Genomic DNA, 114355 nt, shown 5'->3' with positions numbered 1-114355 from the left:
CTTCGCACCCGCGGACCGACAGGCCCTGGCTGCCGCGCTGCCGGACACCCACCAGGTCCGCCTGTTCCGCCGGACGGGGCAGCTGGAGCACGAGGTCGCGTGGTCCCTGGGACTGCCGGTGCGCTGACCGCCGCCTACGATGGACGGGTGCTGCTCGCGATCGACACCTCCGCCGGGACCTCCGTCGCCGTCGTCGACCCGGTCACCGGCCAGGCCCTCGCGACCCGCGACACCGAGGACAGCCGCCGGCACGCCGAGGTGATCGGCCCGTTCCTCGCCGACACCCTCGCCGAGGCGGGCATCACCGGCGCCGAGGTCACCGGTGTCGTCGCCGGCATGGGTCCGGGCCCCTTCACCGGCCTGCGGGTCGGCATCGCCGCCGCCCGCACCTTCGCGGCAGCCCGCGGCGTCCCCGTCCTGCCGCTCGTCAGCCACGACGCCGTCGCCCTCGACCAGCGCGTCGCCGGCCTCGCCGGCCCCTTCGTCGTCCTCACGGACGCCCGCCGCCGCGAGGTCTACTGGAGCGCCTACGACGCCGACGGCGTCCGCGTGGCCGGCCCCGGACTCGCCAAGCCCGCCGATCTCGACGACGCGATCCGCGCCTCCCGGCCCGCAGCCGTGGACTGGGACCGCGTGACCGTCACGTCCATCCCGGCCTGGAGGCTCGGCGCGCTCGCCGCGGGCCGACTCGCGTCCGGCGCGGCGTTCGACCAGGACACCCCCCTGTACCTGCGTGACCCCGACGTCACGGTGCCCGGTGCGCCGAAACGGGTGAAGCAGTGACCCTGCCGGACGCGCTCCGCCTGCGCCGAGCCCACCCGCAGGACCTCGACGACATCATGTGGCTCGAGCACGTCTCGTTCCCGACGGACGCCTGGTCGGCGTCGCAGATGTCGGGCGAGCTGTACTCACCGCACGGGTACTACGTCGTGATCGAGACCGTCGACGACACCGCAGCGCCGATGGTCGTCGGGTACGCCGGACTCTCGTCCCTGGCGGGCAACCCGGTGGCCGACGTGCAGACCATCGCGGTCGCCGCCGATCAGCGCGGCAAGGGGCTCGGACGGGTCCTGTTCACGGAACTGCTCGACGAGGCCCGGCGCCGCGGTGTGCGTGAGGTGTTCCTCGAGGTGCGGGCGGACAATCCCGTGGCGCAGGCAATGTACACGGCGTTCGGGTTCGAGCACATCGCGACCCGGCCGCGCTACTACCAACCGGACGGCGTCGACGCGTGGGTGATGCGGGCGGAGCTGCCCGGCCCGGACGCGGAACCGTCGTCGGACGTCGGACCCATCGGACAGGAGGCCCTCGGTGAGCGCGACTGAACCACTGGTGCTCGGCATCGAGACGAGCTGCGACGAGACGGGCGTGGGGATCGTGCGGGGGAACACCCTGCTGGCGAACGTGATCGCCTCGAGCATGGACGAGCACGCGCGCTACGGCGGGGTCGTGCCCGAGGTCGCCGCACGGGCCCACCTGGAGGCGATGACCCCGACGCTGCACGAGGCGCTCGAGCGTGCCGGCGTCACCCTCGACGAACTCGACGCCGTCGCAGTGACCGCCGGGCCGGGTCTGGCTGGAGCGCTCATGGTCGGGGTGGGGGCAGCGAAGGCGCTCGCCGTGGCCACGGGCAAGCCGCTGTACGGCGTCAACCACCTGGTCGGGCACGTCGGTGCCGACGTGCTGCGGGAGGACGGCAGCGAGATCGAGCTGCCGACGATCGCGCTGCTCGTCTCAGGTGGGCACACGTCGCTGCTGCTGGTGCGGGACCTGGTCGGTGACGTCGAACTGCTCGGCGAGACGATCGACGACGCGGCGGGCGAGGCGTTCGACAAGGTCGCGCGGCTGCTCGGACTGCCCTACCCCGGCGGCCCGCAGATCGACCGGGCCGCGGCCGAGGGCGACCCGACGGCGATCCGGTTCCCCCGCGGGCTGACGCTGCCGAAGGACATGGCCGCACACCGGTACGACTTCTCGTTCTCGGGGCTGAAGACCGCGGTGGCACGCTGGGTCGAACGCTGCCGCGACGAGGGCCGAGAGGTGCCGGTGGCCGACGTCGCCGCGAGCTTCCGCGAGGCCGTCGTCGACGTCCTGCTCACCAAGGCCCTGAACGCCTGCCGCGACACCGGTGTCGACCGGCTGCTGCTCGGTGGCGGCGTCGTCGCGAACGCCCGGTTGCGGCAGGTCGCCGAGGAACGCTGCGCGGCCGTGGGCGTGCGGCTGCGGATCCCGCCGTTCGACCTGTGCACGGACAACGGCGCGATGATCGCCGCCGTCGGCGCCCGACTCGTGGCCGAGGGGCACGCGCCGAGCGACCTCGGCATCGCGGCGGACTCGACCCTGCCGGTGACGACCGTCCAGGTCTGACCAGTTCGGCCCCGGTCCTTCTGGGGGAGCCTGTGGGAGAATTCACACGGGCGTCGGAGAGACCGGACGCCCGAGAGGGGTGGACGGTGTCCGATCAGAACGAGTGGCCGAAGCCGGGCGAGACGCCGAACGGCGCGGCGAACGGACAGCCCGACGGTGCACCCGCCCCGGACGCCCCGCAAGCACCTGACGCGCCGCAGGCCCCGTCGGCTCCGGAAGCGCCCCAGAACCCGTACGGCCAGCAGCAGAACCCGTACGGCCAGCCGCCGCAGCAGCAGAACCCGTACGCCGCTCCGCAGCAGCAGAACCCGTACGCCGCTCCGCAGCAGCCGCAGCCGAATCAGTACGGTCAGCAGCAGAACCCGTACGCCGCTCCGCAGCAGCAGCCGCAGCAGCCGAATCAGTACGGTCAGCAGCAGAACCCGTACGCGGCCCAGCAGCAGCAGGCGTACGGCGCACCGCAGAACCCCTACGGTCAGCAGCAGAACCCGTACGCGCAGCAGCAGCAGCCGTACGCGGCCAACCCGTACTCGTACCAGCCCTACGCGCAGCGCCCGAAGACGAACGTCCTGTCGATCCTGTCGATCGTCTTCGCGTTCGGCGGCGTCATCATCTGGCCGATCATCATCCTGACGAGCCCGGCCGGCGCGATCATGGGCCACATCGCCCTCGGCAAGATCAAGCAGAGCGGCGAGGGCGGCCGTGGCCTGGCGCTCGCCGGCATCATCGGTGGCTGGGTCCTGACGGGCCTGTTCATCCTGATCGTCGCCCTGGTGTGGATCTCGATCGCGAACTCGTCGAACTACTCGGACTACTCCGACTACTCCGACTACAGCTCGAACACCGGGGCCTTCGTCAGCTGACGTCGCCGCAGGGCGACGGAGGCCGCGAGCGGCCCCCGGCCCCCGGCCGTCAGCCGACCGTGTCGGTGAGCCGCTCGCACAGGATCGCCGTGTGGCGTCCCTCCAGGCGGGTGAGCACGAGTGTGACGCGACCCGATCCGCGCAACCGCAGCCGTTTGCGGAACTGCGCCGGGTCGACGTCGACGCCGCGCTTCTTGATCTCGACGGTGCCGATGCCGTCGGCGGCGAGCCGCGCGGCCAGCCGCTTGACGTCGAGCGGCATCGTGTCGTGCACCCGGAACCCCTGCGCGAAGGGTGTCGTGACGGCCCGGTCGGACGTGACGTAGGCGATGCCGTCGGACAGCATGTGCCCGTCGAGGCCCCTCGCCAGGTCGCCGATCAGTCGCGCGCGGATCACGGCGCCGTCCGGCTCGTACAGGTAGGCGCCGAGCGGTCCGACCTCGGCGTCGTCGGCGTCTGCCGCTCCGGTCATCTCGGCGATGCCGTGGCTGCCGATGACGGTGGCCGCGCGGCGTATGCCGGGCCGTGCGAGGGGGCCGAACCACAGGGCGAGCTCGACGACCTCGCGGTCGACGGAGGTCCACTGGGCCTCGGCGGTGTCCGGGATCAGGTCGCGGTCGATGCCGGGTCCGAGCTTCACGCCGGTCGGTGTCGTCGTCGCTGCGGCGAACACCGTGTCGAGCGAGGGGGACCAGTCGTCCGGGTCGGCGAGCCGGCGGGTGTCGGAGTGGCCGGAGGTGCGTCGTGCGGGGTCCATCCACGCGCCGTCCACCGAGGACAGGTCGAAGGACTCGGCGTCGCCGAGCTCCACCCGCGCGTTCGGCCAGAGGGCCAGGTTGTGGGTCGCGACGGCAGCCGTGACCTCGTCGCGGTCGACGGCGGTGACGTCCAGGTCGAGCGCCGCCATCGCCATGGCGTCCCCGCCGATGCCGCAGCCGAGATCGGCGACCCGGGTGAGCCCCGCGGCGGCGAAGCGTCCGGCGTGCTGGGCCGCGACCTGTAGTCGGGTGGCCTGCTCGAGACCGGCCTCGGTGAAGAGCATCCGGGACGCGAAGTCACCGAACTTGCCGCGGGCCTTGAGCCGGAGCTTCGCCTGGGTCAGTACGGCTGCGACGAGCCGTGGGTCGTGGCCCTCGGCGCGCAGCCGGGACACCACGCGGACGATCTCGCCGCCGTCGGAGACACCGGGGGTACGGTCGAGCAGGGCCATCCCGTCCGGGGTCAGCAGTGCGGTGAGTTCGGCGGCGTCCATGCGTCGATCCTCGCAGGTGCTGCGTGTTCTCCGGGTGTGCTGGCACTCGGATTGACCGAGTGCCAGTGGCCCCCTAGAGTTGACGTTGGCACTCTCCTGTGCGAAGTGCCAACCGGTTTTCATCTGTACCGAGTCCGTACCGAGAAAGAAGAGGTCACCGTGGCCGTCAGCATCAAGCCGCTCGAGGATCGCATCGTCATCCGCCAGGTCGAGGCGGAGCAGACCACCGCTTCCGGTCTGGTCATCCCCGACACCGCGAAGGAGAAGCCCCAGGAGGGCGAGGTCGTCGCCGTGGGTCCGGGTCGCATCGACGACAACGGCAACCGCGTCCCGCTCGACGTCGCCGTGGGTGACAAGGTCATCTACTCCAAGTACGGCGGAACCGAGGTCAAGTACTCGGGCGAGGACCTGCTGGTCCTGTCGGCCCGCGACGTCCTCGCGGTCATCGTCCACTGAGTCCAGTACGCATGACGGACGCCCCGTCCGGCCTTCGGGCCGACGGGGCGTTCGTGTGTCCGGGGCCGGTCTGCAGAGCGCTCCGGTCCTGATCAGCCCGCTTGCAGCCCGCTTGCAGCCCGCCTGGAGGCCCGGTGCACGTCCCTGGGACGGCGGTCGTTCCTAGGATGGTTCCGTGAGTGAACCGAGTCCGGCGCGACCCGTCCGCAGCGAGGCATCCGTCGGCGTGGTGCAGGCCGTCGTGGCCTACGGGCTCTGGGGGCTGATGCCCCTGCTCTTCGCGGCCATGGCCCCCGCGGCGGCGTTCGAGATCGTGTCGTGGCGGATCGTCTTCGGTCTGGTGTTCTGCGCGGTGGCGATCGCGGTCACCCGGTCGTGGCTCCGCACCCGCACCTTGGTGGCTCAGCGCCGCGTGATGCTCGTGATGGGGCTCGCCGCCGTCCTGATCCTGGTGAACTGGACCGTCTACGTCCTCGCGACGACGACCGGTCACACGGTCGAGGCCGCGCTCGGGTACTTCATCAACCCGCTCGTCACGATCGCCCTCGGGGTCGTGGTCCTGCGCGAACGCCTGCGTCCGGCGCAGTGGGCCGCGGTCGGGTTGAGCGTCGTGGCGGTCGTGGTCATCGCGATCGGCTACGGGCAGATGCCGTGGATCTCGCTGGCCCTGGCGTTCTCGTTCGGCCTGTACGGCTTGGTGAAGAAGCGCGTCGGCGGCACCGTGGACGCGCTGAGCGGCCTGACGATCGAGACCGTGTGGCTGCTGCCGATCGCGGTCGTGGCGCTGGTGGTGCTCGGTGTGACCGGGCTCGGCGGCGGCGTGACGTTCACGAGCGAGGGCTGGGGGCACGCTGTCATCACCGTGCTGACCGGGCCGGCGACCGCGGTGCCGCTGCTGCTCTTCGCCTCGTCGGCGCGCCGGGTGAGCCTGTCGACCCTGGGCTTGACCCAGTACCTGGCACCGGTGATGCAGCTGCTCGTCGGGGTCCTGGTGCAGCACGAGGAGATGTCGGCCGGGCGCTGGTTCGGCTTCGGCATCGTGTGGCTCGCGCTCGTGGTGCTGACGGCGGACTCGTTCGCCGCCGCACGCGCGTCCCGCCGCCGGGCGCTCGCACCCACCCCGGCCGAGCCGGTCTGACCCGGTCTCCACCGCGAAAGCGACAGGCCCCCGCGGAACTTCCGCGGGGGCCTGTCGCTTTCGCGAGCGGTGCTGGGCTGAACCCTACTTCTTCACCGCACCCTGGATGGCGCTCTGGTAGACGGGCTTGTTGTCGCCGTCGAACTTGTAGATGCCGATGTAGGCGCTCGACGGGTCGTTGTTGTCGTCGAACGGACCGATGCCGGACGGGCCGGTGTAGTGGATGTCCTTGCCGTCGTCCAGGAGCGTCTTGCACTCCTTGAACGTCGCACACTCCGTGCCGCCGTCAGCTCCCGAAACCGCAGCCATGTTGGCCTGGATCGTGCCGGAGTCGGTGCCCTTGCCCTTCACCGCAGCGAGGGCGGCGAGGACCGTGGCGTCGTACGACTCGGCCGCGTACGAGTAGTCGGCGAGCGTCTTGCCCGACGAGTCCTTGTAGAACGCGGCGAGCTGCTTCTTGAAGTCGTCCTTCGGCGAGGCACCGGGGATGGTGCCCTGGGCGCCGCTCAGGGTGCCCTTGTCGAAGTCCTTCGAGTAGTCCGCCGTGTTGCCGTCGGACATGTAGATCTTCGCTTCGTTCCCCTGCGAGACGAGCTCCGGGATGATCGACTTCGTCTCGTCGAAGGCCAGGACGACGATCGCGTCGGGCTTCTGGGCCAGTGCCGCGGTCACCTCGGACGAGAACGTGGTCTGGCCGGGCGGGAACTCCTGGCCCTCGCCCTTGCCGCCGTAGACGACCTGGCCGCCCGAAGCCTCGACCGCGGCCTGCACGGAGTTGCGGAGGCCGGTGCCGTACGTGTCGTTGAAGACCAGGAAGGCGACCTTCGCATTGCCGTCACCGGTCACGAGCTGACCGAGCGCGGAACCCTGCACCGAGTCCGGCGGTGCGGTCCGGTAGTAGTACGACGAGTACCCGGAGAGGTCGCTCGCCGTGTTCGCCGGCGAGATCTCGACGATGCAGTTGCTGGTCAGCTGGTCGATGACGTTCAGCGTGACGGACGAGGACTCGGCGCCGATCGCGACCGGGACCTTCGCGTTGACGAGCTTCGTCGCCGCGGAGCTCGACACGGTCATGTCGTTGCTGTCACCGGAGTCGGTCGCCGGGTCGATCGTGACGTCCTTGTCGAGGACACCGCCCGCGGCGTTGATGTCCTTGACGGCCAGGCCGACACCGGACTCGGCCGGCGGGTTCAGGTAGGCCAGCGAACCGGTCAGGGGCAGGATCGTGCCGATCTTCAGCGCGTCCGTGCCAGGGGTGTCGGGGGCCTTGCAGCTGGCGGCGGGATCCTTCTTCGCATCGCTCGACGCCGAGCTCGAGGGGGAAGCACTGCCGGTGGTGGAACACGCGGCGAGGAGGACGGCTGCTGCGCCCGCCAACGCCAGTGCCGCGGTGGCACGGGTGGTTCTGATCATCCGTGGAGCCCTTTCTCTGCGCGGAGGCTGTGCCGCTTCGGGTGAATGCGACGCCTCCACTGGATGTCGAGAAACGTAGGGTCCATGTGTTTCGCCCGTGTGACGGGGCGGTACGCAAAGGTGTTTCGTTACCGAGCCGTGACGTTCCTGTGCGTGGGGACAGGCATCCGTGCAGGAGCTGCGGTGCCGGCGTGGTGCCCTGACCTGGGCCAGGCGGATGGTCCGGCAGGGTGTTCGGGAGGCCCGGGGGCGCGCCGGTGGACGGCGGGCCGGTCAGCCGTGCTGGCCCGGCCAGCCGTGCTGGCCCGGTCAGCTCTGCTGTCCGGCTTCCTCGTCGAGTTCGGCCTGGGACCGCAGGACGCAGAACTCGTTGCCCTCCGGGTCGGCGAAGACCACCCATCCGCCGTCCGGGTGGCGCAGGTCGGCGAGCTCCACGGCACCGATGCCGCGGAGCCGCTCGATCTCCTCGTCGCGGGTGCGGTCGGTGGGGCGCAGGTCGAAGTGGATCCGGTTCTTCACGGTCTTCGTCTCGGGCACCTGGAGGAACAGCACCGTGTGCGATCGATCGGGTGCTGTGATCTCGCACTCCTCGTGCCCCGGAGCGTTCGGGTCGTCGGGCAGGTCCACGTACCCGAGCACCTGCTTCCACCACTCGGACTGGGCGTAGGCATCGCGGGAGTCGATCGTGGTGTGGGAGACAGCGCTGACCATGCCGCGACACTACCGCCGGGGAACGCAGCTGCGGGGGACGGGGCGGGGGACGGGGCGGGCGACGGGGTGAAGACGCCGTCGTACTGCTCCGACGCCGCGGTGCTCGCGAGACGCCGCCGAATCCGGCGGCGTCTCGGGGACTCGGCGGCGCCCAACCCACACGACGGCGTCTCGCGCTGTCCGCCAGCCGCTGCTCACGAGCCCGGCTGGCGACGTGCGCTGATCGGCGCTGCGCGGAACAAGGGGAGCCCGGCAGTCGACAGCACCGCAGCCAGCGCTCGTGCATCCGCAGCCTCCCGCATCGTCCACCGCGCGAACCCGCGCACCTCGGGTAGCCGTCGGAGCGCGTCCTCACGGTTCTTCTCGTCCCACAGCGCTCGAGGGTCGTCGTACTTCAAGCGACCGTCGAACTCCCCGATCACCCCGGCGTCGGGCCACCAGAAGTCCGTCCTGAACCTGCCGAGCGGTGTCTCGAACTCGCGCTGCAGCTCCGGAGCAGGACCCCCGAGGTCACCGGCGGTGACGCGGCTGATCGACTCGCCGGGCGATTCGGCACGGGCATCGGCGAAGTCGATCGCGGCGGCAGCCTGTCGGCATCCGCGCAGGCGCCCGGGTGGTCCGAGCGCGGCGAGTGCGGCGACGAGCCCTTCGCGGCCGACCAGGGCAGACCGGAGCACGTGGTCGAGCACGACGACGGCGTGGGTGAACGACTGTCGACGCGCGATGTCGAGCACGGTCCGCTCGAGCGAGGTCGTCGGGATCCCGTCGACCACGACGCGTTCGCCGTTCCGGATCCGCCCAGCGTGACGGACGACGCCTCGACCGGTGTGCGTCTTGTCGAGCCGGACGTCGATCACGTGCAGCCGCCAGTCGGTCGCGTCGAAGTCAGGCAAGCCCCAGAGCGCCGCGGCCGAGGTCCCCGAGACGACGCACTCGGACTGCAGGGACCCGTACCGTGCGCGGACGAACAGTCGCCGGCGTTCCAGGGGTGAGAGCGCCTCCCACTCCGGACGTTCGACGGCGGCGCCGTGGAACAGGCGTACCGGCTCGTGCAGGGCCGACGGGACACGGACCAGTGCTGTCCGGGCGAGCGCGTTCATCCCCGCAGCATGGAACGCGACCACGGCGCGAGGCGACTCGCACACCGGACCGGTGGAGAGCCTCCAGGCCGTTGCCGCCTGTGGAGGAGTCGCAAGACGCCGTCGTCTCCGAACCACGCCCGGAAAGCGTTGAGACGCCGCCGGATTCGGCGGCGTCTCAACGACACGACGGCGTCTTGCGGACCAGAACCGGCCCGGCCCGCGGTCTAGCTGCGGTAGTTCGGCGCCTCGACGACCATCTGGACGTCGTGCGGGTGGGACTCCTTGAGCCCCGCCGCCGTGATGCGGACGAACTTGCCACGGGCCTTCAGCTCGGGGATCGTGCGACCGCCGACGTAGAACATCGACTGCCGCAGCCCACCGGTCAGCTGGTAGACGACGTTGCCGACCGAGCCGCGGTAGGGCACCTGGCCCTCGATGCCCTCGGGGATGAGCTTGTCGTCGTTCGGCACGTCCGCCTGGAAGTAGCGGTCCTTCGAGTACGAGGTCTTCTTGCCGCGGGTCTGCAGGGCCCCGAGGGACCCCATGCCGCGGTAGGCCTTGAACTGCTTGCCGCCCACGAACACCAGGTCACCGGGGGACTCGTCGGTGCCGGCCAGCAGTGACCCGAGCATGACGGTGTCGGCACCGGCGACCAGGGCCTTCGCGATGTCGCCCGAGTACTGCAGGCCACCGTCGGCGATGATCGGCACGCCGGCTTCACGTGCGGCGAGGGACGCCTCGTACACGGCGGTCACCTGCGGCACACCCACACCGGCGACGACGCGCGTGGTGCAGATCGAGCCCGGGCCGACACCGACCTTGACGGCGTCGACACCGGCGTCGATGAGCGCCTGGGCGCCCGCGCGGGTGGCGACGTTGCCGCCGATGACGTCGATCGCGTCGAACGTCGGGTCGGCCTTGAGACGGCGGACCATGTCGAGCACGCCTTCGCTCTCACCGTTGGCGGTGTCGACGACGAGCACGTCGACGCCGGCGTCACGCAGGGCCTCGGCGCGCTGCCAGGCGTCGCCGAAGAAGCCGATCGCGGCACCGACGCGGAGCCGGCCCTCGTCGTCCTTGGTGGCGTCCGGGTACTGCTCGCTCTTGTCGAAGTCCTTGACGGTGATGAGGCCGCGGAGCTTGCCCTCGGCGTCGACCAGCGGCAGCTTCTCGATCTTGTGCTGGGCGAAGATGGCGATCGCCTCTTCGGGGTCGATGCCCTCGAGCGCGGTGATCAGCGGCGTCTTCGTCATGACGTCGCGCACGTACGTGGTGGCCTGCTCGAACGTGGCCACGAAGCGCATGTCGCGGTTCGTGATGATGCCGACGAGGGTGCCGTCCTGCTCGACGACCGGCAGGCCGGAGACACGGAACTGGCCGCAGAGCGCGTCGACCTCGGCCACGGTGGCGTCCGGGGTGGTGGTCACCGGGTTGGTGATCATGCCCGACTCGGAGCGCTTGACCTTGTCGACGTAGGCAGCCTGGTCCTCGATGGACAGGTTGCGGTGCAGGATCCCGATGCCGCCCTGGCGCGCCATGGCGATGGCCATGCGGGCTTCGGTGACGGTGTCCATCGCGGCGGAGAGCAGCGGGACGTTGACGGAGATCCGCTTGGTGAGCCGGGACGCGGTGGACGCCTCGCTCGGGATGACGTCGGTGTGCCCGGGCAGGAGCATGACGTCGTCGTACGTGAGTCCGATGAATCCGAACGGATCCGGCTGGTCCATGGGTCCCCTTCGTGGGCGAGTGAAGTGTCGAGACACCGGGAACACGACGACGGGTTCCGGATAGGACATGGTAACGCGAGCGGCTGTCGCCGCATTCCGCCTGGAGGCACGGATCGCGCCCGCCCCGGAGCATTCCTCCACAACGTCACAGTTCGGGTACGAATCACACAGGGAACGTGTTGGAAACACGGGTGTCACAAAATCCCCATAGGTTCCTCGTCATCCGAACGAGAGGCTCTTCCGTGGGATCCATCACTCCTCCGGGACGGGCGCAGCCGCGCCTGTTCCGCCTCCGCCAGACACGACGACGACCGGTCCTCGCGGCCGTGCTCGTCGCCGCGTTCCTGGCGACCTTCCTGATCGACTGGGCGGTCACCCTGCCGGCCTTCAGTGCCACGTCGGCTCCGGCCACCAGCCAGGCGTGCACCGTCAGCCCCGACAACGGGTGCATCCAGGGCACGATCACCGACTCCGAGCGTGATCCGGCCGAGGGCGTCGACGTCGACGTGACCGGCCCGAGCGGCTTCGACCAGACGGCCACGACCAACGCCGACGGCCGCTGGTCCGTCAAGGTCGAGACCGCTGGCGAGTACACGGTGAGCGTCGACCAGGGCACCCTGCCGAAGGGGCAGTACCTGACGAACGCCGCGGACGCCGAGCGGAAGGTGCAGGCGACGCTGAACGCCAACGTCGGGCAGATCTTCCAGCTGTCCGACCAGAAGGGCGCGACGACCTCGTCCGACTCGTCGGGTGTGAGCATGCAGCGGGCCTGGCAGCAGTTCGCCTCCGGGCTCCGGCTCGGCCTGCTGATCGCGCTGGCGTCCATCGGGCTCTCGCTCATCTACGGCACGACGGGGTTGTCGAGCTTCTCGCACGGTGAGCAGGTCACCCTCGGCGGTCTGCTGGCGTACGTCTTCGCCAACCAGCTCGGCTGGAACATCTGGGTCACCGGCATCGTCGTCACGCTGTTGTGCGCCGCGACCGGGTACCTGCAGGACGCCGCGATCTGGCGCCCGCTCCGGCGCCGACGCATCAGCCTGACGCAGCTCATGATCGTGACGATCGGGCTGTCGATCGCCGCCCAGTACGCGTTCCAGTACTTCTTCGGCGCCTCGACGGTCCGCATCCAGCAGGGCAACCCGGAGACCGTGCGGTTCGCCGGCGTGACCCTGACGGTGCAGTCCTACGTCGCCATGGGGATCGCGCTCGTGGTCCTCGTCGCCACCGGGCTCTTCCTGGCGAAGACGCGCTTCGGCCGGGCCACCCGCGCCGTGTCGGACAACCCGGCGCTCGCCGCGGCCTCCGGCATCGACGTCGACCGGGTGATCCGCTTCGTGTGGACGCTCGCCGCCGGCCTGGCGGGCCTGTCCGGCGTGATGCTCGGGCTCGTCCTGAACGGCGTGAACTGGCAGACGGGGCTCCAGCTGCTCCTGCTCATGTTCGCCTCGGTCACGCTCGGCGGCCTCGGTACCGCGTACGGCGCACTGGTCGGCTCGATGATCATCGGGGTCGTCGTGGAGCTCACGAACCTGGTGCTCCCCGGTGACTTCAAGTACGCCACCGCCCTCGTCATCCTCATCCTCATCCTGCTGTTCCGGCCGCAGGGCATCTTCGGCCGCGCCGAGCGGATCGGCTAAGGGAGCACGCGCATGGACTACATCCTCAACCTGCTGTCCTCGCTCACCCAGGAGGCACTCGCCCCGACCACGGCGGCGTTCGCGCTGGCCGCGATCGGCCTGAACGTGCACTTCGGGCTCACCGGGCTCGTGAACATGGGCCAGGCGGCGTTCCTGCTGCTCGGGGCCTACGGCTTCGCGATCTCGATCACCAACGGACTGCCGTTCGTGATGGCGGTGCTCATCGCCCTGCTCGTCTCGATCGTGTTCGCGATCATCCTCGGCGTCCCGACCCTGCGGTTGCGCGGCGACTACCTGGCGATCGTCACGATCTCCGGCGCCGAGATCATCCGCATGGTGGGCCGCTCGAGCCTGCTCACCTCGACCACGGGCGGCTCGAACGGCATCACCGGGTCGAGCTACCGCGACCCGTTCACCGCCCTCAGCCCACTGCCCGACGGCACCACCACGATCCTGTGGTTCACGTACGCCAACAACGGCGTCAACGGCTGGTGGATCCGCATCGCGGCGTGGGCCATGGTCGCTCTGTTCACCCTGGTGCTGTTCCTGCTCATGCGCAGCCCGTGGGGCCGCGTGGTGAAGGCCATCCGCGAGGACGAGGACGCCGTCCGCTCGCTCGGCAAGAACGTCTACTCGTACAAGATGCAGGCGCTCGTGTTCGGTGGGGCGCTCGGTGCGATCGCGGGCATCATCTACGTCCTGCCGAGTTCCGTGCAACCGGACGCCATGGGCCGCTCGATGACGTTCTTCATCTGGACGGCGCTCATCCTCGGTGGCGCGGCGACGGTGTTCGGACCGGTGCTCGGAGCCGTGCTCTTCTTCGTCGTCCGGCTCTTCATCCGCACGCTGGCCGGCGACTTCATCCCCGACTCGATCATGAACGCACAGCAGGCCGAGCAGTTCTCGTACGTGCTCGTCGGCGTCGCGCTCATGCTGCTCATCGTGTTCCGTCCACAGGGGTTGCTCGGCAACAAGAAGGAGCTGACGTTCAGTGTCTGAGACCTACGGCCACCCCAAGGCCGACCCGATCCTCACCGTCGACGACGTCACCCGCCGCTTCGGGGGCATGACCGCCGTGGACGTCGACCACCTCGAGGTCCAGCGCGGCTCCATCACCGCCCTGATCGGCCCGAACGGCGCCGGCAAGACCACGTTCTTCAACCTGCTCACCGGATTCGACAAGCCGAGCCCCGGTGCGAAGACGCAGTTCAACGGCGCCACGCTGCAGAAGACGAGCGCGACGCACATCGCGAACAAGGGCATGGTCCGCACCTTCCAGCTGACCAAGGCCCTGTCGCGGCTCACCGTGATGCAGAACATGCTGCTCGGCGCTCGCGACCAGCCCGGCGAGAACTTCTTCGCCGCCCTGGTCAAGCCGGTGTGGGCGAAGCGGGAGCGCGAGATCACGGCCAAGGCCGAGGACCTGCTCGCCCGGTTCAAGCTCGACACCAAGGCCGACGACTACGCGGGCTCGCTGTCCGGCGGGCAGCGGAAGCTGCTCGAGATGGCCCGGGCGCTGATGTCCGACCCGACGATGATCATGCTCGACGAGCCGATGGCCGGCGTGAACCCCGCGCTCACCCAGTCGCTCCTCGGGCACATCCAGTCCCTGCGCGACGACGGCATGACCGTGCTGTTCGTCGAGCACGACATGCACATGGTCCGGCACATCTCGGACTGGGTGGTCGTGATGGCCGAGGGCAAGGTCGTCGCCGAGGGCCCGGCGGACACGGTGATGGACGACCAGGCCGTGATCGACGCCTACCTCGGTGCGCACCACGACACCGACCTGGGTGACGACTCGCTCCTCACCGAGGAGACCTTCGAGGAACTGGCAGAGGAAGTCGCGGAAGAAGACGCGGCGGACGCAGCAGCAGAGGAGACGACCCGATGACGGACCAGGCGGACCCCACGAACGCGAGCAGTGCCTCCAGTCCGTCCCCGGCGGCCACGCTGGAACGCGAGCCGGTGCTCAGCGCGAAGAACCTCGTCGCCGGCTACCTGCCGGGCGTGAACATCCTGAACGGCTGCGATCTGGACTGCTACCCGGGCGAGCTCATCGGCATCATCGGGCCGAACGGGGCGGGCAAGTCGACGCTCCTCAAGGCGCTGTTCGGGCTCGTGTCCATCCGCGAAGGCTCGGTGACCCTGCAGGGTGACGACATCACGAACCTCAAGGCGAACAAGCTCGTGCAGGCCGGTGTCGGCTTCGTGCCGCAGACGAACAACGTGTTCCCGTCGCTGTCGATCGAGGAGAACCTGCAGATGGGGCTGTACCTGCGGCCCCGGAAGTTCACCGAGCGGCTCGAGGTCATCTACGACCTGTTCCCGGTCCTCGCCCAGCGGCGGAACCAGCGGGCCGGATCGCTGTCGGGCGGTGAGCGGCAGTCCGTCGCGATGGCCCGGGCGCTGATGATGGACCCGAAGGTGCTGCTGCTCGACGAGCCGAGCGCCGGACTGTCCCCCGTGCGTCAGGACGAGACGTTCCTGCGGACCCGCCGAATCAACAAGGCCGGTGTGTCGATCATCATGGTGGAGCAGAACGCGCGACGCTGTCTGCAGATCTGCGATCGTGGGTACGTGCTCGACCAGGGGAAGAACGCGTACTCGGGCACCGGGAAGGAACTCGCTGACGATCCCAAGGTCATCGAGCTCTACCTGGGGACGCTCGCCAAGGACGTCGACGCACAGCGCTAGCGCTGTCGTCGGCTACGGGTACCGCTGTGGGGGTGGTATCCGTGACGGGTGGGGCCGTGCGTGGTCGCTTCGCGCCGCACGGCCCCGCTCCTGTACCCGCCCGGAGGCGCGGCTCGCCTCTGGTCGCGTCCGATCGCGTGACTGTGGTCGCGTCTGGTCGGGTGACTGTGGTCGCATGACGCCGTCGTGTTCCGTCGACGCCGCGGTCCCGTCGAGACGCCTCGGAATCCAGCGGCGTCTCGTCGGGATGGCGGCGTCCTGCGCTGACGACGGCGTCCTGCGCTGACGACGGCGTCCTGCGCTGACGACGGCGTCTTCCGTTGACGACGGCGTCTTCCGTTGACGACGGCGTCGCCCGTCTCACCCGGCCAGGAGGCGCTACTCGCCCCGCGCGGGTCGGTATCGTTCCGCAGGTGCAGAGACTGTCGGTGGGCGCGATGGACGCCCTGGTGTGGGTGGTCTTCATCGCGCTGTTCGTCGGTGCGGCGCTGCTCGTCAAGGTCGCGGCAGTGCTCCTCGTCGTCCTCGTGGTGCTCGCGCTCCTGCTCGGGTTCGTGCTGCGGGTGCTCCGCAAGCGACGCCGGACCCCGCGCCGCCCGCGCTGACGGCTCCGCCGTCACGGCTGCACGGCTGCACGGCTGCACGGCTGCACGGTGCGAGGTTGCCGGCCGTCCGCACCGTCCGGCCCGTGCACGCCGCAGAGCCCGCCCGGTAGGCTGTCCTGGTGAGCGAAGTCGAGATCGGTGCAGGCAAGCGCGGACGTCGGGCGTACGCGTTCGACGACATCGCGGTGGTCCCCTCCAGGCGGACGCGTGACCCGCGCGACGTCAGCGTGCAGTGGTCGATCGACGCGTTCACGTTCGAGTCGCCGATCCTGTCGGCACCGATGGACTCCGTGTCCTCGCCCGCGACGGTCATCCAGATGGGCAAGCTCGGCATCCTGGGCGTGCTCGACCTCGAAGGCCTGTGGACCCGCTACGAGGACCCGACCCCGTACTACGACGAGATCAAGTCGCTCACCGACGGCAACGTCACGAAGCGCATGCAGGAGATCTACTCCGAGCCGATCAAGGCCGAGCTCATCACCGCCCGCCTGGCCGAGATCCGCGCAGCCGGGGTGCCGGTCGCCGGTTCGCTCAGCCCGCAGCGCACCCAGGAGTTCTCGAAGACGGTCGTCGACGCCGGTGTCGACCTGTTCGTCATCCGCGGCACCACGGTCTCGGCGGAGCACGTCTCCCAGACCGAGGAACCCCTCAACCTCAAGAAGTTCATCTACGAGCTGGACGTCCCGGTGATCGTGGGCGGCGCCTCGACCTACACGTCGGCGCTGCACCTCATGCGCACCGGTGCCGCCGGTGTGCTCGTCGGCTTCGGTGGCGGCGCAGCGTCGACCACCCGTGCCGCACTCGGCATCCACGCCCCGATGGCCACCGCCGTCGCGGACGTCGCAGGTGCCCGTCGCGACTACCTCGACGAGTCGGGCGGCCGCTACGTGCACGTCATCGCCGACGGCGGGCTCGACACCGCGGGCGACATCGTCAAGGCCATCGCCGTCGGCGCCGACGCCGTCATGCTCGGCACCGCGCTGGCCCGTGCGACCGAGGCCCCGGGTGGCGGCTACCACTGGGGTGCCGAGGCGCACCACCCCGAGCTGCCGCGTGGCCGCCGGGTCGAGGTGGGCACGATCGCCCCGCTCGAGAACGTCCTGAACGGACCGACGCCGACCCACGACGGCCGCGCCAACCTGGTCGGTGCCCTGCGCCGCTCGATGGCGACGACCGGATACTCCGACGCCAAGGAGTTCCAGCGAGTAGAAGTGGTCGTGGCGCCGTACCACCAGTGACGGTGGCACCCGGACACTGCTCCGGGTGACGCCACGGCGCCGACCGTGACCCGGAGGCGACGATGGCGAAGTCCAGCACGACGAAGCAGACCAGCACGGCCGGACGTCCGCGTGACGTCGCGCCCGGCGTGGGGTTCGACCCCACGGCGAAGCTCGGGCCGGACGAACGTGCGGCCGCGATCGAGACGCTGAAGACCAAGGAACTCGACGTCCTGGTCGTCGGCGGCGGCATCGTCGGTGCGGGCAGTGCGCTCGACGCCGTGACCCGCGGCCTGAGCGTCGGCATCGTCGAGGCCCGTGACTGGGGCTCGGGGACGTCGAGCCGTTCGTCGAAGCTCGTGCACGGCGGCATCCGGTACCTCGAGCAGCTCAACTTCGCACTCGTCCGCGAAGCCCTCATCGAACGCGGGCTGCTGCTGCAGCGCATCGCCCCGCACCTGGTGAAGCCCGTGCGCTTCCTCTACCCGCTCAACCACCGGGTCTGGGAGCGCTTCTACATCGGCATCGGCATGGCGATGTACGACGTGTTCAGCTGGTCCGGCGGCCGTCCGCCCGGCGTCCCGCACCACCGGCACCTCAGCCGGAAGCAGGTGCTCAGGAACATGCCCGGGCTCAAGAAGGACGCCTTCGTCGGCGGCATGACGTACTACGACGCCCAGGTCGACGACGCGCGCTACGTCGCGTCGCTCGTGCGCACCGCGGCCTCGTACGGTGCCGAGGCGGCGAGCCGCGTCCGCATCGAGGGGTTCATCAAGGTCGGAGAGCGCGTGGTCGGCGCGCAGGCACACGACATCCAGACCGGTGAGCGGTTCGAGATCCGCGCGAAGCAGGTCGTCAACGCCACCGGTGTCTGGACCGACGACACCCAGGCGATGATCGGCACCCGCGGGCAGTTCAAGGTGCGGGCGTCGAAGGGCGTGCACCTCGTCATCCCGCGCGACCGGTTCCCGTCGAACACGGGCATGATCCTGCGCACCGAGAAGAGCGTCCTGTTCGTCATCCCGTGGGGCCGGCACTGGCTGGTCGGCACGACCGACACCGACTGGTACCTCGACAAGGCGCACCCGGCGGCGACCGCGGCGGACATCGACTACATCCTCGAGCACGTCAACAAGGTGCTCGCCGTCCCGCTGACCCGCGAGGACGTCGAGGGCGTCTACGCCGGCCTCCGCCCGCTGCTGGCGGGGGAGTCCGACCAGACGTCGAAACTCAGCCGCGAACACGTCGTCGCGCACACCGTGCCCGGGCTCGTCGTCGTCGCCGGCGGCAAGTGGACGACGTACCGCGTGATGGGCAAGGACGCGATCGACGAGGCCGTCGCTGCCATGGACGGCAGGATCCCGGAGTCGACGACCGAGGACATCCCGCTCCTCGGCGCGGAGGGCTACCCGGCCGCGTGGAACCGACGCGCCCGCACCGCACGGAGCTGCAACGTGCACAAGGTCCGGATCGAGCACCTGCTCAACCGGTACGGCACCCTCGCGACCGAGGTGCTGCAGCTCGTCGAGCAGGACCCTGCGCTCGCCGAACCCCTGCCCGGGGCCGACGACTACATCGGCGCCGAGGTCGTGTACGCCGCCTCGCACGAGGGCGCCCTGCACCTGGAGGACGTCCTCGCCCGCCGCACCCGCATCTCCATCGAGGCCTGGGACCGCGGCGAGTCAGCGGCGCCCGTCGCCGCGAAGCTCATGGCGGACGTGCTCGGGTGGGACCAGGAGACGACCGAGCACGAGGTCGCGAACTACCTGAAGCGCGTCGCCGCAGAACGGGAGTCGCAGCTGCAGCCCGACGACGAGAGCGCGGACCGCGTGCGGCTCGAGGCTCCGGACATCGCGTTCGGCTTCGACGAGGACGACGTGGTCGTCGGTGGCGGCCGTTCGGACGGCGCGGAGGGCGCGAAGGCGTCCGACGAGCAGGTCATCGGCGAGAAGACGAGCGAGCCGGAGTGAGGAGGCCCGCAGACGCCGTCGTGTCAGCCAGACGCCGGCGTCTGCGGGCTGCGTAAGACGCCGTCGTCTCGGGTCGACGCCGTCTGGTCGCCGAGACGCCGCCAAATCAGGCGGCGTCTCGCGGTGGACGAGGCGTCTCGACGAGACGACGGCGTCTTGCGGAGTCCACCCGCGCCTCCAGGACGGAAGACCGGAAGACCGGAAGACCGGAAGGACGGACGACCGGACTGGAGGCCCGTGGTGCGTCCGTCAGACGGCTCGCGCCCGCAGGGCCGCGCGGCGCACGTGCACCGCCTGGCCGACCACGAGCGCCACCGGGATCCCGATTAGCGCGACGAGGCTCGTCACGTACAGGGCGCCCGACCAGATCGTGTGGGCACCGCCGCCGACCCCGTAGGCATCTGCGACGTCCATCTGCAGGGCGAACGCGGCCACGAACGACATCGGCGTCCCCATCACGACGACGGCGAGCAGCACCGCCGCGATGACGTGCGCCGTCGCCCGGGTGATGAGCAGCAGCACCGACAGTCCCGCGGCGAACAGGACGCCGACGACGGCGATCCCCACGACGGTCGCGATGTCCGCCCCGACCGAGAACCCCTGCTCCGAGAGCTCGGCGTGGATCTCGGCCAGGCTCGCACCGGGGACCGCGGCGAGCGGGTCCAGCACCAGTGCGTTCAGCGCCAGCAGTGCCGCGTACAGCGCGACGACCAGCACCCCGACGACGGCCACGACGATCCGTGTTCTCCCCATCCACAGAACAGTAGTGCGCGGAATGCGCGGGGTCACCGGGTGGTTATCATCGGGGTACTCGAAGAGGGAGCCATCATGGTCGACGTCCATCGCGTCAAACTCCCCGGAGTCGGCGTGCTGCACAGCTTCTACACCGACGACGGTGGCAAGTGCGGTGTCATCACGCACCGGTCGGGGCACTCCGACCTCATCTCGTTCGCCGACGTCTCCGACGGCGCGGACAAGTCCGAGAAGGTCTCGCTCCGTCTCAGCGAAGACGAAGCGCACACCCTCGCCGAACTGCTCGGCGGCACCCGGATCACCGAGGGCCTCGACAAGCTCGACGAGATCCCCGGGCTGTCCATCGACTGGTTCTCGGTCGACTACGACGACGCCATCGCGGGCAAGCCCCTCGGTGACCTGCACGACTCGGGCTTCATCGGCCTGACCGTCGTCGCCGTGGTCCGTGGCGACAGCGCCAACCCGGCGCCCTCGTCGGACTTCGTCGTCTTCCCCGGTGACACCATCGTCGTCGCCGGATCCCCCGAGAAGGTCGCCAAGGCGTTCTCCTTCTACCGCAGCGGAGAGCTTGCGGCCGCCTCGGCCGAGGCCCCGCGGAAGAGCTAGCGCATGCACCTGGGTGGTGAGCTGCTCACCATCGGTGTGCTCTTCGTCATCGCCTACGTCCTGGGCCGACTCGGCAAGACCATCGGTCTGCCGGCCATCCCGATCTACATGGTGGTCGGCCTCGTCGCGAGCCCGAACACGCCGTGGTTCGGCCTGAGCGTCGAGTCCCACACGATCGAGCTCATCGCGACGTTCGGGCTCATCCTGCTGCTGTTCAACCTCGGGCTCGAGTTCGACCAAGAGGAGTTCTACGGCAACGCCGGCAAGCTCCTGGTGTCGGGCGGCACCTACGTCGTCATCAACATGGGCGTGGGGTTCGCCTTCGGGTTCTCGCTCGGCTGGGGCACCCGTGAAGCCCTGATCATCGCGGGCATGACGGCCACGTCGTCGAGCGCCATCGTGACGAAGCTCCTCATCGAACTCCGCCGTCTGGCGAACGACGAGACCCCGATGATCCTCGGCGTCACCGTGATCGAGGACGTCTTCATCGCCGTGTACCTGGCGATCGTCTCCGTCGTGCTGTCCGGCGACACCAACCTCTGGGCCGTCGTCGGCAAGCTGGCCCTGGCGTTCGGGTTCCTGATCGTGATGTTCACGCTCGCGCGCTTCGCGGGCAAGTGGGTCTCGAAGATCTTCGCCACGCGTGACGACGAGCTGTTCACCGTGCTGTTCTTCGGACTCGCGGTCATGTTCGGCGGCATCGGCGACCTGCTCGGTGTGACCGACGCCATCGGCGCCTTCGTCATCGGCCTGCTCTGCGGAGCGACCCGGTATCGCGACCGCATCGAACAGCTCGCCCTGCCGATGCGCGACGTCTTCGCGGCGTTCTTCTTCGTGAACTTCGGGCTCGGTCTCGACCTGTCGACCTTCGGCGAGGTGCTCTGGCCCGTCCTCGGCGCCATCGGGATGACCATCGTGCTCAACGCGGTCGCCGGCCAGATCGTCGCGCGGATGAACGGCTTCAACGTCCAGCAGGGCATCAACACCGCCGTCATCCTGGTGAACCGCGGCGAGTTCGCGCTGATCCTCGCGACGCTGTCGGCTGCCGCCGGGCTGGAGGCGCGGATCACCGCCTTCGCGGGCCTCTACGTCCTCTGCATGGCGGTCCTCGGGCCGCTGCTCGCGGTGAACTCGGACCGGATCGGCCGCCTCGTGGTGCGCCCGGGCCGGCTCATCCGCCTGCGCGGACGCCTGGGCGGCCGACGTGCCGTCGCCGCGGCAGCCGCCGCCGAGAGCGCCGAAGCAGCCGAGGCCGAGGCGGACGCCACCGCCGCGGCACGGAAGGCCGAGCGGGATCGCCAGTTCGCCGAGGAGTTCGCCCTCGTGGAGGCCGCTGGCAGGGACGAGCGAGACAATGAGGGGCCCGAGCCGACGTCCGCACCCGTGACGTCGCCGGTCGAGATCCCCGCCGAGCGCCCCGAACGCCCGGTCCGACAGCGCGATCCGGAGTACTGATACAGATGTGGGCCGTTGCCCGACGACCGAGGTGGATCGCGCTGCTGTTGCTGGCGCTCGTGCTGGCGGCGGTGTTCGCCGGGCTGGGCAAGTGGCAGCTCGAGCGGTCCATCGCCAACGGCAAGCCCCTGCCGGCGACCACCGAGACCCGCCGCACGCTCGAGGCGGTCACGACCCCCGAACGCCCCGTCAGCGAGAGCCTCGCCGGGCAGAAGGTGACCGTCACGGGGACCTTCGTCGCCGACGACACCACCGTGCTGACCGGCCGCACCGGGGGTGGGAAGTACCAGACCGTCGGGCACCTGGTGGACTCGGATGGTGGGGCGAGCCTCCCGGTCGTCATCGGGTGGTCCGACCAGCGGTCGGCCGCCGTCGCCGGGGGCGAGCGCCTGGCGGACGGCCAGACGCTCACGATCCAGGGCCGGTACTACCCGGCCGAGTCCCCGGACCAGGACGCCTACAAGAAGGCCGAGTACTCGGCCGTCGCGCCCGCACGGTTCGTGAACACCTGGCAGGCCTTCGACGACCGCATGTACCTGGGGTACGTCGTCGCCGACGGCACCACCGCGAAGGCCGCCGACCTCGGCACCATCGCCGACCGTGCACCGTCGCGCGAGGTCCAGTTCGACTGGCTCAACCTGTTCTACGCGATCGAGTGGGTCGTCTTCGCCGGCTTCGCCGTGTTCCTCTGGTACCGGTTCGTCAAGGACGCCTGGGAGCGCGAGCAGGAAGAGGAGCGCGAGGCACTGCTCGCCACCGAAGCCGACGCGCTCCGACGGTAGGATTGCCGGCATGGCCCTGACCGTCCGAACCCGTGACATCCCCAAGATCCCGGGGGCGGTGAAGTGGTACCGCGTCTCGGCGTACATCACCGGTGTGCTGCTGCTCGCCCTGGTGGTCGAGGTCATCATCAAGTACACGCCGCTGCAGCTCGAGATGCAGCTCGGCAACGGCCCGTTCTTCGTGCCCAACGGCACGGCGGGCGAGACCCCGGGCACGTTCAACCTGTCGATCGCGATCCTCATCGCCCACGGCTGGCTGTACGTGCTCTACCTCTTCACGGACTTCCGTCTGTGGAGCATCATGCGCTGGAGGCCGTCGCGCTTCCTGCTCATCGCCCTCGGGGGCATCATCCCGTTCATGTCCTTCGTGGTCGAACACCGTATGCAGCAGAAGGCCATGGACACCTACCACGAGCTGATCGCTGCCCAGCAGCGTGAGAAGGAGGCCGCTCGGTGAGCGAGACCGAACAGCGTCCCGTCCTCGTCGTCGACTTCGGGGCCCAGTACGCGCAGCTCATCGCGCGTCGGGTCCGAGAAGCGAACGTCTACAGCGAGATCGTGCCGCACTCCATCACCGCGGACGAGATCCGCGCCAAGGACCCGGCGGCCATCGTGCTGTCCGGCGGTCCGTCGTCCGTCTACGAAGCAGGTGCGCCGTCGCTCGACGGTGACATCCTCGACCTCGGCGTCCCCGTGCTCGGCATCTGCTACGGCTTCCAGGCCATGGCGACCGCCCTCGGTGGCGAGGTCGCGAACACCGGTCTGCGCGAGTACGGCGCCACCGACGTGACGCTCGCGCCCGGCACCAGCACCCTGCTCGGCGACCAACCGGCGGACCAGGTGACGTGGATGTCGCACGGCGACTCCGTGGCGAAGGCCCCGGCCGGCTTCGAGGTGCTCGCCTCGAGCGCATCCACGCCCGTCGCAGCGTTCGCGTCCGACGAGCGCAAGCTCTACGGCGTGCAGTGGCACCCCGAGGTGAAGCACTCCGTGTACGGCCAGGCCGTGCTCGAGAACTTCCTGCACCGTGCCGCGGGCCTGCCGGGCGACTGGAACTCCAGCAACGTCATCGAGGAGCAGGTCGCCCGCATCCGTGAGCAGGTCGGCTCCGCGCGGGTCATCGCCGGACTGTCCGGTGGTGTCGACTCCGCCGTCGCCGCAGCCCTGGTGCACAAGGCCGTCGGTGACCAGCTCACCTGCGTCTTCGTCGACCACGGGCTCCTGCGTGCCGACGAGCGCAAGCAGGTGGAAGAGGACTACGTCGCCTCCACCGGTGTCCGGCTCATCACGATCGACGCCGAGCAGCAGTTCCTCGACGCCCTCGCCGGTGTCAGCGATCCGGAGCAGAAGCGCAAGATCATCGGGCGCGAGTTCATCCGCACGTTCGAAGGCGCAGCCGAGGCACTCGTGCTCGAGGCCCAGGCGTCCAACTCCGATGCCGAGGTCAAGTTCCTCGTGCAGGGCACGCTCTACCCCGACGTCGTCGAGTCCGGCGGCGGAGCAGGCACCGCGAACATCAAGTCGCACCACAACGTCGGCGGCCTGCCCGAGGACATGACGTTCGAGCTCGTCGAGCCGCTGCGCACCCTGTTCAAGGACGAGGTCCGAGCCGTCGGTCGCGAGCTCGGCCTGCCCGAGGTCATCGTCGGACGCCAGCCGTTCCCCGGCCCCGGCCTCGGCATCCGCATCGTCGGCGAGGTCACGAAGGACCGGCTGGAACTGCTCCGGGCCGCCGACAAGATCGCCCGCGAAGAGCTCACGGCGGCCGGCCTCGACGAGGAGATCTGGCAGTGCCCGGTCGTGCTGCTCGCCGACGTCCGCTCCGTGGGCGTGCAGGGCGACGGCCGGACCTACGGCCACCCGATCGTGCTCCGTCCGGTCTCGTCCGAGGACGCCATGACCGCCGACTGGACGCGTCTGCCGTACGACACCTTGGCGAAGATCTCGAACCGCATCACGAACGAGGTGCCCGACGTCAACCGGGTCGTGCTCGACGTCACGTCGAAGCCGCCGGGGACGATCGAGTGGGAGTAGGGCTCCCCTGAGCGACGGAAGGCCCGGTACGCGTCACGCGTGCCGGGCCTTCGTGTGTCCGGGGGCGCTGCCGGAGCGGTGGGCGTGGATGTTGCCGGGGTCGTCGAGTGGTCACAACACCCCGCGGGCCCGGTGCCGAGCGGTCACGAAGTGTCGAATGGCCCCGGCTCGGGCGACGCTTCGTGACCACTCGGCGGGCGACCGGCGGGGTGTTGTGACCACCCGGGACCGCCGCCGCCTTCCGCCCCCGCCTCCCGCACCGCCTCCCCCCCCCCGCTGTCGCCGACCACCGGCCCGGGGACGACGAAGGGCCCCGGCAGCGCCGGGGCCCTTCGTCGTGCGGTGGTGCTAGTTGCGCGAGCTGCTCGCGATGATGGCGAGGATGCGCAGGATCTCGAGGTACAGCCAGACGAGCGTCACGATCAGGCCGAACGCCGCGGTCCAGGCGTAGATGCGGGGTGCGCCGCGCTCGACACCGGTCTTGATCTGGTCGAAGTCGAGGATCAGCGAGTACGCCGCCATGACGACCACGAAGATGCCGATGAGCACACCGAGCGGGATGCCGAAGAGCGTCACGCCCATCAGGCCGAACGCGCTCTGCGTCACGCCCGTCCACATCAGGACCAGGTTGACGAGCGAGAACGCCATGTACCCGACCATCGCGATCAGGAAGAAGCGCGTGGCCTTCGGGGTCGCGCGGACCTTGCCGGAGCGGAACAGCAGCAGGGTGACGAAGAACACACCGAGCGTGCCGAACACCGCCTGCGCGACGATGCCGTCAGCTTCGGGGAACGCGGTCTGGAAGTAGTTCGAGATACCGCCGACGAACAGCCCCTCGAAGAACGCGTACGTCAGGATCAGACCCGGCGACGGCTTCTTCTTGAAGGTGTTGACGAGCGCCAGGACGAACCCGACGAGCGCGCCGACGACCCAGACGGCCGGCGGCAGGTTCCAACCGGCCACCGCGCCGACGACGAGCACGCCGAACGCGAGCAGCGTCTTGACGATGGTGTCTTCGTACGACATGCGGTCGGTGTCCACCGGGGACGCAGTCGGGCGGTCGTACATGTACTGCAGCTGCTCGGGGGTCATGCCGCCCTGTGCCTGCTGCGGGGTCTGTCCCCAGCCGGCCTGCTGCTGACCAGCACCGCGCCCGCCCCAGGTGTTTGCCCCCTGTGCGTTGAAGGCGGGGGACTGGTCGAAACCGGGCTTGAAGGCCATGGTGTCCTCTTCCTAGGAGATTCGAGTCCTCTCAGCCTAGGTGCGCTCGGTCGCGGAAGGCTGAGGATTCGCGGCGAGCGGACGCGGGCCCAGTGGGCCCCGACGAGGGAAGCCTAGGGTCGCCCGCTGCACGCGCGCCTCGAAGACGTCGAGAGTCCGCCGTCGAGCGCGGGGAGCCCGAGGGCGACGCCGGGTGCAACCAGGTCACGAGTGCGACCGAGATCGTCATGAGCAGGAACCACGCAACGATCTTCGTCGGGGCCACCGGGTGCCAGGCGGCGAGCTGCGCCGGGTAGCTCCACGCCCCGGCCCAGGTCGCGACGTTCTCGGCTGCCCAGACGAACACGGCCACCAACCCCATCGCGACGAGCACGGGCATCCGCATCGTCGCCCGGTGGATCCGGACGTCCATGGTGGTGCGGGCGAAGAGCAGCAGCACGAGCGCGAGCAGCACGTACCTTGCGTCGGCGACGAAGTGGTGTCCGAAGAAGTTCAGGTAGACGCCGCCCGCGACGACCGCCAGCAGCCACTGCCGCGGGTACCGGTCGAACCGCAGGTCGAACAGCCGGTGGACCCTGACCATGTACGACCCGACGGCCCCGTACATGAACCCCGAGAACAGCGGCACCCCGGCGACGACGAGCAGCCCTCCGGGTCCGTAGGTCCACGAGCCCATGTGGGTCTTGAAGACCTCCATCACGGTGCCGACGACGTGGAACAGCACCACCACCCGGAGTTCCCGTACGGTCTCGAGCCCGAACACGAGCATGCCGACCTGCAGCAGCACGGCCGCGGTCGTCAGGACGTCGTTCCGCATCGGGGCCGGCACGGTCAGGTGCACCAGGGCCATCGTCGCGAGCAGCAGCGCCCCGAACGCACACGCCCAGGCCTGCTTGGCACCGAACACCAGGAACTCGGTGACGAACACGCGGACGGGTCGGTGCGGTCGGTGCCCGGCGTCGAGCACACGGCGTGCGGCCCGGTCGATCCGGGCCTCGACGGCGGTGGAGAGCGATCGGACGGTCATGCGGTGATGCTCGGCGTCGGCGCTGGGAACGGCGGTCCCCGGCGCGACGAGTGTGTCCCGCGACACAGGTGGCCCGCTCGTCATCCCCGGCAAGTAGGGTCGCGCCATGACCCTCGTGATCGCCCACCGCGGCGCGTCCGGCTACCGCCCCGAGCACTCGCGGAGCGCGTACGACCTGGCCATCGAACTCGGCGCCGACGCGATCGAACCGGACCTGGTGCCCACGAAGGACGGCGTCCTGGTGCTCCGGCACGAGAACGAGGTCTCGGGCACCACGGACGTCGCCGACCACGCCGAGTTCCGGCACCTGCGCACGACGAAGACCGTCGACGGCCAGACGCTGACGGGCTGGTTCACCGAGGACTTCACGTGGGCGCAGCTGCAGACGCTCCGCACCCGCGAGCGCCTGCCCGCGCTGCGCCCGGGATCCGCCGAGCACGACGGCGCGCAGCCGATCCTGCGGTTCGTCGACCTGCTCGCGATCCTCGACGAGGCGCCCCGCCCGGTCGGGCTCGTCGCCGAGGTCAAGCACGCCGCGTCCTTCGACCGCGCCGGGTTCCCGATGGGCGAGCTCGTCGACGCCACGCTCGGCGAGGCCGGGTGGCGGCAGGACGAGCGGCTGACGGTGGAGAGCTTCGAGAAGGGCGTGTTGCGGGACCTGCGCGAGCGGGCGACCGGTGGTCGGCTCGTGTACCTCCAGGAGGCCCGTGGCAGCGCCGCGGACGAGGTCGCGTCCCACGGGGCGCTCGCCCCGACCTACGCCGCCGAGCGCTCCGAGGACGCGCTCGCGTCGTTCGCAACCGAGTTCCACGGCATCAGCGTCGACCTCGGCACCCTGATGGCCGGCGTGGACAGCGTCGCGCTCGACGACCCGACGCCGGTGCGCAGCGCGATCGTCGACCGTGCCCACGCCGCCGGGCTCACGGTGTACACGTGGACCCTCCGGCCGGAGAACCGGTTCCTGCCGTCGCCGTTGCGTCGCGGCGGGGACGTCGCGGCCTTCGGCGACTGGGAACGCTGGTTCACCTCGGTCATCCGCACCGGACTCGACGGCGTGTTCGCCGACCACACGGACCTGGCGGTGCTCGCCCGGTCCGCTGTCGGGGGTCCCGCCTAGACTGTTCCGGACATGACGATCGTGCTCGACCCCTTCGAATCGACGCCCGAACCGGGCGCCGGTGCCCGCGCGTACCAAGACCCGTTCACCGCGGGTCTGAACCCCCAGCAGAAGGAAGCCGTCGAGTACCGCGGCGAGTCCCTGCTGATCGTGGCCGGTGCCGGTTCCGGCAAGACGAGCGTGCTCACCCGCCGCATCGCGCTGCTGCTCGCCAACCGCGAAGCCTGGCCGTCGCAGATCCTGGCGATCACGTTCACGAACAAGGCCGCCGCCGAGATGCGCGAGCGTGTCCGGGCCCTGGTGGGCGGCGAGGCCGAGGGGATGTGGATCTCCACCTTCCACTCGGCGTGCGTGCGCATCCTGCGGCGCGAAGCCGAGCGGTTCGGGTTCCCGCAGTCGTTCACGATCTACGACTCCGCCGACTCCAAGGCGCTGCTGAAGCGGATCATCAAGGAGCTCGAAGCCGACTCCCTCGGGCTGACCGTGGGTGCCGCGGCGTCGAAGATCTCGAAGCTCAAGAACGAGCTGCAGGACATCGACACCTACGCGCGCAACATCAACGTGAACGACCCGCAGGAAGTCATGTTCACCGAGGTGTTCCGGCGCTACACGAACGAGCTCCGCCGGGCGAACGCGTTCGACTTCGACGACCTCATCGGCCAGACGGTGTTCCTGTTCCGCGCCTTCCCGGACGTCGCCGCCCTGTACCAGCGGCGCTTCCGGTACATCCTGGTCGACGAGTACCAGGACACGAACCACGCCCAGTACGCCCTGATCCGTGAGCTCACCCGCCCGGTGCCGGTCGAACAGGTCGACAAGCTCGAGGACTCCGGGCAGCACGTCGCCCGGATGCGCGAGACCGACGGCTCGATCGCGCCCGCGTCCCTGACGGTGGTCGGTGACTCTGACCAGTCGATCTACGCCTTCCGCGGGGCGGACATCCGCAACATCGTCGAGTTCGAGCGGGACTTCCCGAACTCCAAGACGATCCTGCTCGAGCAGAACTACCGGTCGACGCAGAACATCCTCGACGCCGCGAACGCCGTCATCGCGAACAACTTCGACCGCCAGGCGAAGAGCCTGTTCACCGACGTCGGAGCCGGCGAGAAGATCGTCGGCTTCACCGGGTACACCGGCCACGACGAGGCGCAGTTCGTCGCCGACGAGATCCAGCGCCTGCGTGAAGACGGCATGGACTACCGCGACATGGCGGTGTTCTACCGGACCAACTCGCAGACCCGTGCGCTGGAGGAGATCTTCATCCGTGCGGCGATCCCGTACCGGGTGCTCGGCGGTACCAAGTTCTACGAGCGCGCCGAGATCAAGGACGCCATGGCGTACCTGATCACGGTCGCCAACCCGGCAGACCCGATGGCCCTGCGCCGCATCCTCAACGTGCCGAAGCGCGGCATCGGCTCGGTCACCGAGACCACGCTGCAGCGCTACGCCGACGAGCACGAGACCACGATGCGCGACGCCCTGCGGCACGCGGGTGAACTCGGGTTCGGGCCGAAGGTGCGGAACGCCATCACGGAGTTCGCGGCGCTGCTCGACGCCGTGTCCGAGAAGGCGCAGACGCAACCGGTGGTCGACACCCTGACGCAGTTGCTCGACGGCTCCGGGCTGCTCGACAACCTGCGGAAGTCGCCCGACGCGCAGGACGCCGCGCGCGCCGACAACATCGACGAACTCGTGGCCGTGACGCGCGAGTTCCAGAAGAACAACCCCGAGGGCACCCTGTCGGACTTCCTGACCGAGGTCTCGTTGGTCGCAGCGGCGGACGAGCTCGACGACTCCTCGGGCACGGTCTCGCTGATGACCCTGCACACCGCGAAGGGCCTGGAGTACGACGCGGTGTTCCTGACCGGTGTCGAGGAAGACCTGCTCCCGCACCGGATGTCCGCCAACGAACCCGGTGGTCCGTCGGAAGAGCGCCGGCTGTTCTACGTCGGCATCACCCGCGCCAAGAAGGTCCTGTTCCTGTCGCTCGCGATGACCCGTGCGCAGTTCGGCGACGTCAACGTGGCGATGCCGTCGCGCTTCCTGCAGGAGATCCCCGAGGGGCTCATCGAGTGGAAGCAGTCGCCGGGCATGGCGAACAGCCGCGGTGGCACGCAGCCCCGGGCCCTGAACGCCAAGCGCGACGGTGGCTTCAACGGTGGTGGCGGCGGCGGTGGCTACCGCGGTGGTGGTGGCTGGGGCGGCGGATCGTACGACCGTGCAGCAGCAGCCTCGAAGACCCGTCCGAAGACCGAGTGGGCGAACCGGGTGTCCGGCCAGGTGCGCGACAACGGGGACATGGAACTCGTCGCCGGCGACCGCATCAAGCACGTCGACTTCGGCGAGGGCACGGTGTCCGCGGTGACGGGTCAGGGTGCCAAGCGCATCGCCGAGATCGCGTTCGACTCCGCGGGCCGCAAGAAGCTCCTCATCAAGATCGCCCCGATCGAGAAGCTGTAGGAGCCCTCACCGGTCCACACCGAACCGGCAGCAGCGGCCGGTCTGGTGTTCACGGGACAGACCCGGGGCGTTCCCCCGCGGACCGTACGGTGCGGTGCTGTGCAGAACAGCCCTGACGACCACGAAGCCGCCCACGACGGTGCAGCAGCCCCCGCCGACGATCGCAGCAAGCGCATCCCGGTCTCCCGCCGTGGCTTCCTGGTCGGGTCCGGACTGGCCGGCGCCGCAGGCCTCGTGGCGTCGAACGGTTTCGGCAGCGCCCCGGCCGTCGCCGACGCGCTGACCGCAGCCCCCGCCGTCACCCCGGCGGCCCTCGGCGGGTCCGGCATCGCGGCCCAGCAGGCGGTGGCCCGTGGGCGCACCGGTCCGTGGCGACCCGACACGACCTCGCCGCGCTTCACCGTCGCGGTGATGCCGGACACCCAGTACATGTTCGACGGTGCCGCGGTCGACCAGGCCCCGATGCGCGCCTCGCTCGAGTACGTCGTGCGCGAGCAGGCCCGGCACAACACGGTGTTCCTCGTGCACCTCGGTGACCTGACCCAGAACGGTGCGGCGTCCGAGATGCGCGCGTCCGGCGAGGTCTTCGACGTGCTCGACCGTGCCGGAGCGCCCTACAGCGTGCTCGCCGGCAACCACGACGTCGACTCGTCGACCGACGACCAACGCGGCCGCACCCCGTACCTCGACGTGTTCGGTCCGCAGCGGTTCCGGAAGGCCCCGGGCTGGATCGGTTCGAGCCCCGACGGCTACAACACCGCCCACCGGTTCACCGCGGCCGGCCGCGAGTGGGTCGTCCTGGCCCTCGACTGGCGGACGAGCGCGAGCGGCCTCGCCTGGGCCAGCTCCGTGCTCGCAGCCCGGCCGCACTCGCCGGTGATCCTCACGACGCACGCCATCGTCGACTCGGACGCCGACGGCGGGGCGGCGTTCGACCCCTACGGGCAGCAGCTCTGGGACTCCTTCATCACGAAGCACGACCAGGTGTTCCTGACGCTCAACGGCCACTACTGGGGGCCGGGCCGCACGACGGCGAAGAACGCGGTGGGACACGACGTCGCCCTGCACCTGACCAACTACCAGAACCGGTACTACGGCGGGGCGGCCATGATCCGGCTGTACCACGTCGACCTCGAACGGAACGTCATCGACGTCGAGACGCTGTCGCCGTTCCTGCTCGCCGGCGGGCTCGGCGAGGCGAACGAGCTCGCCGCCCAGGAGGTCAACCTCAGCGGTGACGTCGACCGCTTCACCATGGCAGTGGACTTCGAGGCGCGCTTCGCGGGCTTCGCGCCGGTCGCACCACGGGCCTCCCGGCCGGCGGCACGCATGCTGGTACCGGGGACGCTCGCGTACTGGCGGTTCGACGGCAACCCGGACGGGGCGGCGCTCGCGCCGACCACGCGGGTGCGCGACCAGAGCGGCAAGGGCAACGACCTGGTGGTCGCCCGCCGGACCGGCGCCGTCGCAGGGGCGTTGCGCTGGACCGCCGCGCACCACCCCGACCAGCCGGGTGCCGGCAGCCTCGCGCTGCAGGGTGGCAAGACCGGGGGCGACCACCTGCAGACCGTCCGGGCGGCGCCGCTCAACCGCACCCACTTCCCTCGCGGGTACACGGTCGAGGCGTTCTTCGCGCTGCCGACCACCTTCGACCCGAGCACGAACGGGTTCAGCGCCCTGCTGTCGCAGTACTCGAGCGCCGGCCAGGTGGGGAAGGCGACCGGAGCCGACGGCGACCCGGACGAACCCGCGGTGACCCTGAGCCTGTCGGGGGACCGCGAACTGCAGTGGTGCGTGTACCCGACGAGCCAGGACGGATCGTTGACGAACTGGGGGCACGAGCTGCCGCTCGGAGCCTGGTGGCACGTGGCCGTGGTGAACGACGGGACGCACACCGTGCTCTACGTCGACGGGTGCCCGGTCGTGCGGAACCCGTCCACCCAGAACCGCGGTCTGAGCACGATCGGCAAGCCGTGGCTGCTCGGCGGGTACCGCTACGGCGGCAAGCTCGACAACGTGTTCGTCGGGTCGATCGGTGACGTGCGCATCGTCGGCCGGGCGCTGCAGCCGAGCGAGTTCATGAACGCCTGACGTCCGGAGGCGGACGCCTGGCCCGCGCGGTGGGTGGGGGCTCGGGCTGCCCGGCAGACGTGCGTCTGACACGCCCGGCCGTTCGGCGCGCCCCTCGTTCGGGTGGCACGATCACGGTTAGTGAGGTTAGCCTTACCTAACGTGACACCTCCCATCGAACTCCTGACCACCGCCACCGCCGAGCGCTACCGCTCCGCCGTGACGTCCACGGTGGACCGTCTGGCCGACCGGTTCGCCGCGGCCGACCGTCCGACCACCGACACCGCCCCGGACGTCCTCCGGGCCCGGGTGCAGGACGTCGACCTCGACGCCGAACCCCTCGGGACGGACCGCGCGCTCGCCGAACTCGACGAGCTGTTCGTCCGCGAGGCCGTCTGGTTCCACGACCCGGCGTACCTCGCGCACCTGAACTGCCCGGTCGCGCTGCCCGCGGTCGCCGCCGAGTCGGTCCTGGCCGCCGTGAACCCGTCGGTCGACACGTGGGACCAGTCCCGCATCGGCACCGAGATCGAGCGCCACGTCGTCGCCTGGCTTGCCGGTCGGATCGGGTTCGCCGCGGGGGACGGCATCTTCACCTCGGGCGGCTCACAGTCGAACCTGCAGGCCCTGCTGCTGGCGCGCGAGGCCCTCGGCACCGGCGGCACCGTGTTCACGACCGCTGAGACCCACTTCAGCATCGCGAAGTCCGCCCGGCTGCTCGGGCTCGAGACCGTGGTCGCCGTCGCGACCGACCACGCCGGCCGGATGGTGCCCGCGGCCCTCGCCGAGGCGATCGCTGCAGCCAGGGCCAACGGGCAGCGACCGATGGCCGTCGTCGCCACGGCCGGTACCACCGACCGCGGCGTGATCGACCCGATCGAACCGATCGCGGACGTCTGCGACCTGGAGGACGTCTGGCTGCACGTCGATGCCGCGTACGGCTGCGGGCTGCTCGTGTCGCCGACGCGCCGCCACCTGCTCGACGGCGTCGAACGAGCCAGGAGCGTGACCGCCGACCTGCACAAGTCGTTCTTCCAGCCGGTGTCGTCGAGCGCCCTGCTCGTGCAGCGCCCGGAGGACCTGCGCCGCACCGCGTGGTACGCCGACTACCTGAACCCGGAGGACGCCGCCGAGCCGAACCAGGTCGACAAGTCGCTGCAGACCACCCGCCGGTTCGACGCCCTGAAGCTCTGGGCCACGCTGCGGGCAACGGGGGCCGACGCGATCGGAGCTGCGTTCGACGCCGTCATCGACCTCGCCGCAGCCACCCACCGGATCGTCGAGGAGCACCCCGACCTGGTGCTCGTCGCGCCGACGCAGCTCAGCACGGTGCTGTTCCGCTGGCAGCCCGCCGGCATGACGGACGACGACGCCGACGCGCTGGTCGCCCCGATCCGCTCGGCGCTGCTCGCCGAGGGTCGGGTCCTCATCGCCAAGACGGTCATCGACGGCCGCCCGTGCAACAAGCTCACGCTGCTCAACCCCGAGACCACCCCGGAACAGATGCGCGCGTCGCTCGAGCACGTCGTCGCCACGGCCGCCCGGGTCAGGGCCACCACCACCGCCCCGGAAGGAGCGTCCCGATGACCGCCGACCGCGCAGCAGACCGCGCAGCAGACCGCGCAGCAGACCGCGCAGCAGACCGCACCGCCGACACCGTGCACGACGTCGTCGGCATCGGCATCGGCCCGTTCAACCTCGGCCTGGCCTGCCTGACCGACCCGATCGCCGACCTCGACGCGGTGTTCCTCGACGCCGCCGACGGCTTCGCCTGGCACCACGGCATGATGCTCGACGACGCCACGATCCAGGTGCCGTTCCTCGCCGACCTGGTGACGATGGCCGACCCGACGTCGCCGTTCTCGTTCCTCGCCTGGCTCAAGGAGACCGGACGCCTGTACCCGTTCTACATCCGCGAGGACTTCCACCCCCTGCGCAGCGAGTACGACGCCTACTGCCGTTGGGCCGCCGACCGGCTCGACACCCTGCGGTGGGGCCGCCGGGTGACCGCCGTCGAGCACGACGCGGACACCGACACGTTCACGGTGCACGCCGAGACCGATCAGGGTCCCGAGACGTACCGCGCACACCACGTCGTCGTGGGCATCGGCACCGAGCCGTCCGTCCCCGCCCCCTTGCGCGGGATCGGCGGGCCGGCCGTCCACTCCGCCGAGTTCCTGCCGAACCGCGACGCCCTGCGCGACGCCGGGTCGATCGCCGTCGTCGGCAGCGGGCAGTCCGCCGCCGAGGTCTACCGCGAACTGCTCGAGGACATCCGGCAGGACGGCTACCGCCTCGACTGGATCACGCGCTCGCCCCGGTTCTTCCCGATGGAGGACACCAAGCTCACCCTCGAGATGACGAGCCCGGAGTACACGGACCACTTCCACGGGCTGCCCGAAGCCGTCCGCGACCGCCTCGGACGGGAACAGCGGGGGCTGTACAAGGGCATCAGCGCCGACCTGGTCGACGACCTGTACGACCAGCTCTACCGGATCAGCGCGCGGGGTCCGGTCCCGACGACGCTCCGGACCGAGACGAGCGTCGTCGACGCCGCCTGGCTCGCCGACCGCGGCACGTACCGGTTGACGCTCCGCCACGAGCAGCTCGACCAGACGTACGAGCACGAGGTCGAGCAGCTCGTCCTCGCCACCGGGTACACCCCGCGGGTCCCGCGCTTCCTCGACCCGGTCGAGCACCTGGTCGCCCGCGACTCCCGCGGTCGCCTGGCGGTCGCCCGCGACCACCACGTCGACACCCTGGGCGGGCGCATCTGGGTGCAGAACGCCGAGGAGCACACGCACGGCCTGACCGCGCCCGACCTCGGCATGGGTGCGTGGCGGAACGCGTCGATCATCCGGTCCGTCACGGGTCACCCCGTGTACGGCCTGGAGGCCCGGATCGCCTTCCAGGAGTTCGGCCTGCCCGCCTCGGAGCAGTCAACACCAGAGCCGTCCACCGCCCATCCCGGCGCCGCGGAGCGCGCGCCGGCCCGGCCCGCGACCGAACGTGCGGAGGTCTCCGCATGAGCACGACCGTGACCACCACGGCGCCGGACGCGACCGCGCCTGTGGGAGCCGGGCCGGGCCTCCTGACCGTCGAACCCGTGGACCCGGAACGCGACGCCGCCGTCGTGCAGTCGTGGCTCGCCCACCCGGCGTCGTCGTGGTGGGAGATGGGCGACCTCGACGTGGACGGCGTCCGCACCTACCTGGCCGGCGTGCAGGCCGACCCCGCGCAGGCCGCGTGGCTCGGCCGCCGGAACGGCGAACCGTGCTTCCTGGCCGAGACCTACGACCCCTCGGCCGTCCTGCTCACCGACGTGTGGGCTGCCGAACCCGGCGACGTCGGCATGCACCTGCTCGTCGCACCGGTGCCGGCCGAGGGCCGCGTGCACGGCCTGACGAGCGCGGTCATGCGTGCCGTCGTCGAGCACTGCCGGGACGTCCTCGGCGCGCGTCGGGTCGTCGTCGAACCGGACGTGCGGAACACCGCCGTGCAGGCGAAGAACGCCGAGGTCGGGTTCCGTGCCCTGCGACAGGTCGACGTCGACGGCAAGCGGGCGCTGCTGTCGGTGCTCGACACCGACCGGATCGGCGTCCCCGACGACGACGGGCCGGCCGCGCACCTGCGGCCCGAGCACCTGGAACCCGCCGAACGGCACCTCGTCGCGAAGGCGATCGCGGAGTTCACCCACGAACGGCTCATCGCACCCGTGCCGGACGGGGACGGGTGGCGGCTCGACACGGGGGAGTCGACCTACCGGTTCCGGGCACGGCAGCACCTGCTCGAGCACTGGTCGATGGACGAGGCCTCGCTGACGCGGACCCGTGCGGGGGCGTCGGCACCACTCAGCGCGCAGGAGCTCGTGCTCGAACTGCACGAGGTGCTCGGGATCCCCGACGAGTTGCTCGGGACGTACCTGGAGGAGATCGCGTCGACGCTGGCGAGTGCTGCGGCGAAGCACCGACGGGGCGGACCGTCGGCAGGGCAGCTGGCGCGGGGGCGGGGCGGGGCCGGGTCGGCCGGTTCGGTCGGTTCGACCGGTTCGACCGTCTCGTCCGGGGCCGTCGACGACGCCGTAGCGTCGTTCCAGGACGTCGAGTCGGCGATGACCGAGGGCCACCCGGCGTTCGTCGCCGCCAACGGGCGGATCGGGTTCGGCCTCGACGAGTACCGGGCGTTCGCGCCCGAGTCCGGCGGCCGGTTCCGGTACCGGTGGCTCGCCGCCCGACGCGAGCACACGCACCTGGCGCTCGCCGCGGACCGGACCGAGCAGGCGCACTGGGAGTCGGAGCTCCCGGCAGCGGTCGTGGCCGGGTTCCGCGCCACCCTGGAGCGCCGCGGGCTCGACCCCGACGACTACGTGTGGCTGCCCGTGCACCCCTGGCAGTGGCAGCACCGGATCGCCGTGACCTTCGCGCCTGACCTGGGGCGGCAGGACCTGGTGGACCTGGGCGAGGGGCCCGACGAGTACCAGCCGCAGCAGTCCATCCGCACCGCGTTCAACCGCACCGAGCCGGTACGCTCGTACGTGAAGACGGCGCTCGCCGTGCAGAACATGGGGTTCCTGCGGGGGATGTCGCCCGCCTACATGCGGAACACGCCGGCCGTGAACGACTGGGTCGCGTCGATCGTCGCCGCCGACCCGACGCTCGCCGAGGCCGGGTTCTCGGTGCTCCGGGAGCACGCCGCCATCGGCTACACCGGCGACGCGTACCACCGGGTCGACGTGTCCTCGCCGCAGCGCAAGATGCTCGCGGCGCTGTGGCGGGAGAGTCCCGTCCCGCAGCTGGCCGAAGGCGAACGCCTGCTCACCATGGCGGCACTGCTGCACCGGGACGCTTCGGGGAACGCCGTCGTGTCAGCCCTGATCGAGGCATCGGGAGTCCCTGCCGACGAGTGGGTCCGACGCTGGCTCGACGCCTACCTGCTGCCCGTCGTGCACTGCCTGACCGTGCACGACCTGGTGTTCATGCCACACGGCGAGAACCTGGTGCTCGTCGTGCGCGACGGTGCCGTGGTCCGCGCCGTCATGAAGGACATCGGCGAGGAGGCCGCGGTGCTCGGCCGGCACGACGACCGCCCGGTGCCCGCCGACATCGACCGGATCGTGCACCCGGTGTCCGACGACGAAGCCGCGCTCGCCGTGTTCACCGACGTGTTCGACGGGGTGCTGCGGTTCGTCGCCGCGATCCTCGACGACGACGGGGTGCTACCGGAGGCCCGGTTCTGGCAGGTCGCGGGGGAGTGCATCGACGCGCACGCCGCCGCACACCCGGACCGCCGACGTCCCCTGGACCTGCGGGTGCCGACGTTCGAGCACTCGTGCCTGAACCGGTTGCAGCTGCGGAACACCCTGTCGATGGTGGACCTGGCCGACCAGTCGTCGTCGCTCATCCGGGCGGGCGCGATGCCGAACCCGACCGGGCGGTAGGGGGCGCCGGCGCTCGCGATGCGCGAGACGTCAGGGCTGCAGGCGGGTGGCCGACCACGCAGCGTCGGCGAGGACGTACTGCAGCCGGCGGTGCATCCGGTCACGGCTGCCGTGCCAGAACTCGACGACGTCGGGTTCGAGTCGCCAGGCCACCCAGCCGGCCGGCCGCGGCACGGCGTCGTCGGTCTCGTCGAGCAGGTCGTTCGCGTCGTCGATCAGGTCCTGCAGGGTCCGCGGTTCGAGCACGTCGGACTGGTCGGCGATCGCGGTCGCCGCGCGGGACTTCGGGGAGCGGTCGGCGAACAGCGCGTCGGACTCGTCGTCGGAGAGCTGCACCGCCCGGCCCTCGAACCGCAGCTGCTGCATGGTCTCGCGCCAGTAGACCTGCAGCGCTGCGTGCGGGTTCTCGGCGAGCTGGCGTCCCTTCGGGCTCAGGGTCGAGGTGCCGAACACCAGCCCTCGGTCGTCCAGGCGCTTCACGTCCACCGTCCGGGCGCTCACCCGACCGTCGGCGCCGGCGGTGGCGAGGGTCATCGACCTCGGCTCGGAGACGTCGCGCTCGTCGGCGGCCTCGAGCCACTGTCGGGCCAGGTCGAGGGGTGATGCCGGGGGAGCGTCGAACTCGGGCAGCTGCAGGGAGTCGTCACCGGACAGGGAGGAGGACATGCCTCCACCCAACCGTGCTCAGGCGCTCCACGTCCAGGCTGCCGGGGGACGACCCCCGCGGGGACCGGCCGCGGCGGGGGCGTCGACACGGCTGAGCACCGGGTTCGTCCGGAGCATCCGGTTCAGGTTGCCCGGGTCCGGGCTCGCGCCGGTCAGCGCGGTGAGCAGCCGACGGGCGTCCGCCGTGGTGAAGGGCGATCCGAGGAGCGCACGTGTGAGGGGAACGTCCGACCAGCACCGCAGTCGCACGTGCTCCAGCGCGGCGTCGACGATCCGGTCGTGGTCGAAGGGCAGCGCGAGGGGGCGGACCGCGGCGGCGTGCCACGTCGCCGCCGAGTCCGTGCCCGGCTCGACGACCGCCAGGAACGCGATGCTGATCGCGGCGCTCCGGGGGTCGCGGTCGGGTCCGTCGAACGCGCCGATCTGCGCCAGGTGGCGGACCGCGGCCGCGTCGATCCCGGTCTTGGTGCGCAGCGCGCGCCGCGCACCGTCCGCCAGGATCTCGGTGCCGTCCAGGAGCACGCCGGGCAGCGCCTCCAGTCCGGCGTACGGGGCGTAGGCCCGACGCGCTGTGGCGACCCGCAGGCCGTCCGCCCCCGCGAACGACACCGGGACGACGTCGATAGCGATGAGCGGTTGGTCGCGGGTCGCCGATCCGGCGGCCGTCACGCGATGGTCGTCCGGCGGGCGGCGCGGGCCGCACGTTCGTCCCGCAGCGTCTGCCGGACGTCGGCGAAGGACTGGAGGCGCGTGAACCGTCCGTCGATCCACACCGGCTGGAGCAGGCTGGTCGCCTCGTCCTCGGCCGTGGCCTGGTCGGTCTGCCGGATCTCGCCGGTCTCGTCGCGGTGCAGGGCGATGCGGCCCTTCGCGCTCTTCTTGCCGCTGCCCGTCTTCGGGTCCTTCTGGATGTCGACCGGCTCGCCGTCCACCAGTGCCCAGGTCGCCTTGACGGCGCTGCCGAGGTTGTCGCGCGTCATGTACTGGTACGTGTACGACCCGATACCGAGCACGATGTTGTCGCTCGAGTAGCCCTTCGCGGCGAGGCGCTCGTAGATGCGCTGTGCCCGGTCGAGCGTGATGCTGTCGCCGTAGATGACGCCGATGTGCTGATCGAGGACCTTGAAGCCCTGGTCGTTCACGGTGTGGCCGAAGATCTCGTCGAGCAGTTCGACGACGCCCTTCTCCTCGTGGCTGCGCCCGGGGGCGAGCAACTCGGCCTCGTCCACGCCGTGCACGGTGCCGGTGACGATCTCGACCGGGTCGCCCGAGTCGGGTCGGATGACGAGCTTGCCGTCGCGGGCCGTGATGCGGTCCTTCAGGGCCGGGAGGGTCTCGGTGACGACCTTGAACAGGTCGAAGCCGTCGCTGACCGCCGACACGATGCCCGTCGGGTAGACGTCGAGGATCTGCTCGAACGTCGCGAGCTCCCCGTCGGCACCACGGACGCACATCACGCTGTGCTCGGTCGCGGGGACGCTCGCTGCCACCAGCCCGTTGTCGCCCGGGTAGTACCGGTCGATGAAGTCGAGCGACGGCATCGAGTCGGTGCCGAGGAACGAGAGCAGGTGGCCCGCCCCGCCCGCCGCAGCCGACTCGATGCTCGACTGCCCGCGGAACGAGAAGTCGTGCGCGGCGAAGTCGATGCCGGCCGGGACGGCACCGGTGCGCGCTGCCCAGTCCTCCATCAGGTCGCGGTAGGCGAGCGCCTTGGTCGCGACCGTGGACGGGTGCCAGATCGATGCGGACAGGGCGGTCTCGATGTAGTTGGGCAGCCAGAAGAACTCGTCGATCGTGTTCTCGACGGTCAGGGTCGCTACGCCGATCGGGGCGAGGGTGCCCTCGGGCAGGGCACGGATCTCGAGCGGCAGGTAACCCAGGCGGTGCAGGGCGCGGACGTGGTCGGTGCCGATGTGGTTCGGGCCGAAGTACCCCTGCAGGGCTTCTTCGAACAGTCGGGCGACCTCGTCCTCGTCCGCGGCGAAGAACGGCGCCCAGGCCTCGACGAGCGAGCGCTGGATGAACGCCTGCAGCCCGAAGACCACGGCGTGCGTCGACTCGGGCATGTGCGCGTTCGACCGGTTCGTCCAGTTGATCAGGATCCGGGTGGTGCCCGCGGGGTAGACCTGCCGGTGCGAGTGCTTGTACCCGTCGACGGCCAGCAGCGGCGCGATCGGGCTCGCCGTGGTGATGCGGGGTTCGAGGCCGGCGGCAGTGCCGGTCGCGTTGGCTCCGGCGGTGGTTGCGGGCGCGGTCTGGGTCATCGGATCTGCTCCGTCAGGTAGGGGGTGAGTGCGATCGTGCGCAGGCCGTCGATGGCGTTCTGCGCGGGGTACGAGTCGGTGGTGACGATCTCGCCGAAGTGGTCGGCGAGCTGCGCTGCCCGGCCGGAGAAGACACCGTGCGAGACCCAGAGGCTGAGCCGCTCCTTCGGCAGTCCCGTCGAGCCGGCGAGGCCCATGAACGTGCCGCCACCGTCGCAGATGTCGTCGACCACCAGGAACCGGCCGGTTTCCGGCAGCGGTTCGCAGGTGAAGCCGTCGAGCTTGCCGGTGTCGGGGTTGCGGTGCTTCTCGGCGCGGTACACCGGCAGGCCGCATGCCCGGGCGACCGCGGTCGCCCGGGGGACCGCGCCCTTGTCCGGGGCGATGATGCCGGTGTACGGGTCGCCACCGCCGTGCTCGGATGCCCCGACCACCGCGTCTCGGACGACCTGTTCGCTCGTGACGACGGTGAGGTTGTCGACCAGGCCGACGATGACCGGCGAGTGCGGGTCGAACGCGATGACCTGGTCGACGTGGAAGCCGTTGAGGATGTCGGCGTAGACCTTCGCGCCGAACGGCAGGCCACGGTCCTGCCGGGCTCCGGGCAGGTAGGGGACGAGCGCGACGGACTTCGAACCGCGCTGTCGCACGGCGTCCGCCCACATGCCGAGCATGATCAGGTCGTCGCCGTTCGTGCCGCGCAGGGTCGCGATCTCGGTGAGGCCCCCCGGCTCGGCGGTGTCGTTCGCGACCTTGACGTGGGCTTCACCGGCGGGGAACCGCATGGTGCAGAACGTCGGTGTCGTCTGGTTGCCCTGGGCGTCCCAGGTGCTGAGTTCGACTGCCATGGCTCGACCGTACCACGGTAATTGTCAGTGTGACAATTATTGTTCCGGTGTAATCACGGGGAGGGGACCTGCACCGACACGAGTGCACCGTCGCCGAGGTGCACGAGTGCCGAGCCGACCTGGACGCGCTCGACGATGCTGCTCCGTGGCAGGCGCATGCCGAGGAGGTCCCCCTCGGTGATCGCCTGTGGGCTCAGCAGCGCACCCGAGCGGTTGCGCTTCATGTCGACCTGCCAGCCGGTGAACCCGACACCGAACTCGGCGGTCAGTCCGGCGGCGACGATCGCCTGACCGTTGTCGGCCGCCCGCTTGACGAACCCCTGCAGCCAGCTCTTCGCCGGCGCGTCCTTGACGAGCTCGGCGTCGTCGATCACCAGGACGCGTCGACCAGGCTGCCCGTCGAACAGGGGTGCGAGGTCGTCCTCGGTCAGATCGGCACCCTCGTGCACCGCCAGGACACCCGGTTCCGCCGCCAGCCCGCGCAAGGGGGATTGTCGCGGGGTCACGAGCACGACCTCGCCGCCCTCGCGCAGGACCGAACGGGTCATCGAGAGCAGGACGGCGCTGCGTCCGGACTTCGCGGGGCCCCCGACGACGAACGAACCGGCCGCGGCCAGGTCAGGCCCGATCGCGGTGAGGTCGTCGCCGCCGATGCCGACCAGACCGAACAGGCCGGCGTCGTCGTCGCGCATCTCCCACGCACGGTCGAACGGCACGGGGCCGGACAGTTGGTCGACGCGGAAGGGACGTCGGGCGCGTTCGACGGCTCGGTCGCGTTCCGTCGCGAAGGTCGCGAGCGCCGTGATGGCGGCGGCCTGCGACTGCCCGGTGCCGGCTGCGGCGAGCAGCGCGATCTGGGTCTCCGTCGCGGACTCGGAGGCGAACGCGCGTCCGTCGGGGACCTGCTCCGGGAGCTTGCGTGGGTTCAGCGACGCCAGTCCGTAGTCGCCCCGGTCCGACAGCCGGAGGACGAGTTTGTCCTCCACCAGGGTGGCCATCCGGCTCGAGAGCAGCTGTCGGTCCCCGGTGACGACCAGGTGGATCCCGACGCTGGCGCCTTCGCGCAGCAGTGTCATCACCTGGTCGGTCGGAGCGCCGTGGTCGAGCTCGCCGAGTGAGCCGACGAAGCCCTCCCAGCGGTCGAGCATGAAGACGATGTGCGGCAGGCGTTCCGCCGGGACGACGGCCGCGGCACGCTGCTCGACGATGCTGGCGAAACCACCGTCGGCGAGCACTTGCTGGCGCCGAGCGAGTTCCTGGGTCAGCTTGGTCAGCAGCCGCTGGGCTCGTTCGGTCTGGACTCGCTGGACGACGGCACCGGCGTGCGGGAGCGCCTGGATCGGCAGCAGCGCGCCGTTGCCGCAGTCGAGCGCGTACACGTGGACGTCGGCGGCCGAGGTGTTCCGGGCGATGGCCGCCGCGAGCGTCCGCAGCACCTGCGACCGGCCGCTCCGCGGGGCGCCGACGACGTACAGGTGCCCGTCGGAGTCGAGGTCGAGGCTGCGCACCCGCTGCGCCTGCTCGCCCGGGAAGTCCTGCAGCGCGAACGGGAGCGGCCCGACCCTGGCATCCGTGGCAGTGCTGTCATCGAGTTCCCACGCGCGGTCGTTCAGGTCGGTGAAGAGCAGCGTCTCCGGCAGGGCATCGAGCCATGGGCGGTAGGGAGCCGGACCGCCGAGTTCCGCTGCGGCCGCGGTGACAGCGCCGACGAGCTCCTGCAGGTCCGTTCGCTCGTCGGTGTGCTGCACCTCGGACTTCGGCGGTGCGGGCGGTGCAGTGCCGAGCGCCGACCACGAGACGGCACCGGCCCAGACCTGCTTGCGCTGGGTCGACTGCCCGGGGCGACGGCCACCGACGCGGCCCGACTGGAACGGCAGCAGAGCTCCGGCACCCAGACGGATGTACCCGCGGCCGGGGGTGCTCTTCTGGATCTGGGCCGCGTCGCCGGCGTCGATCACGTCGGTGCTCTCGCTCGAGTCGGTGACCCGCAGCGCGATCCGCAGGTTCGTGTTCGCGCGGATGTCGTTCGAGACGACACCGGTCGGACGCTGCGTGGCGAGGATCAGGTGGATGCCGAGGGACCGACCGCGCTGGGCGATGTTCACCAGGCCGGTGACGAAGTCGGGCAGCTCCCGCACCAGGCTCGCGAACTCGTCGATGACGATGAGCAGCCGCGGCATCGGCGGCAGCGGCTCACCACGACCGAGGCGGTCGAGGTAGTCCTCGATGTCCTTCGCTGCCGCATCGGCCAACAGGTGCTCGCGGCGGCGGAGTTCCGCGCCCAGGGACTCGAGCGCTCGCTCCACCAGGTGCGTGTCGAGGTCGGTCACCATGCCGACGGTGTGCGGCAACGGTGCGAAGTCGCGGAAGGCCGCCCCGCCCTTGTAGTCGATGAGGACGAAGTTCATGCCCTCTGGGGTGTTCGTCGCCGCGAGCGAGGCGACGATCGTCTGCAGGAGCTCCGACTTGCCCGAACCAGTGGTGCCCGCGACGAGGCCGTGGGGGCCGTCCTTCCGCAGGTCGAACGCGAACGGGCCGTCCAGGCTCTCGCCCACGACGACCTCGGTCGTGCGCGGTCGCACCGACCACTTCCCGGTGATCGCACGGGCCGTCGGCGGCTCGAGCAGCATGACGTCGAGCAACCGCGACGAGGTGGGCAGTCCGCCGGCGTCGCTCTCGTCGTCGGCGTCGACCATCGGCGCGACCGCGCGGGCGACGGTCTCGAACCAGCCGTCCGGGATCCGGTCCGGCCGCACGTCGGTGACCGTCGCCTGGCGCTGCGCAGCCACCCGGATGCGTTCCGGTCCGACGGTGACGACGACGGAGCACTCCTCGGGCAGCAGCCGGGCCTCTTCCTCGATGCAGATCGCCCGGACACCCACCGCCGGCCCTTCCTTGAGGATGCGGATCAGGCCGGGCAGTGCTCGGAGCCGCCGGGCGCCGTCGAGCACGACGACGACGTCCGGACCGGGGATGCCGCGCATGTTGGACTCACGCATCGCCCGCTGTCGCGCATCGATCAGCTGACCGACCTCGGCCACCCGGGCGCCGAGCGTCTCGGCGTCGTTGCCGATCGCGATCACCGCGTCCTGCCCGAAGCCCGGCCGGGCCTGGGGGATCCACCGCAACCACGCCCACTCATCGTCCGACCGGGCGTCAGTCAGCACGACGAACTGCGTGTCACGGGGACTCTGGAGCACCGCGAGCTGCGCCACGAACCACGACGTCAGGTGCCGCGTGTGCTCGTCACGACCCGCGACACCGACGACGCCCTGCCCGCCCAGGTCGACGATCACCGGCACGTCCTCTGCCAGCTTGTCGACCGCACGACGGTGCTCGAGCGCCGCCGGGTCCTCGAGCACGACGCCGGACGGCACGTCAGCGGTGCCCACGCGCAGCGTCAGGTAGTCAGGATCGGTCCGGCGCCGCTCCCACAGGCGGGCACGACGCCGCAACGCGACGTCGAGCACGGTTGCGGGGTCGGGCGCGCTCGTCCGCAGCTCACGCTGGTACCGGACCACCGCCTCCAGGGCGTCCGCCTCGACCGCCTTCTTCGTCTCCTCGTACTCGGCGACGCGCTGCTTGTGGGTCTTCTTGCCGTTCCGGCGGTCCCACCAGGCGTTGCCGAACATGATGATCGGCGACATCAGACCGAACGCGAGGTACGCGACGTTGTGGAAGATCGAGATCATCACCGCAGCCATGCCGAGCGGCGCCAGCGCCGCGATGATCGGGATGGAGCGCCGCGACTGCTGCGCCGGCACGGCCGGCAGCTTGAAGACGGACGGGTGGTCCTCGGGCAGGAGCCGTGGCGGCCGGGTGTAGTCGAGCGAGCCGCCACCGGCGGTCAGGGTGATCGCCGCTCGGTCGGCGTCCGGCACCGCGACCGACAGCAGGGTGTCGCCGATGGTGACGATGCTGCCCGGTTCGACCGGGGTCTCGTCGTCGACCTCGGTGCGGTCCACCAGCACCGTGGAGCCCTCGGTCGGGGTGATCGTGAACCGACGGTTGAGATCGAGCCGCAGGATCGCGGCGTACTCCGGGGCGGTGCGGTCCGGCAGGGGCACCGTCGCATCAGGCGCGGAACCGACGTGGGCGATGCCCGCGTCGAGCACCACCACGGTGCCGGCACCCGGACCGCCGACGATGCGGACGCTCGGCAGGTCACCGGGCAGGGGCAGCACCGGAGCCGGTGCCCCGAACGTCAGCCGAGCGCCCTCGAGCAGCACACCATCACCGATGCGCGCGTGCGGGGTGGTCGGGACGGAGTCGACCGCGACGTCCACGATCGACGAGGCTCCCTGGCCGAGCCGCTTGGCGACGACCTCGACGATCTCGCCGAGCAGGGTGTCCTCGTCGCACTCCACCACGAAGTCGGCAGAGGCATTCGACGGAAGGTGGCTCGCAGTGAACGTCAGGCGCACGTGGAGCGCCCCGCACCGGAGATCGTGGTCGTCGTGGTCGCAGCGCGGTGGTCGGACGAAGCCCCCCGCAGCGTCATGCTGCCGCTCATGGCCTGATTCTCGCAGGTTCCCCGGTCCGGCAGGCACGGTCCGGTCGTTCCTGTGGACACCGATTGCAGACTGGAGGCGCGGTGGAGGAATCGAGGCCGGTCACGTCGTGCGTCGGGCGCAGAATCACCGCCGTGCCCCGCGGATGTGTCGGCTCCCGATGGCAACGCCGAGGCCAGCGGCGACTGCCCACGAGATGTACCGGACGAGCCATGCCGTCTCCCCGTTCCACGGACCGACGTCGTACTTGCCGCCGGGGAGGAACGACAGGCCGACGCCGATGGCGAGGACGATCAGGGCGTCGCGTGTGAACGACCACCACGGGTTCTTCGGCGTGTTCCGCCTGCGGCGTCGAGTCATTTCCTGGGCACCTTCCTGGTATCGGCAGCTCGGGGAAGCCACATCGGGCGCGTGAGGAACTGGAGCACGAGGACCAGCGACAGGACGAACAGGACGACCACGCTGATCGGGAACCACCCCGGCCGGATCCCGATGATCCCGAACGACTGCAGGAAGAGCGAGACCAATCTCATCCCACCGGCTCCGCGACCGGGATGGGATACCTCGACGCCCGGTGGGTCGGGGGCGATGGCGGAGCAGAGAACAATCAGCGCACCGCCGAGCACAGCACCCGCTGCCGAGAACGCGCGGATGCGTCGACGCGCGTCGGCTCGCGGCAGACGCGCGGCCTGGATGAACATGAAGGTCGCGCTGACGAGGGCGATGATGATCGCTCCGACGACGATGAGCGCGACGATCGCGGCCGAGGCGATCCCGATCCCGAGACCCGGACCGATCGCGAGCGTTTCCAGCGCCACCGCGAACCGGCGGCCAGGCGGAACGACTGTGAAGTCGAGGGCCGTCACCAGGACGATGTGGCTGCCGACGATGGTCGACGAAGCGGAGAGGAATTGCCGACGAGCAGGCCGCTCGGCGAGGACCAGGGCCCAGAAGTAGCCGAAGCCGACTGCGCCGTACGTGCACCAGAGGGCAATTCGGCTCCGTTCCGGCGTGCCGTCGGTCGGGAACGTGATCCACAGGCAGACCGCGATCAGCCCGAACGCGGTCAATGATGCAAGCGTCCAGGCCTGCGCCCGACGAGACATCTTCCGGTCCGTGATGTCGAGGAAACGATACGTTCTCGTCATCCTCGACGACACCCTCGGCTGGTACCGCTACTGCGCACGGAGCGAACGCGCGAGTGACTCGACGTCGGGTTCGAGCGACGGGATGAATTCTGGTGGAAGCTCCATCCGGAGCTGTGTCGCGAGGCCGTCGACCACGAACGCCGCAACCCAGCCGACTCGCTCCCCGGCACGGTTCAACGCGGCGCGCAGCCCCTGAACCCCTGGGGTGATGACGGCGGGCTCCGCGACATCGATCTCGACGTCGGTGCTGTTGCCCGGACCGACGAGCCGTCGGAGCTGTGCGGAGACGTCTTGCTCGGCTGGTTCCCAGCGCACCCGCACCATGAGCACCTCTTCCGGGAGTTCGGCGAGGTGGACGAAGTACTGCTCGTTCGGTTCGGTTGCCTGCGCGACCGACCCCAGCAGCGTCTGCAGGAACATCTGCTTCGGATGCGGGCTGAAGAGGCGACCGGGGAGGACGTCGCGCACGGCCGGTTGCGCCCACTTCATGATCTTCTTGACGGGCGCGCCGCCGAGGTCGTTCGGGACGGGAAGCCACGTCTCATGGGTCCCCGGGGCTGCGATCTGCATTCCGCTCCTCATCGCGCTCATCTGGTCGGTGGCTCACCGTATTGCATCGTGATCGCTCCGACGAAGTCGTCCACGATCGCGGACAGGTTCGTGAGTCGGGTGAGGTCGGCGTCGGCGTACGAGACGCGGACAACAGTCCCGGCGACGGCGAACGCGTACGAGACGATCCCGGTCACGGAGCGGTCTTCGCCCCCGACGTGGAACCGCACCGCGCGGACACCCTCTCCGAGGCCGGCCGCGGTGAAGGGCTCGACGATCGGGGTCTCGATGGCTGCTGGGTCTTCGACCCCGACGGCCAGAGCCAGGTCTCCGGTGTCGGTGTCGTGACCGGCAGCGATGACGCGGACGAGGGCGAGGTCCGCGTCCGCGGAGGGCAAGTAGACGGCGCGGAGTTCGTCGGGGTTGCTCGATGCGGCAACTGCCGTGAGTGACAGGGAGAGCCACTCGAAGGCCTCGGGCCGTGCGAGTGTCTTGGCCCGTGCGGTGGACGCGGCCCAGTCCTGCAGCAACTCCGGGGAAGCGAAGGACTCCCGTCCGGGTACGAGGATCCACTCGGGTCCAACGTTCGCGACCACGACTCCGGTGGCGATTCGCGAATTCATGCTGGTCCCCTGTCGGCAGCGGACATCACGGTGCCGTCACCGTCGAGCCAACGGAACGTCCCGAGGAGCGCATCGAACAACTCGGTGAGTGAACGCACCACGGCGGTCACGGCGTCGAGGCCGTGCTCGTCCGTCACGGCACTCACCACCGTGAAGACCAGCCCCAGCAGGAACGTGTCGTTGCCTGGCACCTGGACCAGCGCCGTCTGACGGGCCAGGACCTGTACGCCGTCTTGCACCGGCTCATCGGGGTCGAGTGGAGCATCGTCGACGACGCAGACCGAGCCTCCTACCGACCTGACTCGTGCACGACCTCTCGCCATCCGAGCGAGCAGGAGTTCCTCAGGGCTGTGCCCGGACGAAGCGGTCACCTCGACCTTCGCAACAGTGATGTTCGCTGCGATGGCAGTGGTGGGGATCGGCCCTTGCGTCATGTAAGTGTCGAGGAGCCGGTGGTCCGGGTCGCTCGCCAGCGCCGTGTCGAACTGGGTACCGACGGCAGCGCGCCAACCAGGCTCGTCCGGCGCGGTCGCTACGGTCCCGACCAGGTCGAGCATGCTGTCGCGATCCAGAACAGGGATGTGCATCCAGCCCGCAGGGAGGGCGATCGCGTACGATCTCGCGACAGCCTCAGCTGCTACCACGCTGCGCCTGTCCGGAAGGTCGTCTTCTTGGCCAAGTCGTTCCATGCGGGAACGTAGTCCTTGAGCCATCCGCCCCCGTCGAGCGCCATCCCGGTCCACCCCGCGCCGGTCCCGACTCGGATCCAGGTCTGGAGTTTCGCAACCGCTTCGGCGCTCTGCCCTGCAGCGCCGACACGGGAGCGGTTGAGCCACTGCGCCATCTGAGCGATGTCCTCGTCACCGGCCGCGGCGAACCGGTACCAGGGACGGAGCCCCTCGCTCGCGACTCGTTCGAAGCTCCGGTTCACCCGGACGACGGCGTTCGCGACGTCGTCCCCGCCTCGGACGAGCGATCCGACACGCGACATCCCTACCTCTGACACCGCGGTCCGACCAGCCGACACGGCGAGCTTGCCAGTACCGAACGTCGCCATGCCGACCAGGTCGAGTCCGACGTCCGCCCAGGAACCGGTACCAGCCGCTGCCTTGGCGGTGTCGCCTACCAACGCCGTACCCATGAGGATGAGCGCGGCGGCTCCGAGCCACGACGTCAACGGGAACAGCAGCGCAGCGATCGCGAGGACCGTCGCCGCGAACTGCACGACCTTCAGTACGACCGAGATCCACTCGTCGTTGTCTTTCATCCACTGCTTGAAGTCGTCCCACGCGCTGTCGTTCAGGCCGTCGTCAACGCTGTCGTCGATCTTCGCTATGGCTCGCTGCGCGGCAGTATCGAGCCCTTCCAAGGCGGCAAGCATGCTGCTCGCGGCCTGGGTCGCGTCTGCTCGTGCTCCATCGGCCCGCGACCGCTGCGTGTCCGCGAGTGTCTGGTACTCCTGCTGCTGATCGGGATCGGTGGAGCTGTTCGCGAGGTCCTGGTAGCGGTCATGGGAGCGGCTGGAGGACTGCGCTTCGGTTTCGCTCTGATCGTGCAGCCGAGTGGCACTGGATGCCTCGTCGATCGCCGTAGTGAGCGCCGTCGCGTACTCGGACAGTGCGTCTCCGGTGCCCGAGTAGCGGCCTTCGGCGCGCCCGAGCTTGTCGGCGAGGTCGCCTGCCTTTTTCAGGAAGGCGGTGACCGCTTTGCTCTCCGAATCCGAGCCGTCCAGTCGCTTGAGGGTGCTGGCCGCGTCGCTGATCGCGGTAGCGATCTGGTGGTAGCGCTGCGCCATGTCCTGAACGGCAACGGGATCGCCCGTAGGACCTGCCACGAGCGCGCTCACTTCTCGCTCGCAATCGACTTGACGAGTTCCGATTCGGTGTCGTCGAAGGCGCCATCGACGTTCAGTGCGAGCTTCGCGAGCTTCTCGATGGAATCGCTGAGTTCGCGTCGGTGACTGTCCCACCCCGATGAGAACGACCGGATGCGGTTCGCAAGCGCGGCATGCCCAACGGCGTCCGCCGCGTCACCCGAGTGCTGGTCCGCGTGGTCGAACTCGTTCTTCACCGCGTTCAGGTCGCTCCAGAGCGACTGCATCTTCGCGCCCTGGTAGCGCAGAGTCCCGCCTGCCAATGTCTTCCTCTTCCCCCGGTGTCACGTGGTCATACTGAGAGGAGTGGCCGACGTCCGAAGACGCCGGCCACCACCGTTCAGAGCCGGTCTCAGCCGATGCTGGACGCGAGCTGCTCGTCGGTCGACTCGAGCGTGTTCGCCGCGCTCTCGAGGAACCCGGCCATGCCGTCGATGGCCTGGACCGTCTGCGTCGCACCGGAGTTGAACTCCGAGTACGTCGAGTCGAAGGCCTTCGAGGACTTGTCGGTGACGTAGCCCGACGAGACGAGGTTGTCGATCTGGCTCTTGAGCTGGCTCAGCTGGTCTTCGATGGCTTTCTGGCCGTTGCGAAGCTGCGAAGCCTGGTTGCGAAGATCGTCGTAGGTGACGTTGACATTGGCCATGGCGCATGCCCTCCCGATGCGTATGTGAAGTACCGGGAGCCCCCCGGCGCTTCTCGACCATACTTGATCCCGTTGCAGCCCGCACCATTCCTGAACGATCTCCATGATGAAGGGGGACACCGTGGCACGACGCCGCAAGGACGACGAGGGGCCGAAGCGCCCCGCGGTCACGCGTGCAGACGTCGAGCGCGACCGGCAGGCCGGCTACCTGTCCCGCGCCTGGGTGCTGCCCGCTGCCCCGGTGTCGGACGACGAACCCGACGCCGTCGTCCAGACCGAGCAGCCGCTGCCCACGATCGGGGTCGTGCCGCGCCTCGTGCTCGAGATCGCCCCGGGCAACGTCGTCCCGCTCGACCAGCCCGTGGTCGTGGGGCGACGCGTCCCGACCGCGCCGGGGCGACGAGCGGTCCTGCTCGACGACCCGGGGAAGTCGGTGTCGCGCGAGCACGCCGCGATGCGGCCGACGGGTGACGGCGGCCTGGTTGTCGAGGACCTCGGTTCGTCGAACGGCACCGTGGTCGTGCGCGCGTCCGGTGCCCAGGAACCCAGCGTGGGCGGTGCGCAGGTCATCGCCCGGCCCGGTGACGTCGTGATGGTGGGGGACTACGCCGTGCGCGTGCTCGCAGGCTGACCAGCACCAGCACCAGCACCAGCACCAGCACCGCCACCAGCACCGGCGCCACCAGCCCCACCAGCCGCGCTGCGTCGCTCGGCGGTCCGCCGCATCGCCCGCAGCAGCACCGGCCCCGGCACCCGCAGCAGCGCCCGCGGCACGAGCGACCGCACCCCGGCCACCACCCGCACGGTCCGCCGGAAGCGCCGCTCCTCGCGCCGCCCCCACGCGAAGCCGTACGCCGTGCGCACCGGTTCCGGCAGCATCCCCACGGTCACGATGCGCACGAGGGGCATCGCCGCCCGCACCCACAGCGGCGCGAACCGCGGGTGCAGCAGGTCACGGACGACCCCGCGGGCGTCGTCGGTGACCTGCAGTCCGTCGAGCGTCTGCTGCCAGTACCGGTCGAACGCCGCCACCGAGGTCGGCCAGCGCTCCGCTGGCACCCGCAGCGCGGTCGCGATCGGCGCGTAGGCGGCGAGGACCTGCTCGGCCCGGGCAGCGGAGACCTTCGTGCCGAACAGGTCGTGCGCCCGCCGGGCGGAGTCGAACAGGGTCGCGGCCACCCAGAGCTGCCGGTCGACGTCGTCGGCGCCGGCGACGGGCCCGTGCGCGTGGTTGACGAAGCCCGTCGCGGTCGCCGAGTCGGACTCCGTGCCGATGACGACGGCGTAGATGAACATCAGGGTGTGGGCGAGCCGCTGCTGGGGTCGCCGGGCGAAGTCCGAGTGCCGTCGGACACCGGCCGCGACGACCGGGTCGGCGATCTGCAGCAGGATGGCGCGGCCGCCCGCGGCCACGGGTGTGCTGTCGGCGAGGAACCGACGCAGGTGACGGTCGTGGACGTGCGCGGGAGACGGACGGGAGGCCCGGTGCGGGTCGTGCGCCGAGCCTCCAGGCCGTGGGGTGGTCACGCCGCACCCCGTCGGCGTCGCGCCCGCAGGACGGGTCGCAGGTCCACAGCGATCGCCACCAGGAGCGCGACTGCGCCGACGATCACGGCGACCCGTGTGGAGGCGGGGTCGACGGGCGCGTCGCCGGTCAGGGCGAGGAGCGTCGCGACGAGCCAGATCGCGGGGAGCGGCCAGAGGCGGGTCGGGGAACCGGTGACCAGCGCGCCGAGGACGCCGGCGACGAGCAGCGGGACCCAGCGGCCACCGGGCTCCGAGCGGGCGGCGAGGTGCGCTGCGGCGGCGACCAGCAGCATCACCGCGACGGCCAGCAGCCGCGCCGCCGAGGGCATGCTGCGGACGCTGGCACGGACTCGTCGGAACACGGCCCGATGCTACCGAGCCGTGTTCCGGGGGAGCCTGGTCAGAGCGGCTTCGTGCCGAGGTCGCCGCCGAGGTCCGGGCGCTCCTCGTCCTGCTCCCACAGGTCGGGCGAGCCCTCGCGCGGGGATCCGCCGGTGGGACCGTCGTCGGAGCCGTCACCGGGCTGCGGTTCCACCGTCTCACCGGCGACCGCGTCGTTCGTGACGGTCTCGAGCGACTCCTCGGCCTCGTCCACCTCGTACGGGCCGACGTGCTCACGGTCGATGTCGTCGTCGCGACGCTGCTGGGAGTCGAAGTCGTCGACGGGGCTGATGCCGGGGTCGCTCATGGTGGTTCCTTTCCGTTGCGGGCTTCCTGCCTACCCGCGGGTGCTTGGCGGCTGTCCGGTTTCGTGTCGTGTTCACCCGGGCGTCACCTTCCGGTCACGCCGTCACGGCAGCATCGCCGATGCTCGGGGGAGTGGAGCGCGGTCGCCGACGGGTGGTCGAGCGGCCGCGCCTTCCCCGCCCGGGTCGGCTGCGCTGGTGCGCTGGCCGCCGGTGTGCTCCGTCCGTGCTCCGTCCGTGCCGCTGTCAGACGCGTTCGAGCAGTTCGCGTTCCTCGACGTCGGCGAGTGCGAGGGTGCGGTAACCGGCGGACTCGAAGAACACCGTGATGCGGTCCTCTTCCGTGCTCATCACCACGCCCGTGCCCCACTCCGCGTGCTCGACGCGGGCATCCGGTGGCCAGACGGCGTCGTTCGCACCGTCGGCCACGTGGGCGGAGGCGTCGCGTGCCGTGCCGGACGAGCAGGTGTCGCAGTTGCCGCAGGGCTCCGGCAGCTCGTCGCCGAAGTAGCCGAGCAGGAACTGCCGGCGGCACGCGGTCGTCTCGGCGAGCTGGCGCATCATCGCGATGCGGGACTCCTCGACCCGTTCCCGTTCGGCGGCTCGGTCGGCGGTGGCGCGGGCCGCACGGTCGGCGTCCCGGGGGCCGTCCGGCATCCGGGAGACACCGTCGACGTCGTCTCGGAGGGCACCGGCGTCGAGCAGGGCGTTGAGCGCACGGCCGGCGGTGCGGGCCGACAGCCCCGAGGCTTCCGTGAGCGCGGAACGGGCGATCGAGCCGCTGGGCGGGACGGCGTCGAAGACGGCCCGCACCGATGCGGGCCGGGGGGAGCCGGACGCGAAGAAGGTGCGCAGGCCGAAGTCCTCGGCGCGGTAGTGCAGGGTGGCGCCGGCCGGTTCGGCGTCCCGCCCGGCCCGTCCGATCTCCTGGTAGTAGGCGTCGACCGACTCCGGGACGTGGGCGTGCACGACGTACCGGACGTCGGGCTTGTCGATGCCCATGCCGAACGCGCTGGTCGCCACCACCACGTCGACGTCGCCGTCCAGGAACCCGGTGTGCACGGACTCGCGCTCCGCCACGCGCATGCCGGCGTGGTACGGCTGCGCGCGACGACCACGGGTGGCGAGGGCATCGGCGTACTCGGTGGTCGCGGCGCGGGTGGCGACGTAGACGACCGTGGCCCCGTCCAGTTCGGCGACCTGGTCGACCACGGCCTGGCGCTTCTCGGCGTCCTCGGCGTGCCGGATGACCTCGAGTCGGATGCCGGGTCGGTCGAACCCCGACGCGAGCACGAACGGGTCGCGCATGCGGAGCCGCTCGACGATGTCGTCCCGCACCGGAGCGGAGCCCGTCGCGGTCAGGGCGAGCACGGGTGGGCGGCCCAGGCGCTCCGCGGCCTCGCCGAGCGCCAGGTAGTCGGGTCGGAAGTCGTGACCCCAGGACGAGATGCAGTGCGCCTCGTCGACGGCGACCAGCGCGACGCCGGCATCGCGGAGTCGCTCGAGCACGTCGTCCTTCACCAGCTGTTCGGGCGCCAGGAACACGTAGCCGACCTGGCCCGCGGCAACGGCGTCCCAGGCATCGGCGACGTCCCGGGCCTTCTTCGTGGCGTTCAGGGCGACGGCGCGGGGTGCACCCGGATGATGCTCGAGCCCGACCACCTGGTCCTCCTGCAGCGCGACGAGCGGGGAGACCACGACGACGAGCCCGTCTAGGCCGAGGCCGGCGACCTGGTAGATCGCCGACTTCCCCGAACCGGTGGGCATGACCGCCAGGGCGTCGCGGCCTTCGAGGACCGCGTCGATGACGGACTCCTGGTCGGGGCGGAGCTTCCAGCCGAAGACCTCGGTGGCGCGGGTACGGAGTTCAGGGTGCACCGATCCACAGTGCCGAGCGGGAGCCTGAGGCCGGTCCCAGCGATGCGCGCAGCGGCTCACGCCCGTCGGAGCCGGCCCGCTCCGGCATCCGTGCACCGGCCGTCCATCGAGCAGCGCTAGGCTGCGTGGCGGCCGTTGTCTCGACATCGAGCGACCCTCGATGTGGAGTGCGCGACCGGGAAACCGATGCCGATCGCACGAACCGTGCGGGAAGAAGAACAGCGTGGATCTTTTCGAGTATCAGGCCAGGGACCTCTTCGAGTCCTACGGCGTCCCCGTGTTGCAGGGGATCATCGCCGACACCCCCGAGCAGGCGAAGGCGGCGGCCGAGAAGATCGGCGGCGTCGTGGTCGTCAAGGCGCAGGTGAAGGTCGGCGGTCGCGGCAAGGCCGGCGGCGTCAAGGTCGCGAAGACCCCGGACGAGGCCTTCGAACACGCGCAGGCCATCCTCGGCCTCGACATCAAGGGCCACACCGTCCAGCGGGTCATGGTCGCCCAGGGTGCCGACATCGCCGAGGAGTTCTACTTCTCCGTGCTGCTCGACCGGGCCAACCGCTCCTACCTCTCGCTCACCAGCGTCGAGGGCGGCATGGAGATCGAGCAGCTCGCCGTCGAGAAGCCCGAGGCACTCGCCCGGGTCGAGGTCGACCCGCTGACCGGCATCGACAAGGCCGCGGCGCTCGAGATCGCCGCGCAGGCGAACTTCCCATCGGAGCTGCAGGACGCCGTCGCCGACGTCTTCGTCAAGCTCTACGACGTCTACAAGGGCGAGGACGCGACCCTCGTCGAGGTCAACCCCCTGGTCCGCACCGGCGACGGCCAGATCCTGGCACTCGACGGCAAGGTCTCGCTCGACGAGAACGCCGACTTCCGCCACGAGGGCCACAAGGACCTCGAGGACACCGCCAGCGAGGACCCGCTCGAGGCGAAGGCGAAGGCCCACGGGCTGAACTACGTCAAGCTCGACGGCCAGGTCGGCGTCATCGGCAACGGCGCGGGGCTCGTCATGTCGACGCTCGACGTCGTCGCCTACGCCGGTGAGCGCCACGGCGGCGTGAAGCCCGCCAACTTCCTCGACATCGGCGGCGGCGCCTCGGCCGAGGTCATGGCCAACGGCCTCGACGTCATCCTCGGCGACCCGCAGGTGAAGAGCGTGTTCGTGAACGTCTTCGGCGGCATCACCGCGTGCGACGCCGTCGCGAACGGCATCGTCGCCGCGCTCGGCATCCTCGGCGACGCGGCCACCAAACCGCTCGTCGTGCGTCTGGACGGCAACAACGTGGAAGAGGGTCGTCGGATCCTGGCGGAGGCAGCGCACCCGCTCGTCACCGTCGCCGCGACCATGGACGATGCGGCCGAGCAGGCCGCCGAACTCGCCGCCGCAGCGGCCTGAAGGGACTGACCATGTCGATCTTCCTCAACAAGGACTCCAAGGTCATCGTCCAGGGCATCACGGGTGGCGAGGGCACGAAGCACACCGCCCTGATGCTCAAGGCCGGCACGAACGTCGTCGGCGGTGTCAACGCCCGCAAGGCCGGCACCACCGTCACCCACGGCGACGTCGAGCTGCCGGTCTTCGGCTCGGTGCGCGAGGCCATCGACACCACCGGTGCCGACGTCTCGATCGTCTTCGTCCCGCCGGCGTTCGCGAAGGACGCGGTGACGGAGGCCATCGACGCCGAGATCCCGCTCGTCGTCGTCATCACCGAGGGCATCCCCGTGCAGGACTCGGCCGAGTTCTGGGCGCACGCCAAGGCGAAGGGCGGCACGACCCGGATCATCGGGCCGAACTGCCCCGGCATCATCACCCCGGGGGAGTCGCTCGTCGGCATCACCCCTGCGACGATCACCGGCAAGGGGCCGATCGGCCTCGTCTCGAAGTCCGGCACCCTGACCTACCAGATGATGTACGAGCTCCGTGACCTGGGCTTCTCGACCGCCATCGGCATCGGCGGCGACCCCGTCATCGGCACCACGCACATCGACGCGCTCGCCGCGTTCGAGGCCGACCCCGAGACCGAGGCCATCGTGATGATCGGTGAGATCGGTGGCGACGCCGAGGAGCGCGCGGCCGAGTTCATCAAGGCGCACGTCACCAAGCCGGTCGTCGGCTACGTCGCGGGCTTCACCGCTCCCGAGGGCAAGACGATGGGCCACGCCGGCGCGATCGTGTCCGGTTCGGCCGGCACCGCCGAGGCGAAGAAGCAGGCGCTCGAGGCCGCCGGCGTCAAGGTCGGCAAGACGCCGTCCGAGACCGCCGCGCTGCTGCGCGAGGTCGTCGCCGCCCGCTAGCGACGAGCCCGTTCCGCAAAACACCGGTGTTCGTCGGGTGAACCGCGTCCTGCGCGTGTTCGTCCTGCGAACACCGGTGTTTTGCGTCGGCAGCCGCGCGGCTCCGGGGTGGCCGCGCGAGGGGCACGTATCCTCGCTGCGATGAACCGCCTGGGAACCGCTCTGCTCGCCGCGATCGAGGCGGTCGTGACGGTCGGCGTCGGCATCGGGATCGCCCTCGTGCCGCTGACGCTGCTCTGGGGGTTCGAGTACGGCCTGCAGGTCGACTGGGACGTCTTCTGGAAGGCCACCGGCAGCGTCTGGCTCGTCGGGCACGGCGTCGACGTCTCGTTCCTGCTCGGTTCCGCACTCGCCAAGAGCACCGGGGTCAGCGGCGCTGCCGACCCCATCCACGTCACCCTGGCGGCCCTCGGGTTCGCGGTCGTGACCGCCTGGCTCGGCGCCCGTGCCGGACGCCGGTTCGCCGAGACCGAGCACCGCACGACCGGCCTGCTGGTCGGCACCGCCGTCGTCGCGCTCCTCGGTCTGGCCGTCGCGCTGTCGACGACCTCCGCCGCCACCCACCCCACGCTCTGGCAGGCCGTGGTGCTGCCGGCGCTCTGGTTCGGGATCCCCGCACTCGCCGCGTCCGAGGTCTGCCGTCGTCGCCGGGACATGCCCGCCGACGCCGTCACCCAGCGGGTCATCGACCTGGTCGACCGCGTCCCCGCCGTCTGGCGGTCCGTCGCCGGGTTCGGCCTGCGCGCCGGGACCGCCGCGACCGCCGTGGTCGTCGGCGTGGCCGCGGTGCTGGTCGGCCTGCTGCTCTTCACCTCGTTCGCCGAGGTCATCACCCTGTACGAGCAGTCGCACGCCGGGGTCATCGGTGGTGTCGCGCTCACCGTCGGACAGCTCGCGTTCCTGCCGGACTTCGTCGGGTGGGCGACCTCGTGGCTGATCGGCCCCGGGTTCGCCATCGGCACCGGGTCGAGCGTGTCCCCGATCGCCACGACCCTGGGCCCGATCCCCGGCCTGCCGGTCTTCGGCGCGCTGCCGACCTCGGGTCACACCTTCGGGCTCGTCTGGATCCTGGTGCCCGTCATCGCCGGGTTCGCGATCGGCGGCTCGATGCGGCCCCGGTTGGTGCGGGCCCTGGGCACCGCCGACTCCGCGCTGCACCGTGCGTTCGGCGGCGTCGCGGCAGGACTCGTCGCCGGCGTGCTCACGGGGCTCGTCGCCTGGGTGTCGTCCGGATCGCTCGGCCCGGGACGCCTGGCCGACGTCGGCCCGAACGCCCTGGCGGTCGGTGGGTTCGCCGCACTCGAGGTCGGCCTGCCGGCGATCATCGCCCTCGCCGCGGGCAGTGACCTCGTCCGACTGCCGGAGGGCGGGTGGAGGCGCGAGCGCTGGACCGAGGCGGACGAGGCCGACGAGGACCACGACACCGCTCGCGCCGGAGCAGACCTCGGCGAGGGGTCTCTGCTCGCTGCGCTCGACCAGGCCGGGGCCGGACGGACCACCGACGTGCACCGCTTCGTCGTCGAGGAGTCCCACGACGGGTCGACGGCAGCGCGCCCGCGGGTGACGACCGAACGCGCGACGACCGAACACACGACCGGGCCGATCGGCAGCGAGGTCGTCGGGGACGAGCCGGCCGATGCGACACCGCCCCGCCCCGCCCGCGAACCCGACCCCGCCTCCGCACCCACGCCTCCACCCCGTGCCGGCGACACCGACCACGACGTCGAGCTCCCCGACTGGGCGAAGACCGACGCGGTGGCCGCCGACCGCCTCGCCGCCGAGCCCGAACCGGTGCGACGCGGTGCCGGACGAGCAGCCCTGGGCGGCCTGCGCGACCGTCTGGCCGGCGCGGCCGAGGGGGTCCGGGGACGAGCCGGTGCACTGCGCGGCCGCGTGACCGGCTCCGACGCCGAGCCGCAGCAGCCCGCCCCCGAGCCGCCCACCGCCCCCGCGGCAGCACCGCCGCGCGTGCCCACCGACGCCCAGCCCGCGTTCCCGTGGAGCACCGAGGAGTTCGTCGCCGGCCGGGACGACCTGGACGAGACCGCCGAGGCGGACCGCGTCGACGTCGTCCACGACACCCGGGCGCCCGCACCGGAGCGGGAGCAGCAGCCCCGCCAGGCGAAGTGGGACGTCACCGACCAGATCCCCGAGGACGAACTGCCCTGGTGGCGACAGCCGAAGGACGACCGGTAACAGCGCCCGCCGACGCCGTGCCTCCCGGTAGGGTTGGTGCCGTGCTCGAACTGGTCGTCCTGATCTCCGGTACCGGGTCGAACCTCCGAGCCCTGCTCGAAGCGACCTTCGACGCCGAGTACCCCGCCCGTGTCGTCGCCATCGGTGCCGACCGCGACGCCGAGGGGCTCGGGCTGGGCGAGGAGTTCTCGATCCCGACCTTCACGGTCCCGTTCACCCGCTACGACTCCCGCGCCGAGTGGGGGCAGGCCCTGGCGGAGCAGATCCGTCCGTGGTCGCCCGACCTGCTCGTGCTCTCCGGCCTGATGCGCCTGCTGCCCCCGGCCGTGGTGTCCGAGTTCGCACCGGGGATCATCAACACCCACCCGGCGTACCTGCCCGAGTTCCCCGGCGCCCACGGCGTGCGGGACGCACTCGCCGCCGGCGTGACCGAGACCGGTGCGAGCGTCATCGCGGTCGACGACGGCGTCGACACCGGGCCGATCCTGGCCCAGGAGCGCATCCCGGTGCTGCCGGGCGACAGCGAGTCGACGCTGCACGACCGCATCAAGCCGGTCGAGCGCCGCCTGCTCATCCAGACCATCCTCGACATCGCCAACGGCACCACCGAACTGAAGGGCACCCCGAGCGCATGAGCGTGCACGCAGCCGACCCCAGCCTCTACCGCGACCGGGACGTGGTGCCGGTCCGCCGTGCACTGATCTCGGTGAGCGACAAGTCCGGCCTGCTCGAGCTCGCCGGCGCCCTGGCCGACTCCGGGGTCGAGATCGTGTCGACCGGTTCCACCGCGCAGACCATCCGTGACGCGGGCTACGCCGTCACCGACGTCGCGAGCGTCACCGGGTTCCCGGAGTCGCTCGACGGTCGCGTGAAGACGCTGCACCCGTCGGTGCACGCCGGCCTGCTCGCCGACCTGCGGCTCGAGTCGCACGAGCAGCAGCTCGCCGACCTCGACATCGCGCCGTTCGAACTCGTCGTGGTGAACCTCTACCCGTTCGTCGAGACCGTGGCGTCCGGCGCCGACACCGCGACCGTGGTCGAGAACGTGGACATCGGCGGCCCCGCGATGGTCCGTGCCTCGGCGAAGAACCACCCGAACGTGGCGATCGTCGTGTCCCCGGCGTCCTACCCCGAGGTCGTCGAGGCCGTGCGTGCCGGCGGCACCACGCTCGAGCTCCGGAAGCGCCTCGCCGCCCAGGCCTTCGCGCACACCGCCGCGTACGACACCGCGGTGGCGTCCTACTTCGCGAGCGACGTCGTCTCCGCCGCCGCAGCCCCGACGGCCTCCGGCGACATCCGGACCCCTGGCGCGTTCGACGAGTACCTGTCGGTCGGTGCCGAGCTGTCCGCGACCCTGCGCTACGGCGAGAACGCCCACCAGGCCGCGGCGCTCTACACGACGCCGGACGGCACCGGTATCGCACAGGCGACGCAGCTGCACGGCAAGGAGATGTCGTACAACAACTACGTCGACGCCGACGCGGCGGTCCGCGCGGCCTTCGACTTCGACGAGCCCGCCGTCGCGATCATCAAGCACGCCAACCCGTGCGGCATCGCGATCGCCCCGGCCGACGCCGCCGACCCGATCGCCTCGGCCCACGCCGCCGCGCACGCCTGCGACCCGCTGTCGGCGTTCGGCGGGGTCATCGCCGCGAACCGCCCGGTCACCCTGGCCATGGCCGAGACCGTCAAGGACATCTTCACCGAGGTCGTCGTCGCCCCCGGGTTCGACCCCGAGGCGCTCGAGGTCCTGTCGCGCAAGAAGAACATCCGCCTGCTCACGCTGCCGGCCGACTTCGCGCTCGCCGACCGCGAGGTCAAGCAGGTCTCCGGCGGGTTCCTGGTGCAGGACGCCGACCGCTTCACGGGCTTCGACCAGTCCACCTGGACCCTCGTGGCCGGCGAGCCCGCCGATGCGCAGACCCTGACCGACCTGGCCTTCGCGTGGCGTGCCAGCCGTTCGGTGAAGTCGAACGCCATCCTGCTGGCGAACCAGGGCGCGAGCGTCGGTGTCGGCATGGGCCAGGTCAACCGGGTCGACTCGTGCCACCTCGCCGTGAACCGTGCGGGTGACCGGGCTGCCGGCAGCGTCGCGGCGTCGGATGCGTTCTTCCCGTTCGCCGACGGCTTGCAGGTGCTGCTCGACGCCGGTGTCCGTGCGGTGGCGCAGCCCGGTGGCAGCGTCCGTGACGACGAGGTCATCGCTGCGGCGAAGGCTGCTGGCGTGACGATGTACTTCACGAGCGAGCGCCACTTCTTCCACTGATGTGCACTGCCACTTCGTCCACCGATGTGAACAATCGGTGGCAGACCATTGCGCGGCGACAGTCACTGTGAATAGTCTTTAAGGCTCCGCGGCAGGCAGCCGACGATCCCTCGGGACCGGCGGCACCGCGGACACAACGGTGACGAAGACGACGACTGGAGTGACGATGGACAACATGACCGGAACCGTGGCGACGGCCGCCCGCGCAGGTCTCGTGTCCGTCGTGGGGACCACTCCCGCACGGCGATCCCCGATCGCACCGCGACCCCGCGTCGCGGCCGCCGTCTAGTCGGGCCGTTCCCACGGCCCCGCGACGCAGCACCACCGGCGTCCGCGAACCACCCGCCTGAACCCGGGGGACGACGCTCCCCCGGTGCCTCCGGCCCGACCGACGTCACGCGAGTGACGGCGGAGACGCGACCACGCGCCCGGCCGATGATCACCACGCAACGCCACACCGAGCCTCCAGGCCGAAGCCGCGCGACGCGAGCAAGCAAGCAGCAAGCAAGCAAGCAAGCAAGCAAGCAAGCAAGCAAGCAAGCAAGCAGCAAGCAAGCACGCACCGCGCAGCGCGACCCGGGGACCCGGCAGACGCATGAGGACGCAACCATGTCCAAGTCGCCCACCACGGCGCGCCCGTCCACCTTCCGCGCGATCGCGCGGATCTACCCCTACGTGAAGCCCTACCAGGGGCGCCTCATCGGCGGCATGGCCGCAGCGATGGGAGCCTCCCTGGTGGCGCTCGCAATCCCCTACGTGCTGCAGTGGCTCGTCGACGGTCCGCTGTCGTCGCGCGACTCGGCACAGATCTGGCCCGCCGGGCTCGGGGTGCTCGCCCTCGGTGTGCTCGAGGCGTTCTTCATCGCCTCGCGCCGTCGGCTGGTGATGCGTCCCTCGACCCGCATCGAGACGAGCATGCGCAACTCGCTCTACGCGAAGCTGCAGGACCTGCCGGTCGCGTTCCACGACCGCTGGGAGTCCGGGCAGCTGCTGTCCCGTTCCGTGTCCGACCTGTCGCTGATCCGGCGCTGGCTGGCCTTCGGGGTCGTCCTGCTCGTCGTCAACATCGTGACGATCGTCGTCGGCTTCGTCGTGCTGTTCACCTTCGGGTGGATCCTCGGGCTGATCTTCCTGATCGCGTCGATCCCGCTGTGGATCAACGGCCTGCTGTTCGAGCGCCGGTACTCCGCCGTCGCACGCCGCAGCCAGGACCAGGTGGGCGACCTCGCCACGAGCGTCGAGCAGTCGGTGCACGGCATCCGCGTGCTCAAGGCGTTCGGTCGCGGCGGCGCGAAGCTCGAGGAGTTCAGCGAGCAGGCCGAGGCCCTGCGCGGCACCGAGATCAAGAAGGCGAAGGCCATCGCCGGCATCTGGCTGTGGCTGCTGCTCGTGCCGGACGTCGCGTTCGCGCTGTGCCTGCTCGCCGGCATCTGGCTGGCCTCGCAGGGGCAGCTCAGCGTCGGCCAGCTGTTCGCGTTCTTCGCGACGGCGACGGTGCTGCGGTTCCCGATCGAGTCGATCGGCTTCCTGCTCTCGATGACGTTCGACACCCGCACGGCGGTCGACCGCTTCTTCGAGGTCATGGACTCCGAGAACACCATCACGGACCCGGAACACCCGAAGACGATCGCCGAGCCGCACGGTGCGCTGTCGTTCAACGGCGTGCACTTCCGGTACCAGGACTCCGCACCGCAGTACCCGGACCTGATCAACGGCGTCGAACTGCAGCTGCAGCCGGGCGAGACCATGGCGCTCGTCGGGCTGACCGGCTGCGGCAAGACCACGCTGCTCTCGCTCGTGCCGCGTCTGTACGACGTGACCGGCGGTTCGGTGACGATCGACGGGGTCGACATCCGCGACCTCACCCGCGAAGAGCTCCGCCGGCACGTCGGCGTCGCCTTCGAGGACGCCACCCTGTTCTCGTCGACCGTGCGTGAGAACGTGCTGCTCGGTCGACCGGACGTGCAGGGTGCCGAGGCCGAGGCGCTCATGCGTGAGGCGCTCGACATCGCGCAGGCGTCCTTCGTGGACGACCTGCCCGACGGCGTCGACACCCGGGTCGGTGAAGAGGGGCTGTCGCTGTCCGGTGGGCAGCGCCAGCGCCTGGCACTCGCCCGTGCGATCGCGGCGCGGCCGTCGGTCCTGGTGCTCGACGACCCGCTGTCGGCGCTCGACGTCGACACCGAGGCTCGGGTCGAAGCGGGCCTGCGACGCGTGCTCGCCGACACCACGTCGCTCATCGTGGCGCACCGTCCGTCGACGGTGACGCTGGCCGACCGGGTCGCCCTGATGGAGAACGGCGTCGTCACGGCCGTCGGGACCCACCACGACCTGATGGCCACCAACGAGCACTACCGCTACGTCATCTCGTCGCTCGACGACGACGACGCGACCGCACGACAGGAGGCGATGGCATGAGCCAGCAAGAGAAGAACCTGCCGCTCGACATGTCGGCCGGGCCGGGAGGCGCGGATCCCGTCGTCGACGACATCGCCGACGCGCAGGCTGCCGCCCCCGTCACCGCCTCGATCACCACCATGGGCGTGCGCGGCGAGGAGCGTGAGGACTTCACGAAGGCCGAGAGCAAGCGCCTGCGGCGCCGGTCCCTCGCCCTGCTCGGGTCCCTCGCCGCACCGCTGAAGCTCCGGCTGGTGCTGCTCGGCATCGTGGTCGTGGTCTCGACCGCCGGCACCGTCGCGGGTCCGGCGCTCATCGCATGGGGCATCGACAACGCCCTGCCCGCGGTGATGGACCAGAACGACTGGGTGCCGGCGTTCGGCGTCGTCTCGACGTACATCGTCGTGGCCGTCCTCGGTGCGGTGCTCACCGCCTGGTACACGGTGCTCGCGGCGCGGATCAGCCAGGCGATCCTGTTCGACCTGCGTAAGCGGGTGTTCCTGCACACGCAGCGGCTCTCGCTGGAGTTCCACGAGACCTACACGTCCGGCCGGATCATCTCGCGCCAGACGAGTGACCTCGACTCGATCCGCGAGCTGCTCGACTCGGGGCTGAACCAGCTCATCCAGGGCGTGCTGTACATGGCGTTCACCGCCGTGGCCCTGGTGCTGCTCGACCCGACGTCCGGGCTCGTGCTCGCGGTGTCGCTCGTGCCGCTCTGGTTCCTGATCCGCTGGTTCCAGACGAACTCGCAGACGCTGTTCCGCTCCACCCGTGTCACCTCGGCGCGCGTGATCGTGCACTTCGTCGAGACGATGACGGGCATCCGCGCGGTGCAGGCGTTCCGCAAGGAGTCCCGCAACCGTGACGAGTACGGCGGCTACGTCGAGGACTACCGGGTGGCGAACACGAAGGTGTTCAACCTGTTCGGGACCTTCGACCCGGTGCTCGTGCTCATCGGCAACGCCACGCTCGCCGCGGTCGTCATCGTCGGCGGCTTCCGGATCGTCGGCGGGACGCTTGAGGTCGGTGCGCTGCTCGCGGTCGCGCTGTACGCCAAGCGCTTCTTCGACCCGGCGCAGGAACTCGCGATGTTCTACAACGGGTACCAGTCCGCCTCGGCGGCGATGGAGAAGATCTCCGGCGTCCTCGAGGAACGGCCGAGCGTGCCGGACCCCGTGAAGCCCACCCGTCTGGCGGACGCCACCGGGAAGATGGACTTCGACGACGTCGTGTTCGCCTACAACAAGGGCAAGGTCGTGCTGCCGGAGTTCGACCTGCACATCCCGTCGGGGCAGACCATCGCCCTCGTCGGTTCCACCGGCGCCGGCAAGTCGACGCTCGCCAAGCTCATGGCACGCTTCTACGACCCGAGTCAGGGCTCCGTCAAGCTCGACGGTGTGGACCTGCGTGACCTCGACACGAAGGACATGCGCCGCGCGATCGTCATGGTCACGCAAGAGGCCTACCTGTTCTCCGGAACCGTCGCGGACAACATCGCGCTCGGCAAGCCCGGGGCGTCCCGCCAGGAGATCGAGGCGTCGGCCAAGGCGGTCGGCGCGCACGAGTTCATCATGGCGCTGCCCGACGGGTACGACACCGACGTGAACAAGCGCGGTGGCCGTGTCTCGGCGGGCCAGCGGCAGCTGCTCTCGTTCGCGCGGGCGTTCATCGCGGACCCGAAGGTGCTCATCCTCGACGAGGCCACGGCGTCGCTCGACATCCCCTCGGAGCGACTCGTGCAGGAGGGCCTGGAGACCCTGCTCGCCGACCGCACCGCGGTGATCATCGCGCACCGGCTGTCCACCGTCGCGATCGCCCACCGGGTGCTCGTGATGGAGCACGGCCGGATCGTCGAGGACGGTACCCCCGCCGACCTCATCGCCGGCACCGGGCGCTTCGCCCAGCTGCACGCAGCCTGGCGCGACTCGCTCGTCTAGGCCCCGGTCGGGCTGCACCACGTGGTTGGCTTGCTCCATGAGCAACGACAGCGTGGTGCAGCCCGGCGGCGTCGCCCTGCACGACCCCTTCTACGGTGCCCCCTTCACCGAGGCCGTTCGCCGGTTCTGGCGGAAGTACACCGTGTTCACCGGACGGGCATCGCGCGCCGAGTTCTGGTGGTGGTGGCTGACGTCGCTCGCGATCGGGCTCGTGCTGCAGCTCGTGCCGCAGGTGTTCACGCCGGACACCCCGGTGCTCGAGAACCCCGTCGGGTCGTACCTGTTCATGCTGTGGGTGCTCGCCACGCTCGTCGGCTCCCTCGGCCTCGGCGCCCGACGACTGCACGACGCGAACCTGTCCGGCTTCTGGCAGTTCCTGCACGTGCTGCCGGGCCTCGGCTCGCTGATCGTGTACGTCCTGTGCCTGCTGCCCGCGAACCCGAAGGGTGCGCGCTTCGACCGCTGAGGCCGACCCACGCGGCGCGGGGTCAGAACGGGTCGTCCGCGTCCGTTGCCGGTGACCAGCGCGCACGACGCATGTCGAGCCTCCAGGTCGTCGTCCCCTGCACGAGCGGGGTTCCCTCGGCCCGGTAGTGCTCGAGCGCCCGGGCCTCGTGGTGGAGCGGCGGGTGCCCACCCGCGCGCACCACACGCCACCACGGCAGGTCGGCGCCCTCGTGCGCCATCACCTTGCCGACGGCACGAGAGGCCCGCGATCCGAGGGCTGCCGCGACGTCGCCGTACGTCATGACGTGACCGGGCGGGATCATCCGCACCACCTCGGCGACGGCGGCGCCGAAGTCGACCGATGGGTCGTCGGTGGGCACGTCGTCGGAGCGTGCTAGAGCGTCAGGACCGCGAAGTGGTCGCCGTACTGGGTCTCGCGCACGACCTCGAAGCCCACGGCGCGGAAGAACGCCTCGGGGCTGTCGTCGCCGCCGGGCTCGTACACGACCGTCAGTCGCTCGAACCCGCGGCTGCGCGCTTCGTCCGCCAGACCGTGCACGGCGAAGCGACCGACGCCACGGCCCTGCGCGCTGGCTGCCACGTTGACACGCCAGATGCAGCTGCGCAGTTCTTCCTGCGCGTTGTCGGCGTCGAACGAACCGATGATCAGGCCGAGGACCTCGTCGTCGTCGAGGACGACACGGGTCCACGCGGAGCTCGGCTTGACGTCGGTCTCGGCGACCCCGTAGGTGGTCGGCTGCACGAACTGTTCCTGGCCCGGCTTGAGCGTCAGGGAGTTGGCCGCGGCAGCGGTCTTCGCGGAGAGTTCTTCCAGGCGCAGGTCGGACATGCGGCCAGGGTAACGGTGCTGACCCTGCGGAAGCCAGTGGCGACGGCAGACCGAGACCGCACCGTTGTCGCGGCGGAACCGGGCGGCCGACCGGCGGGTGCTGCTCACGGCATGACGTCACCCGAGTTCGGGCCGAGCGTCTGCCCGGTGTACAGGTCACCCGCCGGGGACGACGCGAGGAGCAGGGCGGTCGGCGCGACCTCGGCCGGGATGCCGAAGCGTCCGATCGGCAGCTCGGCGGCCTTGTCGGTCCGCCACTGCTGGGTCATCCGGTCCGTCATCGGGGAGACGATCGGGCCGGGTGCGATCGCGTTGACGAGCACACCCCGCCCGCTCCACTCGATCGCGGCGCTCTTCGTCAGCGCGATGACGCCGGCCTTCGCTGCCGCGTAGTGCGCGACCTCGGAACCGCCCTTGATCGCCAGCTGCGAGGCGAGGTTGATGATGCGCCCGTGCCCGTCGCGGAGCATCCGCCGACCGACTGCTCGCATCACCAGGAAGACCCCGGTCAGGTCGATCGCGATGACACGCGCCCAGTCCTCCGTGGTGAGTTCCTCGAGCGGCGCCTGCGAGAGCACGCCGGCGGCGTTCACCAGGACCTGGATCCCACCGGACTCCTCGTCGACCGACGCCACGGCGGCCTCGACCCGGTCCTCGTCGGTGACGTCGAGCACGATGGTCCGGACGCCCAGCCGCTCGGCGAGGTCCGCCAGGCCGTCGGCGTCGAGGTCGGCGGCGACGACCCGCGCTCCTGCGGCGACGAAGGTCTCCACGATCGCGAGCCCGATGCCGCTCGCACCGCCCGTCACGAGCGCGGTCGTCCCGGTGAGGTCGAACACCGTCCGGTCCGGCATCAGTCGGCCATCAGGATCGTCAGGCCGCCGTCGACGACGAGTTCCTGCCCGGTGACGTAGCGCGCCTCGTGGCTGAGCAGGAACCGGATGGCCGCGGCGGCCTCCTCGGCGTGGCCGACACGACCCCACGGGATCCGAGCACCCGCGGCGGCGAGGCCCGCCGGACCGAGCGAGTTCTGGGCGTCCGAGGACTGCGGCGTCTCGATGAGCCCCGGGATGATGGTGTTCACCCGGATCCCACGCGGTGCCAGTTCGGCCGCCGCACTCCGGGCGAGGCCGATCACCGCCGCCTTGCACGCGGCGTAGTGGCTGTGCGCGACCCAGCCGTACACCCCGCCCGCGATCGACGAGACGGCCACCATCGACCCGCCCCGGTCGAGGTGTCGGGCGCCGGCCCGGAGCGTGCGCATCACACCGTGCAGGTCCACCTGCAGGATGTCGTCCCACGCCGCGTCGGTCATGGTGTCGAGCGGCTGCCGACGGAGCACCCCCGCTCCCGCCACGACGTGGTCGACGCGCCCCCAGCGGTCGACGGCCGCCTGGAACACGGCGTCGACGTCCTCGGTGCTGCGGACGTCCGCGGCGACCGTCAGCGCACTGCCACCGGCCGCCTCGACGGCGTCGACGACGGGTGCGGGATCGTGCGGGTCACCCGCGAAGACGGGGATGACGATGTTCGCGCCGTACTCGGCGAGCTGCACGGCGAGGGCCGCGCCGATCCCGCTCGCGGCGCCGGTGATGACGACCACGCTCCCCGCGAACTCGGAGTACACGCCTGCCGGTGTCGTGACGCTCAATGCTCGATCACCGCCACGCGCTTCGTCGCGAGCATGATCAGACCGGAGAGGACCATGCCGCCCGCACCGACGATGAGGGCTGCCGGGCCGAGCCCGATGCTCCCGGCGACGAGGGCCGTCAGCACAGCCGAGCCGATGATGGTGCCGGGCTGTCCCATCGCGGTGACGAACGCGGAACCGGTCGCGCGGCAGCTCGAGTCGAAGCACTCCGCCTGCAGGAAGAGCAGCGACGCGTACGGTCCGAGCAGGAAGAACAGCGTCAGCATGTACGTGACGAGGACGTAGCCGAAGTCGTCCGGCCCGAGCACGAAGAGGGTCCAGCACACACCGGCGAGCACCCAGCCCACGACGATCGTGGTCTTGCGGCCGATGATGTCGCCGAGCCAGCCGTGGAACAGGTAGCCGGCGGCGCCGACCACGTTGGACAGCACGATGATGAGCAGCGACATGCTCGGGTCGACACCCTTGACGCCCTCGAGCATCGTCGTCCCGAGCACGCTCGTGGTGGTGATGCCGAAGTAGTTCACGATCCAGGCGATCGAGAGCACGACGGTGTTGCGTGCGTACCGTCGGCCGAAGATCGCCCGCAACGGGTTCGGACCCTCGTCGACGATGCCGAAGCGGGCGGCGACCTCGGCGGCCTCCTCGGTGCGACCGGACTTCCGCAGCTGCCGCAGGTAGGTGTTCAGACGGTGCTGCGGCGTCTCCTTGATGCCCTTGCGCAGGAACAGCACGAACAGCGCCGGGACGGTGGCGATGAGGAACGCGAGCCGCCAGGACTCCTGTCCGAACAGCCCGTTGATGCCGGCGATGAACGCGGCCGCGAGGAGCGCGCCGATCGGCCACCCGGTCTGGACGAGGCTGTAGAAGAAGCCGCGACGCTTCTTGACGCCCTCGAGCTCGGTGAGCGCGAAGACCTCGTTGAGGTAGGTGGAGTTGACCGACTGCTCGGCCATCCCGAACCCGCTCAGGGCCCGGAAGCCGACGAGCGAAGCGACCCCCGTCGACGCCGCCGTCAGCAGCGAGGACATGGCCGCGCCGCCGATCGTGATCATCATGCCCCGGCGCCGACCGAGTCGGTCCACGAACAGACCGACGAGGACGACGACGACGAAGACCCCGACGCTCACGAGGGTGTTCGCCAGCAGGGCGGTCTGCTCGTTCCACCCGAAGTCCTCGGCGATGCGGGGGAGGAGCGTGCCGAACATGATGAAGTCGTAGACGGCGAGGGTCCAGGCGAAGAACGCCAGCGTCGCGCCGCGCTTGGTCTCCTTCGGCCCGATCGTCGGGAACGTCCCGGTGGCGAGCTCGAGGTCCTCGGGCTCGTGGATGGTCGTGGTGGACATGGTCTTCCTCTCGGTACGGCGGTGCGGCGCTGCGACGGTGTCGCGGCGCGGGCTGACGGGCGGAGGCGGAGCGTCGGTGCGGTCAGGGGTGTCCGGTCGGGGATGAGCCCCGGCCATGGGCGTCGAACGCCGCGTGGATGCGGTCGTCCGGGGCGTCGAGGGCGAGCAGCGCGGCCAGCAGGAGGCGCGCCTTGAGGCCGTCGAGGGTGCCGGCGGGGACGAGTCCGGCGCCGAGCAGGTCGATCTCGCCGCCCGCGAAGCCGTACGTCGTCGTGAGCGTCGCGCCGGCGCCGGTCCGCGACGCCAGCACGACCGGCATCTGCGCGGCGAGTGCGCGGACGGCATCGACCGTGCGCTCGGCGACGTGCCCGCCGCCGAAGCCCTCGATGACCGCGCCGCGGTACCCGAGTCCGTCCAGGGTCGACAGGACCCGGCCGTCGTCAGCGAGGGTGACCCGCTGCAGGGCCACCGGGGGCAGCGGGGCGACGCGTGTGGTGAGCGCGGGTACTCGGGCCGCGGGAGCGTGGAAGACGGGCGAGCCCTCGGTGACCCGTCCGAGCGGACCGGAACCCGGAGAGGTGAAGGCGCCGGTCGACGAGGTGTGCGTCTTGCGGACCGCCCTGGCGGCGTGCACCTCGTCGTCGAGCACGACGAGGACACCGCGTCCCGCTGCTGCCGGTGCCGCGGCCACGTTCACGGCCGCCAGCAGGTTCGCCGGACCGTCCGCACCGGGCGAGGAGGCGTGGCGCATCGCTCCGGTGACGACGAGGGGCTCTGAGCGGTCCCACGCGAGGTCGAGCAGGTACGCGGTCTCCTCGATGGTGTCCGTGCCCTGCGACAGCACGACGCCCGAGGCTCCGGAGCCGACGGCGTCCCGCGCGGCGTCGAGCGCGCGCTGCACGTCGTCGAAGTCGAGCGAGGGAGAGGGCACCATGCCGAGCTGGCGGGCCTCGACCCGTGCGACCTGCGCGATGTCCGGCACACCGGCGAGGAGGTCACGGGCTGCGATCCGCGGGACGGCGCCGAAGCCGCGCGGATCGCCGGAACCGCGCGGATCGCCCGAGGTGACGCTCGCGATGGTCCCGCCGAGGGCGAGGTACACGATCCGCGGGAGCGTGGGGTCCGTCACGGCCGGGTGTCCCTTCGTCGATCGACCGCGCGGGCGAGGCTGCGGTGTTCCCAGTCGGTGTCGTCCCGCGGGTCGGCCCTGCGGACGCGGGTCGCGACGGCCGACCAGTCGGTGCGCCCGGCTCCGACCTGTTCGACCGCGTCCAGGACGCCGTCGACGCCCTGCGCCACGACGCGCTTGCCGGTCGGCCCGACGATCACGAGCCGGACGGTGCCCGGGACCTCGTGGACACGGATCCGGTCGTCCGCGAAGAGCCGGGTCGCCCAGGCGGCCAGCCGGAGCTGCGCCCGCTTGCGCGCGGCCGGGGAGTCCTCGACACCGGCGGCGTACCAGTCACGGTTCCCGCCGTTGCCGCCACATCCGCCGCACATCAGGACTCGCGTGGACGCTCGGGCTGCGCGAACGGGAAGCGGACGCGGAAGTCGTCGGCGATCTCGTTCATCGTGACGAACCGGACGCCCTCGTGGCCCCTGATGTACTCGATGAGCCGCTCGATCATGAGCAGGACCTGCGGGCGCCCGGAGACGTCGGGGTGGATCGTGATCGGGAAGACGGCGTAGTCGAGTTCGCGGTACACCCAGTCGAACTGGTCCTTCCACATCTGCTCGACGTCGCGCGGGTTGACGAATCCGTGGCTGTTCGGGCTCGACTTGATGAACATCATCGGGGGCAGGTCGTCGACGTACCAGTTCGCCGCGATCTCGACGAGGTCGATCTCGCTCCCGTGGACGAGCGGCGTCATCCACGTGTGCGGGTCCTGCGAGTAGTCGATCGGTGTCCACTGGTCGCCGACGATCGAGTAGTAGGGGACGAAGTCCTTGTGCTGCTGACTGTGGTCGTAGCTGAACCCGAACTTCTCCAGGAGTGTGGGCGTGTAGCTGCTCAGTTCCCACCACGGAGCGACGTAGCCCGTCGGCTGCCGACCCGTGAGCCGGGTGATCAGCTCGACCGAGCGCTCCATCACCGCGTCCTCCTGCGCCTCGGTCATCGCCACCGGGTTCTCGTGGCTGTACCCGTGCGCACCGATCTCGTGGCCGGCGTCGAACAGGGCCTTGCACTCGTCCGGGAAGGTCTCGAGCGAGTGGCCGGGGATGAACCAGGTCGCTGCGATGTCGGCGCGGTCGAACACCTTCTGCAGACGCGGCACGCCGGTGCGCCCCGCGAAGATCCCGCGCTGGATGTCCGAGGGGGAATCCGCCCCGCCGTAGGAGCCGAGCCAGCCCGCGACCGCGTCGATGTCGACGCCGAAGGACACGAAGATCTCTTTCACCATGGGACACCGTCTCTCATCGTTGCTGCAATTCGTGCAATCGTTTGCATTGCCCGGAATCCTGACACCCGACTGTTTCGACCGACGTCCAGCCGTGTAACCAGTGTGTTTCGGATCCTCCGGGCCGTCGTCGGTCGAGGTGCTCGCAAACGTTCGCGCCGCACGGTGTCACGACGATCCGTCACCTAGACTCGACGGATGGGCAGTGCAGGCGACGACCCGGCCGGACACGGTCAGCAGGATCGTCGTGGTGACGTGAACCTCCAGGCCATCGCCGCGCTCGCCGGCGTGCACGTCTCGACGGCGTCGCGCGTGCTCCGACAGGCGGAGCCGACCAAGGGGTGGAGCGACTCGGCGCAGCGGGTGATCGCGGCGGCGGCCGAGCTCGGGTACCGCCCCAACCGGATCGCAGCGTCGCTCCGGACCCGGCGGTCGAACACCATCGGCGTCGTGATGCCGCGGCTCGCCGACACGGTCATCGCGACGATCTGCCAGTCCGTCGAGTCGGCTGCCCGCTCCGCCGGGTACCAGCTCCTGCTCACGACGCCCCCGGACGACATGGGCGCGCAGCTGGACGCGGTCGACTTCCTGCTCTCCCGACAGGTCGACGGCCTCATCGTCAGTTCGCTCCACCTGTCGTCCCCGAACCCGCGGCTGACGGACCTCCCCGTGCCGGTCATCGCGACGAACCGCCACCCCGGGGACTGGATGCCCGCGGTGGTCGGTGACGACGTCGAGGGCGGCCGGATGGCCACGGAACACCTGCTCGCGTTGGGGCACCGCCGCATCGGCGTCATCGCCGGTCCGCGCCACGCCAGCACCGCCGTGGAGCGGGTGGCCGGGTTCCGTCTGGCACACGAGCGACGGGACCTCGTCGTCGACGACGCGCTCGTCGTCCACAGCGACTTCGAGGTCGAGGGAGGCGTCGTCGGCGCGCACACGCTGCTCTCGCTGTCGGACCCGCCGACCGCGATCTTCGCCGTCAACGACACCGCGGCGATCGGCGTGATGGGCGCTGCACGGCAACGCGGCCTCCGCGTGCCCGACGACCTGTCGATCGTCGGCTACAACGACATCTCCGTCGTGGCGCAGCTGCCCACACCCATGACGACCGTGCACTCACCGACCGCCCTGATGGGCACCGTGGCGGTGGAGCGACTGCTCGCGGCGATCGGCGACGGGACACTGCAGGGTGCGACGCTCCCGGTCTCGCTCGTCGTGCGGTCGTCGACCGGGCATCCGGCGGACTGACCCGGCACAGGGCACCCGGGCCGGGCACGCGAGCGGGCGCCAGAGCGGCGGACGCTGGCCCACCCGCCGGGTACCCGGGCGGGGTCGCGGTATCGTCGCGGCATGGCAGAGCATCGACGCGGAGCGAACCTCCCGTCGATCGGCGGGTTCAACCGCACCGTGGTCCTCGACGCCGTCCGCCGCTCGCCCGACGGCCTGAGCCGCGTCGAACTCGCCGCCCGCACCGGCCTGAGCGCGCAGACCGTGTCGAACGTCACCCGGTTCCTGATCGATGCCGGGATGATCGTCGAGTCCGGCACCGTCGTCTCGGGCCGCGGCAAGCCCCGCACCATCCTGCGGCTCGAGCCCGGCAGCCGGTACGCGGTCGGCGTGCACGTCGACCCGGCCGTCGTCACCTACGTGCTGCTCGACCTCGCCGGCACCGTCGTCGCTGCGTCCACGACCTCGACCCCCACCGCCGACGACCCGTCCCAGGTGGTGCGCACCATCGCCTCGGCCGTCGACGGGCTCGTCGCCGACGCCGGGGTGGCCGTCGACAGCGTGCTCGGCGTCGGGATCGCGAGCCCCGGACCCATCGACGTCGAGGCGGGCATCGTGGTCGACCCGCCGTTCCTGCCGCGGTGGCGGGACGTACCCCTGCGCGACGCGCTCGCCGAGGCCACGGGCTACCCGGTCCTGCTCGAGAAGGACGTCACGGCCGCCGCGGTCGGTGAGATGTTCCTGGCGGGGGAGTCCTCGGCCCGCAACTTCGCGTTCGTGTACTTCGGCACCGGGTTCGGCGTCGGGCTCGTCGTCGACCACGAACCCGTGCGCGGGGTGGGGTCGAACGCGGGCGACGCCGGACACATCATGGTCGACCAGGGGCCGCTCGCGGGCACCCCGGACGGCTCGGGCACGCGTGGCGAGGTCGGCGCTGCCGTCGCGCCGGACCGGCTGGTGCGGGTCGCGCGGTCGCGGGGCCTGGCGTTGTCCGGCGGCGGCGTGAGCGCCGAGGCCGGCGCCGCCGACGATGGCAACGACGCCGAGGCCGACGATGCCGACGGCGCCGAGGCCGGTGCCGCCGACGCCACGGACAGCGGCGCGACCGACGTCGACGCCGTGGACGCCGCGTGGGACGAACTCGCAACGGCGATCGCTGGCGGGGACGACACCGCCGTCACGCTCGCGGCCGATGCCGGCACCGTCATGGGCAACGCCGTCATCCTCATCGTCAACCTGCTCGACATCGACCGCGTGGTGTTCGGCGGCCCGTTCTGGTCGCGCATCGCGAGTGCGGCGCTGCCCGCGGCGCGTGCAGCCATCGTCGGGTCGCCGCTGCTCGTGCCGAAGCACCCGGTGCAGGTGGTCGAGAGTGACCGCGGTGCCGACGTCGCCGCCGTGGGTGCCGCCTGCCTGGTGCTCGACGCCGCGCTCTCGCCGCGGGCCAGCACCCTGCTCATCCGGCGCTGACGACCCCGGCAACGAGACGGGCCCGATCCGTGGGCACCGCCCCGGCCCGCTACGCTGCGGTCCGACGCACCCGCCGTGGGTGCGGGGACGACGGGGGACACATGACGGACAGCGGCACGGACAGCACGGACAGCACCGACGGCACGATGGACCCGCGGTGGGCGAGGGTGCGCCCGCTCGTCTTCCGCACGATCATCGGCGCGGTCGTCGCCGCCGGGCTCGTCGGGATCGCCGCGGTGCTCCTCGGCGACTTCGGCATGGTCGCGGTCCAGCTGCTCCTGACGATCGTCGTGGTGGTCGTCTTCGCGTTGCTGTCCTGGTACGACGCCGACGTGTCGTCCCGGCGGTCGGGGATCTTCGCGTTCGCGAGCATCGCCACGTCGATGTACCTGCTCGTCGCCGGCCTGTACAAGGTGTGGATCGTGCCGACGGGGCCGGACGGTGACGGCATCTGGTACGTCCTGGAGCACTTCTGGCACTGGATCTGGCTCGTCGGCGTCGCCCGGGTGGCGCTCCTGCACGTCCACCTGCTGCTCGTGATCCACCGCCGCTACCCGACGCCCGTCCTGCAGGTCGTCGCGAAGACCACCGTCGGCGTCATCGCCCTGCTCGCGCTGCTGCTCTCGATCCCGCTGCTCGCGCCGGACGTCGACTACGCGCGGGGCTACTGGCGGCTCGTCTGGGTGGTGGTGATCCTCGACCTGCTCGGCACCGTCGTGGTGCCCCTCAGCAACGCGCTGTTCCGGCCCCGAGCGCCTCGGCCATCGGCGACGTGGCCGGTGCCCGACCAGCAGCCGGCTTGGGGCGCGACGCCGACGCCCGCCGCTCCGGAGCCAGAGGCTGCCGTGCCCGCGCCGCCCGCTCCCGCGCTGCACCCTGAGCCCACCCCGGCACCGGCACCGACGCCCGAGCCCGGCACGGTCGTCGCGTCCGACGGACGGCGCTACGCGGCCCGTCCGACGGCCTCCCGCGCGCTGGCCTGGCCCCGCTACGTCGACGGCACGCCCCTGCCCGCGCTGCCCGACGGGACGCCCGACTTCTCGGAGGTCACCGAGCGCTGACACCTCGAGCAACGAGTGTGCAGAAGACGTCGGGTTCGCCGTGCGGACCCGGCGTCTTCTGCGCACCGGGTGCGGTGGGCTGTGCCCGCGGCGGACGGGAGGCGCGGTGCGGGCCCGCCCCGAGCCTCCAGGCCGACACGTCGCGCGTCCAGCGCGCCGGGCGCGACCCGGGACACCGCCCGTTCACCGGGCGGCCACCGGCCGGTCGCGTGGATGCTGAACAGTCGTGCAGGTCTTCAGCCCGATCGTCCCGAGAAGGACCCTGCATGCGCGCTCCTGCCCTGCGCCCACCCACACTCCGCATCGGCGCGGCCGTCGCGACTGCCCTGGTCGTCGCCGCCGGTGTCGTCACCGCCAGCCCGGCCCTCGCCGCCGTCGGTGACGACGACCCGTCCGTCGGTGCCGTCGCCGCGAACGGCCTCGTCGTCAACGAGGTCGAGTCGAACGCCGACGACACCGATTGGGTGGAGCTCGAGAACACCTCGGGCACCGCGATCGACCTGACCGGGTACGCGTTCCTCGACTCCGACAACTCGCACGACGCGTACGTGCTCCCCAGCGGCTCGACGATCGCCGCCGGCGGGTACTTCGTCGTCGACCAGCTGTCCGCGACCGCCCCCGGCTTCGACTTCGGGCTCGGTGGTGCCGACACCGCGCGCCTCTACGACCCTGCCGGCGACCTGGTGCTCCGGTACGCCTGGACGACCCACGCGGGTGTCACCTACGGCCGCTGCGCCGACGGTGTCGGGCCGCTCGTGGACACCACGGCGTCGACCAAGGGGGCTGCGAACGACTGCTCCTCACCCGTGCGGATCAACGAGGTCGAGTCGCAGGACGGCACCCCCGGCGACTGGGTGGAGCTGACCAACACCGGCAGCACCACCGTCGACCTGGGCGGGTACGTGCTGCGCGACAGCGACGACGACCACGCGTACACGATCCCCGCGGGTACGACCGTCGCGGCCGGGGGCTTCACCGTCCTCGACGAGGCGGCGTTCGGCTTCGGACTCGGCAAGGCGGACTCCGTGCGGCTGTTCGACGCCCGCGGCGCGGTCGTCGACTCGACCTCGTGGACGGCGCACGCGACCACGACGTACGGCCGCAACCCCGACGGCACCGGGGACTTCGCCGAGACGGCAGCACCCACGAAGGGTGCGGCGAACCGGTTCGCCGGCGTCGTCACCGCCGAGGCCTGGCCCGGCGGCCCGGACGAGACCGTGCTCGACGACGAGGACACCTTCACCGGTGACCTGAGCGGCCTCGACTGGACGACCTCGACGACCTCGCGGGACGGGCAGCTCTGGGCCGTGCAGAACGGCGACGGCCTGCTCTACCACCTGACCTCGGACGGCGCGGGCGGCTGGGCGCCGTCGAACGCCGCGGGCACCGACCTGCGCTACGCCGACGGCACGGGCACCCCGGACGCCGAGGGTGTGACCGTCACGAGCGACGACCCCGGCGCCGTCTACGTGTCGACCGAGCGCAACAACGACGTGTCGAGCACGAGCCGCCCGTCGGTCCTGCGCTACGCCACGACCGACGGCTCCGAGGCCACCCTGCGGGCCGCCGACGAGTGGAACCTCGCCGCGGACTTCCCCGGGCTCGGCGCGAACGCCGGGCTCGAGGGCGTCACCTGGATCCCGGACACCTGGCTCACCGCGCACGGCTTCACCGACGAGCGCACCGGCGCCGCCTACGCACCGTCGCGCTACGCCGGACACGGCGAGGGGCTGTTCTTCGTCGGGGTCGAGGGCACCGCGAGCGTGTACGCCTACGCCCTGATGGACGACGGGTCCTCGGCGCGCATCGCCACGATCGCGACCTCGCTCGCCGTCGTCGCCGACGTGCAGTTCGACCCGACGCTCGACGCGCTCTGGGTGGTCTGCGACGACGTGTGCTCCGGCCGGACCGCGCTGTACGAGGTGACCGACGGGGCCTTCAGCGCCTCGACGCTGTACGAGGCACCCTCGGCCGCCGACCGCACGCTCGCCAACGAGGGCTTCGCGATCTCGGGCGTCTGCACCGACGGGGAGCGCGCGACCTTCTCCGCCGACGACAACGACACGGACGGGTTCTCGCTGCGGACGGGGACGTACCCGTGCGAGGGCGGCGACACCGATCCGGGCACGGAGCCGACGCCGACGCCGACGCCGACGCCGATCCCGTCGCCGGGCGACGGCGGCACGACCCCGACGCCGACTCCGGGTGGGACGCCCACCGCGGTCCCGACCCCTGGTCCGTCGGCTGCGCCGGTCGCCCCGGTGGCGCCGTCGGAGTCGGTGTTGACGGAGGCGAACCGTGGTGGGGTCTTGGCTCCGGCGTCGGCTCGTGCGGGGGAGACCATCACGGTGACGGTGGGTACTGCGTCTGCCGGTGACACGGTGAACGTGTGGTTGTTCTCGGAGCCGACGCTGATCGGCACGGCTGTGGTCGCTGCTGACGGGACGGTCCGGGTGACGATCCCTGCCGACACGGTGGCTGGTGCGCACCGGTTGGCGGTGACGGCTGCGGACGGCACGCTGATCGGGTGGAGCCCGATCACGATCACCGCGGACGGGCAGCTCGCGTTCACGGGCGCCGCAGGGATGGGTGCCGGTGCGCTGGTGGCGTTCCTGTTGCTCGCGGCGGGTGCGGGTGTGCTGATCGTGCGTCGCCGCCGTCGGGCTGCGACTGCGGAGTAGTCCCCACGCCCCACGTCGGGGCGATGAGTGTGCAGAAGACGTCGGGTTCGCGGTGCGGACCCGACGTCTTCTGCTCACCCATGCGCGGTGGGCGCGACCGCGTGACGGACGGGAGGCGCGGTGCGGGGCCGCCCCGCGCCTCCAGGCCGGTGGGTGGCTGCGTTCAGTGCTCGGTGCCGTGCATGGTCTGGGTGTCGTCCTGACCGGGGATGGCGTCCTTCGTGGTCCAGCCGTACCAGCGGCCGTCGATCTCGGTGACCGCGCGACCGTCGCCGCAGGTGACGAGGCCCTTGGTCGGAAGACGCTCCGGCAGGAAGTCGGCGGTCATCGCCGTGCCGCCGTATGACGTGTCGAGCGGGGTGCAGGCGTCCACGTCGACGCCGTCCTTCGAGGCGAACCCGATGACGTACCCGGGCTGCGAGACGTGGAGGCGGACGTCGATGTCCTTCGCGTCCTTCGGCACCCACTTCGGCATGAAGAAGGCCAGGTCCTCGGACTCCCCGGAGCGCGGGGCGTCCGAGTACGTGTCGAAGTGCTTCTGCGGGGTCTTGTTCGGCACCATGTCCTGGATCGCGCTGCAGCCGGCGGTGAGCAGCAGGGCGGACACCGCGGCGGTGGAGGCGAGGGCGATCCGGAGGGTGCGGCGGGCGGTGGTGGGGCGCGTGTCGGTGCTCATGGATCCAGTCTCGCGACGGACGCGGCGCTGAAACATCACGTGCGCACCCGGAAGTTGTCGGGGGTTACCCCCACCTGCCACGCCGGACCACCCGTCGGTGATCGGCCCGCGCACCCGGTCGTGACGCCGCAGTAGCGTCGGGGCATGCAGCAGGAGATCCTCCGGTACACCGCGTTCGCCGCCGAGCCGGGCGGAGGCAACCCCGCCGGGCTCGTGCTCGACGCGGCCGGACTGTCCGACGACCAGATGCTCGCGGTCGCCCGGCAGGTCGGGTACCCCGAGACCGCCTTCGTCGTGGGTGCGACGGCGACCGGGCCGCGGGTCCGCTACTTCTCGCCGAGCGCCGAGGTGCCGTTCTGCGGGCACGCCACCGTCGCGCTGGCCGTCGCGCTGGCCGAGCGCGAGGGGCCGGGCCGCCGGGTGTTCACGACCCTGGCCGGCGAGGTCACGCTCGACGCCACCGTCGGTGCGGACGGCTCGGTGCTGGTCGCGATGACGAGCGTCGAGCCGGCGACACGGGACATCGACCCGGTTCTGCTGGTGCGGCTGTTCGACCTGCTCGGGCTCTCGGCCGCGGACATCGCTCCGGGGTTCCCGGTGCTGGAGTCCTTCGCCGGCAACTGGCACCCGGTGCTCGTGCTGCACGACTACGAGCTGTTCCACCAGTTCCGGTTCGCGCCGGGGCCCCTGGCCGAGCTCAAGCGCGAGGCCGGCTGGGCGGGGACCGTCACGGTGCTGCACCGCACCGGCGAGCGGGAGTACGAGGCGCGCAACCTGTTCCCCGCCGGACGCATCACCGAGGACCCGGCGACGGGATCGGCAGCAGCGTCGACCGGGGCGTACCTGCGGCAGATCGGTGCAGCGCATCCGGGCGACCGCGTCACGATCCGGCAGGGGCGACACGTCGGGCGTCCGAGTCTGCTGCTCGTGGACGTGCCCGAGGCCGGCGGGATCACGGTGACGGGGAGCGCGACCCCGATCTCCTGACGGACGTTCCTTCCCGGGACGCACGCGATGGGAAGCGGAATCGGGCGTACCTGGTCGAAACTTCCGACCCGGTACGCCCGATTCGACCCGGCACGCCCGAATCCGCCAGGCAACCACTTGACACGGTTAAGTCAATACGGTGGACTAATCCTGCGCGCGGGCGATGGTGCCCGCGGACATCACCCGTGCAAAGGAGCACCGATGAAACGCACCCGCATCATCGCCGGACTCGCAGCTGTGGCCGTGGCCGCAGTCGGTCTGGCTGGCTGCTCGAGCTCGGGGTCTGCCTCGAGCGACACGATCAAGATCGCGTACCAGAAGTTCGGCGCCTTCCAGCAGCTCGACGCCCAGATGAAGGTCGTCAAGAAGCAGTACGAGAAGGACAACCCCGGCAAGAAGGTCACCCTCGTGCCCATCCAGGCGCAGGGCAACGACTACTACACCAAGCTCGCGCTCATGAACAAGGCGCCGGCCACCGCCCCGGACGTCATGTACGAGGACACGTTCCTCGTCAAGGCCGATGCCGAGGCGGGCTACCTGCTGCCACTCGACAAGTACACGGACAAGTGGGACGAGTGGGACCAGTTCTTCGACAACGCCAAGCAGGCCGGGCAGGGTGACGACGGCAAGATCTACGGCGTCCCCATGGGCACCGACACCCGAGCCCTCTGGTACAACAAGGACATCTTCAAGAAGGCCGGGCTCGACGTCCCGTGGAAGCCGAAGACGTGGGACGACGTGCTCGCGGCGGCGAAGACCATCAAGGAGAAGCAGCCCGACGTCATCCCGTTCAACATCTACTCGGGCAAGGCGCAGGGCGAGGCCTCGACCATGCAGGGCTTCGAGATGCTCCTGTACGGCGCCGACGGCTCCGGCAACACCCTGTACAAGGACAAGAAGTGGGTCACCGGCTCGAAGCAGTTCGAGGACTCGCTCAAGTTCGTGAAGGACGTCTACCAGGGCGGCCTCGGCCCGACACCGCAGCAGGCGCTCGACACGAACGTCGGCACGACCATCGCCCAGACGTGGCTGCCGAAGGGCAAGCTCGCGATCGACCTGGACGGTTCGTGGCAGTCCGGCACGTGGCTGAAGTCCGGCACGGCGCCGTGGCCCGAGTGGAACGACGTGATGGGCCAGGCACCCATGCCGACCCAGAACGGGCAGGCTCCCGGCTACAACTCGATGTCCGGCGGTTGGACCCTGGCGGTCGGCGCGAAGTCGAAGAACCCGCAGGCGGCGTTCGACTTCATCACGAGCTTCCTCGACAAGGACGGTTCGCTCAAGTACGACACCGAGAACAGCCAGATCGCCGTCCGGAAGGACGTCGCGGACGACCCGGAGTACACGGCGGCGAACCCGACGTTCAAGTTCTTCTCGGGGCTGGTGGAGAACACCAACTTCCGCCCGGCGACGAGTGACTACTCGCAGGTGTCCAACGCGATCCAGGTCGCGATGGAAGCGGTCATGACCGGTCAGCAGTCGCCGAAGGACGCGGCTGCCGCCTACGACAAGGCCGTCACGCAGGTGGTCGGCAAGGAGAACACCGTCTCCGCTGGTTGACGGTCCGTCACCCACTGACGGACGGGAGGCGCGGGGCGGTCCCGCACCGCGCCTCTCCCAACCGCACGGCCGACGCGCCGCTCCGCAAGCTCCGCGGCGCGTCGGAACCGGCGGTCGGGGCCCAGTCCGTCCTTCCCCACCTTCGGAACCCCTCCGCACCCGGAAGGCACCCATCGTGTCCAGCACCCCCCTCGCGCCGACGCTGTCGGCGCCCGGTGCGCCGAAGCGCACCGATCCACCCGTGCCGCGCAAGCGGCGACCACTGCGGAACGTCGGACGAGCCGTACCGCTCCTGCCCGCCCTGGTCCTGCTCGTCATCTTCCTGCTCGGCCCGGTCATCTCGTCGTTCTACGGGTCGTTCACCAACTCGGCCCTGACCGGTGCGAGTGCGGCCGACCAGCAGTTCGTCGGCTTCCAGAACTACGTCGAGCTGTTCCAGGACCCGGACTTCCCGAAGTCCGTCATCCTGACCATCGTCTTCCTGCTGGCCTCGGCCGTGGTGGGGCAGAACGTGCTCGGGCTCGGCCTGGCGCTGCTGATGCGCTCGGCGAACAAGGCCGTGCGGGCGATCGTCGGCACCTTCGTGGTGGCGGCGTGGGTCCTGCCCGAGATCGTGGCGTCGTTCGCGGCGTACGCGTTCTTCAACGACGAGGGGACGCTCAACACGTTCCTCGCGTCCATCGGGATCACCGGCGCGAACTGGCTCTACACGTACCCGATGCTCGCCGTGATCCTGGCGAACATCTGGCGCGGCACCGCGTTCTCGATGCTCGTCTACTCGGCCGCCGTGCAGGAGGTCCCCGAGGAGATCACCGAGTCCGCCGAGGTCGACGGCGCCACCGGCTGGCAGCGGCTCGTCTACATCACGCTCCCGGTGATCCGCCGGAGCATCTCGACGAACCTCATGCTCACGACGCTGCAGACCCTGTCGGTCTTCACGCTGATCTTCGTGATGACCGGCGGCGGCCCGGGCACGAACTCGTCGACCCTGCCGATCCTGGCGTACCAGGAGGCGTTCAAGTTCTCGCAGCTCGGCTTCGGGACCGCGATCGCGACCATCCTGCTCGTGGTGGGGGCGGTCTTCTCGATCATCTACATCCGAGCCCTCAAGCCGGAGGTGGACTGATGGCCATGACAGCCCCGTCCCTCGACCAGACCACGACCCGCTCGGTGACCGCACCGGGGTCGATGCACATGACCTCGCCGCGCGGCCGCACCATGCGGTGGGTGTCGAACGTCGTGCTGCTCGTCATCGCGGTGTGCTTCGCGGTGCCGCTGCTCTGGCTCGTGCTCGCCTCGTTCGACACCCAGGCGTCGCTGTCGGTGAAGCTGCCGTCGCAGTTCACGCTCGACAACTTCGCCAAGGTGCTCACCCCCGAGCTGTCGTTCATCCCGCTCGCGAACAGTCTGCTGCTCTCCGGCGGCACCGCGGTCGTCACCGTGGTGTTCGCCCTGCTGGCCGCGTACCCGCTGTCCCGCTACAAGATGCGCGTCAACAAGCCGTTCCTGTACAGCATCCTGTTCGGCACCGGCCTGCCGATCACCGCGATGATGGTGCCCGTCTACGCGCTGTTCGTGTCGCTCAACCTGATCGACAACGTGTGGGGCTGCATCTTCTTCCTCGCCGCCACCAGCTTGCCGATGGCGATCTGGATGGCGAAGAACTTCATGGACTCGGTGCCGATCTCGCTCGAAGAGGCGGCGTGGACCGACGGCGCCTCGATGCTCACCACCCTGACCCGCATCGTGATCCCGCTCATGCGTCCGGGCATCGCGGTCGTGTTCATCTTCGTGTTCATCCAGGCGTGGGGGAACTTCTTCGTCCCGTTCGTCCTGCTGCTCTCGCCCGAGAAGGTGCCCGCCGCGGTGAGCATCTTCAACTTCTTCGGGCAGAACGGGGCGGTGGCGTACGGCCAGCTCGCCGCGTTCTCGATCGTCTACTCCGTGCCCGTCATCGCCCTCTACGTGATCGTGTCCCGAGGCCTCGGCGGCGGCAACGCCCTCGCCGGTGGCATCAAGGGCTGACGCCGGCCCCCACCCCCGCAAGACACCGGTGTTCGCGCGTCGAACACCCGCGAACCGCGGTTCGATCCGCGAACACCGGTGTTCCGCGAACCAGAAAGGAAGCACATGCACCAGGACGAACCGCTCGTCGAGGCCCGGATCGCCCGCCTCGTGCGCGACCGTGTCGACCCCGCCGTCCTCCGTCGCTCGGCGCCGGTGACGATCGAGGCGTGGGAGGTGCCGGGCGAACCGGTGCCGTTCGACGCCGCCGTGGGCGAGACGTACACACCGTTCACGGTGGGGTCGCACTGGGGCGGGCGCCCGTGGGGCACGACGTGGTTCCGGGTGACCGGTACCGTGCCGGCGGACTTCGGCACCGCGCAGGGGACCACCGCCGAGCTCCTCGTCGACCTGGGGTTCACCAAGCGGCAGCCCGGGTTCCAGGCCGAGGGACTCGCGTTCCGCGCCGACGGCTCCACGATCAAGGCGATCGAGCCGCGGAACGACACCGTGCCGCTCGAGGTCGGCCCGGGGGAGTCCTTCGAGCTCTGGATCGAGGCCGGGGCGAACCCCGACATCGGCGGCGACTCGTTCCAGGGGGCGACGCCGCTCGGCTCGCGCTCCACCGCCGGCGACGACCCCATCTACCGCCTGAAGGCCCTGGAGGTCGTCGAGCGGGACGACACCGTGTGGGAACTGCAGCAGGACCTCTGGGTGCTGCGCGGGCTGATGGCCGAGCTCCCCACCGACGGCACCCGCGGCGCCGACATCCTGCGCGCGCTCGAACGGGCCGCCGACGCCCTGGACCCGGACGACGTCGCCGGTACCGCCGCGGACGCCCGGCAGGTCCTGGCGCCCGTGCTCGCCGTCCCCGCCAGCCCCGCCGCCCACCGTGCCATCGCCGTCGGGCACGCCCACATCGACTCCGCCTGGCTGTGGCCCGTGCGCGAGACGAAGCGCAAGTGCGCCAGGACGTTCTCGAACGTGCTCGACCTGATGGACCGCGACCCCGACTTCACCTTCGCCTGCTCGTCCGCCCAGCAGTACGCGTGGATCCGCGACGAGTACCCCGAGGTCTTCGCGCGCATCAAGCAGCGCGTCGCCGAGGGCCGGTGGATCCCCGTCGGTGGCATGTGGGTCGAGTCGGACACCAACCTGCCCGGCGGTGAGGCCCTGGCCCGCCAGTTCGTCGCCGGCAAGCGCTTCTTCCTCGAGGAGTTCGGCATCGACACCCCCGAGGCCTGGCTCCCCGACTCGTTCGGCTACTCGGGCGCCCTGCCGCAGATCGTCCGCGCCGCCGGCTCGAAGTGGTTCGTCACCCAGAAGCCGTCGTGGAACGAGACGAACGTCATCCCGCACACCTCGTTCCACTGGGAGGGCATCGACGGCTCACGCGTCCTGACGCACCTGCCCCCGGCCGACACCTACAACTCCGACGTCTCACCGGCCGACCTGCGCCGCGGCGAACGGAACAACAAGGAGCGCGGCACCGCCAACACGTCGATGCTGCTGTACGGCTTCGGCGACGGTGGTGGCGGTCCCACCCGCGAGATGGTCGGTGCCGCACACCGCCAGCACGACCTCGACGGGTCGCCGCACGTGACCCTCGGCACGCCGGCCGAGGTGTTCGAGCAGCTCGAAGCCGAGCTGCCGACGCCCGGGGTCTGGTCGGGGGAGATGTACCTGGAGTTCCACCGCGGCACCTACACGTCGCAGATCCGCACGAAGCAGGGCAACCGCCGCTCCGAGCACCTGCTGCGCGAAGCCGAGCTCTGGGCAGCGACGGCGGCCGTCCGGCTCGGCAGCGAGTACCCGTACGCCGAACTCGAGGACGCCTGGCACACCGTCCTGCTGCAGCAGTTCCACGACATCCTGCCGGGGTCGTCGATCGCGTGGGTGTACGAGAACGCCGAGGAGCAGTACGCCCGGGTCGCCGAGGTGCTCGAGGGGCTGATCGGGAGCGCGACGACGGCGCTCGCCGCAGGCGGGAGCGATGCCGCTGCCGGCGCAGCCGACGACGCCGCGTCGGTCGTGCGCTTCAACGCCTCGCCGGTCGCGGCGGGAGAGGTGACCGCCCTTGCAGGTTCGGTCGTCCACGCGCCGCGACCCGTGCCTCCCGTCCGGGCAGGCGACCGCTTCGTCTTCGACACCGGCGTCGTCACCGCGACCATCGACGCTGCCGGCCACGTCGTGTCGTTCGTCGACTCCGCGACCGGACGCGACGCGATCGCGCCAGGCGCCAGGGCGGCCGAGTACACGGTGTTCCGCGACACCCCGAACCAGTGGGAGGCCTGGGACATCGACCGCGCGTACCAGCGCAACGGCACGGTGCTGTCGGCGTCGTCGGTCGCGATCGCAGGCGACGCGCTCGTGGTCGAGCGGTCCTTCGGATCGTCGACGCTCACCACGCGCTACTCGGCGGTGCAGGGCGAACCCGAGCTGACCGTCGAGACCGAGGTCGACTGGCACGAGCACCAGAAGCTGCTGAAGCTCGCGTTCCCGATCGACGTGCTCGCGTCGTCGGCCTCGAGCGAGATCCAGTTCGGGCACATCGACCGGCCGACGCACCAGAACACCTCGTGGGACCACGCCCGGTTCGAGACCTCGGCGCACCGCTGGGTGCACGTCGCGGAGCCGGGGTTCGGGGTGGCCGTGGCCAACGACTCGACCTACGGCCACGACATCACGCGTGAGACCCGGGCGGACGGCGGGACCACCACGCTCGTACGGGAGTCGCTGCTGCGCGGACCGACGTTCCCGGACCCGAACGCCGACCAGGGGCACCACGTGTTCCGGACGGTGCTGCGGATCGGGGCCTCGGTGCTCGACGCCGCAGACTCCGGGTACCGGCTGAACCTGCCGGTGCGGAGCGTCCCCGGGTCGACCCCGATCGAGCCGCTCGTCACGGTGTCGTCGCCGCAGGTGTTCGTCGAGGCCGTCAAGCTCGCCGAGGACCGCTCCGGCGACGTCGTCGTGCGGCTGTACGAGGGGCTCGGGGGCCGGGCGACGGACGTCGGGGTGGCCTTCGGGTTCGACGTCGAGTCGGTGTCGCAGGTCGACCTGCTCGAGCGGCCGCTGGAGCGCTCGTGGTCGGCCGGTCAGGCAGTCGCGTTGACCTTGCGTCCGTTCGAGATCGTGACGCTGCGCGTGCGTCGGGCCTGAGGCAGCGGGCCCGGCGCACTGCTGGGAGGGACCACGGCGCCGGACGGGACACGGGTGCGTTCCGTTCGGCGCCGTGTTGTGCGCGGGGCTGGCCGGGTGGAATCGGGCGTGGCTGGCCGAATCGGGCGTCCCTGGTCGGAACTTCCGGCCAAGTACGCCCGATCCCGCTTGGCATCGCGCCCGTTCTGGGAAGGAACGTCATCCCTCCACAACCGCCCAGGCCTGGAGGCCCGTCCACAGTTCGCGACATCGGCCCGCTGGGCGCGTGGCCGGTCCGGCATCGTCACGTGCATGAACGAGTCGCTGCCCATCCTCCGAGCCTCATCCACGCGCGAAGCCGGCTTCGACGCCACCACCCTGCGCCGCCGAACCCGTCTGCAGGGCGCCGGCCGTCTGATCCGGGTCGGCCCCAACGCCTTCGTAGACGGTGCCGCGTGGGACGCCGCGGGGCCTCGGCAGCGGTACGTCACACGCGTGTTCGCGCGGCTCGGTCGGCTCGGCACCCGCGCGACGGCGTCGCACCTGTCCGCCGCGGCCGTGCACGGGCTCCCGGCGCTCGGCGGGTGGGACGTCCCGGTGCACGCGACGGTTCCGGAGTCGATGTACCGGGGCCGGAGCGCCGACCTGGTCCTGCACACGAGACCCGTCGCTCGCGTCGAACGGGTCGCCGTCGGGGGGATCGCCGTCACCTCCGTTCCCCGGACCGTCGTCGACGTGGCGATGACCGGCGATCTGCGGGCGGGCGTCGTCATCGCGGACGCGGCGTTGCGACGTGGGTTCGACGTCGGCGACCTCCGACGAGCGGTTCCCCCGAAGGCCCGAGCGCGTGCCGTCGCCCGGCAGGCGCTCGAGCTGGCCGACGGTCGTTCCGGGTCGCCAGCCGAGTCACTCGCGCGGGTCGTGTTCCGGGAGCTCGGGCTCCCGGACCCGGTGCTGCAGCAGGAGTTCGTCGTCGACGGCCGCCGTTCCGCCGTCGACTTCTGGTTCCCCGACCACGGGGTCGTCGTCGAGATCGACGGACGGGCGAAGTACTCCCAGGAACGCTACCTGGGCGGCCGGAGCCCGACCGAGGTGTTCCTCGACGAGAAGCGGCGGCACGGTCGGTTGCTCACCGTGCCGGGAGTCCGCACGATCGTCCGGCTCGAGTGGCGTGACCTGTTCGACCTCGACGCGCTGGTGGTGCGACTCCGGGCAGCAGGACTCCCGTGCGCGGTCCGCCCGGTCCGGAGCGCTCGGCGCCGCGTGGGGTGACCTCGTCGCACCGGTGAACCGGCACAGCACGCTCTGGCTAGCGTGGCGGCATGGCAGTGCAGGAGATCTGGCTCGTCCGTCACGGCGAATCGGTCGCGAACGTCGCAGCGGCTCGGGCCGAGGCAGCGGGGGACGACGTCATCGACGTCGAGTTCCGCGACGCCGACGTCCCGCTCAGCCCGCTCGGCGCCGCCCAGTCACGTGCTCTCGGGCAGGAGCTCGCCGACCGCGGGATGGACGACGTCCCCGTCGCGCTCTGGGTGTCGCCGTACCTCCGCGCACAGCAGACCATCGCCATCGCGCTCGAGGCAGCCGGGCTCGCCGAACCCCGCAAGCGTGTGGACGAGCGCCTGCGCGACCGCGAACTCGGCGTCCTCGACCTGTTGACCCTGCAGGGCGTCCGCAACCGGTACCCGGACGAGGAACGCCGCCGGCAGTGGCTCGGCAAGTACTACCACCGGCCCGCGGGCGGGGAGTCGTGGGCGGACGTGATGCTCCGGCTCCGGACGCTCCTGGGTGACCTCGAGCGAGTCGACGGTGTCGAGCGCCTGGTGATCGCCGCACACGACGCCGTGGTGATGCTCGCCGTCGCGGTGTGCCTCGACCTCGACGAGCCGGCACTCATGGAGTTCGCCCACACCCACGCGGTCGCCAACGCCTCCCTCACCCGACTCCGACGCGACGGCGCCGGGTCGCCGTGGGTCCTCGAGGAGTTCTCCTCGGTCGGACACCTGGACGACGACGAGGTCACCGAGCACACCGGCCGGAAGGACGACGAACATGTCCACTGAACCCGTCACCCCGAACTTCCTGCGGGACTGGCCGCTGCCAGAACCCGGTGCCGGCAAGTACGGCCGCGGGCAGGTGCTCGTCATCGGGGGCGCGGCTCGCACCCCGGGAGCCGCGCTGCTCTCGGCGCTCGCCGCACTCCGCGTCGGCGCCGGTCGCCTCACCCTGGCCGTCGGCCGGAGCGTCGCGAACGAGGACGCGGTCGCCGTGCCCGAGTCCGGGGTCGAGCCCCTCGACGAGGACGAGGACGGGCACATCGCCGTCGGCGCGATCGAGGGCATCGCGGACAGCGCCTCGAGCGCCGATGCCGTGTTGGTCGGCCCGGGACTCGACGAACCGGACGGTTCCCGTGACCTCGTGGCCGGACTCGCCGACGTCGTCGGTCCGCGGACCACCGTCGTGCTCGACGCCTTCGCCCTCGGTGTCGCCGCCGACGTACGGGACCGCCTCGAACCGCTGCGTGGACGGCTCGTGATGACGCCGAACTCCGGCGAGGCAGAACGCCTGCTCGGTCGGGAGTGCAGCGACGACGGCGTGGCCGACGCCGTCGCGATCGCGAACCGGTTCGGTGCGGTCGTCGCCCTCGGTGACGCCATCGCGACACCGCACGGTCGTGCGTGGCTCAAGGGCACCGGCTCGGGTGGCCTCGGCACCAGCGGGAGCGGGGACGTGCTGTCCGGCGCGGTCACCGGGCTGCTCGCCCGCGGTGCCGATCCGGCACAGGCCGTGGCGTGGGCGTCGTACGTGCACGCTGCCGCCGGTGACCGGCTCGCGGTGCAGGTCGGACCACTCGGCTACCTGGCGAGCGAACTCGTGACCGAGATCCCGCGGGTCCTCGTCGAACTCGGAGCCTGAGCGCGCCCGGAACGACCCGCGGGACCGTCGTCGTGAACCGCATCCGCGCCTCCAGGCCTGGTGCGGGCGCGACCCTGCGCCCAGAACGAGCAATGCGTACAGCCGCACCCGCTGTTCCGCCGTCGTTCACCACCGGAGCACGGGCCGGAAACCGGCTGCGTCCACGATCGACCAGAACCCGGACACCCGGTCTGGCGCAGCACCCTCTCCCACCCGAAAGGCCCACCCGTGCAGCACAAGCGCACCCTGGCCGGCATCGCCCTGGCCGCCGCCGCAGTCGTCACCCTCGCCGGATGCTCCTCGACGAGCTCCGCCAGCACGAGCAAGGGCGACGCCGACTGGAAGACCACCACCAGCGCCCAGTCCGCCGGCGGCATGGACGCCCTGGTCAAGGCCGCCAAGGCCGAGGGCCAGCTCAACGTCATCACGCTCCCGCCGACGTGGGCCAACTACGGCAAGATCATCGACGGCTTCACCAAGAAGTACGGCATCAAGATCAACTCCGCGAACCCGAACGGCTCGAGCGCCGACGAGGTGGCAGCGGTCAAGTCGCAGAAGGGCCAGTCCACCGCCCCCGACGTGCTCGACCTCGGCAACGCCGTGCTGCAGGAGAACCTCGACCTGTTCGCCGACTACAAGGTCGCGAACTGGGACGACATCCCCACCAACCTGAAGGACAAGGACGGCGCCTGGACGCGCGACTACACCGGCCTGATGTCGATCGGGTACGACTCGTCGAAGATCTCCGACGCCCCGAAGGACATGACGGACCTGCTCGGTTCCGAGTACAAGGGCAAGGTCTCGATCGGCGGCGACCCGACGCAGGCCAACCAGGCCGCGTCCGCGGTGTACCTGGCGGCGCTGGAGAACGGCGGTTCGGCCGACGACATCACCAAGGGCGTCGACTTCTTCGGCAAGCTCAAGCAGGCCGGCAACTTCCAGAACGTGCTGCCGACGCAGGCCACCGTCGCCTCGGGTGAGACCCCGGTCGTCGTCCAGTGGTCGTACAACAACCTGGCCTGGGGTCCCGCCGCCGGCGGCTCGGGCAACAAGGACTGGAAGACCGTCGTCCCGAAGGGGCAGGCGCTCGGCTCGTACTACTCGCAGGCCATCAACAAGGACGCCCCGCACCCCGCGGCCGCCCGCCTGTGGGAGGAGTACATCGCCAGCCCCGAGGTCCAGAACCTGTACCTGCAGGCCGGCGCCTTCCCGTCCACCCTCGCCGCGCTGACGAAGTCGGGCAAGGTCGACCAGGACGCCCTCGACGCTGCCGGTGGTGCGCCGAAGGACTACGTCGAGCTGACCGACGCGCAGGTCGCCGCCGCCGCGAAGGTGCTCAAGGCCAAGTGGTCCTCGACGATGGGGTCCTGAGCAGCATGACCACCGCATCGGCAGACGCGCCCGCGACGGCGACGAGCGCCCCGAGCACTGCGCGCACGGCGTCCGCGGCGGCGCCCGCCGATGCCGTCCGACGCGGCGCCGGACCCCGTGTCCGGCGCCGCGTCGGCCTCGCCTGGCTGGGGCTGACCCCCTTCGCCGCCTACGTCCTGCTCTTCCTCGCCGTCCCCGCCGTGATCGCGATCGGCAGCGGGTTCTTCGACGGCTCCGGCGCGTTCACGCTCGCGAACCTCGCAGCCTTCGCCGACCCCTCGGTGCTGCAGGCGTTCGCCGGGTCCTTCGGCCTGTCCGCCGCCTCCGCGGTCATCGGCGCGGTGCTCGGCGCGGTCGTCTGCTGGGCGCTCTCGGCGCTGCGGCCGGACGGACTGGTCCGGTCGATGATCGACTCGGCGGCCAGCGTCCTCGCCCAGTTCGGCGGCGTCATGCTCGCGTTCGCGTTCATCGCCACGATCGGCGTGCAGGGACTCGTCACGACCTGGCTGGTCACGGTCTTCCACGTCGACCTCAACGCCGACGGGGCCTTCCTGTACACGGTGCCCGGGCTCGTGATCCCCTACGTCTACTTCCAGGTGCCGCTCATGGTCCTCACGTTCATGCCCGCACTCGAGGGCGTCAAAGCGCAGTGGGGTGAGGCCGCGGCGACGCTCGGCGCCTCGCGCCTGACGTACTGGCGCCGCATCGCGTTGCCCGTGCTGGCGCCGGCGTTCTGGGGGTCGCTCCTGCTGCTCTTCGCGAACGGCTTCTCGTCGTACGCCACCGCCGCGGCCCTCATCTCCCAGGGCGGCATCGTGCCGCTCACCATCCGCACGCAGCTCACCAGCGAGACGATCGTCGGCCTGCAGAACGTCGCCGGGGTGCTCGCCTTCGGCATGGTCGTCGTGATGGCGGTCGTGATGGGCGCCTACTCGCTGCTGCAGCGCCGGGCCGCCAGGTGGCAGCGATGAGCGCCGCGGCTCCGGTGCGGCCGGTACGTCCCGTCCGGTCTGGAGGCTCGTCCCGCGTCCGCCGGTTCGGCACCGCCCCGTCCCGTGGTGCGGCAGCCATCGTGCTCACCGTGATCGGGCTCCTGTTCGCCGTCCCGCTGGTCGCGCTGCTGCAGTTCACCTTCCGGCAGGGCACCGACGGCGGGCTCACCCTCGCGCACTGGGCGGCGATCGGTGACCCGGCCAACGCCTTCACGTACCAGCCGGTGTTCGACGGGCTCGGGGCGTCGTTGCTCATCGCCGTGATCACCGTCGGGATCGTGCTGTTCGTGCTGCTGCCCGCCCAGATCATCACCGCGCTCCGCTACCCCAGGCTCCGGAGCGTCCTGGAGTTCGTCTGCATCGTGCCGATCACCGTGCCGGTCGTGGTGCTCGTCGTCGGGTTCATCCCCGTGTACCAGGTCGTCTCGCAGGTCTTCGGGTCCGGCTCGTGGACGCTGGCGTTCGCGATCGGCATCATCACGCTGCCGTTCGCGTTCCGCCCGATCGCGGCCGCCATCACGGCGACGGACCTGATCGTCCTGTCCGAGGCGGCCCGGTCGCTCGGCGCCTCGTGGTGGACCGTCACCTGGCGCGTGCTCCTGCCGAACCTGCGCCGGGGCATCACCGCCGCGTGCTTCCTGACGATCACCGTGGTCCTCGGCGAGTACACCCTCGCCTCGTTCCTCTCCCGCTCCACGTTCCAGACCGGGCTCGTCCTCGTGCAGGGGACCGACCCGTACGTCGCCGCCATCTTCTCGGTCGCCGCGCTCCTGTTCGGCTTCGTGCTGCTCGTCCTCATCGGCCGGATCGGGACCCGCCGCACCACCCGCGTCCGCCGCACCCGCACCACCCGTCGTCCCCGACTCGAGGAGTCCGCATGACCGTCACCGCCCCGGCAGCCCCGGCGTCCCTCGCCACCACCGGCGCGGTCGTCGAACTGCACGCCGTCGAGAAGCACTACGGCCCGCACCGGGCCCTCGCCGGACTGTCGCTCCGGGTCGAGCCGGGGGAGTTCGTCTCGCTCCTCGGTCCGTCCGGCTGCGGCAAGACGACCGCGCTCCGAGCACTCGCGGGCCTCGAGGCCATCGACGTCGGCTCCATCCGCATCGACGGCCAGGACGTCGCGGACACCCCGGTCAACAAGCGCGACATCGGCATGGTGTTCCAGCAGTACTCGCTGTTCCCGCACATGACGGTCCGGCAGAACGTCGCCTTCGGTCTCGAGATGCGCCGGGTCCCCGCCGCCGAGCGCAAGACCCGCGTCGTCGAGGCCCTCGACATGGTCCGCCTCGGCGAGTTCGCCGAGCGGTACCCGCACCAGCTCTCGGGTGGGCAGCAGCAGCGTGTCGCCCTGGCCCGAGCGCTCGTCACCCGGCCCCGTGTGCTCCTGCTCGACGAGCCGCTGTCGGCGCTCGACGCGAAGGTCCGGGTCTCACTGCGCGACGAGATCCGCCGCATCCAGAGCGACCTCGGCATCACCACCGTGTTCGTCACGCACGACCAAGAGGAAGCGCTCGCCGTCTCCGACCGGATCGCCGTGATGCAGGCGGGTGACATCGAGCAGATCGGCACGCCCGAGGAGCTCTACCGGACCCCGTCGTCGGCGTTCACCGCGGACTTCGTCGGGCAGTCGAACCGGCTGCAGGGCGACCTGCGCGGCGCGGACGTGTTCGTCTACGGGTTCCGCGTGCCGGCGCTCGACTCGTCGATCGCGGACGGACCGGTGCTCGCCTACGTCCGACCGGAGGACATCGCCTTCGCCGCCGAGGGCGTCACCGGCACCGTCGTCAGCTCGAGCTTCCTCGGGTCGATCCGCCGCACCACCGTTCGCCTGGACGACGACACCGTCGTGACCGTCCAGCACGAGGTCGGTGACCGCCGGGCCACCGGCGACCCCGTCGCCGTGCGCCTGCTCGGCGCACCCGTCGCCGTCGCGCCGCTCGCGTAGTCGCGAAGGCGACAGTTCCCGCCGGGCCTGCCGGTGTCCTCTGCGGAAGCGACAGTTCGCTGCGGAACGTTCGCGGCACACTGTCGCTTCGGCGGGGTGGGCGCGACCGACGGGCGGACGGGAGGCCCGTGGCGGCCTGGCACCGCGCCTCCAGGCCGGTGAGGTCAGCGCTGGAAGCGCGCCTCGCGCTCGTCGGCAAGCCCGGCCTCGACGCGTGCGCGCATGTTCTCGGACATGTCGGGCAGTGCGTCGAGCCGGGCCCAGAACGCCTCGGTGTTCTCGCCGTCGGCGGGGTTCGGCGTGCCGGAGACGTACCGGCAGGCGAAGACCAGGTCGAGGTACTGCGAGCGGTCGCCGTTCGGGTAGGTCATCTCGGGCAGCACCTGGACCCACGCCAGGCGTTCGGCGACGGCGACGACGTCCGCTTCTTCCAGGACCTCGCGTTCGGCGGCGACGGCGGGCTCCTCGCCCGGGTCGACGATCCCGGTGACCGGGGTGTACGCACCGGTGTCGGCCCGCCGAACCACGAGCAGTTCGCGATCGGCGCCGGAGCCGCGGGTCACGATGGCGCTCACGCCCGACAGCCAGAGCGGCGCCGTGCCGATCTTCTCGCGCAGGGACAGGACGAAGTCGGGGGTCGGCATGCCTCCACGCTACCCACCCGACCCCTGTCGCAGACTGGTCATGACCAGTAGGCTGGTGGTGTGGAGATCATCATCCTGCCCACGCCGGACGAGGTCGGTCGCGTCGCCGCGGCCAAGATCGCGTCCGTCGTCGCCAAGAAGCCGTCCGCCGTCATCGGTCTCGCCACCGGATCCAGCCCGCAGGGCATCTACGCCGACCTGCGGCGCCGGGTGCAGGCTGGTGAGATCTCGTTCGCCGAGGCGCGTGGGTTCGCCCTCGACGAGTACGTCGGCATCCCGCTCGAGCACCCTGAGTCCTACGCGGCCGTGATCGCCCGCGACGTCGTGGCCCCGCTCGGCTTCGACGCGTCGCGGGTGCGTGTGCCGGACGGCCGTGCCGCCGACCTGGAGTTCGCGGCCAAGGAGTACGACGCCGCGATCCGTGCCGCCGGTGGGATCGACGTGCAGATCCTCGGCATCGGGGCCAACGGCCACATCGGGTTCAACGAGCCGACGTCGTCGTTCGCCTCGCGCACCCGCATCAAGACCCTCGCGCCGTCGACCCGTGACGCCAACGCGCGCTTCTTCGACTCGCCCGAACAGGTCCCGACGCACTGCATGACGCAGGGGCTCGGCACCATCCTCGAGGCCCGCGAGCTCGTCCTCGTCGCCCAGGGGCCGTCGAAGGCAGCGGCCGTCGCCGCCGCGGTCGAGGGGCCGCTCAGCTCCTTCGTGCCCGGATCGGCCCTGCAGCTGCACGAGCACGCGACCGTCGTCGTCGACGAGGAAGCCGCCGCTGGGCTGCAGCTCGCCGACTACTACCGCTACACGTACGCGAACAAGCCGGCCTGGCAGCGGTTCGAGTAGGCGCTGCGCCCCTCTCTCCACTCACACGCCGGCGTCTTGCCCCGGCGCCGCCGAAGCGTCGAGACGCCGTCGAATCCCGCGGCGTCTCGACGATTGCGGGGCGTCCAACGCACACGCCGGCGTCTCGCGGCAGCCACACGCCGGCGTCTCGCGGCAGCCACACGCCGGTCGACGCAGCTCGGGTTCAGGCGCGGGCGGCTGCGGCCAGGCGGCTGAGTCCCTCGTCGAGGGTCTCCGCCGAGCAGCCGAAGTTCAGTCGCGCGAAGCCCCGGCCCTGCCGTCCGAACGCCGGGCCGGAGCCGAGCGCCACCTTCGCCCGGTCGACGAGCTCCGCTGCGGGATCGTCGCCCCACGGCAGCGCCCGCAGGTCGAGCCACGCCAGGTACGACGCCTGCGGCTGCCGGTACTCGGCGCCGGGCAGCACGTCGCCGATCCGCTCGGCCAGGGTGCGCCGGTTCGCCGCGAGCTCGGTGAGCAGTGACGCCAGCCACGGTCCGCCCTCGCTGAAGGCCGCGACGCTCGCCGTGTAGCCGAGGATGCCGGTGCGCTCGACGACCTCGGTCGGCAGGCCGTCGAACCACGCGCGGGCCCGCTCCGAGGCGCCGATCATCATCGCGCACTTCGTGCCGGCGAGGTTCCAGGCCTTGCTCGCGCTCGTCAGGGCGACGCCGAGCGACGCGGCCTCGGGGCAGGACTCCAGGAACGGCGTGAACACCGCGTCGGCGTGCACGAGCGGCGCGTGGATCTCGTCGGACACCACGACGGCGTCCCACTCGGCGGCCAGCTTCGCGAGTGCGACGAGCGACTCGCGGTCGTGCACCAGGCCGAGGGGGTTGTGCGGGTTGCAGAGCAGCACCGTGCGGGCTCCGTCGGCGAACGCCTGCGCGAGGCCGTCCAGGTCCATCCGCCAGCCGGCCGTGGTGTCGAAGGGGTCGGCCGGGCCCGCGGGGGCGAGCAGCGGGACCTCGGTGACGGTGCCGCCGGCCTCGGACACGTACTCCCAGAACGGCGGGTACACGGGCGGCATGATGACCACCTGGTCACCCGGCTCGATGACCCGGCGCAGCACCTCGACCGCAGCGACCGACACGTCCGTGGTGGTGCGGACCAGGTCGGGGTCGACCCGCCACGCCCACCGGCTCTCGGCGAAGTCGGCGAACGCCTCGGGCAGGGCCCGTCCGTGCCCGACGTACCCGGTGTCGCCGTTCGTCACCGCCGTGACCAGGGCGTCGCGGATCGGTTCGGCGAGCATGCTGTCCATCTCGGCGACGAACATGGGGAGCACGTCCGGCGGGTAGGCCGTGTACTTCTCGCTCGTGCGGGACCGGTACGCATCGAAGACGGACACCATGACGCTCATGCGCCCATCCTGACAGCGACCCCCGCGGGGCGCGAGGGTCGGGCCTGGGCGGCGCCGCGTCCGAGGCCGGACCCGACGTGAACAGCGGGAGAGCGATCGGTGACTCGGGCGGCGTCCCCCGTCCGAGGGGGCTAGCGTCGCCGATGTGAACCGATCTCGCGTGCACCGTCGCCCGCTCGTCCGTCCGTTCCCGCTCGCCGCGGTGGCCGCGATCGCCGCCCTGGTGGGAACGGGGATCGTCGCCGCGCCCGCTGTGGGCTCGCCCTCGGCACAGGCCGGGCGGACCGTCAGCGATCCTGCGCGGTACGTCGACCCCTTCATCGGCACGAGCAACAACGGCAACACCTGGCCGGGTGCCACGGCGCCGTTCGGGATGATGCAGTGGAGTCCCACGGGCACCGCGGGTGACCAGACGTCGACCCCGGTCGCGAACGGGTACTCGTACGACGTGAACCGCTTGCGTGGCTTCAGTCTGACGCACCTGAACGGCGCCGGGTGCGCTCCGGGTGCAGCCGGCGACGTGCCGATCATGCCGGTCACCACCCCGGTCACGACCTCGCCGTCGGCAGACTCGAAGGACGCCGTCTACGCCGCCGGGTACTCGCACGACCAGGAGTCGGCGAGCCCCGGCCGCTACGGCGTGACGCTCGACAACGGCGTCCGCACCGACCTCGCCGTGACCACGCGTGCCGGCGTCGGTGCGTTCACGTTCCCGGCGGGCAAGGACGCGAACCTGCTGTTCCGCACCTCGAACTCGATCAACGGCAGCGAGGCCGCGGTCACCCGCGTCGACCCCCGCACCCGCACCGTCAGCGGCAGCGTCCTGACCGGCGGCTTCTGCAGCCGCCGCGCGAACGGCGGCGGCGCCACCAACCCGGACCGTCGCAGCTACTACCGCCTCTACTTCACCGCGACCTTCGACACTGCGTTCGCGAGCACCGGCACCTGGAAGGACGGCACGGTCCAGCCTGGAGGCACGTCCTCCTCCGGTGGGGAGGGCTACCTGACCGGCGCCGACCGCGCCGGACGCGGCTCCGGCGCGTGGGTCGGGTTCGATGCGCGTCGCGGAGCGACGGTGCAGGCGAAGATCGGCATCTCGTACGTGAGCGCGGCCGGGGCGGTCGCGAACCGTGACGGCGAGGTGACCGGGCGCTCGACCGTCGCCAGCGTCGCGGCAGGCACACGGGCCTCCTGGAACCGTGAACTGTCGCGCCTGCGCGTCGGTGGCGGCACGGCGGACCGCACCACCCAGCTCTACACGTCCGTCTACCACGCACTCATGCAGCCGAACACGCTGAACGACCGCGACGGGCGCTACCTCGGGCCGGACCTGCGGGTGCACCGGATGGACCGCGGACACCGGGCCGTCTACGGCACGTACTCCGGGTGGGACCAGTACCGGGCGCAGATCCAGCTGCTGGCCCTGCTGCGGCCGGACGTCGCCGGGGACATGGCGCAGTCGATGCTGCGGTTCGCCGAGCAGAACGGCGGGGTGTGGGACCGGTGGCTGCACCTCGGAGCGCCGACGCACGTGATGACCGGCGACCCCTCGGCCGCGACGCTCGCCACCTGGTACGCCATGGGCGTCCGGAACTTCGACGTCCGGGCCGCGTACGCCTCCCTCAAGCGCCAGGCGACGGTCGAGAACGCGGACGCCGAGAGCGACGTCGGGTGCCCCGGACAGTGCCTGTCGCAGCGGCCCGCGCTCGACGAGTACCTGGATCGGCAGTACGCCGCGAACGACGACTGCGCCTGCTGGGGTGGTGCGGCCGAGACCCTCGAGGACTCGATCTCCGACAGCGCGCTCGGGTACTGGGCAGGCGCACTCGGACTGCACTCCGATGCCCGGATGTTCGCCGCTCGTGGTGGGTACTGGAAGAACACCTTCAACGCGGCGGTCGGCCACCAAGCCGCTCGGCAGGCCGAGGGATCGTGGACGCCGGGCTGGTCGCCCTCGACCGGCACCGGGTTCGCGCAGGGCACCAGTGCGCAGTACACCTGGCTCGTGCCGCAGGACGTGCGGGGGCTGTCGAGCGCGCTCGGTGGTGACGACGCCGCCGTCGCACGGCTCGACGACTTCTTCCACGACGCCTCGGGCAACTGGGCCGTCACGGGCGGGGACGCCACGAAGTTCGACCCGACGAACGAACCCGACATCCACACACCCTGGATGTACAACGCACTCGGCACGCCCTGGAAGACGCAGGAGACCGTGCGCCGGGTCGTGGACGACGCCTACTCGACCGGCCCCGGTGGGCTTCCGGGCAACGACGACCTCGGCACGATGAGCGCCTGGTACGTCTTCGCCTCGATCGGGCTGTTCCCGCAGACGCCCGGGCGAGCGGAGATGCTCATCGGCAGCCCGACGTTCAGCACGGTCGACATCCGACGCTCCAGCGGCGAGCGGCTCGTCGTCCGGTCCTCGGGGACCGAGCCGTACGTGCAGGGGGCGCGGTTGAACGGGTGGACACACGAGCGGTCGTGGGTGCCGGCATCGTTCGTGACGCGTGGCGGCACCCTGTCACTGCGGGTGGGCAACTCGGCGGCCACGGGCTGGGCGAGCGGCGAGCGGGGGCGCCCGATCGATCACTGAACACCCCTTGACACACCGTACTTCAGTGGTGATATGTTGACCTCCTCGGGGAACACGAGGGGGAACCATGGGGGATCTGACGGTCGATCTGCCGACCATGCAGGCGGTCGCGCGAGCGGCGGGGCGAGCGGTCACTGACCTGCATCCCGAGCGACCGTTGTCCGGTTCGGACGGCGGTGCGTTCGGCTCAGGGGCGGTCGCATCCGCGTTCATCGCATCGTCCTCGGCCCACGATGCGATGATCCGTTCGCTCGGCGACGACGCGGACACACTCCGTGCGTACGTGACCACCGCCGCCGAAGCAGTCCTGCGGGCGGACGCCGACCTCGCCCGGCGGGTCCGGTGAGCGCGGACCCCGTCGCGGGCGATCCGGACGGCATCCAGCGGATCGCCCGAAGGCACGAAGACCGCTCGGACGCGGTCCGTGACGGCGCCCGGCACGTGCTCGTCGCTGCCGAGCACGCCGCCTCGGGCTGGGCGGGGCGGGCACAACAACAGTTCCTCGTGGCGGCAGCGGCGATGCCGGCGAGTGCGCATCGCGTCGCGGCGAGGCTGGACGCGGCGTCGGCTGCACTCGCCACCTACGCGCGCCAGGTGCGGGAGATCCAGGACGACGCCGCGAGCCTGCAGACGACGCGGCGGAACACCGCGGACGACATCGCGGCCAACGACCGAGCGATCCGCGACGCGACCGCGGTGGCATCCGGACCGGACGCGGTCGAGTCGGATCGGGCACTCCTGCAACAGCTGCAGCACAGCGGGGAGTGGCTGGCCGGGCTGGACGCTCGGCTGTCGGCGCAGTGGGACGAGCTCGTCGCCCGCCGGGCCGCAGCTGACCGAGCGGCGGCCGCTGCGCTCGAGGACCGCTCGGTGCTCGGCAAGCTGGTCTCCGCCGCGGTCGTGTCCGCGATGAGCGACGGGCAGTTCCTCACGTGGCTCGCCACCCTCGATCCGGAGAGCATCGCTGCGCTCGGTGGCGACTCGCGGGTCGCGAAGCGGCTCGCCGGCATCGACGCGGCGCAGGTCGCCGGGTGGTGGCAGGCGATGTCGGGCGTCGACGGTGCGCCGTCCGCGGCCCAGCGGGCGTTCGTCGCGGCGATGCCGGCGGCCATCGGCAACCTGAACGGTGTCGCCTCCTGGGCGCGGGCACGGGCGAACACGACGGTCTTGGCCGACCGGCTCGCACACGCACGGCGGCAGGTGCGCGACTGGCGCGAGCTGCACGACGCCGCCCGGAACCCCGCCGACGCGGCCGCGGCGCGCGAGCAGCTGCTCGTCTGGGAACGGCAGCGTGACGCCTACCGGAACATCCAGGACACCCTCGCGACGACGCCGGTCTCACTGGTGGCACTCGTCGACGACCGTCCACCGCTCGCGCAGATCGTCGCGGGTGACCTCGACCGTGCCACGCACGTCAGCGTCATCGTGCCGGGCATGAACACCGCGACCTACCAGGACGGCACGGTGCAGGACTACAGCGCGATCGCCCGCGGGATGCGTCGTGAGGAGGCCCGTGTGGCTGGGATCCGCCGCAGTGACATCGCCGTCGTGTCCTGGATCGGCTACCACCCGCCGATGGCCGACGACCCGTCGTTCCGGACCGTCCTGGCGGACGACCGAGCGCGAGCGGGCGCCGAGCGACTCGTCGCCGACCTCGACGGGTTCCACGCGGCGCGAGCGGCTGCCGGGCGGGACGCCGACCTGACCGTCATGGGGCACTCCTACGGCACGACCGTGGCGACGATCGCCCTGACGAAGACGCACGCCGACCACGTGGTGCTGCTCGGCTCGGCCGGCGTGACGGACGCCGTACCGAACGCGTCCGCGCTGCACGTGCCCGAGGGGCAGGTCTTCGCCACCCAGGGCGCGAAGGACGGCTGGGCCGTCACCGGGCAGAACCTGTCCGGTCGCCGTGACCCGACCGAGTCCACGTGGGACGCGCACGAGTTCAGCTCCGAGACCGAGGGTCGTGGGTCGGACACCCTGCACGGCGTCACCCGCCACGGGCCGTACGACGGCGATGACGACGACGGCCGGTACTCGTACTTCGACGACGGGACCACCGCCCAGCACAACGCTGCACGAGCGGCGATGGGACACGGGGACGAGATCCCCGAGCGGGGCGGCCCCTTCGACCGGATGCGGCAGCAGACCAAGGACGACTGGCTCATGTACGGCTGGCAGACCGGGGGCACCGGTGACCCCACGCTCTGAACCGCGGGGCGCCGCACTCGCCGGAGCCCTGGTGGTCACCGCACTCCTGACCGGGTGCACCGGCCCTGCCCCGGACTCCCCGATCCAGAAGGACACGTCGATGAACGTCGAACAGTCGCACCAGGACGTCCTGGACATCTTCGCCGCCGTGCGCTCGGTCGTCGGGCAGGACGGTTGGGGTGACGAGGACCCCGGGTGGAACCTCTGCGGAAGTGATGGCGAGGACGCTGCGCAGTACACCTACGCGAGCACTCGGCGGCTCCCGCTTCCTGGTACAGCCGATCAGGTCGCCGAGCGGGTCACCCGGGCCCTCGCAGCGATCGGGTACGAAGGTGCGCGTGTTCAGCACGACACGGAACTCGCGCCGGAGCGGACGGTCATCAGCTACCCGAAGGGGTACCTCGGTGGGACAGCAGCAGACGGGTTCGCCATCTTCTTCCAGGCGTTCGATTCGTACGCGGACGTGTCCATCGACGGCCATTGCGTCCCGGGCCGGGCCCCGAGGTTCGGTGAGCCCCTCAACCCCCGCCCGACCGACCTGCCGTGACGTCTCCGAGCGAGCCGTCTACGCCGTGTTCACTTCAGCGCAGCTCGCGCCCGCCGCCCCAGACGCGCTCGACCTCGAGCGACGGCGACAGCGCCACCAGGTCCGCGGCGAACCCCGGCGCCAGCCGACCCAGGCGGTTGCCGAGCCCGAGCGCGCCGGCCGGCACGCTCGTCAGCGCCGCCACGGCCTCGGGCAGGGTCCGCCCGGCGAGCGAGACCGCGTTGCGGAGCGCCACGTCCTGCGTCAGTGTCGATCCCGCGATGGTCTCGGTCCCCGCGACGTGTGCGACGCCGTCGGTCACCGTGACGTCGAGCGACCCGAGTCGGTACGAGCCGTCCGCGGCGCCGGCAGCACCCATCGCATCGGTGATCAGTGCGACACGACCCGGCGTCGCCCGGAAGAGCGTGTCCGCCACGACCGGGTGCACGTGCACGCCGTCCAGGATGAGTTCGAGCGTCACGCGGTCGTCCGCCACGGCAGCGCCGATCGGTCCCGGCGCGCGGTGGTGCAGGCCGGGCATCGCGTTGCACGCGTGGGTCAGGATCGTCGCGCCGGCGTCGAAGGCGGCCCGGGCCTGGTCGTACGTGCCGACCGTGTGGCCGACGGCGACCGTGACACCGGCTTCGACGAACCGACGGACGGCGTCGAGCGCGCCCAGCAGCTCGGGCGCGATGGTGACCTGGCGGATGACGCCCTCGCCCGCTTCGAGCAACGCGTCGACCGCAGCGGGCGTCGGGTCGATCAGGAACGACTCGTTGTGGGCGCCCTTGTTGTGCGGGGACAGGAACGGCCCCTCCAGGTGCACGCCGAGCACGAGTGGGTCGGTCGTCATGACGGCACGGACGTGGGTCAGCGACGCCACCAGCGCGGGGACCGGGTTCGCGACGAGCGACAGGACGGAACGGGTCGTGCCGTGCGCGCGGTGCATCGCGAGCGAGCCGTCGAACGAGTCGTCCTCGTACGCCTCGGTCGCCCCACCGTGCCCGTGCAGGTCCACGAACCCGGGCGTCAGGACCCGGTCGCCCAGGTCGACGACCTGGTCGGCCGCGGGGGCCTCGGGACCGGCGCCGGTCGCGTGGATCGTGTCGCCGACGACCAGGACCCAGCCGTCGGCCGTGGTGCCGGCCGCGTCGACGACGCGGGCCGCGCGGACCAGCGTGCGCTGGGCCTCCCGGCCGGTCTGGAGGCCCGTGGCGGTCATGCGGTCTCCTTGCGGAACGCGATCACGCCGCTCAGGGCGGCGATCACGATGAAGACGATCCCGACGACCGGATGGCCGATGGAGATCCAGGTCGCGCCTGCGGCGACGACCAGGGCGACCTCGACGATGGTCTTGCCGACGATGTCGGTCTCGATCGGGGAGCGCGGTGAGCGGAAGAAGTACCAGACGACCGCGGCGAACAGTGGGGCGCCGACCATGAACAGGTAGCCGGGGAGTGGGAGCTGCCACGACCAGTAGCCCCAGAAGGCCAGGGACAACAGCCCGAACACCATCACGGCGATGCGCCCGACCTTCCAGGCCTCGAACCGCGGTCGCGGCTGCCGGACGGCTGCCGGGTCGGGGACCGATTCCCAGTCGACGGGGGACTGCGGGGCGTTGGTCATGGTGCTGCCTACTTGAAGATGATGGTGCGGGCGCCGTCGAGCAGGACGCGGTCCTCGGCGATCCAGCGCACCGCCTGGGTGAGCGTGCGGGACTCCTCGTCCTGCCCGATGGACACCAGCTCGGCCGGTTCCTTGGTGTGGTCGACGCGGACGACGTTCTGCTCGATGATCGGGCCCTCGTCGAGGTCGCTCGTGACGAAGTGCGCGGTCGCGCCGATGAGCTTCACCCCGCGGGCGTGCGCCTGCCGGTACGGGTTCGCGCCCTTGAAGCCGGGCAGGAACGAGTGGTGGATGTTGACGGCACGGCCCTCGAGCGCGGCGCAGAGTTCGGGCGACAGGATCTGCATGTAGCGGGCGAGGACGACGAGCTCGATGTCGTGCTCCTCCACCGCCTGCAGCACGCGCCGCTCCATCTGCTCCTTCGACTCGGCGTCGGTGACCGGACGGTGCTCGAACGGCACGGAGTAGAACGCGGCGAGCTCGGACAGGTCCGCGTGGTTCGACAGCACGAGGGGCACCTCGATCGGCAGCTGTCCGCCGCGCTGCCGGTAGAGCAGGTCGTTGAGGCAGTGACCGGCCTTCGACACGAGCACGAGGGTGCGCAGCGGACGCCCGACGACGTCGAGCTGGACGCGGGCGTCGTAGCGGGCGGCGACGGGGGCGAGCGCGGCCTCGAATGCGGCGCGGTCCACCGGCGCCATCACCTGCAGGCGCATGAAGAAGGTGTTCGTGTCGGCGCTGGAGAACTGCTGCGACTCGGTGATGTTGCCCTGGGCGGCGACGATCGCTCCGGAGACGGCGTGCACGATCCCGGGCTGGTCGTCGCAGACGAGCGTCAGGGTCCAGTGCGTGGGGGTCGGGTCGGTCACCGGATCAGGGTACCGGCCGCGGGGGAGGTGCTTCGTGAGCACGAATGGTCGAGTGCGCCGCGGCGACTCGACCACTCGTGCTCACGAAGCGTCAGCGCCGGTGCGCGAGCAGGCGGCGGACGAAGGAGACCTCCATGCACAGGGCCAGGACCGTCGCGGCGATGCCGATGCCGACGGACGCGGAACCCCGGTCGGCGTTGACGATCGCCGCGATCGGGATGCCGATGCAGAGGATGCCGCAGATCACCACGTTCCAGATCGCGCCTGCCGTGGTGTCACTGCTGAACCCGCCGCCCTTCGCCATGCCCCGACGCCACCGGTCCGCGGGCGGCGAGGCTTCAGGACGTCCGGCGGTCGTCGAGTGAGCAGAAGACGTCGGGTGCGGGGGTGCGAGCCGTCGTCTTCTGCCCACTCGGCGTCGGGCGAGGCTTCCGATGTCGGTCAGGGAACGGCGGACCCGTCGTCGCCCGCGTCCGGCTCGAGCAGCGGGAGCAGGGCCGCCGAGATCGGTTCCGCACCGTCGCCGAACCACGCGTTGCTCGCCCGGACGATCGGGTGGGCGCGTGCCAGCAGCGCCTCGCCCTGGTCGGTCAGTCGCATCCGGGAGGCCCGTCCCCGGCCCGGTGCGGCGCCCCGCTCCACGAGTCCCCGCGTCGAGAGCCCCCCGACGAGCGTCGTCATGCTCTGCGGTCGGACGCCGACCGCGCGCGCCAGGTCGGCCTGGCTGAGCTCGCCGGCCGCTGCGAGCTGGATGAGCGCGCCGAACTCGACGGGCGTCAACCCGAGCGGCGCCAGCTCGGCCGCGAGTCGGCGGGAGAGCGTCCGTGCGGCCCGGATGACCGTCCACGCCACGATGCCGTCGACGTCGTCGCGCGGGGCTGGGAGTTCCTGGGGCACGGGGCGATCGTACCGGCGTACGTTCTGGTATCAGGAAACTGATACCAGAACGGGTCAGTGGGACGAGGAGCAGACATGGGCGAGATCGTGGCGGTCACCGGCGTGACCGGGGACGTCGGCGGCAAGACCGCGGAGCTGCTGCGGGCGGCAGGGGTGACGGTCCGCGCAGTGGTCCGACGCCCCGAGCAGGTCGACGCGCTCCGGGCACGCGGCATCGACGGTCGCCTGGCCGACCTGGACGATGAGGACGCGCTCACCGCGGCGCTCGACGGGGCCGACCGCTTCTTCCTCGTGACGCCGGTCAGCCAGCGGCAGCGGGAGCAGGGCGCCAGCGGGGTCCGAGCGGCACAGCGGGCCGGGGTCGGACGGATCGTGCAGCTGTCGGGCGGAGACGCCGCCGAGCACTCCCCGATGTCGTGGGCGAGCGCCGCCTGGCACACCGACCGGCTGGTACGCGAGAGCGGGTTGGCGTGGACGATCCTGCACCCCTCGTCGTTCATGACGAACGTGCAGCCCTCGGCACCGGCGATCCGACGGGGGTGGTTCCCGCACACCACGGGCCGCGGGGTGATCGGCTGGATCGACACCGAGGACATCGCCCGGACGGCGGCGCGGGTGCTGACCGAGGACAGCCACGACGGCACCGAACCGGTGCTCACCGGCCCGGACCTGCTCGATGCGCGGGGTGTCGCCGCCGCGCTCGCCGAAGGGCTCGGCCGACCCGTGCGCCCCCTGCACCTGCCGAGCCGGGTCTACGCCGCTGTGCTGCGCCTGAGCGGGGTGCCCGCCTGGCAGGCCGAGGGGCTCCGGCAGCAGTTCGGCCGGGTCGTCCGCCGCGGCCTCGACGGCGTCGACGTGATGAGCGCCGACGTCCTGCGCATCACCGGCACCGCACCGCGGAGCCTGGCCGACTGGGCGCGAGCCCACCGCGACGACCTGCTGGGGTGACCCGTCGCGCCGGAGGTGATCCGGGCCTCCAGGCCGTGGGCCGTCAGCGCGACGTGAGCGTGACGACCAGGTGTTCCTGTACGAAGCCGAGCCAGTCGTAGACGTCGCGCAGGCCGACGCCCGCGTCGGCCTCGACCGAGCGCTCCTCGTCGTCGGCGTCCTCGATGCCCAGCCGGTCGGCGATCGTCAGCCGCAGGTCGGTGAGGGTGCGGAGCCACGCCTGCTCGTCCTCGGCGTCGAGCGAACCGTCGCGGGTGCCCGTCAGCCACTCGTGCACGATCGAGGCGTTCGTCGTCTTCTGCGTGAGCAGGTCGGACTGCGTGTACTTCCGGAACTCTGCGCTCGCCTCGTCGTCACCGGGGTAGGCGTCCGGGAACATCCGCTCGCTGATCGGGTCGGCGGACAGGTCGCCGCCGAGCACCTGCCGCAGCTGCTCGGTGAGCGAGGCGAGCAGGTCGCGCTCGCCGGAGGACAGGCCGAGGTGGACGCCGTCGGCGCGGCGGACGAACGGGATCACGCTTCGGGGGCCTTGTCGACGGTCGCCTGCAGGCCGTAGCCGTGCATCGACTGGACGTGGGCCTCCATCGACTCGCGCGGGCCCGTTGCCACGATCGCGCGGCCGTCGTCGTTCACCTGGTGCATGAGCCGCTCGGCCTGCGCGCGCGAGAACCCGAAGTGCTGCTGGAAGACGTAGGTGACGTAGGACATCAGGTTGACCGGGTCGTCCCAGACCACGGTGACCCACGGGGTGTCCGCCCGTGCACTGGTCCGTTCGTCCGTGGTGGTCCGTTCGTCCACGTCGGGCGAGAGCAGCGTCATGCATCCAGGGTGACACAGGGCGGGGTCGCTCGGTACGATCGTCACGTCGCGACTGGCGTTGGATGGGTCACCATCAGGGAGCGACATAGACACGGTGCGCGGCCGTACGCCTGGGCTGCACCGACCGACCGTCCGAGTGCGACCAGCTGGTCGTCCGCACACCGTAGGAGTCCCGTGTCCATTGCCGATCTGCCCCCGTTCGTCTCCGACTCTGCCGAGGTGGCCGAGCAGGCCGCCGCCCGCGCCGCGTTCAACGCCCCGCTCACCGAGGTCGACCCCGAGATCGCCGCCGTCCTGCAGCAGGAGCTCGGCCGCCAGCGCGACACCCTCGAGATGATCGCGTCCGAGAACTTCGTGCCGCGTGCCGTGCTCGAGTCGCAGGGCTCCGTGCTCACCAACAAGTACGCCGAGGGCTACCCGGGCAAGCGCTACTACGGCGGCTGCGAGTACGTCGACGTCGCCGAGCAGCTCGCCATCGACCGTGCCAAGGCGCTGTTCGGTGCCGAGTACGCCAACGTCCAGCCGCACTCCGGCGCGACGGCCAACGCCGCTGTCCTGCACGCCATCGCCTCGGCGGGCGACACCATCCTCGGCCTCGAGCTCGCCCACGGTGGTCACCTGACCCACGGCATGAAGCTGAACTTCTCGGGCCGCATCTACAACGCCGTGGCGTACGGCGTCGACCCCGAGACGTTCGAGGTCGACTACGACGACATCCGCGCGAAGGCCATCGAGCACCAGCCGAAGGTCCTGATCGCCGGCTGGTCCGCCTACCCGCGCCAGCTCGACTTCGCGAAGTTCCGCGAGATCGCGGACGAGGTCGGCGCGAAGCTCTGGGTCGACATGGCGCACTTCGCCGGCCTCGTCGCCGCCGGGCTGCACCCGTCCCCGGTCCCACACGCCCACGTCGTCTCGTCGACGGTCCACAAGACCCTGGGCGGCCCCCGCTCGGGCATCATCCTGTCGAACGACGAGACCCTGTTCAAGAAGCTGAACTCCGCGGTCTTCCCGGGCCAGCAGGGCGGCCCGCTCATGCACGTGATCGCCGCCAAGGCCACCGCGTTCCTGCTCGCCGGCACCCCCGAGTTCAAGGACCGTCAGGAGCGCACGATCCGCGGCGCCCAGGCCCTTGCCGCCCGCCTGACCGCGGACGACGCCAAGGCCGCGGGCATCGACGTGCTCACCGGTGGCACCGACGTGCACCTGGTGCTCGTCGACCTGCGCACGTCCGAGGTCGACGGCAAGCAGGCCGAAGACCTGCTGCACGAGGTCGGCATCACCGTGAACCGCAACTCGGTGCCGTTCGACCCGCGCCCGCCGATGGTCACCTCGGGTGTCCGCATCGGCACCTCGGCGCTGGCGACCCGCGGCTTCGGCGACGCCGAGTTCACCGAGGTGGCCGACATCATCGCGCTGACCCTCATGCCGAACCCGGACGTCGCAGCGCTCTCGGCACGGGTGAAGGCCCTGACCGACGCGTTCCCGCTGTACGCGTGAGCGGCACCATCCCTCGGACGCTCTGGGACGGAGAGGGCAGCGCCGTCCGCATCGACGGCACGGCCCTCGCCGCCCGGACGCTCGACGAACTGCGGGGCCGGATCGACCGCCTGCACGAGCACGGCATCCGTCCGGGCCTCGGCACGATCATGGTCGGCGCGAACCCCGGCTCGATGTCCTACGTCGCGGGCAAGCACCGCGACTCGGCGTCGATCGGCCTCGACTCGCACCGCATCGACCTGCCGTCGTCCGCGAGCGCCGCGGACATCCGGGCCGCGATCCTGCAGATGAACGACGACCCCCGCGTCACCGCCTTCATCGTGCAGCTCCCGCTGCCGCAGGGCATCGACCCGACGCCGATGCTCGAGCTGATGGACCCGGCGAAGGACGCCGACGGCCTGCACCCGACGAACCTCGGCGAGCTGGTGCTCGCCGTGCCGGGTGGTGCCGGCACGATCGACGCACCACTGCCGTGCACCCCGCGGGGCATCGTCGCGATGCTCGACGCGTACGAGATCCCGATCCGTGGTGCGCACGTGACGATCATCGGACAGGGGCTGACCGTCGGACGGCCGCTCGGCCTGCTGCTCACGCGACTCGAGGCCACCGCGACCCTGACGCACTCGCTGACCGCCGACGTCGCCGCGGAGTGCCGTCGCGCCGACATCATCGTCGCCGCTGCCGGGGTCGCCGGGCTCGTCAAGCCGGACTGGGTGCAGCCCGGTGCCGCCGTGATCGACGTGGGCATCACCCGCGTGGTCAACGAGGAGACCGGCAAGGCGAAGCTGCACGGCGACGTCGACCCCGCGGTCGCATCGGTCGCGGGCTTCCTGTCGCCGACTCCCGGCGGCGTCGGGCCGATGACCCGCGCGATGCTGATGAAGAACGTGGTCGAGGCCGCCGAGCGCCAGCTGTCGTAGCACGCGCGGCCGCGCGGGGCTCGGCGCGGTCGCGATCGTGAGCAGCAATGGTCGGGTGGCGTCATCGCACCCGACCATCGCTGCTCACGAAGTGCACCCCGCCGGTGCTACGGTCGCGGCATGGGGGACGAACGACTGCAGACGGCGCCGGTGATGCGACCCCGGCCCGAGCCGTCGCAACTGACCAAGGACGCCCGGTGGCTGATCGTCATCGTGGCGATCTGCGTGCTGTTCCAGGCTCCGGGGTCGACCTGGGCGACGACCTTCGTGCACGCCGGCCAGGAGTACACGTTCACGTCGGGTCCCTGGTTCGGGTGGACGCTCGCGACGGTGGGGTTCGCAGTCGTCGGGTTCGTCGTCGCGATCGCCCGCCGTGGGGCAGCCCGGTTCGACGAGCACACCGTGATGGGCCTGACCCTGGCCGCCGTGCTCGGGACCACCGCGCTGGTGTGGCTGCTCATGCCGGCGCAGTCCGCGTGGGTGGAGTGGGCCGTGGAGCACGGTCGGGCGCACCCGTTCGTGCTCGGGAACGTCGTGGAGCACGTCCGGTACGCGGACTACCTCGGCTGAGTCGACCGAGCCGTCGAACGCACGGCGGGCACGGCTCGTCCGGCCTCGCCGTGCTTTCGTGCTGAACGACAGCTCACGGGCTGATCGCCGCGTGACCTGTCGCTGAGCGCGAAACGTCGAGCGCCGAGCGGCCGAGCGCGCGGGTGACGGCCTGCGCCGCAGCGGTCAGTCGCGCCGAGCGCCCTGCGCGGCGCGCACCGTGAACACGTTCGGCTCGCGGTACCCGGCGTCGGCGAACGCGGCGGTGACTGCTGCGGCGATCGCGTCACGCGACGCCTGGTCGACGAGCGCGATCGCCGCACCGCCGAACCCCCCGCCGGTCATGCGGGCACCGACGGCGCCGTGCTCGACGGCCGTGGCGACGGCCAGGTCGAGCTCCGGAACGGAGATCTCGAAGTCGTCGCGCATCGACTCGTGCGACGCGACCAGCAGCGGACCGATCGCCCGGGGGCCCTGTTCGCGCAGGGTGCGGACGGTGTCCAGGACACGCTGGTCCTCGGTCACGATGTGCCGCACACGACGGAAGGTCTCGTCGTCCAGGAGCTCCTGCGCACGGGGCAGGTCCTCGATGCTGACGTCACGCAGTGCCTCGACGCCGAGCACCTCGGCGCCCTTCTCGCACGAGGCCCGACGAGCGGCGTAGCCACCGGTCGCGTGGGCGTGCTCGACACGGGTGTCGATCACCAGGACCTCGAGCCCGTTCGCTTCGAGCGCCAGGTCGACGACGGCGGTGTCGAGCGTGCGGCAGTCGAGGAACACGACGGCGTCCTGCTCGCCGAGCAGCGAGGCCGACTGGTCCATGATCCCCGTGGGGGCGCCCACAGCGTGGTTCTCCGAGTACTGCCCGACGCGCGCCAGGGACTTCCGGTCGAGGCCGAGTGCCCACAGGTCGTTGAACGCCAGCGCGACACCGCACTCGATCGCGGCACTGGACGACAGGCCGGCGCCGACCGGGACCTCGGACTCGATGAAGACGTCGAACCCGGTCTTGTCGCTCAGATCGGCACCCGCCTGCTCGCGCAGGGCCCAGCCGATCCCGAAGACGTAGGCCGACCAGCCGTCCATGGCCCCGGGCGACAGGTCGTCGAGGGACAGCGCGACAGGCTCGCTCGCGGCGTCGAAGGCCGATGCCACGCGGATCATCCGGTCGTCGCGCTGGGCGATGGACGCGGTGGTGCGACGGTCGATCGCGAAGGGCAACACGTAGCCGTCGTTGTAGTCGGTGTGCTCACCGATCAGGTTGACGCGACCCGGTGCGGAGTACCGCACCGTCGGCTCGTACCCGTAGACCTGCTGGAACGTCATGCGCGCTCGACTCCTTGTCGGATGAACTCGGCCGCCTTCTCGGGCACGAGGTCCCCGATCCAGGCGCCCATGGCGGCTTCGCTGCCGGCCAGGAACTTCAACTTGTCCGCCGCACGTCGCGGCGAGGTGATCTGCAGCATCAGCCGCACGGTGTCGCGGGCGGTGTGCACCGGCGCCTGGTGCCACGCGGCGATGTACGGCGTCGGGTCGCCGTAGAGCGCGTCGAGCCCACGGGTGAGCCGGAGGTGCATGTGCGCCAGCTCGTCCTTCTCGGCGTCGGTCAGGCCGGCGAAGTCGGGCACGTGGCGGTGCGGCAGCATGTGGATCTCGATGGGCCAGCGCGCGGCGAACGGGACGAAGGCGGTGAAGTGCTCGCCGGCGAGGACGACCCGCTCGGAACCCCGCTCGTTCGCGAGGTGCTGCTCGAACAGGTCCGGCCCGAACCGCTCGATGCTCGCGAGCAGGCGCTGGGTGCGCGGCGTGATGTACGGGTACGAGTAGATCTGCCCGTGCGGGTGGTGCAGCGTGACGCCGATCGCCTCGCCCCGGTTCTCGAAGGGGAACACCTGCTGGATGCCCGGCATCGCGGAGAGCGCGGCGGTGCGGTCGGCCCAGGCTTCGACGACGGTGCGGGCACGCGACTCGGAGATGGAGGCGAAGGAACCGGAGGTCTCGGGGGAGAAGCACACGACCTCGCACCGGCCGACCGAACGGAGCTGGCGGTTCAGGCCGACGTCGCTCAGGGACTCGAGCGACTCGGGGGCGTCGTCGGCTTCGAGCAGCGGTCCGAACGACGGCGAGCGGTTCTCGAACACCGCGACGTCGTAGCGGCTCGGGATCTCGGACGGGTTGGCCGGGCTCTGGGGCGCGAGCGGGTCCTGGTCGGCCGGTGGCAGGAACACACGGTTCTGCCGGGACGCAGCGATCGACACCCACTCACCCGTCAGGACGTCCTGCCGCATCCGCGCCGTCTCGGGCCGCGGGTCGAGCACGCGGTCGTCGATGCTGCGTTCCGCGGGCAGCGTCGAGTCGGCGTCGTCGAAGTAGAAGAGGTCGCGGCCGTCCGCGAGCTTCGTCACGCGCTTGGTGATCACCGGAACAGCCTAGCGCCCATCCGAAGCGTTGCGAAGGACATCGGAAGCAAGCGAAACTGTCCACATGACGGACGCCGACCTCTCCTTCCTCGCCGGCGCGCTGCCCGCGCCCCTGCGGCAGGACCGCATCGTCGCGATCGTCGACGGTGCCCCGGGCATGGTCCGGACGGCCGCGTTGGCCGCGTCCCTCGGCACCAGCGAGGTGACCGTCCGCCAGGACCTCGCCGTCCTCGACCAGGAGGCCCGGATCCGCCGGGTGCACGGGGGCGCGGTCCGCCTCGGGGCCGGCTCCACCGAGCGCCCCTTCGAGGAGACCGCCGTCGAGCACCAGGTGGCCAAGGCAGCCATCGGCCGTGCGGCCGCGGCGCTGGTGCGGCCGGGGGAGTGCGTCGTCCTCGACGTCGGCACCACGCCGGCCGCCGTCGCCGAGGCGCTCGTGGCCCGGACCGAGCTCACGGGCGTCACCGTCGTCACGAACTCCCTCACCACC

At 71.0% G+C, this 114355-nt stretch carries 106 protein-coding genes and 1 riboswitch (2 of these 107 only partly in view); of the genes, 61 read left to right on the top strand and 45 right to left on the bottom strand.

Features of this window, described 5'->3' with window-relative positions; genetic code table 11:
• The 5 genes from QRN30_RS06425 to QRN30_RS06405 form a co-directional block, all read left to right on the top strand.
• Positions 1-127, top strand: the end of a protein-coding gene (locus QRN30_RS06425; protein ID WP_308159306.1) for a GNAT family N-acetyltransferase. It extends 236 nt beyond the left edge of the window; only the last 127 of its 363 coding nucleotides appear in the window; its start codon lies off the left edge, out of view; its stop codon occupies positions 125-127.
• A gap of 20 nt (positions 128-147) precedes the next feature.
• Positions 148-783 carry a tRNA (adenosine(37)-N6)-threonylcarbamoyltransferase complex dimerization subunit type 1 TsaB gene (gene tsaB, locus QRN30_RS06420; RefSeq protein ID WP_284760672.1) on the top strand — a complete coding sequence of 212 codons (636 nt, stop codon included), beginning with the start codon at positions 148-150 and terminating at the stop codon, positions 781-783.
• Entirely contained in the window at positions 780-1325 is a 546-nt protein-coding gene (gene rimI, locus QRN30_RS06415) for a ribosomal protein S18-alanine N-acetyltransferase (RefSeq protein ID WP_017885488.1), read from the top strand. The genes tsaB and rimI overlap by 4 nt, the downstream gene beginning before the upstream one ends.
• Positions 1312-2367: a tRNA (adenosine(37)-N6)-threonylcarbamoyltransferase complex transferase subunit TsaD gene (gene tsaD, locus QRN30_RS06410; protein ID WP_031259030.1), complete on the top strand. Its 1056-nt coding sequence runs from the start codon at positions 1312-1314 to the stop codon at positions 2365-2367. The genes rimI and tsaD overlap by 14 nt, the downstream gene beginning before the upstream one ends.
• An 86-nt stretch (positions 2368-2453) precedes the next feature.
• On the top strand, positions 2454-3230 hold the full coding sequence (locus QRN30_RS06405) for a DUF4190 domain-containing protein (protein WP_284760671.1): 777 nt from the start codon (positions 2454-2456) through the stop codon (positions 3228-3230).
• Positions 3231-3279: 49 nt separating this feature from the next.
• Here QRN30_RS06405 and QRN30_RS06400 read toward each other — a convergent pair whose 3' ends face one another.
• Complete coding sequence (locus QRN30_RS06400) at positions 3280-4482, bottom strand: class I SAM-dependent methyltransferase (RefSeq protein ID WP_284760670.1); 1203 nt, start codon at positions 4480-4482, stop codon at positions 3280-3282.
• 159 nt (positions 4483-4641) lie between these two features.
• Between QRN30_RS06400 and groES the strand changes: the two genes are divergently transcribed.
• Positions 4642-4938 carry a co-chaperone GroES gene (gene groES / locus QRN30_RS06395; protein ID WP_017885484.1) on the top strand — a complete coding sequence of 99 codons (297 nt, stop codon included), beginning with the start codon at positions 4642-4644 and terminating at the stop codon, positions 4936-4938.
• Positions 4939-5113: 175 nt separating this feature from the next.
• A complete protein-coding gene (rarD, locus tag QRN30_RS06390; protein ID WP_284760669.1) occupies positions 5114-6076 on the top strand; it encodes an EamA family transporter RarD in 963 nt (320 codons plus the stop codon).
• Positions 6077-6160: 84 nt separating this feature from the next.
• Here the strand turns inward: rarD and QRN30_RS06385 are convergent, their stop codons facing one another.
• The 4 genes from QRN30_RS06385 to guaB form a co-directional block, all read right to left on the bottom strand.
• Positions 6161-7489 carry an ABC transporter substrate-binding protein gene (locus tag QRN30_RS06385; RefSeq protein WP_031259028.1) on the bottom strand — a complete coding sequence of 443 codons (1329 nt, stop codon included), beginning with the start codon at positions 7487-7489 and terminating at the stop codon, positions 6161-6163.
• Between the two features lie 309 nt (positions 7490-7798).
• Positions 7799-8200, bottom strand: a complete 402-nt coding sequence (locus QRN30_RS06380) for a VOC family protein (protein WP_194653272.1) — start codon at positions 8198-8200, stop codon at positions 7799-7801.
• Positions 8201-8394: 194 nt separating this feature from the next.
• Entirely contained in the window at positions 8395-9300 is a 906-nt protein-coding gene (locus QRN30_RS06375; RefSeq protein ID WP_284760666.1) for a type IV toxin-antitoxin system AbiEi family antitoxin, read from the bottom strand.
• A gap of 206 nt (positions 9301-9506) precedes the next feature.
• Complete coding sequence (gene guaB, locus QRN30_RS06370; protein WP_071250165.1) at positions 9507-11009, bottom strand: IMP dehydrogenase; 1503 nt, start codon at positions 11007-11009, stop codon at positions 9507-9509.
• Between the two features lie 326 nt (positions 11010-11335).
• On the opposite strand from guaB, the gene QRN30_RS06365 reads away from it, so the two are divergent.
• The 7 genes from QRN30_RS06365 to QRN30_RS06335 all read left to right on the top strand — a co-directional run bounded on the left by QRN30_RS06365 (position 11336) and on the right by QRN30_RS06335 (position 19135).
• Positions 11336-12646: a branched-chain amino acid ABC transporter permease gene (locus QRN30_RS06365; RefSeq protein WP_017885478.1), complete on the top strand. Its 1311-nt coding sequence runs from the start codon at positions 11336-11338 to the stop codon at positions 12644-12646.
• Between the two features lie 12 nt (positions 12647-12658).
• Positions 12659-13645: a branched-chain amino acid ABC transporter permease gene (locus QRN30_RS06360; RefSeq protein ID WP_017885477.1), complete on the top strand. Its 987-nt coding sequence runs from the start codon at positions 12659-12661 to the stop codon at positions 13643-13645.
• Entirely contained in the window at positions 13638-14540 is a 903-nt protein-coding gene (locus tag QRN30_RS06355; protein ID WP_017885476.1) for an ABC transporter ATP-binding protein, read from the top strand. Before QRN30_RS06360 ends, QRN30_RS06355 begins: the two co-directional genes overlap by 8 nt.
• Positions 14537-15343, top strand: a complete 807-nt coding sequence (locus tag QRN30_RS06350; RefSeq protein WP_017885475.1) for an ABC transporter ATP-binding protein — start codon at positions 14537-14539, stop codon at positions 15341-15343. Before QRN30_RS06355 ends, QRN30_RS06350 begins: the two co-directional genes overlap by 4 nt.
• A 413-nt stretch (positions 15344-15756) precedes the next feature.
• Positions 15757-15948, top strand: coding sequence for a hypothetical protein (locus QRN30_RS06345; RefSeq protein WP_214532042.1), 192 nt, complete (start codon positions 15757-15759; stop codon positions 15946-15948).
• 119 nt (positions 15949-16067) lie between these two features.
• Complete coding sequence (locus QRN30_RS06340) at positions 16068-17186, top strand: GuaB3 family IMP dehydrogenase-related protein (RefSeq protein WP_017885473.1); 1119 nt, start codon at positions 16068-16070, stop codon at positions 17184-17186.
• 62 nt (positions 17187-17248) lie between these two features.
• The gene (locus tag QRN30_RS06335; RefSeq protein ID WP_214563224.1) at positions 17249-19135 is read left to right on the top strand and encodes a glycerol-3-phosphate dehydrogenase/oxidase; all 1887 of its coding nucleotides are present in this window, start codon (positions 17249-17251) and stop codon (positions 19133-19135) included.
• A gap of 249 nt (positions 19136-19384) precedes the next feature.
• On the opposite strand, the gene QRN30_RS06330 is transcribed toward QRN30_RS06335, so the two are convergent.
• A complete protein-coding gene (locus tag QRN30_RS06330; protein WP_194590003.1) occupies positions 19385-19888 on the bottom strand; it encodes a hypothetical protein in 504 nt (167 codons plus the stop codon).
• A 75-nt stretch (positions 19889-19963) separates the two neighbouring features.
• Here QRN30_RS06330 and QRN30_RS06325 point away from each other — a divergent pair, with 75 nt between their 5' ends.
• From QRN30_RS06325 to guaA, 5 genes are read left to right on the top strand one after another with little or no spacing between them, the layout of a single operon-like run.
• Complete coding sequence (locus tag QRN30_RS06325; protein WP_017885470.1) at positions 19964-20494, top strand: cation:proton antiporter regulatory subunit; 531 nt, start codon at positions 19964-19966, stop codon at positions 20492-20494.
• A gap of 3 nt (positions 20495-20497) precedes the next feature.
• On the top strand, positions 20498-21949 hold the full coding sequence (locus tag QRN30_RS06320; protein ID WP_056071988.1) for a cation:proton antiporter: 1452 nt from the start codon (positions 20498-20500) through the stop codon (positions 21947-21949).
• Positions 21950-21954: 5 nt separating this feature from the next.
• Positions 21955-22731, top strand: a complete 777-nt coding sequence (locus QRN30_RS06315) for an SURF1 family cytochrome oxidase biogenesis protein (protein WP_159556112.1) — start codon at positions 21955-21957, stop codon at positions 22729-22731.
• 10 nt (positions 22732-22741) lie between these two features.
• Positions 22742-23188, top strand: a complete 447-nt coding sequence (locus QRN30_RS06310) for a DUF3817 domain-containing protein (protein ID WP_042539755.1) — start codon at positions 22742-22744, stop codon at positions 23186-23188.
• A complete protein-coding gene (guaA, locus tag QRN30_RS06305; RefSeq protein ID WP_284760663.1) occupies positions 23185-24765 on the top strand; it encodes a glutamine-hydrolyzing GMP synthase in 1581 nt (526 codons plus the stop codon). Before QRN30_RS06310 ends, guaA begins: the two co-directional genes overlap by 4 nt.
• Positions 24766-25113: 348 nt before the next feature.
• Here the strand turns inward: guaA and QRN30_RS06300 are convergent, their stop codons facing one another.
• Both QRN30_RS06300 and QRN30_RS06295 read right to left on the bottom strand, forming a co-directional pair.
• Positions 25114-25986 carry a Bax inhibitor-1/YccA family protein gene (locus QRN30_RS06300; protein ID WP_017885465.1) on the bottom strand — a complete coding sequence of 291 codons (873 nt, stop codon included), beginning with the start codon at positions 25984-25986 and terminating at the stop codon, positions 25114-25116.
• Between the two features lie 31 nt (positions 25987-26017).
• Entirely contained in the window at positions 26018-27013 is a 996-nt protein-coding gene (locus QRN30_RS06295; RefSeq protein ID WP_284760661.1) for a DUF817 domain-containing protein, read from the bottom strand.
• A gap of 106 nt (positions 27014-27119) precedes the next feature.
• On the opposite strand from QRN30_RS06295, the gene QRN30_RS06290 reads away from it, so the two are divergent.
• From QRN30_RS06290 to QRN30_RS06265, 6 genes are all read left to right on the top strand, one after another.
• Positions 27120-28130: a glycerophosphodiester phosphodiesterase family protein gene (locus tag QRN30_RS06290; RefSeq protein ID WP_284760659.1), complete on the top strand. Its 1011-nt coding sequence runs from the start codon at positions 27120-27122 to the stop codon at positions 28128-28130.
• Between the two features lie 12 nt (positions 28131-28142).
• Positions 28143-30590, top strand: coding sequence for an ATP-dependent helicase (locus QRN30_RS06285; RefSeq protein WP_017885462.1), 2448 nt, complete (start codon positions 28143-28145; stop codon positions 30588-30590).
• 99 nt (positions 30591-30689) lie between these two features.
• Positions 30690-32681, top strand: a complete 1992-nt coding sequence (locus QRN30_RS06280; protein WP_194590006.1) for a LamG-like jellyroll fold domain-containing protein — start codon at positions 30690-30692, stop codon at positions 32679-32681.
• 141 nt (positions 32682-32822) lie between these two features.
• Positions 32823-34247 carry a pyridoxal phosphate-dependent decarboxylase family protein gene (locus QRN30_RS06275; RefSeq protein WP_259553104.1) on the top strand — a complete coding sequence of 475 codons (1425 nt, stop codon included), beginning with the start codon at positions 32823-32825 and terminating at the stop codon, positions 34245-34247.
• Complete coding sequence (locus tag QRN30_RS06270; protein ID WP_284760658.1) at positions 34244-35689, top strand: lysine N(6)-hydroxylase/L-ornithine N(5)-oxygenase family protein; 1446 nt, start codon at positions 34244-34246, stop codon at positions 35687-35689. The genes QRN30_RS06275 and QRN30_RS06270 overlap by 4 nt, the downstream gene beginning before the upstream one ends.
• Entirely contained in the window at positions 35686-38097 is a 2412-nt protein-coding gene (locus QRN30_RS06265) for a GNAT family N-acetyltransferase (RefSeq protein ID WP_284760657.1), read from the top strand. The genes QRN30_RS06270 and QRN30_RS06265 overlap by 4 nt, the downstream gene beginning before the upstream one ends.
• A 30-nt stretch (positions 38098-38127) precedes the next feature.
• Here the strand turns inward: QRN30_RS06265 and QRN30_RS06260 are convergent, their stop codons facing one another.
• From QRN30_RS06260 to QRN30_RS06240, 5 genes are read right to left on the bottom strand one after another with little or no spacing between them, the layout of a single operon-like run.
• The gene (locus QRN30_RS06260; RefSeq protein WP_017885457.1) at positions 38128-38763 is read right to left on the bottom strand and encodes a pyridoxine/pyridoxamine 5'-phosphate oxidase; all 636 of its coding nucleotides are present in this window, start codon (positions 38761-38763) and stop codon (positions 38128-38130) included.
• An 18-nt stretch (positions 38764-38781) separates the two neighbouring features.
• Entirely contained in the window at positions 38782-39432 is a 651-nt protein-coding gene (locus QRN30_RS06255) for an NUDIX hydrolase (RefSeq protein WP_159556105.1), read from the bottom strand.
• Complete coding sequence (locus tag QRN30_RS06250; RefSeq protein WP_083389181.1) at positions 39429-41027, bottom strand: nicotinate phosphoribosyltransferase; 1599 nt, start codon at positions 41025-41027, stop codon at positions 39429-39431. Before QRN30_RS06250 ends, QRN30_RS06255 begins: the two co-directional genes overlap by 4 nt.
• A complete protein-coding gene (locus tag QRN30_RS06245; protein ID WP_071250185.1) occupies positions 41024-41875 on the bottom strand; it encodes a phosphoribosyltransferase family protein in 852 nt (283 codons plus the stop codon). Before QRN30_RS06245 ends, QRN30_RS06250 begins: the two co-directional genes overlap by 4 nt.
• Positions 41876-41928: 53 nt before the next feature.
• Positions 41929-46245 (bottom strand): type VII secretion EssC family protein, encoded by a 4317-nt coding sequence (locus QRN30_RS06240; RefSeq protein WP_284760656.1) that lies wholly within the window; start codon positions 46243-46245, stop codon positions 41929-41931.
• Between the two features lie 27 nt (positions 46246-46272).
• On the opposite strand from QRN30_RS06240, the gene QRN30_RS06235 reads away from it, so the two are divergent.
• The gene (locus QRN30_RS06235; RefSeq protein ID WP_267237812.1) at positions 46273-46395 is read left to right on the top strand and encodes a hypothetical protein; all 123 of its coding nucleotides are present in this window, start codon (positions 46273-46275) and stop codon (positions 46393-46395) included.
• Between the two features lie 117 nt (positions 46396-46512).
• On the opposite strand, the gene QRN30_RS06230 is transcribed toward QRN30_RS06235, so the two are convergent.
• From QRN30_RS06230 to QRN30_RS06195, 8 genes are all read right to left on the bottom strand, one after another.
• A complete protein-coding gene (locus QRN30_RS06230) occupies positions 46513-46746 on the bottom strand; it encodes a hypothetical protein (protein ID WP_071250189.1) in 234 nt (77 codons plus the stop codon).
• Positions 46743-47534: a hypothetical protein gene (locus QRN30_RS06225; protein WP_194590011.1), complete on the bottom strand. Its 792-nt coding sequence runs from the start codon at positions 47532-47534 to the stop codon at positions 46743-46745. The genes QRN30_RS06230 and QRN30_RS06225 overlap by 4 nt, the downstream gene beginning before the upstream one ends.
• Positions 47535-47561: 27 nt before the next feature.
• A complete protein-coding gene (locus QRN30_RS06220) occupies positions 47562-48104 on the bottom strand; it encodes a hypothetical protein (protein ID WP_071250193.1) in 543 nt (180 codons plus the stop codon).
• A 17-nt stretch (positions 48105-48121) separates the two neighbouring features.
• Complete coding sequence (locus QRN30_RS06215; RefSeq protein WP_139179597.1) at positions 48122-48706, bottom strand: hypothetical protein; 585 nt, start codon at positions 48704-48706, stop codon at positions 48122-48124.
• A complete protein-coding gene (locus QRN30_RS06210) occupies positions 48703-49263 on the bottom strand; it encodes a hypothetical protein (protein ID WP_175470706.1) in 561 nt (186 codons plus the stop codon). Before QRN30_RS06210 ends, QRN30_RS06215 begins: the two co-directional genes overlap by 4 nt.
• Positions 49264-49343: 80 nt before the next feature.
• A complete protein-coding gene (locus QRN30_RS06205) occupies positions 49344-50540 on the bottom strand; it encodes a putative T7SS-secreted protein (RefSeq protein ID WP_350225047.1) in 1197 nt (398 codons plus the stop codon).
• A gap of 8 nt (positions 50541-50548) precedes the next feature.
• The gene (locus tag QRN30_RS06200; RefSeq protein ID WP_071250203.1) at positions 50549-50842 is read right to left on the bottom strand and encodes a hypothetical protein; all 294 of its coding nucleotides are present in this window, start codon (positions 50840-50842) and stop codon (positions 50549-50551) included.
• 89 nt (positions 50843-50931) lie between these two features.
• Positions 50932-51225, bottom strand: coding sequence for a WXG100 family type VII secretion target (locus QRN30_RS06195; protein WP_042539789.1), 294 nt, complete (start codon positions 51223-51225; stop codon positions 50932-50934).
• Positions 51226-51331: 106 nt separating this feature from the next.
• On the opposite strand from QRN30_RS06195, the gene QRN30_RS06190 reads away from it, so the two are divergent.
• A complete protein-coding gene (locus QRN30_RS06190; protein ID WP_161598103.1) occupies positions 51332-51856 on the top strand; it encodes an FHA domain-containing protein in 525 nt (174 codons plus the stop codon).
• Here the strand turns inward: QRN30_RS06190 and QRN30_RS06185 are convergent.
• From QRN30_RS06185 to QRN30_RS06170, 4 genes are all read right to left on the bottom strand, one after another.
• The gene (locus QRN30_RS06185) at positions 51829-52752 is read right to left on the bottom strand and encodes an oxygenase MpaB family protein (protein WP_194590012.1); all 924 of its coding nucleotides are present in this window, start codon (positions 52750-52752) and stop codon (positions 51829-51831) included. The two genes, QRN30_RS06190 and QRN30_RS06185, sit on opposite strands and share 28 nt — an antisense overlap.
• A complete protein-coding gene (locus QRN30_RS06180) occupies positions 52749-53114 on the bottom strand; it encodes a hypothetical protein (protein WP_152427321.1) in 366 nt (121 codons plus the stop codon). Before QRN30_RS06180 ends, QRN30_RS06185 begins: the two co-directional genes overlap by 4 nt.
• Positions 53115-53152: 38 nt before the next feature.
• Positions 53153-53440 carry a hypothetical protein gene (locus QRN30_RS06175; RefSeq protein ID WP_017888156.1) on the bottom strand — a complete coding sequence of 96 codons (288 nt, stop codon included), beginning with the start codon at positions 53438-53440 and terminating at the stop codon, positions 53153-53155.
• 244 nt (positions 53441-53684) lie between these two features.
• Entirely contained in the window at positions 53685-55316 is a 1632-nt protein-coding gene (locus tag QRN30_RS06170) for a RecQ family ATP-dependent DNA helicase (protein ID WP_159557052.1), read from the bottom strand.
• Positions 55317-55539: 223 nt separating this feature from the next.
• On the opposite strand from QRN30_RS06170, the gene sucC reads away from it, so the two are divergent.
• The 8 genes from sucC (at position 55540) to QRN30_RS06130 (ending at position 66873) form a co-directional block, all read left to right on the top strand.
• Positions 55540-56709 carry an ADP-forming succinate--CoA ligase subunit beta gene (sucC, locus tag QRN30_RS06165; RefSeq protein ID WP_031260265.1) on the top strand — a complete coding sequence of 390 codons (1170 nt, stop codon included), beginning with the start codon at positions 55540-55542 and terminating at the stop codon, positions 56707-56709.
• 11 nt (positions 56710-56720) lie between these two features.
• Entirely contained in the window at positions 56721-57608 is an 888-nt protein-coding gene (sucD, locus tag QRN30_RS06160; RefSeq protein WP_042539799.1) for a succinate--CoA ligase subunit alpha, read from the top strand.
• Positions 57609-57749: 141 nt separating this feature from the next.
• Positions 57750-59804 (top strand): cell division protein PerM, encoded by a 2055-nt coding sequence (locus QRN30_RS06155; protein ID WP_284760653.1) that lies wholly within the window; start codon positions 57750-57752, stop codon positions 59802-59804.
• A gap of 41 nt (positions 59805-59845) precedes the next feature.
• Positions 59846-60439 carry a phosphoribosylglycinamide formyltransferase gene (gene purN / locus QRN30_RS06150; RefSeq protein WP_042539801.1) on the top strand — a complete coding sequence of 198 codons (594 nt, stop codon included), beginning with the start codon at positions 59846-59848 and terminating at the stop codon, positions 60437-60439.
• Positions 60436-62070, top strand: a complete 1635-nt coding sequence (gene purH / locus QRN30_RS06145; protein WP_262160993.1) for a bifunctional phosphoribosylaminoimidazolecarboxamide formyltransferase/IMP cyclohydrolase — start codon at positions 60436-60438, stop codon at positions 62068-62070. The genes purN and purH overlap by 4 nt, the downstream gene beginning before the upstream one ends.
• A 609-nt stretch (positions 62071-62679) precedes the next feature.
• Positions 62680-64488 (top strand): ABC transporter ATP-binding protein, encoded by a 1809-nt coding sequence (locus QRN30_RS06140; protein WP_027466673.1) that lies wholly within the window; start codon positions 62680-62682, stop codon positions 64486-64488.
• 119 nt (positions 64489-64607) lie between these two features.
• A complete protein-coding gene (locus QRN30_RS06135; RefSeq protein ID WP_031260262.1) occupies positions 64608-66407 on the top strand; it encodes an ABC transporter ATP-binding protein in 1800 nt (599 codons plus the stop codon).
• 37 nt (positions 66408-66444) lie between these two features.
• Positions 66445-66873 (top strand): DUF805 domain-containing protein, encoded by a 429-nt coding sequence (locus tag QRN30_RS06130; protein ID WP_017888146.1) that lies wholly within the window; start codon positions 66445-66447, stop codon positions 66871-66873.
• 22 nt (positions 66874-66895) lie between these two features.
• On the opposite strand, the gene QRN30_RS06125 is transcribed toward QRN30_RS06130, so the two are convergent.
• The 8 genes from QRN30_RS06125 to QRN30_RS06090 all read right to left on the bottom strand — a co-directional run bounded on the left by QRN30_RS06125 (position 66896) and on the right by QRN30_RS06090 (position 73103).
• A complete protein-coding gene (locus QRN30_RS06125; protein ID WP_284760652.1) occupies positions 66896-67234 on the bottom strand; it encodes an MGMT family protein in 339 nt (112 codons plus the stop codon).
• A 14-nt stretch (positions 67235-67248) separates the two neighbouring features.
• Positions 67249-67704 (bottom strand): GNAT family N-acetyltransferase, encoded by a 456-nt coding sequence (locus QRN30_RS06120; RefSeq protein ID WP_017888144.1) that lies wholly within the window; start codon positions 67702-67704, stop codon positions 67249-67251.
• 104 nt (positions 67705-67808) lie between these two features.
• A complete protein-coding gene (locus QRN30_RS06115; RefSeq protein ID WP_214584793.1) occupies positions 67809-68558 on the bottom strand; it encodes an SDR family NAD(P)-dependent oxidoreductase in 750 nt (249 codons plus the stop codon).
• Positions 68558-69355: an SDR family NAD(P)-dependent oxidoreductase gene (locus QRN30_RS06110; RefSeq protein ID WP_228500948.1), complete on the bottom strand. Its 798-nt coding sequence runs from the start codon at positions 69353-69355 to the stop codon at positions 68558-68560. Before QRN30_RS06110 ends, QRN30_RS06115 begins: the two co-directional genes overlap by 1 nt.
• On the bottom strand, positions 69352-70701 hold the full coding sequence (locus QRN30_RS06105; RefSeq protein WP_214562604.1) for an MFS transporter: 1350 nt from the start codon (positions 70699-70701) through the stop codon (positions 69352-69354). Before QRN30_RS06105 ends, QRN30_RS06110 begins: the two co-directional genes overlap by 4 nt.
• An 82-nt stretch (positions 70702-70783) precedes the next feature.
• Positions 70784-71830 (bottom strand): asparaginase, encoded by a 1047-nt coding sequence (locus QRN30_RS06100; RefSeq protein ID WP_214532014.1) that lies wholly within the window; start codon positions 71828-71830, stop codon positions 70784-70786.
• On the bottom strand, positions 71827-72201 hold the full coding sequence (locus QRN30_RS06095; protein WP_017888139.1) for a hypothetical protein: 375 nt from the start codon (positions 72199-72201) through the stop codon (positions 71827-71829). The genes QRN30_RS06100 and QRN30_RS06095 overlap by 4 nt, the downstream gene beginning before the upstream one ends.
• Positions 72201-73103 (bottom strand): polysaccharide deacetylase family protein, encoded by a 903-nt coding sequence (locus QRN30_RS06090; RefSeq protein ID WP_017888138.1) that lies wholly within the window; start codon positions 73101-73103, stop codon positions 72201-72203. Before QRN30_RS06090 ends, QRN30_RS06095 begins: the two co-directional genes overlap by 1 nt.
• A 195-nt stretch (positions 73104-73298) precedes the next feature.
• Here QRN30_RS06090 and QRN30_RS06085 point away from each other — a divergent pair, with 195 nt between their 5' ends.
• The 4 genes from QRN30_RS06085 to QRN30_RS06070 all read left to right on the top strand — a co-directional run bounded on the left by QRN30_RS06085 (position 73299) and on the right by QRN30_RS06070 (position 79542).
• Positions 73299-74351 (top strand): LacI family DNA-binding transcriptional regulator, encoded by a 1053-nt coding sequence (locus QRN30_RS06085; RefSeq protein WP_284760651.1) that lies wholly within the window; start codon positions 73299-73301, stop codon positions 74349-74351.
• 102 nt (positions 74352-74453) lie between these two features.
• The gene (locus tag QRN30_RS06080) at positions 74454-75800 is read left to right on the top strand and encodes an ROK family transcriptional regulator (protein ID WP_284760650.1); all 1347 of its coding nucleotides are present in this window, start codon (positions 74454-74456) and stop codon (positions 75798-75800) included.
• Positions 75801-75901: 101 nt separating this feature from the next.
• Positions 75902-76861, top strand: a complete 960-nt coding sequence (locus QRN30_RS06075; protein ID WP_284760649.1) for a hypothetical protein — start codon at positions 75902-75904, stop codon at positions 76859-76861.
• Between the two features lie 266 nt (positions 76862-77127).
• Positions 77128-79542, top strand: a complete 2415-nt coding sequence (locus QRN30_RS06070) for a lamin tail domain-containing protein (protein ID WP_284760648.1) — start codon at positions 77128-77130, stop codon at positions 79540-79542.
• Between the two features lie 163 nt (positions 79543-79705).
• On the opposite strand, the gene QRN30_RS06065 is transcribed toward QRN30_RS06070, so the two are convergent.
• On the bottom strand, positions 79706-80218 hold the full coding sequence (locus QRN30_RS06065; RefSeq protein ID WP_140448522.1) for a hypothetical protein: 513 nt from the start codon (positions 80216-80218) through the stop codon (positions 79706-79708).
• 144 nt (positions 80219-80362) lie between these two features.
• Between QRN30_RS06065 and QRN30_RS06060 the strand changes: the two genes are divergently transcribed.
• The 12 genes from QRN30_RS06060 (at position 80363) to QRN30_RS06005 (ending at position 95137) form a co-directional block, all read left to right on the top strand.
• On the top strand, positions 80363-81205 hold the full coding sequence (locus QRN30_RS06060; RefSeq protein WP_140448521.1) for a PhzF family phenazine biosynthesis protein: 843 nt from the start codon (positions 80363-80365) through the stop codon (positions 81203-81205).
• Positions 81206-81406: 201 nt separating this feature from the next.
• Positions 81407-82765 (top strand): extracellular solute-binding protein, encoded by a 1359-nt coding sequence (locus QRN30_RS06055; protein WP_017888132.1) that lies wholly within the window; start codon positions 81407-81409, stop codon positions 82763-82765.
• Positions 82766-82940: 175 nt separating this feature from the next.
• Positions 82941-83891, top strand: coding sequence for a carbohydrate ABC transporter permease (locus QRN30_RS06050; protein WP_017888131.1), 951 nt, complete (start codon positions 82941-82943; stop codon positions 83889-83891).
• A 5-nt stretch (positions 83892-83896) separates the two neighbouring features.
• Positions 83897-84790 carry a carbohydrate ABC transporter permease gene (locus QRN30_RS06045; protein WP_371830315.1) on the top strand — a complete coding sequence of 298 codons (894 nt, stop codon included), beginning with the start codon at positions 83897-83899 and terminating at the stop codon, positions 84788-84790.
• Between the two features lie 105 nt (positions 84791-84895).
• Positions 84896-87931 carry an alpha-mannosidase gene (locus QRN30_RS06040; RefSeq protein ID WP_284760647.1) on the top strand — a complete coding sequence of 1012 codons (3036 nt, stop codon included), beginning with the start codon at positions 84896-84898 and terminating at the stop codon, positions 87929-87931.
• A 291-nt stretch (positions 87932-88222) separates the two neighbouring features.
• Positions 88223-89182 carry a hypothetical protein gene (locus QRN30_RS06035; RefSeq protein WP_284760645.1) on the top strand — a complete coding sequence of 320 codons (960 nt, stop codon included), beginning with the start codon at positions 88223-88225 and terminating at the stop codon, positions 89180-89182.
• A 50-nt stretch (positions 89183-89232) separates the two neighbouring features.
• A complete protein-coding gene (locus QRN30_RS06030; RefSeq protein WP_042539822.1) occupies positions 89233-89973 on the top strand; it encodes a histidine phosphatase family protein in 741 nt (246 codons plus the stop codon).
• Positions 89963-90826, top strand: a complete 864-nt coding sequence (locus QRN30_RS06025) for an NAD(P)H-hydrate dehydratase (protein WP_284760643.1) — start codon at positions 89963-89965, stop codon at positions 90824-90826. Before QRN30_RS06030 ends, QRN30_RS06025 begins: the two co-directional genes overlap by 11 nt.
• Before the next feature lie 228 nt (positions 90827-91054).
• Positions 91055-92197 (top strand): ABC transporter substrate-binding protein, encoded by a 1143-nt coding sequence (locus QRN30_RS06020; RefSeq protein ID WP_017888126.1) that lies wholly within the window; start codon positions 91055-91057, stop codon positions 92195-92197.
• A 5-nt stretch (positions 92198-92202) separates the two neighbouring features.
• The gene (locus QRN30_RS06015; protein ID WP_031260253.1) at positions 92203-93168 is read left to right on the top strand and encodes an ABC transporter permease; all 966 of its coding nucleotides are present in this window, start codon (positions 92203-92205) and stop codon (positions 93166-93168) included.
• Positions 93165-94070 (top strand): ABC transporter permease, encoded by a 906-nt coding sequence (locus QRN30_RS06010; protein WP_284760641.1) that lies wholly within the window; start codon positions 93165-93167, stop codon positions 94068-94070. Before QRN30_RS06015 ends, QRN30_RS06010 begins: the two co-directional genes overlap by 4 nt.
• Complete coding sequence (locus QRN30_RS06005; RefSeq protein ID WP_071250234.1) at positions 94067-95137, top strand: ABC transporter ATP-binding protein; 1071 nt, start codon at positions 94067-94069, stop codon at positions 95135-95137. The genes QRN30_RS06010 and QRN30_RS06005 overlap by 4 nt, the downstream gene beginning before the upstream one ends.
• A gap of 164 nt (positions 95138-95301) precedes the next feature.
• Here the strand turns inward: QRN30_RS06005 and QRN30_RS06000 are convergent, their stop codons facing one another.
• The gene (locus tag QRN30_RS06000; RefSeq protein WP_017888122.1) at positions 95302-95781 is read right to left on the bottom strand and encodes an NUDIX hydrolase; all 480 of its coding nucleotides are present in this window, start codon (positions 95779-95781) and stop codon (positions 95302-95304) included.
• A 60-nt stretch (positions 95782-95841) separates the two neighbouring features.
• Here QRN30_RS06000 and nagB point away from each other — a divergent pair, with 60 nt between their 5' ends.
• Complete coding sequence (gene nagB / locus QRN30_RS05995) at positions 95842-96627, top strand: glucosamine-6-phosphate deaminase (protein WP_140448517.1); 786 nt, start codon at positions 95842-95844, stop codon at positions 96625-96627.
• 184 nt (positions 96628-96811) lie between these two features.
• On the opposite strand, the gene QRN30_RS05990 is transcribed toward nagB, so the two are convergent.
• Positions 96812-97987: a MalY/PatB family protein gene (locus tag QRN30_RS05990; RefSeq protein WP_017888120.1), complete on the bottom strand. Its 1176-nt coding sequence runs from the start codon at positions 97985-97987 to the stop codon at positions 96812-96814.
• A 145-nt stretch (positions 97988-98132) separates the two neighbouring features.
• Here QRN30_RS05990 and QRN30_RS05985 point away from each other — a divergent pair, with 145 nt between their 5' ends.
• The 4 genes from QRN30_RS05985 to QRN30_RS05970 all read left to right on the top strand — a co-directional run bounded on the left by QRN30_RS05985 (position 98133) and on the right by QRN30_RS05970 (position 103341).
• On the top strand, positions 98133-100580 hold the full coding sequence (locus tag QRN30_RS05985) for a GH92 family glycosyl hydrolase (RefSeq protein ID WP_284760637.1): 2448 nt from the start codon (positions 98133-98135) through the stop codon (positions 100578-100580).
• A 67-nt stretch (positions 100581-100647) separates the two neighbouring features.
• A complete protein-coding gene (locus QRN30_RS05980) occupies positions 100648-100926 on the top strand; it encodes a hypothetical protein (RefSeq protein WP_214562593.1) in 279 nt (92 codons plus the stop codon).
• Positions 100923-102794, top strand: coding sequence for an alpha/beta hydrolase (locus tag QRN30_RS05975; RefSeq protein ID WP_284760635.1), 1872 nt, complete (start codon positions 100923-100925; stop codon positions 102792-102794). The genes QRN30_RS05980 and QRN30_RS05975 overlap by 4 nt, the downstream gene beginning before the upstream one ends.
• Positions 102778-103341 carry a hypothetical protein gene (locus tag QRN30_RS05970; RefSeq protein ID WP_284760633.1) on the top strand — a complete coding sequence of 188 codons (564 nt, stop codon included), beginning with the start codon at positions 102778-102780 and terminating at the stop codon, positions 103339-103341. The genes QRN30_RS05975 and QRN30_RS05970 overlap by 17 nt, the downstream gene beginning before the upstream one ends.
• A gap of 34 nt (positions 103342-103375) precedes the next feature.
• On the opposite strand, the gene nagA is transcribed toward QRN30_RS05970, so the two are convergent.
• The 5 genes from nagA to QRN30_RS05945 all read right to left on the bottom strand — a co-directional run bounded on the left by nagA (position 103376) and on the right by QRN30_RS05945 (position 106712).
• Positions 103376-104542, bottom strand: coding sequence for an N-acetylglucosamine-6-phosphate deacetylase (gene nagA, locus QRN30_RS05965; RefSeq protein ID WP_284760632.1), 1167 nt, complete (start codon positions 104540-104542; stop codon positions 103376-103378).
• On the bottom strand, positions 104539-104946 hold the full coding sequence (locus QRN30_RS05960; RefSeq protein ID WP_214584802.1) for a YrdB family protein: 408 nt from the start codon (positions 104944-104946) through the stop codon (positions 104539-104541). The genes nagA and QRN30_RS05960 overlap by 4 nt, the downstream gene beginning before the upstream one ends.
• Before the next feature lie 8 nt (positions 104947-104954).
• Positions 104955-105815 (bottom strand): formyltetrahydrofolate deformylase, encoded by an 861-nt coding sequence (purU, locus tag QRN30_RS05955; protein ID WP_110861849.1) that lies wholly within the window; start codon positions 105813-105815, stop codon positions 104955-104957.
• 91 nt (positions 105816-105906) lie between these two features.
• Positions 105907-106119 carry a hypothetical protein gene (locus QRN30_RS05950; RefSeq protein WP_042539250.1) on the bottom strand — a complete coding sequence of 71 codons (213 nt, stop codon included), beginning with the start codon at positions 106117-106119 and terminating at the stop codon, positions 105907-105909.
• 137 nt (positions 106120-106256) lie between these two features.
• Entirely contained in the window at positions 106257-106712 is a 456-nt protein-coding gene (locus tag QRN30_RS05945; RefSeq protein WP_284760629.1) for a MarR family winged helix-turn-helix transcriptional regulator, read from the bottom strand.
• A 75-nt stretch (positions 106713-106787) separates the two neighbouring features.
• On the opposite strand from QRN30_RS05945, the gene QRN30_RS05940 reads away from it, so the two are divergent.
• Positions 106788-107660 carry an NAD(P)H-binding protein gene (locus QRN30_RS05940; RefSeq protein WP_052481810.1) on the top strand — a complete coding sequence of 291 codons (873 nt, stop codon included), beginning with the start codon at positions 106788-106790 and terminating at the stop codon, positions 107658-107660.
• A gap of 43 nt (positions 107661-107703) precedes the next feature.
• Here the strand turns inward: QRN30_RS05940 and QRN30_RS05935 are convergent, their stop codons facing one another.
• Together QRN30_RS05935 and clpS are read right to left on the bottom strand one after the other, a co-directional pair.
• Positions 107704-108177 (bottom strand): DUF2017 family protein, encoded by a 474-nt coding sequence (locus QRN30_RS05935; protein WP_017888109.1) that lies wholly within the window; start codon positions 108175-108177, stop codon positions 107704-107706.
• Complete coding sequence (gene clpS / locus QRN30_RS05930; protein WP_042539252.1) at positions 108174-108479, bottom strand: ATP-dependent Clp protease adapter ClpS; 306 nt, start codon at positions 108477-108479, stop codon at positions 108174-108176. The genes QRN30_RS05935 and clpS overlap by 4 nt, the downstream gene beginning before the upstream one ends.
• Before the next feature lie 38 nt (positions 108480-108517).
• Positions 108518-108602: riboswitch (ZMP/ZTP riboswitch) on the top strand.
• A 96-nt stretch (positions 108603-108698) separates the two neighbouring features.
• On the opposite strand from clpS, the gene glyA reads away from it, so the two are divergent.
• The 3 genes from glyA to QRN30_RS05915 all read left to right on the top strand — a co-directional run bounded on the left by glyA (position 108699) and on the right by QRN30_RS05915 (position 111466).
• A complete protein-coding gene (glyA, locus tag QRN30_RS05925; RefSeq protein WP_056071863.1) occupies positions 108699-109976 on the top strand; it encodes a serine hydroxymethyltransferase in 1278 nt (425 codons plus the stop codon).
• Positions 109973-110896: a tetrahydrofolate dehydrogenase/cyclohydrolase catalytic domain-containing protein gene (locus QRN30_RS05920; RefSeq protein WP_259553061.1), complete on the top strand. Its 924-nt coding sequence runs from the start codon at positions 109973-109975 to the stop codon at positions 110894-110896. Before glyA ends, QRN30_RS05920 begins: the two co-directional genes overlap by 4 nt.
• Before the next feature lie 120 nt (positions 110897-111016).
• Positions 111017-111466, top strand: a complete 450-nt coding sequence (locus QRN30_RS05915; RefSeq protein WP_214518630.1) for a hypothetical protein — start codon at positions 111017-111019, stop codon at positions 111464-111466.
• Between the two features lie 165 nt (positions 111467-111631).
• On the opposite strand, the gene galK is transcribed toward QRN30_RS05915, so the two are convergent.
• Both galK and galT read right to left on the bottom strand, forming a co-directional pair.
• Positions 111632-112771 carry a galactokinase gene (galK, locus tag QRN30_RS05910; protein WP_259576843.1) on the bottom strand — a complete coding sequence of 380 codons (1140 nt, stop codon included), beginning with the start codon at positions 112769-112771 and terminating at the stop codon, positions 111632-111634.
• Positions 112768-113865, bottom strand: coding sequence for a galactose-1-phosphate uridylyltransferase (galT, locus tag QRN30_RS05905; RefSeq protein ID WP_140448512.1), 1098 nt, complete (start codon positions 113863-113865; stop codon positions 112768-112770). Before galT ends, galK begins: the two co-directional genes overlap by 4 nt.
• Positions 113866-113929: 64 nt before the next feature.
• Between galT and QRN30_RS05900 the strand changes: the two genes are divergently transcribed.
• A protein-coding gene (locus QRN30_RS05900) for a DeoR/GlpR family DNA-binding transcription regulator (RefSeq protein WP_017888102.1) crosses the window boundary here: on the top strand, positions 113930-114355 show its 5' portion. 429 nt of this gene lie beyond the right edge of the window; only the first 426 of its 855 coding nucleotides appear in the window; the start codon lies at positions 113930-113932; its stop codon lies beyond the right edge, outside the window.

The organism is Curtobacterium sp. MEB011 (assembly GCF_030209655.1).
GTDB lineage: Bacteria > Actinomycetota > Actinomycetes > Actinomycetales > Microbacteriaceae > Curtobacterium > Curtobacterium poinsettiae.
Note: the sequence above shows the minus strand (reverse complement) of the source record. Positions and strands in the feature narration are given on the sequence as shown.

What these genes read in the sequence shown, in the direction of transcription:
- QRN30_RS06140 (WP_027466673.1), top strand. Translation starts at nt 62,680, where the DNA reads ATGTCCAAGTCGCCCACCACGGCGCGCCCGTCCACCTTCCGCGCGATC.
- QRN30_RS06375 (WP_284760666.1), bottom strand. Translation starts at nt 9,300, where the DNA reads ATGAACGCGCTCGCCCGGACAGCACTGGTCCGTGTCCCGTCGGCCCTG.
- QRN30_RS06095 (WP_017888139.1), bottom strand. Translation starts at nt 72,201, where the DNA reads ATGTGCGGCGGATGTGGCGGCAACGGCGGGAACCGTGACTGGTACGCC.
- QRN30_RS06060 (WP_140448521.1), top strand. Translation starts at nt 80,363, where the DNA reads ATGCAGCAGGAGATCCTCCGGTACACCGCGTTCGCCGCCGAGCCGGGC.
- QRN30_RS06260 (WP_017885457.1), bottom strand. Translation starts at nt 38,763, where the DNA reads ATGTCCTCCTCCCTGTCCGGTGACGACTCCCTGCAGCTGCCCGAGTTC.
- guaB (WP_071250165.1), bottom strand. Translation starts at nt 11,009, where the DNA reads ATGGACCAGCCGGATCCGTTCGGATTCATCGGACTCACGTACGACGAC.
- QRN30_RS06300 (WP_017885465.1), bottom strand. Translation starts at nt 25,986, where the DNA reads ATGGCCTTCAAGCCCGGTTTCGACCAGTCCCCCGCCTTCAACGCACAG.
- QRN30_RS06115 (WP_214584793.1), bottom strand. Translation starts at nt 68,558, where the DNA reads ATGCCGGACCGGACGGTGTTCGACCTCACCGGGACGACCGCGCTCGTG.
- nagA (WP_284760632.1), bottom strand. Translation starts at nt 104,542, where the DNA reads ATGACCGCCACGGGCCTCCAGACCGGCCGGGAGGCCCAGCGCACGCTG.
- QRN30_RS06320 (WP_056071988.1), top strand. Translation starts at nt 20,498, where the DNA reads ATGCACCTGGGTGGTGAGCTGCTCACCATCGGTGTGCTCTTCGTCATC.
- QRN30_RS06030 (WP_042539822.1), top strand. Translation starts at nt 89,233, where the DNA reads ATGGCAGTGCAGGAGATCTGGCTCGTCCGTCACGGCGAATCGGTCGCG.
- QRN30_RS06040 (WP_284760647.1), top strand. Translation starts at nt 84,896, where the DNA reads ATGCACCAGGACGAACCGCTCGTCGAGGCCCGGATCGCCCGCCTCGTG.
- QRN30_RS05980 (WP_214562593.1), top strand. Translation starts at nt 100,648, where the DNA reads ATGGGGGATCTGACGGTCGATCTGCCGACCATGCAGGCGGTCGCGCGA.
- QRN30_RS06175 (WP_017888156.1), bottom strand. Translation starts at nt 53,440, where the DNA reads ATGAGCGACCCCGGCATCAGCCCCGTCGACGACTTCGACTCCCAGCAG.
- clpS (WP_042539252.1), bottom strand. Translation starts at nt 108,479, where the DNA reads ATGACGCTGCTCTCGCCCGACGTGGACGAACGGACCACCACGGACGAA.
- QRN30_RS05915 (WP_214518630.1), top strand. Translation starts at nt 111,017, where the DNA reads ATGGGGGACGAACGACTGCAGACGGCGCCGGTGATGCGACCCCGGCCC.
- sucD (WP_042539799.1), top strand. Translation starts at nt 56,721, where the DNA reads ATGTCGATCTTCCTCAACAAGGACTCCAAGGTCATCGTCCAGGGCATC.
- QRN30_RS05990 (WP_017888120.1), bottom strand. Translation starts at nt 97,987, where the DNA reads ATGAGCGTCATGGTGTCCGTCTTCGATGCGTACCGGTCCCGCACGAGC.
- QRN30_RS06075 (WP_284760649.1), top strand. Translation starts at nt 75,902, where the DNA reads ATGACGGACAGCGGCACGGACAGCACGGACAGCACCGACGGCACGATG.
- QRN30_RS05960 (WP_214584802.1), bottom strand. Translation starts at nt 104,946, where the DNA reads ATGACCAACGCCCCGCAGTCCCCCGTCGACTGGGAATCGGTCCCCGAC.
- QRN30_RS06350 (WP_017885475.1), top strand. Translation starts at nt 14,537, where the DNA reads ATGACGGACCAGGCGGACCCCACGAACGCGAGCAGTGCCTCCAGTCCG.
- QRN30_RS06055 (WP_017888132.1), top strand. Translation starts at nt 81,407, where the DNA reads ATGAAACGCACCCGCATCATCGCCGGACTCGCAGCTGTGGCCGTGGCC.
- QRN30_RS06230 (WP_071250189.1), bottom strand. Translation starts at nt 46,746, where the DNA reads ATGACTCGACGCCGCAGGCGGAACACGCCGAAGAACCCGTGGTGGTCG.
- QRN30_RS06245 (WP_071250185.1), bottom strand. Translation starts at nt 41,875, where the DNA reads ATGGCAGTCGAACTCAGCACCTGGGACGCCCAGGGCAACCAGACGACA.
- QRN30_RS06000 (WP_017888122.1), bottom strand. Translation starts at nt 95,781, where the DNA reads ATGCCGACCCCCGACTTCGTCCTGTCCCTGCGCGAGAAGATCGGCACG.
- QRN30_RS06220 (WP_071250193.1), bottom strand. Translation starts at nt 48,104, where the DNA reads ATGCAGATCGCAGCCCCGGGGACCCATGAGACGTGGCTTCCCGTCCCG.
- QRN30_RS06010 (WP_284760641.1), top strand. Translation starts at nt 93,165, where the DNA reads ATGAGCGCCGCGGCTCCGGTGCGGCCGGTACGTCCCGTCCGGTCTGGA.
- QRN30_RS06130 (WP_017888146.1), top strand. Translation starts at nt 66,445, where the DNA reads ATGAGCAACGACAGCGTGGTGCAGCCCGGCGGCGTCGCCCTGCACGAC.
- QRN30_RS06295 (WP_284760661.1), bottom strand. Translation starts at nt 27,013, where the DNA reads ATGACCGTCCGATCGCTCTCCACCGCCGTCGAGGCCCGGATCGACCGG.
- QRN30_RS06285 (WP_017885462.1), top strand. Translation starts at nt 28,143, where the DNA reads ATGACGATCGTGCTCGACCCCTTCGAATCGACGCCCGAACCGGGCGCC.
- QRN30_RS06380 (WP_194653272.1), bottom strand. Translation starts at nt 8,200, where the DNA reads ATGGTCAGCGCTGTCTCCCACACCACGATCGACTCCCGCGATGCCTAC.
- QRN30_RS06210 (WP_175470706.1), bottom strand. Translation starts at nt 49,263, where the DNA reads ATGCTCGACCTGGTCGGGACCGTAGCGACCGCGCCGGACGAGCCTGGT.
- QRN30_RS06315 (WP_159556112.1), top strand. Translation starts at nt 21,955, where the DNA reads ATGTGGGCCGTTGCCCGACGACCGAGGTGGATCGCGCTGCTGTTGCTG.
- QRN30_RS06070 (WP_284760648.1), top strand. Translation starts at nt 77,128, where the DNA reads ATGCGCGCTCCTGCCCTGCGCCCACCCACACTCCGCATCGGCGCGGCC.
- QRN30_RS06105 (WP_214562604.1), bottom strand. Translation starts at nt 70,701, where the DNA reads ATGTCCACCACGACCATCCACGAGCCCGAGGACCTCGAGCTCGCCACC.
- QRN30_RS06400 (WP_284760670.1), bottom strand. Translation starts at nt 4,482, where the DNA reads ATGGACGCCGCCGAACTCACCGCACTGCTGACCCCGGACGGGATGGCC.
- QRN30_RS06045 (WP_371830315.1), top strand. Translation starts at nt 83,897, where the DNA reads ATGACAGCCCCGTCCCTCGACCAGACCACGACCCGCTCGGTGACCGCA.
- QRN30_RS06135 (WP_031260262.1), top strand. Translation starts at nt 64,608, where the DNA reads ATGGGCGTGCGCGGCGAGGAGCGTGAGGACTTCACGAAGGCCGAGAGC.
- QRN30_RS06120 (WP_017888144.1), bottom strand. Translation starts at nt 67,704, where the DNA reads ATGTCCGACCTGCGCCTGGAAGAACTCTCCGCGAAGACCGCTGCCGCG.
- QRN30_RS06335 (WP_214563224.1), top strand. Translation starts at nt 17,249, where the DNA reads ATGGCGAAGTCCAGCACGACGAAGCAGACCAGCACGGCCGGACGTCCG.
- QRN30_RS06360 (WP_017885477.1), top strand. Translation starts at nt 12,659, where the DNA reads ATGGACTACATCCTCAACCTGCTGTCCTCGCTCACCCAGGAGGCACTC.
- QRN30_RS06290 (WP_284760659.1), top strand. Translation starts at nt 27,120, where the DNA reads ATGACCCTCGTGATCGCCCACCGCGGCGCGTCCGGCTACCGCCCCGAG.
- QRN30_RS06190 (WP_161598103.1), top strand. Translation starts at nt 51,332, where the DNA reads ATGAAGGGGGACACCGTGGCACGACGCCGCAAGGACGACGAGGGGCCG.
- QRN30_RS06025 (WP_284760643.1), top strand. Translation starts at nt 89,963, where the DNA reads ATGTCCACTGAACCCGTCACCCCGAACTTCCTGCGGGACTGGCCGCTG.
- QRN30_RS06080 (WP_284760650.1), top strand. Translation starts at nt 74,454, where the DNA reads ATGGCAGAGCATCGACGCGGAGCGAACCTCCCGTCGATCGGCGGGTTC.
- QRN30_RS06155 (WP_284760653.1), top strand. Translation starts at nt 57,750, where the DNA reads ATGAACCGCCTGGGAACCGCTCTGCTCGCCGCGATCGAGGCGGTCGTG.
- QRN30_RS06270 (WP_284760658.1), top strand. Translation starts at nt 34,244, where the DNA reads ATGACCGCCGACCGCGCAGCAGACCGCGCAGCAGACCGCGCAGCAGAC.
- QRN30_RS06065 (WP_140448522.1), bottom strand. Translation starts at nt 80,218, where the DNA reads ATGAGCACCGACACGCGCCCCACCACCGCCCGCCGCACCCTCCGGATC.
- QRN30_RS06385 (WP_031259028.1), bottom strand. Translation starts at nt 7,489, where the DNA reads ATGATCAGAACCACCCGTGCCACCGCGGCACTGGCGTTGGCGGGCGCA.
- QRN30_RS06225 (WP_194590011.1), bottom strand. Translation starts at nt 47,534, where the DNA reads ATGACGAGAACGTATCGTTTCCTCGACATCACGGACCGGAAGATGTCT.
- QRN30_RS05940 (WP_052481810.1), top strand. Translation starts at nt 106,788, where the DNA reads ATGGGCGAGATCGTGGCGGTCACCGGCGTGACCGGGGACGTCGGCGGC.
- QRN30_RS06325 (WP_017885470.1), top strand. Translation starts at nt 19,964, where the DNA reads ATGGTCGACGTCCATCGCGTCAAACTCCCCGGAGTCGGCGTGCTGCAC.
- QRN30_RS06085 (WP_284760651.1), top strand. Translation starts at nt 73,299, where the DNA reads ATGGGCAGTGCAGGCGACGACCCGGCCGGACACGGTCAGCAGGATCGT.
- QRN30_RS06250 (WP_083389181.1), bottom strand. Translation starts at nt 41,027, where the DNA reads ATGACCCAGACCGCGCCCGCAACCACCGCCGGAGCCAACGCGACCGGC.
- QRN30_RS06015 (WP_031260253.1), top strand. Translation starts at nt 92,203, where the DNA reads ATGACCACCGCATCGGCAGACGCGCCCGCGACGGCGACGAGCGCCCCG.
- QRN30_RS06035 (WP_284760645.1), top strand. Translation starts at nt 88,223, where the DNA reads ATGAACGAGTCGCTGCCCATCCTCCGAGCCTCATCCACGCGCGAAGCC.
- QRN30_RS06195 (WP_042539789.1), bottom strand. Translation starts at nt 51,225, where the DNA reads ATGGCCAATGTCAACGTCACCTACGACGATCTTCGCAACCAGGCTTCG.
- QRN30_RS05950 (WP_042539250.1), bottom strand. Translation starts at nt 106,119, where the DNA reads ATGGCGAAGGGCGGCGGGTTCAGCAGTGACACCACGGCAGGCGCGATC.
- QRN30_RS06005 (WP_071250234.1), top strand. Translation starts at nt 94,067, where the DNA reads ATGACCGTCACCGCCCCGGCAGCCCCGGCGTCCCTCGCCACCACCGGC.
- galK (WP_259576843.1), bottom strand. Translation starts at nt 112,771, where the DNA reads ATGACGTTCCAGCAGGTCTACGGGTACGAGCCGACGGTGCGGTACTCC.
- QRN30_RS06310 (WP_042539755.1), top strand. Translation starts at nt 22,742, where the DNA reads ATGGCCCTGACCGTCCGAACCCGTGACATCCCCAAGATCCCGGGGGCG.
- QRN30_RS06215 (WP_139179597.1), bottom strand. Translation starts at nt 48,706, where the DNA reads ATGAATTCGCGAATCGCCACCGGAGTCGTGGTCGCGAACGTTGGACCC.
- QRN30_RS06330 (WP_194590003.1), bottom strand. Translation starts at nt 19,888, where the DNA reads ATGGGGAGAACACGGATCGTCGTGGCCGTCGTCGGGGTGCTGGTCGTC.
- purH (WP_262160993.1), top strand. Translation starts at nt 60,436, where the DNA reads ATGAGCGTGCACGCAGCCGACCCCAGCCTCTACCGCGACCGGGACGTG.
- QRN30_RS06090 (WP_017888138.1), bottom strand. Translation starts at nt 73,103, where the DNA reads ATGGTGAAAGAGATCTTCGTGTCCTTCGGCGTCGACATCGACGCGGTC.
- QRN30_RS06265 (WP_284760657.1), top strand. Translation starts at nt 35,686, where the DNA reads ATGAGCACGACCGTGACCACCACGGCGCCGGACGCGACCGCGCCTGTG.